This window comes from Actinomadura verrucosospora (genome assembly GCF_039540335.1).
GTDB lineage: Bacteria > Actinomycetota > Actinomycetes > Streptosporangiales > Streptosporangiaceae > Spirillospora > Spirillospora verrucosospora.
Map to the genome: position 1 here is coordinate 1 of NZ_BAABEV010000020.1, position 112,796 is coordinate 112,796.

At 72.9% G+C, this 112,796-nt stretch carries 103 protein-coding genes (1 of these 103 running past the window's edge); 56 read left to right on the plus strand and 47 right to left on the minus strand.

The window, feature by feature from the left end; genetic code table 11:
- From ABD944_RS21775 to ABD944_RS21785, 3 genes are all read right to left on the minus strand, one after another.
- The coding region (locus ABD944_RS21775) for an effector-associated domain 2-containing protein (RefSeq protein WP_345179223.1) at positions 1–641 on the minus strand (641 nt) is incomplete at its 3' end.
- A gap of 61 nt (positions 642–702) precedes the next feature.
- A complete protein-coding gene (locus ABD944_RS21780; protein WP_345179225.1) occupies positions 703–2,097 on the minus strand; it encodes an MFS transporter in 1,395 nt (464 codons plus the stop codon).
- Positions 2,098–2,614: 517 nt separating this feature from the next.
- Entirely contained in the window at positions 2,615–2,785 is a 171-nt protein-coding gene (locus tag ABD944_RS21785; protein WP_345179226.1) for an FXSXX-COOH protein, read from the minus strand.
- Positions 2,786–3,114: 329 nt separating this feature from the next.
- Between ABD944_RS21785 and fxsT the strand changes: the two genes are divergently transcribed.
- Entirely contained in the window at positions 3,115–5,625 is a 2,511-nt protein-coding gene (fxsT, locus tag ABD944_RS21790; RefSeq protein WP_345179229.1) for an FxSxx-COOH system tetratricopeptide repeat protein, read from the plus strand.
- Here the strand turns inward: fxsT and ABD944_RS21795 are convergent.
- The 3 genes from ABD944_RS21795 to ABD944_RS21805 all read right to left on the minus strand — a co-directional run bounded on the left by ABD944_RS21795 (position 5,622) and on the right by ABD944_RS21805 (position 9,497).
- Positions 5,622–6,932, minus strand: coding sequence for an HEXXH motif domain-containing protein (locus tag ABD944_RS21795; RefSeq protein ID WP_345179231.1), 1,311 nt, complete (start codon positions 6,930–6,932; stop codon positions 5,622–5,624). The genes fxsT and ABD944_RS21795 overlap by 4 nt on opposite strands.
- On the minus strand, positions 6,929–8,215 hold the full coding sequence (locus ABD944_RS21800) for an FxsB family cyclophane-forming radical SAM/SPASM peptide maturase (protein ID WP_345179233.1): 1,287 nt from the start codon (positions 8,213–8,215) through the stop codon (positions 6,929–6,931). The genes ABD944_RS21795 and ABD944_RS21800 overlap by 4 nt, the downstream gene beginning before the upstream one ends.
- A gap of 85 nt (positions 8,216–8,300) precedes the next feature.
- Positions 8,301–9,497, minus strand: coding sequence for a PucR family transcriptional regulator (locus ABD944_RS21805; protein ID WP_345179236.1), 1,197 nt, complete (start codon positions 9,495–9,497; stop codon positions 8,301–8,303).
- A 98-nt stretch (positions 9,498–9,595) separates the two neighbouring features.
- Between ABD944_RS21805 and ABD944_RS21810 the strand changes: the two genes are divergently transcribed.
- Entirely contained in the window at positions 9,596–10,507 is a 912-nt protein-coding gene (locus ABD944_RS21810; RefSeq protein ID WP_345179237.1) for an SGNH/GDSL hydrolase family protein, read from the plus strand.
- Positions 10,508–10,586: 79 nt separating this feature from the next.
- Complete coding sequence (locus ABD944_RS21815; RefSeq protein WP_345179239.1) at positions 10,587–11,387, plus strand: maleylpyruvate isomerase family mycothiol-dependent enzyme; 801 nt, start codon at positions 10,587–10,589, stop codon at positions 11,385–11,387.
- 25 nt (positions 11,388–11,412) lie between these two features.
- On the opposite strand, the gene ABD944_RS21820 is transcribed toward ABD944_RS21815, so the two are convergent.
- Positions 11,413–11,907 (minus strand): nuclear transport factor 2 family protein, encoded by a 495-nt coding sequence (locus ABD944_RS21820; RefSeq protein WP_345179241.1) that lies wholly within the window; start codon positions 11,905–11,907, stop codon positions 11,413–11,415.
- Positions 11,904–12,776 carry a TIGR03619 family F420-dependent LLM class oxidoreductase gene (locus ABD944_RS21825; protein ID WP_345179243.1) on the minus strand — a complete coding sequence of 291 codons (873 nt, stop codon included), beginning with the start codon at positions 12,774–12,776 and terminating at the stop codon, positions 11,904–11,906. The genes ABD944_RS21820 and ABD944_RS21825 overlap by 4 nt, the downstream gene beginning before the upstream one ends.
- Positions 12,777–12,955: 179 nt before the next feature.
- Between ABD944_RS21825 and ABD944_RS21830 the strand changes: the two genes are divergently transcribed.
- Complete coding sequence (locus ABD944_RS21830) at positions 12,956–13,918, plus strand: IclR family transcriptional regulator (protein ID WP_345179244.1); 963 nt, start codon at positions 12,956–12,958, stop codon at positions 13,916–13,918.
- Positions 13,919–13,937: 19 nt separating this feature from the next.
- Here the strand turns inward: ABD944_RS21830 and ABD944_RS21835 are convergent, their stop codons facing one another.
- The gene (locus ABD944_RS21835; RefSeq protein ID WP_345179246.1) at positions 13,938–14,528 is read right to left on the minus strand and encodes a flavin reductase family protein; all 591 of its coding nucleotides are present in this window, start codon (positions 14,526–14,528) and stop codon (positions 13,938–13,940) included.
- A gap of 284 nt (positions 14,529–14,812) precedes the next feature.
- On the opposite strand from ABD944_RS21835, the gene ABD944_RS21840 reads away from it, so the two are divergent.
- From ABD944_RS21840 to ABD944_RS21855, 4 genes are read left to right on the plus strand one after another with little or no spacing between them, the layout of a single operon-like run.
- Positions 14,813–15,682, plus strand: coding sequence for an alpha/beta fold hydrolase (locus ABD944_RS21840; protein ID WP_345179247.1), 870 nt, complete (start codon positions 14,813–14,815; stop codon positions 15,680–15,682).
- A complete protein-coding gene (locus ABD944_RS21845) occupies positions 15,679–17,373 on the plus strand; it encodes an FAD-binding protein (RefSeq protein WP_345179249.1) in 1,695 nt (564 codons plus the stop codon). The genes ABD944_RS21840 and ABD944_RS21845 overlap by 4 nt, the downstream gene beginning before the upstream one ends.
- Entirely contained in the window at positions 17,370–18,395 is a 1,026-nt protein-coding gene (locus ABD944_RS21850; protein ID WP_345179251.1) for a 2Fe-2S iron-sulfur cluster-binding protein, read from the plus strand. Before ABD944_RS21845 ends, ABD944_RS21850 begins: the two co-directional genes overlap by 4 nt.
- Before the next feature lie 23 nt (positions 18,396–18,418).
- Positions 18,419–19,603, plus strand: coding sequence for an acyl-CoA dehydrogenase family protein (locus ABD944_RS21855; protein WP_345179253.1), 1,185 nt, complete (start codon positions 18,419–18,421; stop codon positions 19,601–19,603).
- Between the two features lie 70 nt (positions 19,604–19,673).
- On the opposite strand, the gene ABD944_RS21860 is transcribed toward ABD944_RS21855, so the two are convergent.
- Positions 19,674–20,513: an SDR family NAD(P)-dependent oxidoreductase gene (locus tag ABD944_RS21860; RefSeq protein WP_345179254.1), complete on the minus strand. Its 840-nt coding sequence runs from the start codon at positions 20,511–20,513 to the stop codon at positions 19,674–19,676.
- A 153-nt stretch (positions 20,514–20,666) separates the two neighbouring features.
- Here ABD944_RS21860 and ABD944_RS21865 point away from each other — a divergent pair, with 153 nt between their 5' ends.
- Genes ABD944_RS21865 through ABD944_RS21890 form a run of 6 tightly spaced genes read left to right on the plus strand, consistent with a single transcriptional unit; the run spans position 20,667 to position 26,875 of the window.
- The gene (locus ABD944_RS21865) at positions 20,667–21,578 is read left to right on the plus strand and encodes a VOC family protein (RefSeq protein WP_345179257.1); all 912 of its coding nucleotides are present in this window, start codon (positions 20,667–20,669) and stop codon (positions 21,576–21,578) included.
- Between the two features lie 5 nt (positions 21,579–21,583).
- Positions 21,584–23,056: an FAD-dependent oxidoreductase gene (locus ABD944_RS21870; protein WP_345179258.1), complete on the plus strand. Its 1,473-nt coding sequence runs from the start codon at positions 21,584–21,586 to the stop codon at positions 23,054–23,056.
- Positions 23,057–23,067: 11 nt separating this feature from the next.
- Positions 23,068–23,955 (plus strand): LLM class F420-dependent oxidoreductase, encoded by an 888-nt coding sequence (locus ABD944_RS21875; protein ID WP_345179260.1) that lies wholly within the window; start codon positions 23,068–23,070, stop codon positions 23,953–23,955.
- Positions 23,952–24,416: a nuclear transport factor 2 family protein gene (locus ABD944_RS21880; RefSeq protein WP_345179261.1), complete on the plus strand. Its 465-nt coding sequence runs from the start codon at positions 23,952–23,954 to the stop codon at positions 24,414–24,416. Before ABD944_RS21875 ends, ABD944_RS21880 begins: the two co-directional genes overlap by 4 nt.
- The gene (locus tag ABD944_RS21885) at positions 24,409–25,221 is read left to right on the plus strand and encodes an SDR family NAD(P)-dependent oxidoreductase (RefSeq protein ID WP_345179263.1); all 813 of its coding nucleotides are present in this window, start codon (positions 24,409–24,411) and stop codon (positions 25,219–25,221) included. The genes ABD944_RS21880 and ABD944_RS21885 overlap by 8 nt, the downstream gene beginning before the upstream one ends.
- A 31-nt stretch (positions 25,222–25,252) precedes the next feature.
- Positions 25,253–26,875 (plus strand): AMP-binding protein, encoded by a 1,623-nt coding sequence (locus ABD944_RS21890; protein ID WP_345179265.1) that lies wholly within the window; start codon positions 25,253–25,255, stop codon positions 26,873–26,875.
- Between the two features lie 36 nt (positions 26,876–26,911).
- Here the strand turns inward: ABD944_RS21890 and ABD944_RS21895 are convergent, their stop codons facing one another.
- From ABD944_RS21895 to ABD944_RS21910, 4 genes are read right to left on the minus strand one after another with little or no spacing between them, the layout of a single operon-like run.
- Complete coding sequence (locus ABD944_RS21895) at positions 26,912–27,700, minus strand: SDR family NAD(P)-dependent oxidoreductase (protein WP_345179267.1); 789 nt, start codon at positions 27,698–27,700, stop codon at positions 26,912–26,914.
- Complete coding sequence (locus tag ABD944_RS21900) at positions 27,697–28,488, minus strand: SDR family NAD(P)-dependent oxidoreductase (RefSeq protein ID WP_345179269.1); 792 nt, start codon at positions 28,486–28,488, stop codon at positions 27,697–27,699. The genes ABD944_RS21895 and ABD944_RS21900 overlap by 4 nt, the downstream gene beginning before the upstream one ends.
- Positions 28,485–28,721 carry a ferredoxin gene (locus ABD944_RS21905; RefSeq protein WP_345179272.1) on the minus strand — a complete coding sequence of 79 codons (237 nt, stop codon included), beginning with the start codon at positions 28,719–28,721 and terminating at the stop codon, positions 28,485–28,487. The genes ABD944_RS21900 and ABD944_RS21905 overlap by 4 nt, the downstream gene beginning before the upstream one ends.
- Positions 28,718–29,875 carry a 3-ketosteroid-9-alpha-monooxygenase, oxygenase component gene (locus tag ABD944_RS21910; protein WP_345179273.1) on the minus strand — a complete coding sequence of 386 codons (1,158 nt, stop codon included), beginning with the start codon at positions 29,873–29,875 and terminating at the stop codon, positions 28,718–28,720. Before ABD944_RS21910 ends, ABD944_RS21905 begins: the two co-directional genes overlap by 4 nt.
- A gap of 143 nt (positions 29,876–30,018) precedes the next feature.
- On the opposite strand from ABD944_RS21910, the gene hsaA reads away from it, so the two are divergent.
- Positions 30,019–31,185, plus strand: coding sequence for a 3-hydroxy-9,10-secoandrosta-1,3,5(10)-triene-9,17-dione monooxygenase oxygenase subunit (hsaA, locus tag ABD944_RS21915; protein WP_345179275.1), 1,167 nt, complete (start codon positions 30,019–30,021; stop codon positions 31,183–31,185).
- Positions 31,186–31,331: 146 nt separating this feature from the next.
- On the opposite strand, the gene ABD944_RS42625 is transcribed toward hsaA, so the two are convergent.
- The 4 genes from ABD944_RS42625 to ABD944_RS21930 all read right to left on the minus strand — a co-directional run bounded on the left by ABD944_RS42625 (position 31,332) and on the right by ABD944_RS21930 (position 36,041).
- Complete coding sequence (locus tag ABD944_RS42625) at positions 31,332–31,430, minus strand: TFIIB-type zinc ribbon-containing protein (RefSeq protein ID WP_486303766.1); 99 nt, start codon at positions 31,428–31,430, stop codon at positions 31,332–31,334.
- Between the two features lie 814 nt (positions 31,431–32,244).
- Entirely contained in the window at positions 32,245–33,204 is a 960-nt protein-coding gene (locus tag ABD944_RS21920) for a ferritin family protein (RefSeq protein WP_345179278.1), read from the minus strand.
- A gap of 159 nt (positions 33,205–33,363) precedes the next feature.
- Positions 33,364–34,524: an alpha/beta hydrolase family protein gene (locus ABD944_RS21925; protein WP_345179279.1), complete on the minus strand. Its 1,161-nt coding sequence runs from the start codon at positions 34,522–34,524 to the stop codon at positions 33,364–33,366.
- Entirely contained in the window at positions 34,521–36,041 is a 1,521-nt protein-coding gene (locus ABD944_RS21930) for an FAD-dependent oxidoreductase (protein WP_345179281.1), read from the minus strand. The genes ABD944_RS21925 and ABD944_RS21930 overlap by 4 nt, the downstream gene beginning before the upstream one ends.
- 180 nt (positions 36,042–36,221) lie before the next feature.
- Between ABD944_RS21930 and ABD944_RS21935 the strand changes: the two genes are divergently transcribed.
- From ABD944_RS21935 to ABD944_RS21945, 3 genes are read left to right on the plus strand one after another with little or no spacing between them, the layout of a single operon-like run.
- The gene (locus ABD944_RS21935; RefSeq protein WP_345179282.1) at positions 36,222–36,872 is read left to right on the plus strand and encodes a TetR/AcrR family transcriptional regulator; all 651 of its coding nucleotides are present in this window, start codon (positions 36,222–36,224) and stop codon (positions 36,870–36,872) included.
- 47 nt (positions 36,873–36,919) lie between these two features.
- On the plus strand, positions 36,920–37,669 hold the full coding sequence (locus tag ABD944_RS21940) for an SDR family NAD(P)-dependent oxidoreductase (RefSeq protein ID WP_345179284.1): 750 nt from the start codon (positions 36,920–36,922) through the stop codon (positions 37,667–37,669).
- A gap of 11 nt (positions 37,670–37,680) precedes the next feature.
- A complete protein-coding gene (locus tag ABD944_RS21945) occupies positions 37,681–38,457 on the plus strand; it encodes an SDR family oxidoreductase (RefSeq protein WP_345179286.1) in 777 nt (258 codons plus the stop codon).
- Between the two features lie 51 nt (positions 38,458–38,508).
- Here ABD944_RS21945 and ABD944_RS21950 read toward each other — a convergent pair whose 3' ends face one another.
- The gene (locus ABD944_RS21950; protein ID WP_345179288.1) at positions 38,509–39,429 is read right to left on the minus strand and encodes a 3-oxoacyl-ACP reductase; all 921 of its coding nucleotides are present in this window, start codon (positions 39,427–39,429) and stop codon (positions 38,509–38,511) included.
- A 170-nt stretch (positions 39,430–39,599) separates the two neighbouring features.
- Here ABD944_RS21950 and ABD944_RS21955 point away from each other — a divergent pair, with 170 nt between their 5' ends.
- From ABD944_RS21955 to ABD944_RS21970, 4 genes are all read left to right on the plus strand, one after another.
- Complete coding sequence (locus ABD944_RS21955) at positions 39,600–40,145, plus strand: AMP-binding protein (protein WP_345179289.1); 546 nt, start codon at positions 39,600–39,602, stop codon at positions 40,143–40,145.
- 77 nt (positions 40,146–40,222) lie between these two features.
- The gene (locus ABD944_RS21960) at positions 40,223–41,383 is read left to right on the plus strand and encodes a steroid 3-ketoacyl-CoA thiolase (RefSeq protein ID WP_345179291.1); all 1,161 of its coding nucleotides are present in this window, start codon (positions 40,223–40,225) and stop codon (positions 41,381–41,383) included.
- 7 nt (positions 41,384–41,390) lie between these two features.
- On the plus strand, positions 41,391–43,568 hold the full coding sequence (locus ABD944_RS21965; RefSeq protein ID WP_345179292.1) for an acyl-CoA dehydrogenase family protein: 2,178 nt from the start codon (positions 41,391–41,393) through the stop codon (positions 43,566–43,568).
- Complete coding sequence (locus ABD944_RS21970) at positions 43,565–44,176, plus strand: PaaI family thioesterase (protein WP_345179295.1); 612 nt, start codon at positions 43,565–43,567, stop codon at positions 44,174–44,176. Before ABD944_RS21965 ends, ABD944_RS21970 begins: the two co-directional genes overlap by 4 nt.
- A gap of 3 nt (positions 44,177–44,179) precedes the next feature.
- Here the strand turns inward: ABD944_RS21970 and ABD944_RS21975 are convergent, their stop codons facing one another.
- Positions 44,180–44,428 carry a hypothetical protein gene (locus ABD944_RS21975; protein WP_345179414.1) on the minus strand — a complete coding sequence of 83 codons (249 nt, stop codon included), beginning with the start codon at positions 44,426–44,428 and terminating at the stop codon, positions 44,180–44,182.
- Between ABD944_RS21975 and ABD944_RS21980 the strand changes: the two genes are divergently transcribed.
- Both ABD944_RS21980 and ABD944_RS21985 read left to right on the plus strand, forming a co-directional pair.
- Positions 44,316–44,699, plus strand: a complete 384-nt coding sequence (locus tag ABD944_RS21980) for a Type 1 glutamine amidotransferase-like domain-containing protein (protein ID WP_345179297.1) — start codon at positions 44,316–44,318, stop codon at positions 44,697–44,699. The two genes, ABD944_RS21975 and ABD944_RS21980, sit on opposite strands and share 113 nt — an antisense overlap.
- 205 nt (positions 44,700–44,904) lie before the next feature.
- Positions 44,905–45,513 (plus strand): hypothetical protein, encoded by a 609-nt coding sequence (locus ABD944_RS21985; RefSeq protein ID WP_345179300.1) that lies wholly within the window; start codon positions 44,905–44,907, stop codon positions 45,511–45,513.
- A gap of 157 nt (positions 45,514–45,670) precedes the next feature.
- Here ABD944_RS21985 and ABD944_RS21990 read toward each other — a convergent pair whose 3' ends face one another.
- Complete coding sequence (locus ABD944_RS21990) at positions 45,671–46,414, minus strand: hypothetical protein (protein WP_345179301.1); 744 nt, start codon at positions 46,412–46,414, stop codon at positions 45,671–45,673.
- 123 nt (positions 46,415–46,537) lie between these two features.
- Between ABD944_RS21990 and ABD944_RS21995 the strand changes: the two genes are divergently transcribed.
- Positions 46,538–47,542 (plus strand): SDR family NAD(P)-dependent oxidoreductase, encoded by a 1,005-nt coding sequence (locus tag ABD944_RS21995; RefSeq protein WP_345179303.1) that lies wholly within the window; start codon positions 46,538–46,540, stop codon positions 47,540–47,542.
- 9 nt (positions 47,543–47,551) lie between these two features.
- Here ABD944_RS21995 and ABD944_RS22000 read toward each other — a convergent pair whose 3' ends face one another.
- Complete coding sequence (locus ABD944_RS22000; protein ID WP_345179304.1) at positions 47,552–48,058, minus strand: DUF4240 domain-containing protein; 507 nt, start codon at positions 48,056–48,058, stop codon at positions 47,552–47,554.
- Between the two features lie 237 nt (positions 48,059–48,295).
- Here ABD944_RS22000 and ABD944_RS22005 point away from each other — a divergent pair, with 237 nt between their 5' ends.
- The gene (locus ABD944_RS22005; RefSeq protein WP_345179307.1) at positions 48,296–48,628 is read left to right on the plus strand and encodes a hypothetical protein; all 333 of its coding nucleotides are present in this window, start codon (positions 48,296–48,298) and stop codon (positions 48,626–48,628) included.
- A gap of 77 nt (positions 48,629–48,705) precedes the next feature.
- Entirely contained in the window at positions 48,706–49,497 is a 792-nt protein-coding gene (locus ABD944_RS22010; RefSeq protein ID WP_345179308.1) for an SDR family oxidoreductase, read from the plus strand.
- A 6-nt stretch (positions 49,498–49,503) separates the two neighbouring features.
- Here ABD944_RS22010 and ABD944_RS22015 read toward each other — a convergent pair whose 3' ends face one another.
- Entirely contained in the window at positions 49,504–50,016 is a 513-nt protein-coding gene (locus tag ABD944_RS22015) for a DUF6624 domain-containing protein (RefSeq protein WP_345179310.1), read from the minus strand.
- Between the two features lie 29 nt (positions 50,017–50,045).
- Positions 50,046–51,653, minus strand: a complete 1,608-nt coding sequence (gene casG, locus ABD944_RS22020) for a steroid-24-oyl-CoA synthetase (RefSeq protein ID WP_345179312.1) — start codon at positions 51,651–51,653, stop codon at positions 50,046–50,048.
- Positions 51,654–51,903: 250 nt separating this feature from the next.
- On the opposite strand from casG, the gene ABD944_RS22025 reads away from it, so the two are divergent.
- From ABD944_RS22025 to ABD944_RS22095, 15 genes are all read left to right on the plus strand, one after another.
- On the plus strand, positions 51,904–52,665 hold the full coding sequence (locus ABD944_RS22025; RefSeq protein WP_345179313.1) for an SDR family NAD(P)-dependent oxidoreductase: 762 nt from the start codon (positions 51,904–51,906) through the stop codon (positions 52,663–52,665).
- 113 nt (positions 52,666–52,778) lie between these two features.
- Positions 52,779–54,197, plus strand: a complete 1,419-nt coding sequence (locus tag ABD944_RS22030) for an ABC transporter substrate-binding protein (RefSeq protein ID WP_345179315.1) — start codon at positions 52,779–52,781, stop codon at positions 54,195–54,197.
- 57 nt (positions 54,198–54,254) lie between these two features.
- Positions 54,255–56,465 (plus strand): ABC transporter permease, encoded by a 2,211-nt coding sequence (locus ABD944_RS22035; protein ID WP_345179317.1) that lies wholly within the window; start codon positions 54,255–54,257, stop codon positions 56,463–56,465.
- The gene (locus ABD944_RS22040) at positions 56,458–57,207 is read left to right on the plus strand and encodes an ABC transporter ATP-binding protein (RefSeq protein WP_345179318.1); all 750 of its coding nucleotides are present in this window, start codon (positions 56,458–56,460) and stop codon (positions 57,205–57,207) included. The genes ABD944_RS22035 and ABD944_RS22040 overlap by 8 nt, the downstream gene beginning before the upstream one ends.
- On the plus strand, positions 57,200–57,943 hold the full coding sequence (locus ABD944_RS22045; RefSeq protein ID WP_345179320.1) for an ABC transporter ATP-binding protein: 744 nt from the start codon (positions 57,200–57,202) through the stop codon (positions 57,941–57,943). The genes ABD944_RS22040 and ABD944_RS22045 overlap by 8 nt, the downstream gene beginning before the upstream one ends.
- A gap of 7 nt (positions 57,944–57,950) precedes the next feature.
- Positions 57,951–58,304, plus strand: a complete 354-nt coding sequence (locus ABD944_RS22050; protein ID WP_345179323.1) for a hypothetical protein — start codon at positions 57,951–57,953, stop codon at positions 58,302–58,304.
- A 99-nt stretch (positions 58,305–58,403) separates the two neighbouring features.
- A complete protein-coding gene (locus ABD944_RS22055; protein WP_345179324.1) occupies positions 58,404–59,651 on the plus strand; it encodes an NADH:flavin oxidoreductase in 1,248 nt (415 codons plus the stop codon).
- The gene (gene casI, locus ABD944_RS22060; protein ID WP_345179326.1) at positions 59,644–61,299 is read left to right on the plus strand and encodes a steroid-22-oyl-CoA synthetase; all 1,656 of its coding nucleotides are present in this window, start codon (positions 59,644–59,646) and stop codon (positions 61,297–61,299) included. Before ABD944_RS22055 ends, casI begins: the two co-directional genes overlap by 8 nt.
- Before the next feature lie 16 nt (positions 61,300–61,315).
- Positions 61,316–62,479, plus strand: coding sequence for an acyl-CoA dehydrogenase family protein (locus ABD944_RS22065; RefSeq protein ID WP_345179327.1), 1,164 nt, complete (start codon positions 61,316–61,318; stop codon positions 62,477–62,479).
- A complete protein-coding gene (locus ABD944_RS22070) occupies positions 62,476–63,459 on the plus strand; it encodes a bifunctional MaoC family dehydratase N-terminal/OB-fold nucleic acid binding domain-containing protein (protein ID WP_345179328.1) in 984 nt (327 codons plus the stop codon). Before ABD944_RS22065 ends, ABD944_RS22070 begins: the two co-directional genes overlap by 4 nt.
- A complete protein-coding gene (locus tag ABD944_RS22075) occupies positions 63,459–64,523 on the plus strand; it encodes an acyl-CoA dehydrogenase family protein (protein WP_345179331.1) in 1,065 nt (354 codons plus the stop codon). The genes ABD944_RS22070 and ABD944_RS22075 overlap by 1 nt, the downstream gene beginning before the upstream one ends.
- A gap of 11 nt (positions 64,524–64,534) precedes the next feature.
- Complete coding sequence (locus ABD944_RS22080; protein ID WP_345179333.1) at positions 64,535–65,029, plus strand: MaoC family dehydratase; 495 nt, start codon at positions 64,535–64,537, stop codon at positions 65,027–65,029.
- A complete protein-coding gene (locus ABD944_RS22085) occupies positions 65,026–66,201 on the plus strand; it encodes a lipid-transfer protein (RefSeq protein ID WP_345179335.1) in 1,176 nt (391 codons plus the stop codon). The genes ABD944_RS22080 and ABD944_RS22085 overlap by 4 nt, the downstream gene beginning before the upstream one ends.
- A 23-nt stretch (positions 66,202–66,224) precedes the next feature.
- On the plus strand, positions 66,225–67,061 hold the full coding sequence (locus tag ABD944_RS22090; RefSeq protein ID WP_345179336.1) for a MaoC/PaaZ C-terminal domain-containing protein: 837 nt from the start codon (positions 66,225–66,227) through the stop codon (positions 67,059–67,061).
- A 349-nt stretch (positions 67,062–67,410) separates the two neighbouring features.
- A complete protein-coding gene (locus ABD944_RS22095) occupies positions 67,411–68,040 on the plus strand; it encodes an HNH endonuclease family protein (protein ID WP_345179337.1) in 630 nt (209 codons plus the stop codon).
- Positions 68,041–68,144: 104 nt separating this feature from the next.
- On the opposite strand, the gene ABD944_RS22100 is transcribed toward ABD944_RS22095, so the two are convergent.
- The 3 genes from ABD944_RS22100 to ABD944_RS22110 all read right to left on the minus strand — a co-directional run bounded on the left by ABD944_RS22100 (position 68,145) and on the right by ABD944_RS22110 (position 72,025).
- Positions 68,145–69,077, minus strand: coding sequence for an aminoglycoside phosphotransferase family protein (locus ABD944_RS22100; RefSeq protein ID WP_345179338.1), 933 nt, complete (start codon positions 69,075–69,077; stop codon positions 68,145–68,147).
- A gap of 112 nt (positions 69,078–69,189) precedes the next feature.
- On the minus strand, positions 69,190–70,782 hold the full coding sequence (locus tag ABD944_RS22105; protein ID WP_345179340.1) for a Coagulation factor 5/8 type domain-containing protein: 1,593 nt from the start codon (positions 70,780–70,782) through the stop codon (positions 69,190–69,192).
- 121 nt (positions 70,783–70,903) lie between these two features.
- Positions 70,904–72,025 (minus strand): FAD-dependent oxidoreductase, encoded by a 1,122-nt coding sequence (locus tag ABD944_RS22110; RefSeq protein ID WP_345179342.1) that lies wholly within the window; start codon positions 72,023–72,025, stop codon positions 70,904–70,906.
- Positions 72,026–72,087: 62 nt separating this feature from the next.
- Between ABD944_RS22110 and ABD944_RS22115 the strand changes: the two genes are divergently transcribed.
- Positions 72,088–72,534 carry a MarR family winged helix-turn-helix transcriptional regulator gene (locus ABD944_RS22115; RefSeq protein ID WP_345179343.1) on the plus strand — a complete coding sequence of 149 codons (447 nt, stop codon included), beginning with the start codon at positions 72,088–72,090 and terminating at the stop codon, positions 72,532–72,534.
- Between the two features lie 112 nt (positions 72,535–72,646).
- A complete protein-coding gene (locus ABD944_RS22120) occupies positions 72,647–74,206 on the plus strand; it encodes a FadD3 family acyl-CoA ligase (RefSeq protein ID WP_345179344.1) in 1,560 nt (519 codons plus the stop codon).
- Here ABD944_RS22120 and ABD944_RS22125 read toward each other — a convergent pair.
- Positions 74,203–75,105: an acyl-CoA dehydrogenase family protein gene (locus ABD944_RS22125; RefSeq protein ID WP_345179346.1), complete on the minus strand. Its 903-nt coding sequence runs from the start codon at positions 75,103–75,105 to the stop codon at positions 74,203–74,205. The genes ABD944_RS22120 and ABD944_RS22125 overlap by 4 nt on opposite strands.
- Entirely contained in the window at positions 75,102–76,286 is a 1,185-nt protein-coding gene (locus tag ABD944_RS22130; RefSeq protein ID WP_345179348.1) for an acyl-CoA dehydrogenase family protein, read from the minus strand. The genes ABD944_RS22125 and ABD944_RS22130 overlap by 4 nt, the downstream gene beginning before the upstream one ends.
- Positions 76,287–76,540: 254 nt before the next feature.
- Here ABD944_RS22130 and ABD944_RS22135 point away from each other — a divergent pair, with 254 nt between their 5' ends.
- The 4 genes from ABD944_RS22135 to ABD944_RS22150 all read left to right on the plus strand — a co-directional run bounded on the left by ABD944_RS22135 (position 76,541) and on the right by ABD944_RS22150 (position 81,301).
- Positions 76,541–78,163, plus strand: a complete 1,623-nt coding sequence (locus ABD944_RS22135; RefSeq protein WP_345179350.1) for a carboxylesterase/lipase family protein — start codon at positions 76,541–76,543, stop codon at positions 78,161–78,163.
- 95 nt (positions 78,164–78,258) lie between these two features.
- Complete coding sequence (locus ABD944_RS22140; protein WP_345179352.1) at positions 78,259–78,663, plus strand: LytR/AlgR family response regulator transcription factor; 405 nt, start codon at positions 78,259–78,261, stop codon at positions 78,661–78,663.
- A gap of 10 nt (positions 78,664–78,673) precedes the next feature.
- Positions 78,674–80,257, plus strand: coding sequence for an outer membrane protein assembly factor BamB family protein (locus tag ABD944_RS22145; protein WP_345179354.1), 1,584 nt, complete (start codon positions 78,674–78,676; stop codon positions 80,255–80,257).
- 267 nt (positions 80,258–80,524) lie between these two features.
- Complete coding sequence (locus ABD944_RS22150; RefSeq protein WP_345179355.1) at positions 80,525–81,301, plus strand: NYN domain-containing protein; 777 nt, start codon at positions 80,525–80,527, stop codon at positions 81,299–81,301.
- Here the strand turns inward: ABD944_RS22150 and ABD944_RS22155 are convergent.
- Together ABD944_RS22155 and ABD944_RS22160 are read right to left on the minus strand one after the other, a co-directional pair.
- Positions 81,298–82,617, minus strand: a complete 1,320-nt coding sequence (locus tag ABD944_RS22155; RefSeq protein ID WP_345179357.1) for a phosphodiester glycosidase family protein — start codon at positions 82,615–82,617, stop codon at positions 81,298–81,300. The genes ABD944_RS22150 and ABD944_RS22155 overlap by 4 nt on opposite strands.
- A 466-nt stretch (positions 82,618–83,083) precedes the next feature.
- Positions 83,084–86,245, minus strand: a complete 3,162-nt coding sequence (locus tag ABD944_RS22160; protein ID WP_345179360.1) for an AfsR/SARP family transcriptional regulator — start codon at positions 86,243–86,245, stop codon at positions 83,084–83,086.
- 245 nt (positions 86,246–86,490) lie between these two features.
- On the opposite strand from ABD944_RS22160, the gene ABD944_RS22165 reads away from it, so the two are divergent.
- Genes ABD944_RS22165 through ABD944_RS22175 form a run of 3 tightly spaced genes read left to right on the plus strand, consistent with a single transcriptional unit; the run spans position 86,491 to position 89,448 of the window.
- A complete protein-coding gene (locus tag ABD944_RS22165) occupies positions 86,491–87,657 on the plus strand; it encodes a hypothetical protein (RefSeq protein WP_345179361.1) in 1,167 nt (388 codons plus the stop codon).
- 13 nt (positions 87,658–87,670) lie between these two features.
- Positions 87,671–88,912, plus strand: coding sequence for a hypothetical protein (locus ABD944_RS22170; RefSeq protein ID WP_345179363.1), 1,242 nt, complete (start codon positions 87,671–87,673; stop codon positions 88,910–88,912).
- Positions 88,912–89,448: a hypothetical protein gene (locus tag ABD944_RS22175; protein WP_345179365.1), complete on the plus strand. Its 537-nt coding sequence runs from the start codon at positions 88,912–88,914 to the stop codon at positions 89,446–89,448. The genes ABD944_RS22170 and ABD944_RS22175 overlap by 1 nt, the downstream gene beginning before the upstream one ends.
- On the opposite strand, the gene ABD944_RS22180 is transcribed toward ABD944_RS22175, so the two are convergent.
- Positions 89,369–91,525 carry an ATP-binding protein gene (locus ABD944_RS22180; protein ID WP_345179367.1) on the minus strand — a complete coding sequence of 719 codons (2,157 nt, stop codon included), beginning with the start codon at positions 91,523–91,525 and terminating at the stop codon, positions 89,369–89,371. The genes ABD944_RS22175 and ABD944_RS22180 overlap by 80 nt on opposite strands.
- 180 nt (positions 91,526–91,705) lie before the next feature.
- Between ABD944_RS22180 and ABD944_RS22185 the strand changes: the two genes are divergently transcribed.
- On the plus strand, positions 91,706–92,071 hold the full coding sequence (locus tag ABD944_RS22185; protein WP_345179369.1) for a hypothetical protein: 366 nt from the start codon (positions 91,706–91,708) through the stop codon (positions 92,069–92,071).
- An 18-nt stretch (positions 92,072–92,089) separates the two neighbouring features.
- Here the strand turns inward: ABD944_RS22185 and ABD944_RS22190 are convergent, their stop codons facing one another.
- On the minus strand, positions 92,090–93,046 hold the full coding sequence (locus ABD944_RS22190; RefSeq protein ID WP_345179371.1) for a DUF5954 family protein: 957 nt from the start codon (positions 93,044–93,046) through the stop codon (positions 92,090–92,092).
- Between the two features lie 232 nt (positions 93,047–93,278).
- On the minus strand, positions 93,279–94,640 hold the full coding sequence (locus ABD944_RS22195) for a glycoside hydrolase family 10 protein (RefSeq protein ID WP_345179373.1): 1,362 nt from the start codon (positions 94,638–94,640) through the stop codon (positions 93,279–93,281).
- Between the two features lie 418 nt (positions 94,641–95,058).
- Here ABD944_RS22195 and ABD944_RS22200 point away from each other — a divergent pair, with 418 nt between their 5' ends.
- The gene (locus tag ABD944_RS22200) at positions 95,059–96,069 is read left to right on the plus strand and encodes a patatin-like phospholipase family protein (protein ID WP_345179374.1); all 1,011 of its coding nucleotides are present in this window, start codon (positions 95,059–95,061) and stop codon (positions 96,067–96,069) included.
- A 22-nt stretch (positions 96,070–96,091) separates the two neighbouring features.
- On the opposite strand, the gene ABD944_RS22205 is transcribed toward ABD944_RS22200, so the two are convergent.
- The 11 genes from ABD944_RS22205 to ABD944_RS22255 all read right to left on the minus strand — a co-directional run bounded on the left by ABD944_RS22205 (position 96,092) and on the right by ABD944_RS22255 (position 105,572).
- Positions 96,092–97,123 carry a M20/M25/M40 family metallo-hydrolase gene (locus ABD944_RS22205; RefSeq protein ID WP_345179376.1) on the minus strand — a complete coding sequence of 344 codons (1,032 nt, stop codon included), beginning with the start codon at positions 97,121–97,123 and terminating at the stop codon, positions 96,092–96,094.
- The gene (locus ABD944_RS22210) at positions 97,120–97,905 is read right to left on the minus strand and encodes a [LysW]-aminoadipate kinase (RefSeq protein ID WP_345179378.1); all 786 of its coding nucleotides are present in this window, start codon (positions 97,903–97,905) and stop codon (positions 97,120–97,122) included. Before ABD944_RS22210 ends, ABD944_RS22205 begins: the two co-directional genes overlap by 4 nt.
- A gap of 29 nt (positions 97,906–97,934) precedes the next feature.
- Positions 97,935–98,948 carry an N-acetyl-gamma-glutamyl-phosphate reductase gene (argC, locus tag ABD944_RS22215; RefSeq protein WP_345179380.1) on the minus strand — a complete coding sequence of 338 codons (1,014 nt, stop codon included), beginning with the start codon at positions 98,946–98,948 and terminating at the stop codon, positions 97,935–97,937.
- Positions 98,945–99,799, minus strand: a complete 855-nt coding sequence (lysX, locus tag ABD944_RS22220) for a lysine biosynthesis protein LysX (protein WP_345179382.1) — start codon at positions 99,797–99,799, stop codon at positions 98,945–98,947. Before lysX ends, argC begins: the two co-directional genes overlap by 4 nt.
- The gene (lysW, locus tag ABD944_RS22225) at positions 99,796–99,963 is read right to left on the minus strand and encodes a lysine biosynthesis protein LysW (RefSeq protein ID WP_179846692.1); all 168 of its coding nucleotides are present in this window, start codon (positions 99,961–99,963) and stop codon (positions 99,796–99,798) included. The genes lysX and lysW overlap by 4 nt, the downstream gene beginning before the upstream one ends.
- Positions 99,938–100,948: a transketolase family protein gene (locus ABD944_RS22230; protein WP_345179384.1), complete on the minus strand. Its 1,011-nt coding sequence runs from the start codon at positions 100,946–100,948 to the stop codon at positions 99,938–99,940. Before ABD944_RS22230 ends, lysW begins: the two co-directional genes overlap by 26 nt.
- Complete coding sequence (locus ABD944_RS22235) at positions 100,945–101,784, minus strand: transketolase (RefSeq protein WP_345179385.1); 840 nt, start codon at positions 101,782–101,784, stop codon at positions 100,945–100,947. The genes ABD944_RS22230 and ABD944_RS22235 overlap by 4 nt, the downstream gene beginning before the upstream one ends.
- Positions 101,784–102,638 carry a family 3 encapsulin nanocompartment shell protein gene (locus tag ABD944_RS22240; RefSeq protein ID WP_345179388.1) on the minus strand — a complete coding sequence of 285 codons (855 nt, stop codon included), beginning with the start codon at positions 102,636–102,638 and terminating at the stop codon, positions 101,784–101,786. The genes ABD944_RS22235 and ABD944_RS22240 overlap by 1 nt, the downstream gene beginning before the upstream one ends.
- Positions 102,639–102,640: 2 nt before the next feature.
- A complete protein-coding gene (locus tag ABD944_RS22245; RefSeq protein ID WP_345179389.1) occupies positions 102,641–103,414 on the minus strand; it encodes an SDR family NAD(P)-dependent oxidoreductase in 774 nt (257 codons plus the stop codon).
- 1 nt (position 103,415) lies between these two features.
- Entirely contained in the window at positions 103,416–104,303 is an 888-nt protein-coding gene (locus ABD944_RS22250) for a sulfotransferase (RefSeq protein ID WP_345179390.1), read from the minus strand.
- Between the two features lie 231 nt (positions 104,304–104,534).
- Entirely contained in the window at positions 104,535–105,572 is a 1,038-nt protein-coding gene (locus ABD944_RS22255) for a ketoacyl-ACP synthase III family protein (RefSeq protein WP_345179391.1), read from the minus strand.
- A 155-nt stretch (positions 105,573–105,727) separates the two neighbouring features.
- Here ABD944_RS22255 and ABD944_RS22260 point away from each other — a divergent pair, with 155 nt between their 5' ends.
- Complete coding sequence (locus ABD944_RS22260) at positions 105,728–107,959, plus strand: lantibiotic dehydratase (protein WP_345179393.1); 2,232 nt, start codon at positions 105,728–105,730, stop codon at positions 107,957–107,959.
- Here ABD944_RS22260 and ABD944_RS22265 read toward each other — a convergent pair.
- A complete protein-coding gene (locus tag ABD944_RS22265; protein ID WP_345179394.1) occupies positions 107,932–109,296 on the minus strand; it encodes an MFS transporter in 1,365 nt (454 codons plus the stop codon). The genes ABD944_RS22260 and ABD944_RS22265 overlap by 28 nt on opposite strands.
- 107 nt (positions 109,297–109,403) lie before the next feature.
- The gene (locus ABD944_RS22270) at positions 109,404–109,988 is read right to left on the minus strand and encodes a dihydrofolate reductase family protein (RefSeq protein ID WP_345179396.1); all 585 of its coding nucleotides are present in this window, start codon (positions 109,986–109,988) and stop codon (positions 109,404–109,406) included.
- A 763-nt stretch (positions 109,989–110,751) separates the two neighbouring features.
- Between ABD944_RS22270 and ABD944_RS22275 the strand changes: the two genes are divergently transcribed.
- Both ABD944_RS22275 and ABD944_RS22280 read left to right on the plus strand, forming a co-directional pair.
- Complete coding sequence (locus tag ABD944_RS22275; RefSeq protein ID WP_345179397.1) at positions 110,752–112,509, plus strand: hypothetical protein; 1,758 nt, start codon at positions 110,752–110,754, stop codon at positions 112,507–112,509.
- Positions 112,493–112,796, plus strand: the start of a protein-coding gene (locus ABD944_RS22280; RefSeq protein WP_345179398.1) for a hypothetical protein. Its footprint extends 1,094 nt past the window's final position; 304 of the gene's 1,398 nt are visible here — the first part of the coding sequence; its start codon is at positions 112,493–112,495; its stop codon lies off the right edge, out of view. Before ABD944_RS22275 ends, ABD944_RS22280 begins: the two co-directional genes overlap by 17 nt.

Genomic DNA, 112,796 nt, shown 5'->3' on the forward strand with positions numbered 1-112,796 from the left:
GGGGGGAGGCCGCGCGCCGCCCCCAGCCGGTGCGCGAGCCGGTCGGCCCAGGCGCGCAGGCCGGCGGCCGCGGGTCCGGCCGCGTGCGCGGCGAGCCCCTCGACGAAGGCCAGGAGCGGCGGGACGCCCTCGGCGCTGAAGGTCAGGTCCTCCAGCCTGCCCAGAACGCTCCACAGATCGCCCGGGTCGGCGGCGAGGGCGGGGCCGGAGGGGCCGGCGACCTTCCAGTAGAGCGCCCGGATCGCGGCCGGCTCGACGGCCTCGGAGACGCGGTCGCCCAGGCTCCGCAGGAGGCCGTCGAGTTCCCGGCGCTCCTTCGGGCTGAGCAGCGGTTCGGGAAGCAGCTCCTCGACGAGGTCGCGGAGCTCCCCCATCGGCGTGCTCCCGCGGTGGAACTCCTCGACGATCTCGACCAGCGCGTGGAACGCCCCGGGATAGGGCAGGCACGCGTCCACGAGATGCCAGACATCGGTGATGTCCTTGTCGTCCCGGCTGATCGGGAGGGGATGGCCCAGCCGCCGTTCCAGAAGGGAGACGCAGAGGTCACGGGAGGTGCGCTTGCGCACGGTCTCCAGTTCCCACAGGGCCCGCACGAGGCGGGACTGGTCTTCGAAAGGCAGCGACCATGCCACGTCCGACACTCATCCCCTCCGACACCCAAACCGCACCGGGACCCCCATCGGTGGGGCATATCGTACGCGTTCAGCGAGAAATGATCCCCTGGGGCATTTCCGGCGGTGTGGAATTGTCATAAAGGTCTGTGTCGGAACCGGAGTCCGCGGACCGGGCCGTGGAGCGGACCCGTCCCGGGACCGCGCGGGCCGCCGCCGCGCACCGGCGGAGCGGAGGCCCGACCACCTCGGCGAGCGCGCCCCTGAGCGTCTGCTGGGAGCCGATGTTCCGCCGTTTCCGCAGCGACCAGAGGCAGCAGCTGCTGACCACGGCGACGCACAGGGTGATCGCGGTGACGACCCCGGTCGCGATCCTCGTGCTCGCCACCAGCGAGAGCAGGTAGCCGGAGAACAGCGACCCCAGGGGGACGGCGCTCTGCGTGACGAGGCTGTTGATGCTGGCCACCCGCGCCAGCATGTCGTCGGGGATCCACGTCGCCTGGTAGACGGTGAGCGCCACGTTCATGTGCGCGCCGATGAAGCTGATCCCGCCCCAGGCGGCGAGCCCGGCCAGCGGGCTGTCGTAGGCCGTCACGATCGCGGTCATCGCGAACCATCCCCAGACGCAGCAGAACAGCAGCCGCATCGGCCGGTTGCCCTGGGCCAGGCGGTAGCGCCGGGAAAGGTGGGACGCCGCGACGGCGCCGAGCGTGCCCCCGAGCCCGGACGCCGCGAAGAGAATGCCGATCATCGAAGTGGAGGTGAACTCCTGGTCCGCCTGCACCACGAGCCTCAGAAAGATGATCTGGAAGGCGAAGTTCGTCACCGCGCACACGGCGATCACCATGCACAGGAATGGGTGGCCCAGGATGAAACGAATGCACTTTCCGAAATCGGTGGGTTCGGGGGCCCGTTGTTCCTCCGGTGCGAAATTCTTCTCCCGCACGCAGTGCAGCGTGAGGGCGGAGAAAAGGGAGGAGAGAGCGTCGGCGGCGAAGGGCAGCGCCCTGTCCAGGCCATACAGGAATCCGCCGAGCGGGCGGCCGAGAAGCAGCGCGATATGCCCCCTTGCCTCGTTTCTCGCCATCGCCTCGGGAAGCTGGTCGGGGCGGACGACGCGCTTGACGACGGCGACCTCGGCCAGGCTGTACAGGCCCGCGAGCGCGCCGTCCGCCGCGGCCGCGCCGACCAGGAGCAGGCCGGGGTGGTAGTGCAGGGCGAGGCCGACGGCCAGCAGTACCGACACGCCGAACCGCGTGTACTGGCAGGTCAGCATGATGCGCCGGCGGTCGAAGCGGTCCGCGATCATGCCCGCGGGCACGTAGAGGAGGAGCCGGGGGAACGTCCCGGCCGCGGCGACCCAGCCCGCGAAGACCGGCGAGCGGGTCAGCGACAGCGCCAGCAGCGGGATCGCGATGGCCGCGTTCATGGTGCCGAGCTGGGAGGCGGCCGATCCGCTCCACAGGAAGGTGAAATCCCGTGGCATGGACGCTCGTGGTTTCACGTGGACCCGCTCGCGCCGTCGAAAGCGGCCACCTGTTGCATCCTTCCCGGAACCGATGGTGGCCGGTTCGGTCGAGGTGCGACCGGGCGCCGACCAGCGGGCGGCGGCAATGGGTGCGCCGGCCCGAATGGCTTTCCGTCCGACGGCATGAGCGGCGAAAGGAAAACGGTCGAAAAGCTCCGGGCGCGTTCATACCGAGAAGAAAGCCTGCGGCCCCGTAGTGCCGGGGTCGCAGGCAGACTCTAGTGGAGATCGCGGCGAGAAACGGGTCGATTGTCGAAAAACGACTTCCCGCGGGCGAGTCTCGTACGACTCTTGAACGACGGTATGCCGATCGTGGGGATCGGTGCGGGACGCGCTTCCCGCTTCCGCCGCCAGAGGGGCGGCACAGGACGGGCCGCCCGCGGCCCGCGCGGTGCTCCGCACCGGCGGATGCCGGACCAGGGGGTGCGCCGGTCGGCCCCGCGCCGGGAGACGCGGGGGGCCGGCGGCCGCGGGGTCAGCCGAGCTTGCTCTCGAAGCCGGCGGAGGCGATCTCTCCGCGGCTGGGGTCGAGGATCTCGCGCAGGGCCAGTTCGATGGCCGACTCGCCGAGCACGTCGTCGAGTTCGCGGAGCGAGAGTCCGGACACGTCGATCAGGTCGCCGTGGAGAGCGGGTTCCTGCTGCATGGATTCTCCTCGGGCGGGGTCACGCCGCCTGGCGGGTGGGCGGGCGCACAGTACAGGATTGTCCGTGCATGGGCGGCTGACTCCAATGATTACAGAAGAATCCTGCTTTGACCATTGCCGTTCCGGCCGCCGGTCGACGCTTTTATAGTGCAGTCGAAACAGGCGAATTAGCCAGACCGAAAAGAGGGCCCGCAGAAACGGGCGTGGTTCGGATCTGTGACGCGTGACCTATTCCCCCCCTGACTGAATTGGGATAATACGGTAGCTAAGTGCGCATGCCGGCGCAGCGATCTGGCCATGTGGTGATCGGCGGAATGCGAGGTGGACGCGTGTCGTTCCCGGAGACGGCCCCGGCGGTCTGGGGCAAGATCCCGCCGCGGAACAAGAACTTCACCGGACGCGAGGAGCTGCTCACCAAGCTGAAGGCAGGCATCTCCGGCCAGGTCACCGCCGTGCTGCCGCACGCCCTGCACGGGCTCGGCGGCGTGGGCAAGACCCAGATGGCGGTGGAGTTCGCGCACCGGTTCGCCGTGGACTACGACGTGGTGTGGTGGGTTCCGGCCGACCAGCCGTCCCTGGTGCGGCCGGCGCTGGCATCGCTGGCGCCCAAGCTCGGCCTGACCTCCGCCACGGCCCGGGGCGTCGAGGACGCGGCCAACGACGTCCTCGAAGCGCTGCGCCGCGGGGAGCCGTACCGCCGCTGGCTCCTCATCTTCGACAACGCCGACCAGCCCGAGGACCTCCAGGACCTGCTGCCCCAGGGCCAGGGGCAGGGGCACGTCCTCGTCACCTCGCGCAACCCGCGGTGGGAGGGCGTCGGCCACACCGTCCAGGTCAACGTGTTCAGCCGCGACGAGAGCGTCGCGTTCCTCAACAAGCGCGTCCCGCGCGCGATCGGCGAGGAGGACGCGAACCGCCTCGCCCACGAGCTCGGGGACCTGCCGCTCGCCCTGGAGCAGGCCGGGGCGTTGCAGGCCGAGACGGGCATGTCCGTCACGGAGTACCTGCGGCTGCTCGACGAGTGCACCAGCCAGCTGCTGGCCGAGGGCAAGCCGACCGAGTACCCGGTGTCGATGACGGCGGCGTGGCGGCTGTCGGTGAACAGCCTGGCCGAGAAGGTGCCCGAAGCCGTCGAGCTCCTGCGCTGCTGCGCGTTCTTCGGCCCCGAGCCGATCCCGCGCGAGGTGTTCTCCCGGACCCCGCCCGGGATCAGCCAGCCGCTGGCCGGGCTGCTGCGCAACCCGATCCGCCTCGCGCGGGCCTTCGGGGAGGTCAACCGGTACGCGCTGGCGAAGATCGACGCGCCGAGCCGGACCGTCCAGGTGCACCGGCTGATCCAGGCGCTGCTGCGCGACGAGCTGAGCCCGGCGGAGCAGGCGCGCTTCCGCGGCGAGGTGCACATGCTCCTCGTGGCCGCGACGCCCCCCGAGGACGCGGAGTCGCCGGCGAGCTGGCGGCGCTACTCGGAGCTGATCGGCCACGTGGAGCCCGCCGCCGTCGCCGAGAGCACCGACCCCGAGGTCCGCAAGTTCGCCCTCAACATCGTCCGCTACCTGCGGCTGTCCGGCGACTACGCGTTCGCGCAGCACCTGATCGAACGCCTCCTCGACCAGTGGGCGGCCGACTCCGGGGAGGACGACATCGACCTCCTGGAGGGCAAGCGCCAGTTCGGCAACATCCTGCGGGACCTCGGGGAGTACGGCGCCGCCTACGAGTCGAACCTGAAGGCCATGGAGCGGACGGAGGCGCTGGTCGGCCCCAAGCACCGGATGACCCTGCAACTGCTGAACTCGCTCGGCGCCGACCTGCGGGCGCGCGGGGACTTCTCGGACGCCCGCGACCACGACATGCGCTCCCTGGAACGGCACACGGAGGCGTTCGGCGAGTCGGCGCCCGACACGCTGCGGGTGATGCACAACCTGGCGCTCGACCACGGGCTGAACAGCGACTACGTCAAGTCGAAGGAGCTCCACGAGACCGTCTGCCTGAGGTTCGGGGACGTCGCCCTGGGCACCGCGGTCAACGTCAGCAACGCGCTCGGGGGCCTGGCGCGCGCGGTGCGCCTCTGCGGCGAGTACTCCGAGGCCTGCGATCTGGGCGAGGACGCCTACGCCAAGTGCGTCGACGAACTCGGCGCCGAGCACCCGCTGACGCTGCGCGTGGCCAAGGACCTCTCGATCGCGCTGCGCCGCGCGGGCGAGCTGGACAGGGCCCTGGAGGTGGCGCAGGAGGTCAACGCGCGCTCCGTGCGGCTGTTCGGGCTGGACCACCCCGACACCCTGGCCGCGGCGATGTGCCTGGCCAACGGGCAGCGCTGCACCGGGGACCTGAAGTCGGCCCTGGAACTCGCGGCCGACACGGTCGTCCGCTATCCGAAGGCCTACGGGCCCGAGCACCCCTACAACCACGGCTGCGGCGGGAACCTGGCGCTGCTGCACCGGGTGTGCGGCGACGCGGCGTCCGCGCGGGCGTCCAACGAGAAGGCGCTGGCGGGGCTGGAGGTCAAGCTCGGACGCGACCACCACTACTCGCTCACCGTGGCCACCAACCTGGCCAGCGACCTGCTGGCGCTCGGCGAGGTGGAGTCGGCGTGCAGGCTCGGCCGGGGGACGCTGCGGCGGCTGCGCGCGGCGATCGGGGACGAGCACCCGATGACCCTGGCCTGCGCCGCGAACCTCGCGGTCTCGCTGCGGGAGTCCGGTGACGCGGACGAGGCGGACCGGCTGCACGAGGAGACGATGAGCGCCTACGCCAGGACGCTCGGCCTGGAGCACCCGGACGCCGTCGTCGCGGGGGAGTGGCGCAACCTCGACTGCGACTTCGACCCGCCGCCGATCTAGGCGGTGCCGGAGGGCGAGGGGTGCCCGGGGTTGCGGCGGCGCCAGGCGGTCAGGTGCCGTCCCGCGGCCTCGCCGCCGCGGCGCAGGGCCTCGGAGGGGACGGGCTCGTCCAGCCAGGCCCGGACGGTCCGGCCCATCTCGCCGACGAACACCTCGCCCTCGGCGGTGAGCCCTCCGCTGGAGGCGAGGGTGCGGATGACGAGGTCCGTGGCGGCGCGCCAGCGCGCGAAGTCGCTCTCGGCCTCAAGGGCGGCCTCGCCCGTCTCGTGCCGGCGCTGGTCCCGCCAGAACCTGGCGATGCCGAGGTGGGCGTAGGCGCCCTGGAGCAGCCCCGCGACGGGCCTCGGATCCTCCCGCCAGGGCGCGTAGTAGGTGGTGCCGTCGTCGGGGCGGGTGAGGTGGACGGCGTCCAGAAGCCCGGTGAGCTTGGTGTGCTGGACCTCGTGGGCCAGCGTGACCGCGAGGAAGCGGGCGTCGGGCGGGCTGGACAGGCCGATGCTGCCGAAAGCGTGCCTGGGCGTCGCGCTGGACTGCCCCTGTGCCGGGGCGACGAGCGGGGTCAGGACGGACACGAAGGCCGCGACGTCCTCCGCGACGCCCGGATGGTGGTCGACCAGGATGCGCCAGGCGCCGTCCAGGACCGTCTGCCAGTGGTCGAGTTCGGCGCCGCTCAGGCGGTGCGGGAGCCGCTCGGCTCCGGGCATGCGGTCCGGGTCGTGGTCGTCGAGCAGGAAGCCGGCGTGCGCGCCGCGGTGTTCGGCGGTCAGCCTCCGCAGGGCCTCCCAGCCGGGCGCGTCCCGGTGGACGTCGGCCGGCAGCCCGATCCGCAGGTTCCCGGCGACGACCTCCGCCCCGCCCGGTCCGGACCGGACGAGCGCGCTCCTCCGGCCGGGGACGAGGGCGCGTCCCAGCCCGGGAAGGACGATCGCGCCCGAGCGCGCCGGCACCTCGATCTCGCAGGGAAGGCCCGCCTTGACCGCCGCCCCGGCGGCGAGGGCGGCGAGGCCGCCCGGGGCGGCGCCGCCTTCCGCGCCGGACGGGCCGGCGAGAGCGCGCCTGGCCCATTCGCCGACGGTCGGATGCCGCAGCACGGCCTCGGCCGCCTGCGGGGCCCTCTGCTGGATGCGCCCGAGCAGGTCGTAGGCCTCCGCGGCCTGGGGCCCGCCCGCGTCGCGCACGCCCCGCAGCAGCAGGAGGCGCTTGCTGTACTGGGCTCTGTGGAGGAGTTCGACCGCGGCCGGGCCGCCCTCGCCCGCGGCGAGCGCCAGGAAGACCTTCTCGGGGATCCGGTGGACGCCCGGGCTCATCCGGTTCCCTCCTGGGACGACACCTTCCTCGTGTACGCCTCGACGTCCTGCGAGACCGCGTCCCGCACGTGGGTGACCAGGCGGAAGAGGTCGCGGCAGTAGACGGACGGGTTGGCGAAGCCGGTGCCGGAGCGGTACCGGTGGGTGTAGAGGCCGCCGCCGCAGACGCGGTGGACGGGGCAGGCCGTACACGCGTCGGCGAGTGCCCGGCGGCCGATCTGGCGCGCGGCCATCGCGGGGAGCATCAGGGCTGCGTCGAAGGTGTCCCGGCCCACGTGCAGTTCGGTGTGCGCGGCGCCCTCGTAGGCGGACTTGAGCGTGTCGACCTGCTCGATGGAGCCGTCGGTCTCCACCACGGCGACCGCGACCGGCGACAGCCCGATCGTCTCGCTGCGCGAGGGGCGGCCGAGCAGCAGCCGGATGATCTCGTCGAACAGCCGGACGCGGGTCTCCCGCACCGGGGTGCGGTACCAGCGTTCGAAGATCGCGACGAGCCAGTCGCCGTACGGCGTCGCGTCGTCGTCGCCGCGGCCCGGAGGCGGGGCGTCCCAGTTGCCGTGCGGGAGCAGGAAGTCGACGGCCGGGGGGCGGTGGGCGAGGAGCGCCTCGTAGGTGGCGACGGGGTCGTTGCGCAGGTCGATCGTGCTCAGCAGGCCGCTGAACAGCCGGCGGTACGCGGGCGTCGTCAGCCGGTGCAGCCCGGTCGTGACCTCCTCGTGGCTTCCCCTGCCGTTGGCGCGGCGGCGGTGGCGGTCGTGGCCGTCCTCGTCGCCGTCCAGGCTGACGCTCGCGTATATGTCGAGTTCGTCAAAGAGTTTCAGGTAGACCGAATCGAGGAGGACGCCATTGGTCTGCAAGTGGAAACTCACCGACGTCCGGGAATCCACGGCCGAATTGACCGCCTCGACCGCGTAGCGGATGTGCTCGGGACCGGCGAGCAACGGTTCTCCGCCGTGCAGGACGACGCCGATCCGGGACAGGTCATTGGAGCGCGCGTGCTCGGCGATGCGGGCGGCCGTGCGGTCCAGGGTGGCGCGCGACATGCGGCGCGGCTGGCGCCGCCAGCTCTGGTCCGCCATCTCGTACATGTAGCAGTAGTCGCAGGCCAGGTTGCATCTGCTGTGGACTTTCAGGACGAACTCGCGGAACGGAGTCGGCCGCCACCCCTGCTCCAGCAGGCTCTGGACGCTCAGGGTGGCCGGCCATTCGTCTTCGGTGGACGTCCGGGCGGCCCCCACGGTCACACCGATCAACTCCCAGCGGGGTTCGCGCAAGTGGATCAAGTTCCCTTTATACATTTATATACGCATTATCATGATCACGGAATCGCGGTCCGGGATTGGTCCCGGCGGCGGATCGGCGCAGGGGTCAGCGCAGGGAGCGGCGGGCTATCAGGGCGGCGTTCAGGAGCTGGAGGTCGCCGGGGCGGGCCGGGTCCAGGCCGGTGAGGGCGCTGATGCGGCGAATCCGGTAGGCGACCGTGTTCGGGTGGACGTGCAGGGCCGCGCCGGTCGCGCGGCGGTCCAGGTCGAGCGCCAGGTAGCGCTCCAGCGTGCGCAGCAGGTCGGGCCTGAGGTCCAGGGGCGCCAGCAGTTCGGCGAGCGCGGCGAGCGCGCCGCTCGGACGGCTCAGCTGGTAGTCCAGCAGGACGTCGGCGAGCCGGTACAGGCCGGGCGGGCGGCCCGCCCGGCGGACCAGGTCCATGATCTCGCCGGTCTGGGCGACGGCGCCCGGGACGCCCGCCGGCCCGGTGATCTCCGCGGCGGCCGTCACCTCGATGTCGGCCGCCTTCGCCGCGCCCGCGACCAGGTCGTGCAGGGTCTCCCACCCGGCGGAGAAGGGGAGCAGGGCCGTCCCTCCCGAGGCGTCCAGGGCGGTGAGGGCGGGCTCGTCGGCGACGGCGTCCAGCGCGGTCCGGACGCGGCGGATCTTGCGGCGGGCCGCGATCCGGGCGCGCTGGCCCGACCCGGCCTCGTCCGGATGCGGGCCGAACGCCAGCGCCAGGACGGCGTAGCGGGGCGCCGGGCGGTGCCCCGCGGTGTCCCCCGCCAGCAGCGCGGTCATCAGGGCGTGCCGGCCGCCGTGCTCCTGGCTGTCGAGGATCTGCCGCACCTCCAGGTAGGCGGCGCTGACGGCGGAGGTCAGCAGCCGCTGGAAGTCGAGGAAGTAGCCGAGCGCCTCCTGGAAGGCGGGCAGGTCGTCCGGCTCGGCCCCGGCGGTCAGGTCCTCCCAGGCCATGGCCGCCCCGATCTGGTAGGCGGCGAGGATCGCGTCCAGCGGCACGCCCTCCTCGGCCCGCAGCGCCGCCGAGTCGCGCTGCCGGGCGAAGTCGGCCGCGCGGGCGGGCCGGCGCTGCTCCAGGACGTCCGCGAACTGCCGCAGGCTGTGCTGGACGATCCCGGCGACGTCCCCGGCGACCTCCTCCTGCGGCAGCTCGGCGTAGACGGGCAGCTCGGCGAGCAGCCGCGCCACGACGCGGCGGGTCAGCAGCGGCGCGCGGACCCGCAGATGGGCCGCCACCGGCCGGCCCGCCACGCGCAGCGCCGGCGTCTTGTCCCGCGTCACAACGGCTCCCGGAAGAGTCTGTTTTCGCGCCAATTGAACGGCGTGTCCAGATTCTGGACGATCACGGCGACATCGTCCATGACGCCGGGAGTCAGCTCATGAAGCGTCTGTTCAACGGCCGCCCGTCCACCCCCCGGGCCGTCAGGGGCCGGGCCGCGAGGAGCCGAGTCGCCGGGGGCGCGGTCGGCGCGCTCGTTCTGGCGGGCGCGGCGCTCGGCGGGACGGCCGTTCCCGCGGCGGCCGCCGCGGTGGAGTACGTCGCGCTCGGCGACTCGATGGCGTCCGGCCCGCTCATCCCGGACATCACCGGCCCGGTCGGCTGCGGGCGCTCCACCCGCAACTACGCGCACGTGCTGGCCTCCCGCACGGGCGCCGCCCTCCGGGACGTCACCTGCAGCGGCGCCAAGACCACCCACATGACCCAGTCGCAGAGCACCAGCGTCGGCGGCGTCGACACCGGGACCGTCCCGCCGCAGCTCGACGCGCTCACCGCGTCCACCGCGCTCGTGACCCTCACCATCGGCGGCAACGACGTCGGCCTGGTCGGCATCGCCCAGGACTGCGCCACCCTCGACCCCACCGCCACCCCGTGCAAGGGCGAGTTCGAGGACCAGGTGGCCCAGCGCACCCGCGACTTCGGCCCGAAGCTGTCCGCCGTCCTGGACGGGATCCGCGCCCGCTCCCCGAAGGCCCGGATCGTCGTCACCGGCTACGGCCTCTACGTCAGGCGGAACGGCTGCTGGCCCGTCCAGCCCGTGCTGCCCACGGACGCCAACTTCCTCCAGGGCTCCGTGAACGCCCTGAACGACGTGATCCGCCAGCAGACGACCGCGCACGGCGGGACCTACATCGACCTGGTCACGCCCAGCGCCGGCCACGACGCGTGCCAGTCGGCGTCCCAGCGCTGGGTCGAGGGCTACGTCCCCGTCCACTCCGCCGCGCCCCTGCACCCGAACGCGGCGGGCGAGGCCGCGTACGCCGCCGTCATCGGCGGCGTCCTCGGCGCCTGAGCCCGCTGATGGCCCGTCCCGGCCAGACCTCCGGGCCGGGACGGGCCGTAAGCTTCGTGGCGCCGACGGAGGGGTGATCATGAACGAGCAGATGCGCGCCAACACCGCCGCGTACGAGCAGACGATCCGCTCGACGCTCGCGCTCGCCGGGACGCTGGGCGACGACGACTGGGACCGGCCGACCGAGTGTCCCGGCTGGACGGTCAAGGACCAGTTCTCCCACCTCGCCGGCGTGGAGCGCGACCTGCTCGGCGATCCCGCCCCGCCCGTCGAGCTGCCCGAGTTCGAGCACCTCCGCAACGACTTCGCCCGCTACACCGAGCTGGCGGTGCACGCGCGGCGGCCGGTCCCCGGCCCGCAGGTCGCGGCGGAACTGGCGGACGCGCTCGAACGCCGCCTCGTGCAGCTGGCCGGCGAGGACCCCGACCGCGTCCTGATGTGCCCGGACGGCAGGGAGGGCCCCTACACGCGGTTCATGAAGTTCCGCGCCATGGACTGCTGGACCCATGAGCAGGACGTCCGCCGGGCGGTCGGCCGCCCCGGCAACCTCGACGCCCCCGCGGCGCGGTGCTTCTGGGAACTGCTGAGCCGCCCCCTGCCCCGCATCGTGGCGCGGGCGGCGAAGGGCGCGCCCGGTCGCAGCGCCGTCCTCACGATCTCCGGCCCGCCCGACTTCGAGGTCGCCGTCACGGTCGGCGACGACGGCCGCGGCGCGTGGTCCGACGTCCCGGCGTCCCCGTCGGCGAGGATCGCCATGGACTGGGAGACCTACGTCCGGCTGACCGCCGGACGCTGCGCGGCGGGCGACGTCGCCGTCCGCGCCGAGGGCGACGGGGAGCTGGCCGGCGGGATCCTCGCCACCATGGGCGTCACCCCCTGAGCCGCCGCCCCCGGTCCGCGGGCTCTCAGCGGTGCCGGACGGCGTCCGGGAAGTGGGAGGCGAGCAGGTCGGGGGACTCCTCGCGGCCGTCGAGGACGCGGTTGACGCGGGTCACGGCGCGCCAGCCGGACGGGGTGCGGCGCAGCCGCCAGTGGTTGGCGGTGGCGCGGCGCAGCACGAAGCCGTCCGGCCGCTTGACGATCATGAGGGTGTAGCCGACGGCGGTGGCCTCGTCGCCGGAGAGCGTGACGTGCGGCGGGCCGACGACGTGCGCGCAGCCGCCGGAGATCCACCGCTGGTGGTTCGCCGAGCGGACCATCGCCTCGATCTCCGGGTGCCCGGTCATCATCAGCTCGTCCACGTCGTAGACGCCGTCCGGCTCCCAGAGCCCGGCGACCTCGGCCGCGGAGCCGCTGTCGACCAGCGGCCCGTAGGACAGGATCAGCCGGGTGATCTCCCGCTCGTCCTCCAGGGCGCGCAGCCGCTCCTCGAGGGCGGCCAGCCGGGCTTCGACGCTCACCGCTCCTCCCCGAAGACCAGGCCGTAGCCGGCGGCCAGCCCGCGCAGGGCGGCGAGCTGCTCGCAGTAGTGCTCCGCCGACTCCGACTCCATCCGGACGCCGGCGATCGTGGCGCCCGCCTCGCGCAGCCGGGCGAGCGCCGTCCCGGCCGCCTCCGGGGCGCCGATCGGGTCCAGCGGGCGGGACGGCGCGAGGACCACGTCGAAGCCGGGCGGCACGTCGGCGTCCGCGAGCATCTCCGCGAGCGTGCGCAGCGGCAGGCCGAACGGCACCCAGCCGTCGGCGTCCAGCGCGCGGCGCAGCGAGCGGCCCGAGCGGCCGCCGATCCACAGCGGGACGCGGTCCTGGACGGCGTGCGGCTCCACGACGAGCCCGGAGTAGGCGTAGTGCTCGCCGCGGTACTCCGGCGTGCGCCGCGACAGGGAGGCGCGCAGCGCCGCCAGCGCGTCGTCGGCGCGGGAGCCGCGGCCGGCGAACGGCGCGCCGAGCAGGTCGAACTCCTCCTCCAGGCTGCCGACGCCGAGGCCGAGCGTGAGCCGCCCGCCGCTGACCCGGTCGAGCGTGCCGTAGCGCTTGGCGATGGCGAGCGGGTGGTGGTAGCCGAGCACGAGCACCTGCGTGGCGAGCCGGATCCGGGACGTGCGGGCGGCGAGGTGCCCGAAGGTCGCGAGCGGGTCCCAGTAGACGCCGCCGCGCTGCTCGGCGGCCTCGGCCGGGACGGCGACGTGCTCGCTGCACGTCAGGTGGTGGTAGCCGAGCCGGTCGGCGGCCCCGGCGATCAGGGCGATCTCCTCGATGCCCGCGCCGCGCTCCCAGGCGGCATGGCCGGGCGGCTGCGCCACCACCGGCGTGACGATCCCGACACGCATCGCTGCTCCCCTCGTTGGTGGAAAAACGTTCTATCACGGTGGCCGGTCCGACCTGGGGCGCGGTCCCGGTGCCGAAGCCTCCGGCTGACCTGCTCTTACTTCCCCTCTTCCGCTGCCAGCAAGCGGTTGCTACATTCCAGGTAACAAGAATTCATTTCAGTCATGTTCTGGGAGGTGCGATGACCGAGGCCACGATGCCGGAGGCAGCCACGCCGGAGGCCATGACCAGGCCGGGGGCCCTGACCGCGCCGGAGGTCATGTCGACCGCGCGCCGGGAGTCGCCGCCGTCGATGATCGAGCGGATGACGCTGATCCTCGACGCGTTCAACGGGCCGACCGCCCGGCTGACCCTGGAGGACGTCGCCCGCCGCACCCGGCTGCCGCGCTCCACCGCGCACCGCATCCTGGACCAGCTCGTCCGGCAGCGCTGGCTCGCGCACCACTCGTTCGGCTACGGGCTCGGCCAGCGCGCCCTCGGCCTCGGCGGGCAGGACGGCGGGCACGGCAAGATCCGCGAGGCCGCCGCGCCGCTGCTGCACGAGCTGCAGGTCACCACCGGGCTCGTCGCGCACCTGGCCGTCCTGGACGGCGCCGAGATCTTCTACCTGGACAAGCTCGGCGGGCGGCTCGCCACCTCCGTCCCGTCACGGGTCGGCGGCCGCGCCCCGGCGCACTGCACCGCCCTCGGCAAGGCGATGCTGGCGTGGCTGGAGCCCGAGCAGGTGGACGCGCTGCTCGGCTCGGGCATCAGCCGCTTCACCAGCCGCACGATCGGCGAGCTCGGCACGCTCCACCAGGAGCTGCACCGCATCCGGCAGCGCCGCGGCCTGGCGTTCGAGCGCGGCGAGTCCTACCCCGGCATCGCCTGCGTCGCCGCGGCGATCCGCGGCGCGGAGGGGCCGGTCGCGGGGATCTCCCTGGTCGGCGACATCCGCGCCCCGCTGGAGAACGTCGCGCCGCTGGTGGTCACCGCCGCCCGCGAGGCGTCGCAGATCCTGTTCCCCGGCTCGGCCCCCGGCGCCCGCGCGGGACGCCCCGGCGGGCGCACCCGGCGCGCCGTGCGGACCGGCGAGGAGACCAGCTGGTCGCCGGAGACGATGAACCGGCTGCTCGCCGTCGACGGGCGCGGCGACTGGATGTGACGGGCGGCCCGAGGTGACGTCAACCCCAGCCCCACCGGTCGCCGACGCCCCACGGGTCGGGCGCGATCGGCGCGTCGGGCTCCCCGACGCCGAACCGGCTGCGGAAGAACACCATCGGGCGCCGCCACGCGCCGTCCACCACCTCGTGCCGGTCCACCGCCAGGACCCGCCCGATCACCACCTCGTGGTCGCCGGCCTCGTGCACGTCGTGCACGACGCAGTGGACCGCGAGCAGGACGTCCGGCAGGGCGGGGGCGCCCCACCGCGACTCCTCCCAGTCCAGCCCCTCGAACTTGGCGCCCCGGCTCGACCCGAAGCGCTCGCACAGCTCGCGCTGCTCCTCGCCGAGGACGTTCACGCAGAACCGTCCCGCCGAGCGGATCCGGGGCCACGACCGCCCGCGCTTGTCCGCGCAGAACAGGATGAGCGGCGGGTCCAGCGACACGGACGCGAACGACTGGCAGGCGAAGCCGACGGGCTCGCCGCCGTCGAGGGCGGTGACCACGGTGACGCCCGTCGCGAACTCCGCCATGGCCTTGCGGAAGTCCGCCGGCTCCGGCGCGGCCGCGTCGGCGTCGTGCAGGGGCGTGAGCGCTGGCTCGGCTGGCATGTGTTCACCTCGGGGCTGCGAGCGGGCGGGCGTTCGAATCCACTATGCGACATTTCTACTAACGGGTACTCACCCGGCACCGGTCAAGGGGCCGCCGGTGAGCCCGAAGGTAGGCACGCCCCTGCGCGCCCACCCGCCCCGATCCCGATGAGTGGAAGCGGGCCGCGGGACGGGCCCGCCGAGCCGCCCTGGGACCCGCGTCCCGCTGATCGGGATCCACCGCCGGACCCCGCCGTCCCGCCGATTACGTTCCGGACAAGCCACCGTCGAAGGACTGGGAGATCATGCCTGCGGAGCTGACCTACGAGTCGACGTTGCGCGAGCTCGCCACCGACCAGGGCGTCCTGCGCTACCACGAGGCCGGTGAGGGCCCGCCGCTGCTGCTGCTGCACGGCTCCGGTCCCGGCGTCACCGGCTGGCGCAACTACCGCGGCAACCTCGCCCGGTTCGCCGAGCACTTCCGCTGCCTGGTCCTGGAGTTCCCCGGCTTCGGCGTCAGCGACCCGACCGACGAGCACCCGATGATGGCCGCCGGCGGCGCCGTCGTCCGCTTCCTGGACGGCCTCGGCCTCGGCCAGGTCGACGTCATCGGCAACTCCATGGGCGGCATCGTGGCGACGCAGGTGGCGCTGCGGCACCCCGAGCGCGTCCGGCGGCTGGTCACCATCGGCGGGATCGGCCGCAACGTCTTCAGCCCCGCGCCCGGCGAGGGGATCAGGCTGCTGGCCGAGTTCACCGACGACCCGACCCGCGAGGGCCTCGTCCGGTGGCTGAACTCGATGGTGTACGACCCGCGGATCGTCACCGAGGAGATGATCGAGGAGCGCTGGAAGCAGGCCACCGACCCCGACACCCTCGCCAGCGCGCGCCGCATGTACGGGTCGAAGGCGATGGCGGCCCGCGCGAAGGCGATGGCGGCCTCCGACGAGCCGCCGTACTGGGCGATGCTCCACAGGCTCAAGGCCGAGACCCTGATCACCTGGGGCCGCGACGACCGGGTCAGCCCCGTCGACATGGTGCTCGTGCCGATGCGCACGATCCCGAACGTGCAGGTGAACATCTTCCCGAACTGCGGGCACTGGGTGATGATCGAGCAGAAGTCCGCCTGGGAGAGCGCCGTGCTGGCGTTCCTGACCCGGAAGGACGAGCGGTGAGCGAGCGGGAGCGTCCGAGCGGCTGGGACCACGAGTACGACCTCGTCATCGTCGGCAGCGGCGGCGGGGGGATGGCCGCGGCGCTGACCGCGCACGACGCCGGGATCTCCGCGCTGATCGTGGAGAAGGGCAAGAAGTTCGGCGGCTCCACCGCGATCTCCGGCGGCGGCATCTGGATCCCCAACAACCCGACGCTGAAGGCGCGCGGCCACGACGACAGCCGCGAGTCGATCCGGCGCTACCTGGACCACCTCACCGAGGGCCGCGTCCCGGCGGCGCGGCTGGACGCGTTCGTCGACCACGGGCCCGCCGCCATGGAGCTGCTCTGCCGGAGCAGGTGGATGCAGTTCTTCTGGACGAAGGGCTACGCCGACTACCACCCCGAGTACGAGGGCGGGCGCCCGCTCGGCCGGTCCATCGAGGCCAAGCCGTTCGACACCCGCAAGCTCGGCGACGACGAGCGGTACCAGCGGCCGAACAGCATGAAGGGCCCCCTCGGCCTGTGGATCACCGCGAAGGACTACCACGACCTCGCGATGGCCAAGCGCACCTGGACGGGCCGGCGCGCGTCCCTGGTCGCGGCGTGGCGCGTGTCGTCCAACATGGTCCGCCGCCGCCACATGGCGACCGGCGGCCGGGCGCTCGCCGCGCGGATGCGGATGGCGCTGAAGGACGCCGGGATCCCGCTCTGGCTGAAGACCCCCATGACCGAGCTCGTCGTCGAGGACGGCCGCGTCACCGGCGTCGTCGTCGAGCGCGACGGCGCGGCGCTGCGCGTCCGCGGGCGCCGGGGCGTCCTGCTCGCGACGGGCGGCTTCGACCACAACCAGCAGATGCGCGACAAGTACCTCCCGAAGGGCGGCCAGGAGGACTTCGCGATGGGCGCCCGCGAGAACACCGGCGACGGCATCCGCGCCGGCGAGAGCGTCGGCGCCGCGCTCGACCTGATGGACGACGCGTGGTGGATGCCCGCCGTCCGGCACCCGGCGGGGGCGACGATCCCGCTGCTGTCGGAGCGGTGCATCCCCCGGTCGGTGATCGTGGGGCAGGACGGCAAGCGGTTCACCAACGAGTCGGCCCCGTACGTCAACTTCGTCCACGACCAGCTGGAGGGCGGGCACGTCCCCTGCTGGTTCGTGATGGACGCCAAGGCCCGCGCCCGGTACCCGTTCGCGCAGATCCTGCCGGGCGCGCCGATCCCCAAGGCGTTCTACGAGGCGGGCATCGCGTTCAAGGCGGACACGCTCGCCGAGCTGGCCGGCGAGATCGGCGTCCCGGCGGACGCGCTGGGCGAGACCGTCGAGGCGTTCAACCGGTACGCGCGCGAGGGCAAGGACCCCGAGTTCGGCCGCGGCGACTCCGCCTACGACCGCTACTACGGCGACCCGAACCTGAAGAACCCCAACCTGGACGTCATCGAGGGCGGCCCGTACCACGCGTTCCGGATGGAGGTCGGCGACCTCGGCACCAAGGGCGGCCTCGTCTCCGACGAGCACGCCCGCGTCCTGCGCGAGGACGGGTCGGTCATCGAGGGCCTGTACGTGACGGGCAACTCCTCGGCGTCGGTGATGGGCAACGAGTACGCGGGCCCGGGCGCCACCATCGGCCCGGCCATCGTGTTCGGCTACATCGCCGCCCGGCACGCCGCCGGGAGCGGAGGGTCCGCCGGGAAGGCCGCGGGACGCTCATGACGGCACTGAAGGCGCGGGTGGTGGAGGTCGTCCGGGAGACGGCCGACGCGCACTCGCTCGTCCTCGAACCCGTCGAGGGCGACCGGGAGCGGTTCGCCTACCGGCCCGGGCAGTTCCTCACCGTCCGGGTCCCGGCGGAGGGCGGCTGGGCCGCGCGCTGCTACTCGCTGTGCAGCTCGCCGCTCACCGGCGACCGCCCGAAGGTGACGGTGAAGCGGGTCGCGGGCGGTCTCGGGTCCAACTGGATCTGCGACAACGTCACGGCGGGCGACGTCCTGGAGGTGCTGCGCCCGGCGGGCACGTTCACACCGCCGTCGCTGGACGAGGACCTGCTGCTCGTCGCGGGCGGCAGCGGCATCACCCCGGTCATGTCGATCCTCAAGTCGTGCCTGGCGGCCGGCTCGGCGAGGGTGGCGCTGCTGTACGCCAACCGGGACGAGCGGTCGGTCATCTTCGCCGACGAGCTGAGGGAGCTGACCGAGCGGCACCCGGACCGGCTCACCGTCGTCCACCTGCTGGAGTCGGTGCAGGGCCTGCCGACGGCCGCCGCCGTCCGCTCCCTGGCGGGCCCCTACGCGGGCCGTCCCGCGTACGTGTGCGGCCCCGAGATCTTCATGGACCTGGTCTCCGAGACGCTCACCGGCCTCGGCGCGAAGGTGCACGCCGAGCGGTTCTTCTCGCTGGAGGGCGACCCGTTCGAGAGGCCCGACGATTCGCCGGAGCAGGCGGAGGCGGAGGACGGCGACGCCGGGGAGATCGAGGTCGAGATGGACGGCGAGACCCGCACGGTGCCGTGGCGCGCGTCCGAGCGGCTTCTCGACGCGCTGCTGCGCGCCGGCGTCGACGCCCCGTTCTCCTGCCGGGAGGGGTCCTGCTCGGCCTGCGCCTGCGTGGCGCTGGAGGGCGAGGTCACCCTGGACGCCAACACGGTCCTCGACGAGCAGGATCTCGCCGACGGCCTCATCCTCGCCTGCCAGGCGAGGCCGGTCACCGACCGGCTGAAGATCACCTACGACGGCTGACGAAACATACTGGGAGACAGGCGATGGCTGACCGCGTGCTTGACACGATCATGGAGAGGGCGGAGCAGATCCGCGAGCTCGGCCCGGCCAACGAGGCGCTCGGCAGGCTCGACGACAAGGCGGCGCAGATCCTCAGGGACGCGGGCGCGATCCGGCTGCTCCAGCCGAAGGAGCACGGCGGCCTGGAGGTCCACCCGCGCGAGTTCGCCGAGACGGTGATGGGGATCGCCTCCCTGGACGGCTCCACCGGCTGGGTCGCCGGCATCGTCGGCGTCCACCCGTGGGAGATGGCCTACGCCGACCCGAAGGTGCGCGAGGAGATCTGGGGCGAGGACCCCGACACCTGGATCGCGTCCCCGTACGCACCGATGGGCATCGCCCGGCCCGTGGACGGCGGCTACGTGTTCAACGGCCGCTGGCAGTTCTCCTCCGGCACCGACCACTGCGACTGGATCTTCCTCGGCGCGATGCTGGGCGACGAGGACGGCAAGATGGCGCAGCCGCCGCGGTCCCTGCACATGATCCTGCCGCGCGCGGACTACGAGATCGTCGAGGACTCGTGGGACGTCGCCGGGCTGAAGGGCACCGGCAGCAAGGACGTCATCGTCAGGGACGCGTTCGTCCCGGCGTACCGGACGCTGGAGTACTCCAAGGTCGTGGACGGTTCGGCGCCGCGCGAGGCGGGGCTGACCAACCCCTCCTACCTGATGCCGTTCTCCTGCGTGTTCCCGCTCGGCATCTCCTCCGCGGTCATCGGCATCGCCGAGGGCGCGCTGCACCACCACCTGGCCTACCAGCGCAACCGCGTCCAGATCACCGGCACGAAGATCAAGGACGACCCGTACGTGCTGTACGCGATCAGCGAGGCGGCCGAGGAGATCAGGACGTCCCGCACGGCGCTGCTGGACAACTGCTCGCGCATGTACGACATGGTCGCCGCCGGGCACGTGCCGACGTTCGCCGAGCGCGCCGCCGGGCGCCGCACCCAGGTCCGGGCGGCGTGGCGGGCGGTGCAGGCGATGAACGAGATCGTCGTCCGGTCGGGCGGCAACGCGATGCGGAACGACAACCCGATCCAGCGGTTCTGGCGGGACGCGCACGTCGGCCTCGCCCACGCCATCCACGTCCCCGGCTCGGTCTACCACGTCTCCGCCCTGACGGACCTGGACATCGAGCCGCCCCAGGGCCCGATGCGGTCGATGATCTGAGCCCGCCGACCCGCGGCGTGCCGGGAGCGTGGGCGCCTCCACCGCCCGGCACGCCGCGCCACACGGGGCCCTAGCCGAGCAGGCCGCGGTCGGCGACGAGCCTGGGGGTCCAGACGACCCGGCCGAGGTACTCGTCCGCGGCCGGGTCGGTGACCAGCCAGACCACGGCCGCCGCCGGCGCCTCCTCCGGCGTCGGCTCGAAGCCCTCGTCCTTCAGGCGGTCGAGGCCGCCGCGCGCCGCGCCCGCCTCGGTGACGACGAACCCGGGGTCGAGGTTGAACGCGCGGACGCCGGCGCCCCGGTACTCGGCGTTGATCGCGCCGGCGAGGCGCCCGAACGCCGCCTTGGACGCCGCGTACGCCACGCCCCAGCCGCCCTCGCCGGGCGGTCCCGGCGGGTCGGTGGTCGCCGACCCCGAGCACAGGTCGACGATCGTCCCGCCGCCGCGCGCCAGCATCGCGGGCAGGACGGCCTGGAGCAGGACGATCTGGTTCAGGTAGTTGCCCGTGACGGTCCGCGCCGCCACCTCCGGGTCGAGGTCGAGGAACCGCTCGTGGGTCCCGGCGACGTGCGCGACCGCGTTGTTGACCAGGACGTCCACGCGGCCCCACGCGTCGAGGACCGTCGCGGCGGCGGCCGTCACGCTCGCCCTGTCGAGCAGGTCCATCCGCACCGGCAGGGCCCGCGCGCCGAGCGCCTCGATCTCCGCCGTGGTGCGTTCCAGGCTCCCCGGGACGGGGATCGGCTCCGCGCGCCCGTGACGCGGCGGTATCCGGCCGCGGCCCTCCTCCACCGTGCGCGCGGTGAACGCGACGTCGTACCCGGCGGCGGCCAGCGCGAGCGCCGTCCGCCTGCCGATGCCCCGGCTCGCCCCGGTCACCATCGCGACCGGCCTGCCCGTCGTCGTCATGAGACCTCCCCCTCCAGATGAGAGCCGCCGCCGTCCGCCCGGCGCACGAAGACTCTCACTCAGCGGGAAGGGCCCGGCGGCCCGCCCCCGGATTTGGAAGGTTGAGGCTCGACGGCCGCCGCGCGGGCCGCTATCCAGAAGGGACCGAGGACAGTGACGCAGATCCGAGGGCTGGGATATCTGAAGGTCCAGACCCGGCACATCGACCGCTGGCGCGAGTTCGCCCTGGAAGGGCTCGGCTTCGCCGAGGGGAGCGGACCGGACCCTGACGGCCTCTACCTGCGCATGGACGAGCGCCGCTCGCGCCTCCGGGTGCTGCCCGGCGACACCGACCGGGTGCTGGCCGTCGGGTGGGAGGTCCGCGACCAGTACGCGCTGGCCGCCGTCCGCGAGGCCGTGGAGAAGTCCGGGACGGCCGTGACGACGCTGACGTCCAAGGAGGCGGCGGAGCGCGACGCGGAGGAGGCCATCGCGTTCACCGACCCGGGCGGGACCCCCGTCGAGGTGTTCTGGGGCCCGGTCCTGGACCACAGCCCCCTGCGCACCGGCTTCGCGCAGAAGTTCGTGACCGGCCCCATGGGCATGGGCCACGTCGTGCTGCCCACCCCCAGGTTCGTCGAGACCGTCGCGTTCTACGCCGAGGTCCTCGGGTTCCTGCCGCGCGGCGCGATGAGGGTCGGCGGCGGCGCCGCGAAGGTCAGGTTCATGGGCGTCAACCAGCGCCACCACAGCATCGCGATCTGCCCGGCGCCGTTCGACGGCGACCCGGGCCTCGTCCACCTCATGGTGGAGGTCGACACGCTCGACGCGGTCGGCATCGCGCTCGACGCCATCACGGAGAAGGGCTTCTCGATCTCCTCCACGCTGGGCCGCCACACCAACGACAAGATGGTGTCGTTCTACGTGCGCGCCCCCGGCGGCTGGGACGTCGAGTACGGCTGCGAGGGCATGCTCGTGGACGAGGCGTACTACACCGCCGAGGAGATCACCAGGGACAGCTACTGGGGCCACGACTGGTCCGGGTCCGAGCCGCTGGCCGCCTTCGTCCCGCCGCGGAAGGGCTGACGCCGATGCCGAAGCCCTCGGTGGAACCGGTCGGCGCCGCGGAGGTGGAGTTCGACCACGAGTGCGACGTGCTGGTGGTCGGGTTCGGCGCCGCGGGCGCCGCCGCCGCGTACGAGGCCGCGGCGGCGGGCGCGGACGTGCTCGTCCTGGAACGGTCGAGCGGCCCCGGCGGGACGTCCGCCCAGTCGGGCGGGGAGCTGTACCTCGGCGGCGGCACGCGGGTGCAGAAGGCGTGCGGCTTCGACGACACGCCCGACGCCATGTTCGCCTTCCTCACGGCGGCGCTCGGCCCGCACGCCGACGCTGAGAAGCTGCGGCTGTACTGCGACGGGAGCGTGGAGCACTTCGAGTGGTTCCGCGCGCGCGGCGTCCCGTTCAAGGAGAGCCTCTTCGACGCGCCGGGCTGGATGCCGTACACCGAGGACGGCCTGATGTGGCTCGGCGAGAACGCCTGGCCGTACAACGAGATCGCCCGGCCCGCGCCGCGCGGCCACCGCCCGGAGACGCCGATGTTCGCCGGCGGCGTCCTCATGGAGAAGCTGATCGCGGCCGCCGCCGAGGCGGGCGCCGTCGCCCACCAGGACACCTACGCGACGAACCTCGTCGTCGACGGCGCCGGCCGCGTCGCCGGCGTCGTGGCGCGCCGGTTCGCCGACCGGGTGGTCTACCGGGCGCGCAGAGGCGTCATTCTGACCTCCGGCGGGTTCGTCGACAGCGAGGAGATGCTCGCCGACCACGCCCCGGTGCTGCTCGGGCACGACAAGGTCAGCGACGGCACCAGCGACGGGTCCGGCATCCGGATGGCGACCGCGCTCGGCGCCGCGACCCGCCGCATGGCGTCGGTGGAGATCGCGCTCACCGCCAACCCCGCCGTCATCTGCCGGGGCATGCTCGTCGACGGCCTCGGCCGCCGGTTCATCAACGAGGACGTCTACCCGGGCCTGTTCAGCCACCGGGCCGTCCAGCACCAGCCCGCCCCCTACTGGGCGATCATCGACGAGGCCGGGCACGACGAGATCCCCGAGGCCGACATGTGGGGCGTCCGACCCAAGCACGCGGCGGAGACGGTCGCGGAGCTGGAGGAGTCGCTCGGCCTGCCGCCCGGTTCGCTGGAGGCGACCGTCGAGACCTACAACCGGTTCGCGGAGCGGGGCGAGGACCCCTACTTCCACAAGGACCCCAAGTGGCTGCGCCCCCTGAAGGGGCCGTTCGCGGCGATCGACCCGGCCGACGGGTTCTTCGGCGCCGGTAAGCACGGCGCCGGGACGGGCGCCGGCGGGTTCACCCTCGGCGGTCTCGACACCACCGTGGACGGCGAGGTCCGCAACAACTCCGGTGAGCCGATCCCCGGCCTGTACGCCGCCGGGCGCACCGCCTCCGGCATTCACGGCGAGGGCTACATCAGCGGGACGTCCCTGGGCGACGGCACGTTCTTCGGCCGCCGCGCCGGGCGCGCCGCCGCCGCATCCGAGAACTGAGAGGTCTGTGCATGAAGTACGCCGTCCTTCTCCCCGTGGCGGCGGGCGTGACCGCCGATCCCGCGTGGATCGGCCAGTACGCCCGGCACGCGGAGGCCTGCGGCTTCGAGTCGGTCGGCGCGGTCGAGCACGCGGTGGTGGCGAGCGGCTACTCCAGCGTCTACCCCTACGACAGCTCGGGGCGGATGGAGCTGGCCGACGACCTGGACATCCCCGATCCGCTGGACCTCCTGGCGTTCCTGGCGGGGCGGACGTCGCGGATCGGGCTCGCCACCGGCGTGCTCGTCCTGCCGAACCACCACCCGGTGGTGCTGGCCAAGCGGCTCGCCACGGTCGACGCGCTGTCGGGCGGGCGGCTGCGGCTCGTCGTCGGCATGGGCTGGATGCGCGAGGAGATCGAGGCCTGCGGCGCCGACTTCGAGACCCGGGGCCGGCGGGGCGACGAGCAGCTCCGGGTGCTGCGCGAGCTGTGGGCCGACACCGCGCCCGGGGGCGCCTCCCACGACGGGGAGTTCTTCCGCTTCGAGGGCGCGATGAGCTACCCGAAGCCGGTCCAGGAGGGCGGGATCCCCATCCACATCGGCGGCCACTCCAAGGCCGCCGCGCGCCGCGCGGGCCGCTACGGCGACGGCCTCCAGCCGCTCGGCGTCGCGGGGGACGAGCTGCGCGGGCTCGTGGCGCTGATGCGGGAGGAGGCCGAGAAGAACGGTCGCGACCCGGACGCCCTCGAACTCACCCTCGGCCACTCGCTGGCGGCCGTGACGCCGGAGAAGGCGGAGAGGCTGGCCGCCCTCGGCGCGGACCGGCTCGTCCTGCGCGGGGCCGTGACGACGGACCTCGGCGAGGCCGAGGACGAGCTGTCCGCCTGCGCCGAGCGGCTGGGCCTGTCGGGATCATGACGCTCGACACCGCCGACCGGATCGCGCTCGGCGACCTCGTCGCCCGGTACGCGCTGCACGCCGACCGCCGCGAGGTCGACGCCATGGCCGGCCTGTTCGCCGAGGACGCCGTCCTCGTCCTGCCCGACGCCCCCGGCGAGCTGGACCCGGTGCGGACCTTCACCGGGCGCGCCGAGATCGCCGCGACGCTGTCGGCGCTGCACGGCGTCCCGGTCACGTTCCACGCGCTCGCCGGAGAGGTGTTCGGCGCGGGGCCCGAGCCCGGCACCGCCACTGGCGAGGTCGCCTGCGTCGCCCACCACCTGAGCGACCGCGAGGACGGCGCCGTGCGGGACCTCGTCTGGCACTGCCGCTACACCGACGCCTACCGGCTCGACGGCGGCGCCTGGCGGTTCGCGCGGCGCGAGCAGCGGATCGACTCGATCGAGACCCGTCCCGTCCGGAGGCGGCGCCATGGCTGAGCGGGCGCGGGTCAGCGTCGTGACCGGCGGCGCGCTCGGCATCGGGGGAGCGATCACCCGGCGCCTCGCCGCGGGCGGCGACCTGGTGGTCCTCAACGACATCGACGCGGACGCCGCCGGACGGGCCCGCGCCGCCGTCGAGGCCGCCGGGGGCCGCTGCGTCACGGTCGTCGGCGACATCACCGAGGACGCGACCGTCGCGGACGTCGCGGCGGCCGCGCTCGACCACGGCGGCGCCGACGTCCTGGTCAACAACGTCGGCGACTTCCGCCCGGCCGCCGCGTCGTTCCAGGACAGCACGCCCGGCCAGTGGCAGCGCCTCTACGAGCTGAACCTCCTGCACGTCTTCGCGCTGACCCACGCGCTGCTGCCCGCGATGATCGACCGGGGCGCGGGGAGCATCGTCAACAACTCGACGGTCGAGGCGTTCCGCGGCATCCCGCAGCACCCGGTGTACTCGGCGTTCAACGCGGGCGTGTCGGCGTTCACGCGCAGCCTCGCGGTCGCGGTCGGCCGGCACGGCGTCCGCGTCAACGCGATCGCCCCCGACCTCGCCGACACCGAGCAGACCCCGGCGGCCTGGATGCGGCGCGGCTACGACGAGGGCCTGGAGCACACCTGGGTCCCGCTCGCCCGCTTCGGCGACCCCGACGACTACGCCGCCGTCGTCGCGTTCCTCGCCTCCGACGACGCCCGGTTCGTCACCGGCCACACCATCCCGGTCGACGGCGGCACGCTCGCCGCGTCCGGTTGGTTCGTCCGCGCCGACGACCAGGGCTGGACGAACCGCCCGCACCGCGCCTAGGGGCGCATCGAGACGAGAGGAGCCGTGTCGCATGCAGGACGGGAAGACCCGGAGCGCGGTGCCGAAGGAGAGCGCGGTGCTGGGGGACGACCGTCCCGCCCGCGAGACCGCGTTCGCCGACCTGGTCGCGGCCCGCGGCGGCGACGACCGGACGGGCCTGTGCTTCGAGGACCGCTCCTGGACCTGGCGGGAGGTCGTCGCGGAGTCCCTGCGGCGGGCCTCGCTCGCCCGGGACGTGCCCGGCCACGTCGGCCTGTTCCTGGAGAACGGGCCCGAGCACCTGTTCTGGCTGCTCGGCGCGGCGCTCGCCGGTGTCCCGGTCGTGGAGCTGAACCCGACGCGGCGGGGCGCCGAGCTGGCCCGCGACATCACCCACACCGACTGCGCGCTGCTGGTCACCGAGACGTCCCGCGCGCCGCTGCTCGACGGGCTCACGCGGGTCCCGGCCCTGACGGTCGACACGCCCGCGTACGCCGAACGGCTGGCCTCCGCCCGCCTCGCCGCCCCCGCCCCGGTGGACCCCGACGCGATCTTCTCGCTGGTGTTCACGTCCGGGACGACGTCCGCGCCCAAGGCGGTGATCTGCACGCAGCGCCGGCTGGGCCGGATCGCCGTGCAGCAGCGCGACCGGCGCGGCCTCACCGGCGACGACGTGTTCTACGTGGTCATGCCGATGTTCCACTCCAACGCGCTGATGGCCGGGATCGCGCCCGCCGTCGCCGCGGGAGGCCGCATCGTCCTGCGCCGCAGATTCTCGGCCTCGGGCTTCCTCCCGGACGTGCGCCGCCACGGCGTCACGTTCTTCAACTACGTCGGCAAGCCCCTCAGCTACATCCTGGCCGTCCCGGAGAAGCCGGACGACGCCGACAACACGCTCCGCATCGCGTTCGGCAACGAGGCGGCGCAGCGCGACATCGACGCGTTCGCCCGCCGGTTCGGCTGCGCCGTCATCGACTCCTACGGGTCGAGCGAGGGCGAGATCCGCCTCACCCGCGTCCCCGGCACGCCGCCCGGCTCGCTGGGCGTCGCCGAGGCGGGCACCGTCGTGATGGACCCCGCGACCCTGCGGGAATGCCCGCGCGCCGAGTTCGACGCGAACGGGGTGCTCCTCAACGCCGAGGAGGCCATCGGCGAGATCGTCGACACGATGGGCGCCGCCAAGTTCGAGGGCTACTACAACAACCCCGAGGCGACGGCGCGGCGCGTCCGCAACGGCTGGACCTGGTCGGGCGACCTCGCCTACCGCGACGCCGACGGCTACTGGTACTTCGCCGGCCGCGACGACGACTGGCTGCGCGTGGACGGCGAGAACTTCGCCGCCGCCCCCGTCGAACGCCTCCTGGCCCGCTTCGAGCCCTTCACCGACGTCGCCGTCTACGCCGTCCCGGACGACCGGGTGGGCGACCAGGTGATGGCCGCCGTCACCCTGGCCCCGGGGCACGCCTTCGACCCGTCCGCCTTCACGGCCTTCCTGGCCGCCCAGCCGGACCTCGGCACCAAGTGGACCCCGCGCTACGTCCGCCTGGTCGAGGCCCTGCCCCGCACCCCGACCAACAAGGTCGTCAAGCGCGTCCTCCGCACCGAAGGCCGCGACACCGCCGACCCCGTCTACGAGCACCGCGACGGCGCCTACGTCCTGCGCGGCTCAGCCTGAGGTCCCCTCGGCGAAACACCTGACGCCCGGAGCGGGTCAGGACGGCTCCGGAAGCATGCGCTTCATCGCGGCGTGCGCCCCGGCGACGAGCTTCTCGCGGGGGAAGCCGGCGCGTTTGCGGGCCATGTCGTAGTTGCCGCCCGCGACCCAGACCGGGCCGTCCGCCAGGTGTTCGAGGCCCTCGCGGGCGACGTCGTCGGGCTCGGCGACGTTCAGGCCCGGCATGTCCATGTTGAGGCCGGCGCGTTCCATCGCCGGGGTGCGGGTCACGCCGAGCACGAGTTCCAGGACGTCCACCCCGTGCTCGCGCATCTCCAGCCACAGCCCCTCGGCGAAGACGCGGCCGAACGCCTTCACCGCCGAGTAGATGCTGATCTGCGGCTGGCCCATGTAGCCGGCGAGGGAGCCGACCAGCAGGATGCCGCCGCGTCCCCGCTCCTTCATCAGCGCGCCGAAGTGGTGCGTGAGCGCGAGCTGGGCGGTGATGTTCAGGTCGATGACGCCCTGAAAGCGGTCCAGGTCGCCGGTGACGAACTCGTGGCCGTAGCTGTTGGCGCCCGCGTTGAAGACGAGCAGCCCGACGTCCAGGCCGTCGGTCACCTCGCGGACCGCCTTGAGCGGGTCCGGGGCGACCAGGTCCAGTTCGAGGGTGCGCACCTCGACGCCCTTCGCGCGAACGGCCTCGGCCGTCTCCGCCAGCGGCCCCGGCTTGCGGGCGATCAGCACGAGGTTCAGGCCCGCGTCGGCGAGGCGGTGCGCGAAGGCCGAGCCGACGCCCTCCGAGCCGCCCGCGATCACGGCCCACGGGCCGTATCGGTCGATCATTGCTCTCCGTCCAGGTCCGGCGTCCACGCGACGCCGTTGATGTGCGAGCCGCCGTCCGCGAACAGGGTGTTCCCGGTCAGGTAGCGGGCGTCCTCGGACGCCAGGAACACCGCCACGGGGGCGATGTCGGTCTCCGGGTCGCCGAGGCGGCCCATCGGGTTGGCGCGGTCGGCGGCCGCCTCGATCTCCGGGTGCGCGGCCGCCATCCGGCGGAACGCCGCGCTCTTGGCGCCCGGGCAGACCGCGTTGACGACGACGCCGGTGGGCGCCCACTCGCGGGCGGCCGTGCGGGTCAGCGTCCGCAGGGCCTCCTTGGCCGAGTTGTACTCCAGGGTCCCCATGTGGGCGTTGACGCCGTTCAGCGAGCACATGTTGACGACGCGCCCCCACCCGCGGGCCTTCATGTGCGGGAAGGCGGCCTGCATCGCCCACAGCGGGCCGTAGTAGCCCATCGCGAACCCGCGGGCGATCTGCTCGTCGGTCTTGGCCTCCACCCGGCTCACCGTCCCGGCGCCCCAGGCGTTGTTGACCAGCACGTCCACCGAGCCCCACGTCTCGACCGCCGCGTCCACCATCGCGCGGACCTGCGCCTTGTCGGTGACGTCCGTCCGGACGAACCGGGCGGCCGCCCCGATCTCCGCGGCGACCCGCTCGCCGGACTCCGGGTCGAGCTCCGCGACCAGCACGCGGGCCCCTTCCGCGGCGAAGCGGAGGGCGATGCCGCGCCCGATCCCGTCGCCCGCGCCGGTCACGACCGCGACCCGCCCGGCGAGCCGTCCGCCCGTCACTCGACCACCGTGATCGCGCCGTTCAGCGCGGCCTCCTGGATGGCCGAGCGGAGCGCCGGGCAGGTCGCGTGCGGGTCGTCCAGGCCCACGCACGCCTCCCTGGCCTCGGCGTTCCACTGGATGCTCGTCTGCTCCCAGCTCGACTTGCGCACCATCACCTCGGCGGCGCAGCGGCGGCAGCGGACCGGCAGCAGCGGCCCGTCCAGGAGGCGCTCGTCCTGGCGGGTCGTCACGCCGACGCCCCTTCGGACTCCCGGCGGGCCATGTTCGCGTCGACCTCCTTCTGCCAGGACTCCACCGGCCGGGTCGTGTCGATCTCGTACTCGAACCGGTCGGTCATCTCCGGCGTGACGTCGGCGACGTCCACGTAGAACTGCTCGTACCAGCGGCGCAGCTGGTAGACGGGCCCGTCCTCCTCGCACAGCAGCGGGTTGTCGATGCGGGTCTTGTTCCGCCAGATCTCGATGTCCTGCTCGAAGCCCGTCAGGATGAAGTCCGACAGCTTCTGCGCGGTCGCCTCCGCGGCATCGGCCGGCAGCGCGTCGCTGTGCTGGACGATGATGCCCGAGTGCAGCGAGAACGAGTTCTCGTCGATCGGGTAGTGGCAGTTGATCAGGACGGAGTGCAGGTCGTACCCCTCGTAGTGGTACGTCAGCTCGTCGATCATGAAGGAGGGGCCGTGGTAGGACGCCACGGAGGTGTTGCCGAGCATCTTCGGCCCGCCGCTCCCGCCCTCCCGGCGCGCGTCCTCCCGCGTCCGGCCCTTCATGATCTGCGTGGCCACCTGGCCCTCGAAGATGTTCTTGAAGTACGTCGGGAACGACTTGTGGATGTAGAAGAAGTGCGCCATGTCCACGACGTTGTCGATGACCTCGCGCGCGTTGGTGTGGACGACCGTCTCCGTCCAGCGCCAGTCGGTCCAGTCGTCGCGGGTGGCGCCCTCGATCACCGGGATCGTCACGTCCTCCGGCGGCTTCTTGCCCTCCGGGTCGTTCCAGACGAACAGCAGCCCGTCCTGCTCCATCGTCGGCCACGCGGCCGTCCGGGCCCGCAGCGGGACGCGGCGCGCGTAGGGGATCTGCTTGCAGCGGCCGTCGCCGCCCCAGCGCCAGTCGTGGAACGGGCACGCGATCGCGTTGCCCTTGACGGTGCCCTGGGACAGGTCGCCGCCCATGTGGCGGCAGTAGGCGTCCAGGACGTTCGTCGTGCCGTCCTCACCGGTGAAGACGACGAGCTTCTGCCCGAACGCGGTCACGGTGTGGGGCTTGCCGTCCCGGAACTTCTCGGCCAGCCCGAGGCAGTGCCATCCCCGGGCGAAACGGCGGGTGATCGCCTCCGCCTCGATGGCGCGGACGGCGTCCGACTCGGTTGCGGTCACGTGGATCATCCCTTCGGCGATGGACGGGTGATTCGAACGTTAGGTCGCAGGTCACCGTCCCGACCGCCGAGTCCCATTGGCCGGGACGCCCGGTCCCGCGCCGGCACGGGACCATGGTCTCCTGCAATGGCCGTACTAGGGAAGGAGCGGGGATGAGCAACGAGGTCCTGGACGCGGTGCGCGGACTGCTGCCCGGCATCGCCGAGCGGGCCCGGTCCGTGGACGAGAAGGGACGCATCCCCGCGGAGACGATCCGGGAGCTGACCGCCGCCGGGGTGTTCCGGATGCTCCAGCCCACCCGGTACGGCGGCGCCGAGGACGACCCCGTCGCCTTCTACGAGGTGATCCGCGCGGTCTCCGGCGCCTGCGGCTCGACCGGCTGGGTCGCCGCGGTCCTCGGCGTCCACTCCTGGCACCTCGGCCTGTTCGCCGACGAGGCGCAGCGCGAGGTGTGGGGCGCGGGCCCGGACACCCTCATCGCCTCCTCCTACGCCCCGATCGGCCGCCTCACCCCCGTCGACGGCGGCTACGAGGTGACGGGGCGCTGGTCGTTCTCGTCCGGCTGCGAGTTCGCCTCCTGGGCGCTGCTCGGCGCGCTCGTCGTCGGCGCCGAGGGCCGCCCGGTCGACTTCATGACCGTCCTCGTGCCCCGGCGCGACTACGAGATCGCCGAGGTCTGGGACTCGATGGGCCTGCGCGGCACCGCCAGCGACGACATCGTCGTGGAGAAGGCGTTCGTCCCGGCCCACCGCGCGATGCGCAACTTCGAGCAGGCCCAGCTCCGCAATCCCGGCCGCAAGGTCAACACGGGCCCGCTCTACCGCATGCCCTTCGGAACGATCTTCACCAGCACCGTCGCCGCCAGCGTGATCGGCATGGCGGCCGGCTGCCACGACCTCTACGTGACCCGCATGCGCGACCGGATCCGCCTCAGCCTCGGCGGCGGCCGCTTCGTCGAGGACCAGTTCGCCCAGGTCGCCGTCGCCCGTGCCGCCTCCGAGATCGACGCCGCGGTCCTGCAGACCGACCGCAACGTCCGCGAGATCCACGAGTACGCCGTCCGCAACGAGAAGATCCCGATGGAGCTGCGCCTGCGCGCCCGCCGCGACCAGGTGCGCGGCACCGAACGCGCCATCGAGGCCATCGACATCCTCTTCAAGACGGCCGGCGGCAACTCCCTGCACCGCGGCAACGTCATCGAACGCGCCTGGCGCGACGCCCACGCCGGCAGCGTCCACGTCGCCAACGACGTCGAGCACGCCCTGTCCATGTACGGCCGGGGCGAGTTCGGTCTCAAGGTGGAGGACAACCTCGTCTGACCACCGGACCGGCTCGTCCGGCTCGATGGGTGACACGTCGACGAAGGACACCGGACGGAGAGGTGGCGGCCGCCCCCCGAACTGGTCGGGGAGCGGCCGCTTTATGCGGGTGCCAGCCCACTACTCAGTGGGCTGACCTTGTTGGTTCAGCTCTGCACGACGGTTCCGCAGCTGTAGCAGACCCACATGGATCCGCCCTGGTCGCCCGGCTTCTGCATCTGGGCACCGCACTTGGGGCAGTTCATGGAAACCAACTCCCTTTGCTTTCCGCCGAGGTCCGAGACCTCGACGTGTTGTTTGGTGGCCGTCGGGAAGGCTTCCCTCCCAACGTTCGGCAGCAATTACTCCTGCCGACGGACAGGAACTGTACGCCATTTCGAGCGCTTGACAACTCAATGTGTTCTACGGCACATAAGTAGTTGATCATTAAATAATGATGGCGATCAGTGATCACTCGATCACATATTTGTCGTGGGCCGTAAATGCGCAGTCAGGGCCGGGGGGCGCCGCCGTCCGGTGCTACAGCCCCTGCACGCAGGGCGATGAGGGCGACACCGCGGGTGTCATGATCTGCGCCACAAGATCATCGTCCTGCCGCGAATCCGGCCCGTCGGTCGTCCGCGGGCCGGTACTCTGCCGCCAGGCGGCCAGTGGCGAATGGGGATTCGCCGTGTCGAAGGCCGCCGCACGGGGATGGCAGGGATGGTGGCGAAGTGGTTCGAATGTGAGTGCCGACTGAAGTAGTGCTTCCTGCGGCGCACGGAGCCCGGCCTTTACCGCGTACCTTCGCGTACGTCGGTTTCTTCGGAGTGCCCGACAAACGATCGGGCCCGGGGGCGGTCTCGGGGTGCGCGGTAAACAAAGGCGTGGCCTTCACGCCATTTCGGCATGCCTTTGTACGAGTGCTGGGGGCGGTCGCATAATGAATGGCGCATGCCCTGGCCGCGCCTGAACGCGGTCGGCGTCGGAGGCGGGGCCCCGTAAACGTCCGGCCCGGCTCTCGGTGAGAGCCGGGCCGTTCGCGGCGGCTCCGGGCAAGGAGCGCGTGATGGCGTGGGGTCAGGAATCGGCGCGCGCCATGTGGTGGTGGCAAAGGCGCTTGAGTGCGTGCTCGAAGGCGCGGGCGTGGGCGGCCTCGTCGCCGGCGATCTCGGTGAAGAGGCGCGCGGCCTTGTAGGCGTGCTCGGCCCGGGCGGTGCGGGCGAAGCTCGGGTACATCTGCGTGGCCTCGTAGGTCTCACCGGCGATGCTCTTGCGCAGGTTCTCCTTGGTGCGGTGGACGAAGCCGGCGAGGTCGGCCTCTCCGGCGAAGTGCTCGGTCAGCTCGACCGCGGCGGTGCGCTCGAACAGCCGGGCCAGCTTCGGGCTGCGGGCCTTGGCGTGCTCGCCGTAGAGCGTGTACTTGGCGTTCGCGAACGCCTCGCCGTGCATCGCGGTCTCCAGGTTGCGGAGCGTCCTCGCCGAGTGCACCTTGGGCTTGCCCGCGACGACCTTGACGGGGTCGGGGGTGGGCCCCTCGGGGATCTCTCCGCGGTGGTGCTCGATGGCGTACAGCGCCTTCGCGAAGTAGCGGGCGTGCGTCAGCTCGTCCGCCGCGATCTCGGTGAAGAGGCGGGCGGCGTTGTCGTCCTTGTCCTCCCGCGCCTCCCTGGCGAACCGCGGGTACATCCGCGTGCCCTCCTCGATCTCGCCCTTGATGCTCTCGCGCAGGTTGGACGCGTCGTCGCGGACGAAGTGGATGAGCTGCGCCTCCTTGGTGAAGTGGTCGTGGAGCTCGGTGTCCGCGGTCTTCATGAACAGGGCGCGCACCTTGGGCAGATGCTCGTACCCGGCCTGCTCGCCGTAGAAGTGGTAGCTCGCGTGCGCCAAGGCCTCACCGTGCATCGCGGTGAGGGTGTTCTCGTAGGTCTTGTGGTGCACTACCGCCGGGGTGGCGGCCTGGGCGGGGAGCGCGGTCCCGACCACCATCGCCGCTCCGGCGAGGGCGGCGCAGGTCCGGGTGAGCCCTGACGTGGTCATTTCTTCCCTTTCGGATGCTCGGTCGCTTTATGTAGCTGATCAGTTACTACATGTAGCGATCGTGGGTCGTCGGCACCACCCGAAAGGGGCACGGAAAGGGTCAAATCGATACCACGGGTGTGGTCCCGTCCACCCGCGGACGGGACCACACGGGCCGGGTCAGCAGCTCGCGGCCGGGGTCTCGCCTCGGCGGACGGCCTGGGCGAACGCCAGCGCCGTCTCGAAGGACGCGCCGATGCCGCCCCGGTGGTCGGCGCCCTCGAACGTCCGGTACGCGATGGTTCCGTAGCGCTTGCACAGGTCGTTGACGATGTTCTGCGTCGCGGCGGGGGAGACCTCGCGGTCGGCGGTGCCCTGGGCGACCAGCGTCGGGACCTGCAGGGTCAGCCCGAGCGCCTCCTGCGAGTCGTAGTAGGCCTCGAACCGCGTCAGGTCGGCGTCCGGGCGGAACACCTTGTCCAGTGGCAGGTCCTTGCTGAGCTGCTTGAGCTGGAGAAGGCACGCGTTCGTCCGGCCCGCCCTGGCGACGGCGGCGGCGTCGTCGGTCAGCAGGTCCTCCGGGACGAACGCCGGGTCGGCCGCCTGCGCGCCGTTGAGCAGCACGAACAGGAATGGCAGCGCCACCTCGGCGCCCGGGTACCGTGCCTTCACGTACTGCGCGGTCTGGCTCATGTTCGAGCCGGGCGCGATCGCCACGGCGCCCCTGAGGCGGATGTCGCGGGGCTTCTGCTTCGCCGCCGCCGTGTAGAGCGTCGCCTGGCCGCCCTGGCTGTGGCCGGCGACGAACCAGTCGCGCCCGATGCGGGGGTCCGTCCTGCGGGCGGCCCGGACGATGTCGGTGACGGTGTTGGCCTCGCTGGCCCCGTTCATGTACGGGTGCCCGCCGGGCGTGCCGAGTCCCTCGTAGTCGGTCTGGACGACCGCGAAGCCGTTCGCGACCCACTTGTCCAGGTACGCCTCGGTGAGCGACAGGTAGTCGCGCACCGGGCCGCCCGGGGCGTCCGCGGACGGAGCGCAGGCGTCGGCGGTCCCGGTGGTGCCGTGCGCCCAGCTCAGCACCGGCCAGCCGCCGGGCGGCGGGGTGCCCTTCGGGACGGCGACGGTGCCCGTGACCGTGATCCGCTTCCCGCCCACGCCCTCGGAGGCGTAGGTGACGAACCGGTTCTTCGCCGCGCTCGGCAGCGCCGCCAGGTTCGTCAGCGGCCGGCTTTCGAGCAGCTTCCCGCGCTGCGCCGGGGCGGCCTGCGCGGGGGCCGCGCCGATCCCGGCCAGCACGGCGCATGCGGCCGCCGCGACGGCGACCCTTCCCGTCGATCTCACGTGTGGTTCCTCCTGATGTCCTGGACGGCGCGGTAGGCGAAGGCCATGGCCGACCCGATCGGCACGCCGGGCCCCGGGTAGACGGGGCCCGTGAACGAGGCGCTGGTGTTGCCGGCGGCGTAGAGCCCGGGGACGGGACGGCCCGAGCCGTCCAGGACGCGGGCGTCGGCGTCGGTGCGCAGCCCGCCCTTCGTCCCGAGGTCGCTCAGGACGACCCGCGCGGCGAGGTAGGGCGGCCGGTCGACGGGCACGACGCACGGCCCGCCGCCGGAGAAGTACAGGTCGTAGGGGTCCTCGCCGCGGTGGAAGTCCTCGTCCGCGCCCTTGGCGGCGAAGCCGTTGAACCGCTCGACCGTGGCGGCCAGCGCATCCGCGGGGAGCCCGATCATCCCGGCCAGCTCCGGCAGGGTGCCCGCCTGGACCCAGGCGCCCGAGGCGAGCTGCTCGTCCGCCCGCAGCGGCGGGACGGAGATCGCGGGCAGGCCGCCCGCCCGCGCGTCCCAGATCAGATGGAACGGTCCCTCCGCGGCGGCCATCCGGCGTCCCATCCGGTCGTAGGGGAGGGACTCGTTGGCGAACCGGCGGCCCGAGCCGTCCACGATCAGCCCGCCGCGGAACCCGAGGGTGAACGCGGGCCGTCCGTCGGGGGCGAGCAGGCCGGGGCAGAACCACGCCTGGTCCAGCAGTCCGGTGGACGTGCCGATCCGGACGGCGGCCTCGATCGCGTCGCCGGTGTTCGCGCCGCCGGGGGCCATCGTCAGGCCGGCGCCGCCCGGCACGCCGCGCTCGGCCCGCAGCGCGGCGGACGACTCGAAACCGCCCGCCGCCAGCAGGACGCCGCGCCGGGCCCGCAGCCGCACCGGGCCGTCCGCGGTCATCGCCGCGACCCCGGTCACCCGGCCGTCCTCGACGACCAGGTCGGTCAGCGCGGTCCGCGTGCGGATCTCCCCGGACCCGGTCGCGGTGACCGCCAGCAGCAGCCGGCCGATCAGCGCCCGCCCCTGCGCCAGCGGCTTGGACGCCGAGTGCCCCCGGCCCGCCCGGTCCCGGTCGACCGGCGGGCGGACGAGCGCGGCGAGCTCCCCGAGCCGCTCGGCCGGAAGTTCGACCGGGACGAACGACCGCCCCATGTCCAGGCGCCCGGGCGCGTCGAAGTAGTCGGGGAACGCCTGGAAACGGAATTCGATCGCCGGGTCCCTCTCCAGGAACTCCACCAGCTCAGGGGCTGTCTCCAGGAACGCCTCGCGGCGCTCGGCCTCGGTGTCGCCGAGCAGCGCCCGCAGGTAGGTCCGCGCTCCCTCGGTCGAGTCGCCGAGCCCGGCGCGCTCCTGGACCCGCGTCCCCGGCAGCCAGATCGCCGCACCGGAGTACGCGGACGTCCCGCCGAGCAGGCCCGTCTTCTCCAGGACGGCGGTCCGCAGGCCGCCCGAGGCGGCGGCGAGCGCGCCCGCCATCGCCCCGGCCCCGGAGCCGGCGACCACCACGTCGTACTCGTCGTCCCAGCCGGCTCGTCCCATGTGGCATGCCCTCCGACCTCGGGTTCTCAGCGCGGGCACACCGTAGGGCGCGGTCCGGGCGGGGAGGGGCGGCCCGTCCCACTGACCGGTACGGACGTTCGCGGGGACGGTCCGGAGCCCGGATATTGTTCCCTGGCAGGACGGGAAGGATCGCAGGACGGAAAGGACCGGGGGAGGACCGTGGCGAGGATCGCAGCGGGCAGGCTGTCCGCCGAGCCGAGCTCGCCGGAGCAGCACGACCGGCGCGAGCGCATCCTGCGCGCCGCGTCGCGCATCGGCGCCGAGAAGTCCCTCGAACGCGTCCAGATGCACGAGGTCGCGAAGGCCGCCGGGGTCGCGATCGGCACCCTGTACCGGTACTTCCCGTCCAAGGTCCACCTGTTCACCGCGGTCATGGCCAAGCAGGTCGACCGGCTCCGCGACCAGGTCACCGAGCCCGCGCCCGGCACGAGCCCCGAGGACGCGGTCGCCGACCTGCTGGTGCAGGCCAGCCGGCACCTCATGGCGCAGCCGGTCCTGTCGACGTCGATGCTGCACGCGTCCAACACCGCCCACGTCGCGACCGTCGCCGACACCGTCCACATCGACAGCACGTTCCGGGAGATCCTGCTGCGGGCGGTGGGGATCGAGGTGCCGACCGCGCAGGACGTCACCCTCGTCCGGCTGCTGATGCAGTGCTGGTACGGCGTCCTCCAGTCGAGCCTGAACGGCCGCGCGTCGATGGCCGACGTCGAGAGCGACATCCGCCTCGCCTGCCGGCTGCTGCTCGCGCCCCGCTCGAACGCTCCGGGAAGCGGCGCCGCGCGCCCCGCGCCGAACGCCTCCCAGTGATCGGGACGGCCCCGGCGGACGTCCCGCGGCCGGGCTAGCGTGCCGCCATGAATCGCTTTGACGGCGTGAAAGTGCTGCTCACCGGGGCGGCGTCGGGCATCGGACGGGCCACCGCGATCCGCCTGGCCGCCGAGGGCGCCGCGGTGTACGCCGTGGACCTCTCGGAGGAGGGCCTCGCCGGGACGGCGGCCGCGGCGGGCGGTCCCGGCACCGTCGCCACCCGGGTGGCGGACGTCACCGACGAGGCCGCCGTGATCGCGACCGTGGCGGACGCGGCGGCGGCGCTCGGCGGCATCGACGTGCTCGTCAACGTCGCGGGCGTCCACAAGACCACCCCGATCGAGACCCTCACGGTGGACGACCTCCACCGGATGTTCTCCGTCAACCTCGTCGGCACCGCCCTGTTCTGCCGCGAGGCGCTCAGGCACCTCCCCGACCGCACCGGCGTGATCGTCAACACCGCCTCGCTGTCGGCGACGCAGGGCAACCCGTTCATGACGGCGTACTCGGCGTCCAAGGGCGCCGTGCTGGCGTTCTCGCTGAGCCTCGCCGCCGAGCTGGCCGCCCGCCGCATCCGCGTCGTGCCGATCTCCCCGGGGGCCGTCGACACCCCGCTGACCCGGGCGCCGGGCATGTTCCCGGACGGCCTGGACCTCACCTACTTCTCCAAGATCCGCTCCTACTACGGCGCGGCCGAGCCCGAGCACATCGCGGCCGCGATCGCGTTCGCCGCCTCGTCCGACGCCGCCTACTTCACCGGCGCCGACCTCCGCGTGGACGGCGGCGCCCACACCTGAGAGGGACCACCATGGCACGCACCATCGCCGTCAGCGGGACGGCGTCCGGCATCGGGAAGACGCTCGCCGGGCTGCTGCGCGAGCAGGGGGACACGGTCGTCGGGGTCGACCTGCGCGACGCCGACGTGTGCGCCGACCTCGGCGGCGCCGAGGGACGGTCGCGGGCGGTCGCCGAGGTGCTGGACCTGTGCGGCGGCACCCTGGACGCCGTCGTCGCCTGCGCCGGCGTCTCCGACTTCACCGAGCTGCCCGTCAAGGTCAACTACTTCGGCGTCGTCGCGCTGATGGAGGGCCTGCGCCCCGCGCTGGCCAGGGCGGAGGCCCCGCGCGCGGCCGTCGTCGGGTCGATCGCCGGCACGCACCCGGTGGACGAGGAGACCGTGCGGGCCTGCCTGGCCGGGGACGAGCCCGCCGCGCTGGAGGCGGCGGCGAAGGTCGTCGCGGCCGGCGCGGGCAACCGGACGTACCCGTCGTCGAAGGCGGCGCTGGCGCGGTGGATGCGCCGCGCGAGCGTCACCCCCGAGTGGGCCGGCGAGGGAATCCCCCTCAACGCGATCGCGCCGGGCGTGGTCAGGACGCCGATGAGCGCGCCGCTGTTCGAGGACGAGGCGATGCTCAAGGTGATGAACGAGGCCGTCCCCATGCCGCTGAACGGCTACGCCGGTCCCGAGGTGATCGCCGAGGCCCTGCGCTGGCTGGTGTCGCCCGCCAACACCCACATGACCGGCCAGGTCATCTACGTGGACGGCGGCGCCGAGGCGACCCTGCGCGGCCCGGACGTCTTCTGAACGGCCGCCGGCCCGCCCCGCGCGTCGCGCGGGGCGGGCCGGCGTCGCGCCTCAGTGCCTGCTGGTGCCGGTGTCGTCGAGCGCGGCGACGCTGTAGGCGGCGTAGGTCCGGTGCGGCTCGCGCCCCTCGAAGTACGGGGTGATCTGCTCGCCGAGCTCCTCGACGGAGAAGACGCCGTCCGCGGCGGTGAACTTGTGCTCCACGGTCGGCGCGGCCATCAGCGCGACCATGTCGCCGTACACCACGAACACCTGCCCGCTGATCTTCTCCGCCGCCGGGGACGCGAGGTAGCCGACGAACGTCCCGACCCGCTCGGGCGCCATGGAGTCCAGCCCGCCGGGGGAGGTGCCCTCGGCGAACGTCGCCTCGGTCATCGCCGTCCGGGCGCGAGGGCAGATCGCGTTGGCGCGCACCCCGTACCGGCCGAGGCCCGCCGCCGTCGACAGCGTCAGCGCGACGATGCCGGCCTTCGCCGCCGAGTAGTTCGGCTGGCCCGCCGACCCGAACAGGAACGCCTCCGACGCGGTGTTGACCACCCGCCCGTAGACCGGGCCGCCCGCGGCCTTGCTGGCGGCCCGCCAGTGCACGGCGGCGGCCCGCGACACCGCCGCGTGCCCCTTCAGGTGGACGCGGACGACGTCGTCCCAGTCCGACTCCGACAGGTTGAACAGCATCTTGTCGCGCAGCACGCCCGCGTTGTTGACCAGGACGTCCAGCGAGCCGAACGTGTCGACGGCGGCCGACACCAGCGTGTCGCCCATCGACCAGTCGCCGACGTCCCCCGTCACCGCGACGGCCTGGCCGCCCGCCTGCTCGATCTCGGCGACGACCTCCTCGGCGGCCGGTCCCATGTCGTTGACGACGACGTTGGCGCCCCGCGCGGCCAGGGCGAGGGCCTCGCAGCGGCCCAGCCCCGCGCCCGCGCCGGTGACGACGGCGGTGCGGCCCGCCAGGGAGAGGTCGGCGTTCATCTGAGCCTCCGGGTCGGTGTGGGGAACGTCCGCCGGGAGGCTAGTACGTATTCCAGTTCCGCCACCGGAGACGTCCCGCTGAGCGGGCCCGCGGCGGCCGTTCGACCGGCGCGGACCGCTGAGTGGGACAGCCGTTGCCCGCGAATGAGAATGAATTCTAGTCTCGCGCCATGACGCTGAACCTGGCGACCCTCTTCGAGGCGGTGGCCGCGGCCGTGCCCGGCCGTCCCGCCCTCGTCTGCGGCGACCGCAGGGCGACCTTCGCCGAACTGGACCGGCGGGCGGACGCGGTGGCGCACCGGCTGCGCGCGGCGGGCGTCGCCCCCGGAGAGCACGTCGGCGTCCACATGCCGAACAGCGCCGAGTACGTCGAGACGCTGCTCGGCTGCCTGAAGGCCCGCGCCGTCCCGGTCAACGTCAACTACCGGTACACCGACCGCGAACTGCGGCACATCTACACCGACGCCGAGCTGGCGGGCCTGGTCGTGGACGCGGAGTTCGCCCCCGCCGCCGCCCGGGTGGCCGGCGACTGCCCCGCGCTCCGCCACGTGGCGGTGTCCGCCACGGCCGAGGACCTGCGCACCCACTGCCGCGCGCACCTGGCGGGCTACAAGATCCCGGCCGTCGTCGCCTTCACCCCCGTCGTCCGCTCCCCGAGCGGCAAGGCCGACTACCGCTGGGCCAGACGCGTCCTCACCGGCGAGCCCACGGCCTGACCTGCCGCCCGATGAACGCCGCCGCGTGTTCGGGGCGGCGTACCGATCCGCTTGTTCGTAGTGAAGGAGTGTCCGTCATGCCCGAGGCCGTCATCGTCGATGCCGTCCGAACCCCGGTCGGCAAGCGGTACGGGGCCCTGTCGGGGCTCCACCCGGCGCAGTTGCTCGGGGCGGTGCAGCGCGGGCTGCTCGAACGCGCCGGCGTCGACGCCGCGACCGTGGGGCAGGTCGTCGGCGGCTGCGTGACGCAGGCGGGCGAGCAGTCCAACAACGTCACCCGCAACGCCTGGCTGTACGCGGGCCTGCCGTACCAGACGGCATGCACGACGATCGACTGCGCGTGCGGGTCGTCCCAGCAGGCCGTGCACCTCGTGGCGGGGCTGATCGCGTCCGGGGCGGTGCACACCGGGATCGGCTGCGGCGTCGAGGCGATGAGCCGGGTCTTCCTCGGCCAGGCGCTCACGCCGGAGACCGGCAGCCCGGCGCCGGACGGCTGGGAGCTGGACATGCCCGACCAGTTCACCGCGGCCGAGCGCATCGCGAAGAAGCGCGGCATCACCCGGGAGGACGCGGACGCGTTCGGGCTGGCGTCGCAGGTCAAGGCGAACGCGGCGTGGGCGCGGGACCGCTTCGCGGGCCAGATCCTGGAGATCGAGGCGCCGGTCATGACCAGGGAGGGCCCCACGGGGGAGACCGCCGTCGTGACCCGCGACCAGGGTCTGCGCGACACGACCGCCGAGGCGCTCGCCGGGCTGAAGCCGGTCCTCCCGGACGGCGTCCACACCGCGGGCAACTCGTCGCAGATCAGCGACGGCGCCGCCGCGGTGCTGCTGATGGCGGCGGACCGGGCCGCCGAGCTGGGGCTGCGCCCCCGCGCCCGGATCGTCGCGTCCGGGATGGTGGGCTCCGACCCGTACTACCACCTGGACGGGCCGATCGAGGCGACGCGGCACGTGCTGGACCGGGCCCGGATGACGCTGTCCGACATCGACCTCGTGGAGATCAACGAGGCGTTCGCGTCGGTCGTGCTGTCGTGGGCCTCTGTGCACGGCGCGGACATGGACCGCGTCAACGTCAACGGCGGCGCCATCGCCCTCGGCCACGCGGTCGGCTCCACCGGCGCCCGCCTCATCACCCAGGCCGTGAACGAGCTGGAGCGGTCCGACAGGTCGACCGCCCTCGTCACGATGTGCGCGGGCGGCGCGCACTCCACGGCCACCATCATCGAACGGATCTGAGGAGCACATGACCATCGGGCTGACCGAGGAGCACCGCGACCTCCGCGACGCCGTGCGCGCGTTCACCTCCCGGCAGGTGACCCCCGCGGCCGTCCGCGCCGCCGTGGACGCCGAGCGGGAGAAGGCTCCCGCGTTCTGGGACGACCTCTCCGCGCAGGGCCTGCTCGGCCTGCACCTCCCCGAGGACGCGGGCGGCGCGGGCTACGGGATGGTCGAACTGGCCGTCGTCCTGGAGGAGCTCGGACGGGCCGTCACCCCCGGCCCCTTCCTACCGACGGTGCTCGCGAGCGCCGTGCTGCACCGCGCGGGACATGCCGAGCACCTGCCGTCCCTCGCCGACGGGAGCGCGGTCGGCGCCGTGGGGCTCGACGCGGGAAGCCTGGCGATCTCCCGCTCGGGCGGCGAGACCACGGTGACCGGCACGTCAGGGCCCGTCCTGGGCGCCCCCCTGGCTGATCTTCTCGTCCTCCCGGCGAAGGACGGCGACGTGACGGCCTGGATCCTGCTGCCCCGGGACGCCGTGAGGGTGGACGAGCTGCCCAGCCACGACCTGACCCGGCGGCTGGGCAGGGTCGGACCGGAGAACCGGACCGTCCCCGAGGGGTCGGTCCTGGAGATCGGCTCGCAGGCCGTGCGGGATCTCGCGGCGGCGCTGTTCGCCGCCGAGGCGTCCGGCCTGGCGGACCGCGCGACGACCACCGCCGCCGAGTACGCCAAGGTCCGCGAGCAGTTCGGCCGTCCCATCGGGCAGTTCCAGGGGGTCAAGCACCGCTGCGCGCGGATGCTCGCGCACGCCGAACAGGCCCGCGCCTGCGCCTGGGACGCCGCCCGCGCCCACGACGAGGGGCGCGGGCGGGAGGCGTCGCTGGCGGCGGCGGTCGCCGGGGCCACCAGCGTCCAGGCCGCGTTCCAGACGGCGAAGGACTGCGTGCAGACCCTCGGCGGCATCGGCTTCACCTGGGAGCACGACGCGAGCCTCTACCTGCGCCGCGCCCAGACCCTCCGCGTCCTGCTCGGCTCCGCCGCGTCTTGGCGCCGCCGCGTCGCCCGCCTCACCCTCGACGGCGTCCGCCGCGAACTCCGCGTCGAGCTTCCCCCGGAGGCCGAGCGGATCCGCGCCGAGGTCCGCGCCGAGCTGGAGCCCGCGAAGGCCCTGGACGGCAAGGAGCGCCTCGCCTACCTCGCCGCCCGCGGCTACACCTCGCCCCACCTGCCCCGGCCCTGGGGCAAGGGCGCCGACGCCGTGTCCCAGCTCGTCATCGCCGAGGAGATGCGCGCCGCCGGCCTGCGCGCCCACGACATGATCATCGGCAACTGGGTGGTGCCGACGCTGATCGCGCACGGTTCGGCCGCCCAGCACGAGCGCTTCCTGCCGGCCTCGCTGCACGGCGACATCCGCTGGTGCCAGCTGTTCTCCGAGCCCGGGGCCGGCTCCGACCTCGCCGCCCTCGGCACCCGCGCGGAGAAGGTCGAGGGCGGCTGGAAGATCACCGGGCAGAAGGTGTGGACGTCCATGGCCCGCGAGGCCGACTGGGGCATCCTGCTCGCGCGCACCGACCCGTCCGTCCCGAAGCACAAGGGCCTGTCGTACTTCCTGCTCGACATGAGGTCGCCCGGCATCGACATCCGGCCGCTGCGCGAGCTGACCGGCGACACCCTGTTCAACGAGGTGTTCCTGGACGGCGTCTTCATCCCCGACGACCTCCTCGTCGCCGCGCCGGGCGACGGCTGGAAGCTCGCCCGCACGACCCTCGCCAACGAACGCGTCTCGCTCTCGAACGACTCGTCCCTCGGCAGCGGAGGCGAGGCCCTCCTCAAACTGGCGACGGACGCGGACGACGAGCGCCTGACCACGCTCGGCGGCATCCTCTGCGACGCGCAGTCGAGCAGCCTGTTCGGCCTGCGTACGACGCTGCGCTCGCTCGCGGGCGGCCAGCCCGGCGCCGAGTCGAGCATCGGCAAGCTGATCGGCGTCGAGCACATCCAGCAGGTGTGGGAGACGGCCGTGGAGTGGATCGGCCCCGAAGCCCTCTCCGGTGAGGGAGAGGGCGGGATGGGTGACCCGACCTGGATGTTCCTGAACTCCCGCAACATGTCGATCGCCGGTGGCACCACCGACGTCCAGCTGAACATCATCGGCGAGCGCCTGCTCGGCCTTCCGCGCGACCCGCAGGCGGCGTCGTGACCCTCGACCTCCAGGCCGAGCACCAGGCGACCGGCGTGGACGCGGCGGCCGCTGCGGCCCGCCGCGTCGTCGACGCGCTGGTCCGCTCCGGCGACCTCTCGGGCGCCGACATGTCCGACGTGGCCGACCGCCTGAACGCCGTGGCCGACGACCTGGAGGCGGCGGCCCCGCCGCTGCGCGACCGCCTGGTCGACATGTGGCGCGGCGACGGCAACACCCGCCACGACCCGGTCACCGGCCCCGAGAACCCGATCGCCCCGCCGCTCGCATACACCGCCGCGGACTCCCGCACCATCGAGGCCGCCACGACCTTGGGCCTGCCCTACCAGGGCCCGCCGGCCAGCGTCCACGGCGGGATCTCCGCCCTCCTCCTCGACCACACCCTCGGCGTGGCGAACGGATGGGCGGGCAAGTCGGGCATGACGGCGGAACTCACCCTCCGCTACCACCGCCTGACCCCCCTCTTCGAGCCCCTGACGATCAGCGCCCGCCAGGTCTCCGTGGACGGCCGCAAGATCCGCACGGTGGGAGCGATCCAGGCCGGGGGCGAGGACTGCGTGACCGCCGAGGGCCTCTTCATCGCCAAGTACCCGCCCCGCCCCCGCTGACCGTCACCCCGTCTGAGCGAGCCGCATGGAGACGTAGTCGGTGAACCCCGCACGCCGGGCGAACCTGACGGGGCGCCGCCGGTACTCGGTGAACCCGAGCTTGGCGTAGAGGCCGAGCGCCGGGGCGTTGGTGTCCTTGATGTCGCGGAGCACGAACTCGTCGTACTCGGGAAGGGCGAGGGCCTCGGGTGACGACGTCCGGCGCGTTCTGGACGGAGCCCAGGTCGTGTTCGTCGCCGGCGGGTACCCCATTTTCCTGCTTGAGCATGTTCGTCGTAGCGGGTTCGATCGCCTTGCTGCGCCCGCCGTCGCCGACGGGGCCTTGGCCTACGTGGGGATCTCGGCCGGGGCGGCTCTCGCCGGGCCGGATCTGCGGCCGCTGCAAAGTTCCGACGATCCCGGGACCGTGGTTTCCACCGCCGGGCTCGGCCTGGTCCCGTTCGTCGTGCTGCCGCACCGGAACCGGGGGCGGGCCGCGCGGCACGACCGGCTGGCCGGCGACCCCGCCCGGACGTGGCCGTGATCTCGATCAACGACGACCAGGCCGTCAGCGTCGTCGGCGACATCTTCGAGGTTCTGGATTCTCGGTAGGGAGCGCAGGGAGGCGCGTTCGGCTGACGGCTTCCTGCTGCGGCGGTGCTGTTGCCATGGACGGTGGTGGGTGACACCCGCGCACGAGGCGCGTGTGTCACGCAACCGAAACGTCTACACCACTCAAGGAGCACGACATGCGTCGTCTTCTCAGCCAGCGCCTTCTGACCATGCCGTCCGACCGCCGTCCCATGATCGTGGGCGGTTCGGCTCCGGTGACCGTCGTCGCCGAGGACCGTCAGGACATCCAGGTCGTCCTGGAGGGCGTCAACCTCAAGAGGATCGCCGAGCGGGCCATCCTGGAGCCCGTCGACGACAGGCACGTGATCATCAGGTGTGAGCGCCTGTGGAAGAGGGGCGGGTACCTCACGGCGGTCATCGTGCGTGTCCCGCGCGGCTCCGACTACGTCCGCGTAGACACGTGGGGCCGTATCACCGTGACCGGCCCGCTCCGGGTCGCACACCTGCACTCCGCCAAGCGCATCGAGGTCGAGGAGATTCCCTTGGACTCCTCGTTCCAGGTGAGGACCACGCGCCGCTTCGGCCAGCCCATCACGGTCGGGAGGACCAGCGGTGACCTCACGGCGTGGACCAAGGGAGGATCCGTGCAGATCATGGCGGACCACCCCCAGAGCCTCCGCATCAGCACCATCGGAGGCGACATCGATCTCCGCGGCCTCTGGGACGACGAAGCCCTGAAGATCTTCGGCGACAGGGGGCGCGTGACCTATCGGAGGGGCATCTGACCCTTCACGGGTAACGGCCACTGGCCGTCACCTGCCACAAAGGCTTCGGCGCCAGCCGAAGCCCCCCAGAAGGGCCCGGCGCTAGCCGGGCCCTTCTGTTCGCCCATCGTTGGTTCGCGACCGGACGCCCGACAGGTACCTCGGACGGGTCACTGCACTAGCGGCCGGTGCCCAGGGCGGTGTGGGGGTTGCAGCCCCGCGTGGCCTCGGTTCGGGACGGGGCCCATGCCTTCGTCTTGCCTGGGCTGACCCTGGCGAGGACGCAGCGCCCCTTACCCGTCGTCGTGGCGCCGGAGACCAGAGCCACGCCCACGGCGAAGTCGGACTGGGGCTCGGTTTCGATTCTGATCGCGGGGTGCAGGCCGAGTTTCGCCAGCGCGGCGCGGACGTCCCTCTCCTCCACGCCGCGTCCCGAGGGAAGCGCGTTCACCTTGGGCAGGGCTCGCTCGATCCGCGTGACGGAGATCGGCGGTGTCTCGGGCCATGGGGCGAACGTCGGGGGAGCGCCGTCCGGGCAGGGGGCGGGCGGCGGGGCGGTGTTCCACTCGCCGGGCCCGCCGTCGAAGGTCAGCTCGAAGCAGCGGTCCACGGTGATCTGTCCGGGGCCCCGGAACAGGCCCTCGCTTCGTTGTGCCCTGCCGGAGACCCGCATGATCACACGGACGCCGCCGGGGTCACCGGTTCGGGCACCCGTCACCTTCAGGACCCTGACGCCCTTGAGGTCCGCGATGTGATGGCCGATGTCGTCCGCCTCGACCAGCCGGGTGCCGTACATGGCGTTGCCGACCGTCCGGGCGCTGGCCCGCGCGTCACCCGCGGCGTTCCGCTCGGCTGCGGCGTCCGCGCAGCCGGCGGCGGTGAGGGCGGTGACGGCGAGGGCCGCGATCATGGTGGGTCGCACGGGTCGACCCAACCACACGAGCACTGATCCGTGTCCTTCCCCCCTTTCGGCCTTGACCCTCACATGGATGTGACGCTTTAGCGTGCGAGGTGTTGCCGACCGATGGTTTCGAGGAGGCGGAGAGTGTCCGGAGCGGTGGTCATCGGAGCAGGTCCGGGGATCGGGCAGGCGGTCGCGCGCAGATTCGCCAGGGAGGGATATCTGATCGCCCTCGTGGCTCGCGGAGACGAGACGCTGCGGGCCGCGGCTCGCGCCGTCGAGCCCAGCGGGGTGCCGGTCGTCACCCTCGCGGCCGACTGCGCCGACGAGGACGCCCTGCGGGCCGCCCTCGACCGGGCCGTCGCAGCACACGGCCTGCCCGACGTCGTGGTCTACAACGCCGCGATCGTCCAGGCCGATGCGCCGGGGGAGCTGTCGGCGCGCGCACACCTGGAGGCCTGGGCGGTCAACGTCGTCGGCGCGCACACCGCCGCCGCCCATCTGGCTCCGGAGATGGCGCGCCGCGGAAGCGGATCGATCCTCATCACCGGAGGCATGCCCGAGCCGAAATGGCAGTACACCAGCCTCTCCCTCGGCAAGGCAGGGGTCCGGACCCTGGTCCGGGTCCTCGACCAGCGGTACGGGGACGCCGGAGTGCACGCCGCCAGCGTCACCGTCGACGGAGCCGTCGCGCCGGGCACCGACTTCGATCCCGACGACATCGCCGAGCACTACTGGCGCCTGCACGGCCAGCCGCGGCACCAGTGGGAGCACGAGGTCCTGCACACCGTGCGGTCGGCGCCGGGCGTCCTCCCGGGGCTGCTGGACGCCTGGCGGCGCGCCTTCGACCGGCGCCGGCCCGCCGACCTGGCCTCGCTCTTCAGCCCGGACGCGCTCTTCCAGGGCATCACCCCCTCCCTGCGCCGGGGCAGGGAGGAGATCCTCGGCTACTACGCCGACGTCCCCGAAGGCACGACGGCCCGGGTCGACGTGCTCGGCGAGACCCGCCTCGGCGAACGCCTGGTGAGCGGGTTCGCCGAAGTGACCTTCACCGCCCCCACCGGTGAGGACCGCTCCGTGCGGCTGTCCGTCGTCGCCGAGCAGCACGACGACGCATGGCTCATCCGCCAGTATCACGCCGCCGGCTGACGACCGGCCTCAGTCAGGCCAGCCGTCGGGGTTGCGGCAGGACTCGCGGGAGATGCCCGAGCCGGTGTCCGGGAAGTCCCCGAAGCGTTCGTTGTGCCGGTGGGCGAAGAAGTAGCACATCGACTCGCATTCGGCGTCCGGGACGGCGACGCGGGGGTCCGCGGCGACGGCCGTGTAGAAGTCGCGGCCCATGGCCACGACGAAGCCGCGCGCGTAGAGGAAGCCGTCGTCGGAGCCGTCCGTCACCTCGTGGACGTCGGCCCGGTCGATGTCGTAGAGGAGTCGCTCGCACGCCCGGTCGAGGTCGGTCAGCTCGCTCGCGGACAGGTCGCGGGCGGCTTCGGCGAGGTTGCCGAGGAACGCGTCCAGGGCCTTGTCGACCACGGAGATCTCGGTCATCTCCCAGACGTCCGCGGACAGGTCGCGGGTGGTGAGGGCCCGTCGTGCGGCGGCGACCTCGGCGCCCAGGGGCGCCCACGCGGCCTCGATCACGTCCCAGAAACGCTCGTCGGTCATGGCCGAAGCCAACCAGGAGCCGCCGACAGTTCACCGCCGCCGGCAGTTCAGGTAGTCCGCATCTATGTAGACCGAATCTATGTAGATGTGGGCTACCCGATTGGCGGAGTTCCCCAATCCCGACACGGCGCGGCGCGTGCTGAGCCATCGGCTCCGGCGACCGGACGCACGCCAACATCGCCGCGGCGACCGGTGGGCGCGGCGAGGCGCTGCCGTTCGGGACTCTGTCGCCCCTCCTTGCGGGCCCTGGAGCTGTCGGATCTGCCCTGGCCGGACCTCGGCGCCGTCGGCGGCTGGTGGAACCGCCGCTTCGACCCGGAGGTCGACCTCGTCGGCGCCGACCGCGGCCCCGTGGCGAACCGGATCCACTTCGCCGGCTCGATCAAATGGCTGAACGGCCCGTTCGACGACCGCGACCTGGCGGACCTCCGGCGAGCCGCGAACGAGGTCCCCGGCCTGGACCCGGCGGTCGCGGGGCTCGTCGTGGTGTCGCTCTCCGGCGCGGACATCACCGGAGACGTCGCCCTGAGCTGGGGTCCCGACGATGTGGTCGGCGCCTGGCGCCAGTAGACGAGCGCCGATGTCACGTTTTCGACGCCGGGCCAGTCGTGACGGGTGAAGACATAAGGGATTCACTTGGAGGAGTCATGGCAGCGGCCATCCTGGTCACCGGTGGGACGGGCACGCTTGGGCGGCAGGTCGTCCCGCGGCTGCGGGAAGCCGGGCGGGACGTGCGGGTGCTCAGCCGCAGCGAGCGGAAGCCCGCCGGCGGCGTCGAGTACGTGACCGGCGACCTGTTCAGGGACGAGGGCATCGGCGCCGCGCTGGACGGCATCGAGACCGTCCTGCACCTCGCGGGCGGCAACAAGGGCGATGACGTGGTCGCGCGGAACCTGGTGCGCGCCGCCTCGCGCGCGGGGGTGAGGCACCTCGTGCTCATCTCGGTCATCGGGGCCGACAGCGTGCCGCTGGCCTGGCTCAGGTCCCAGCTGGAAGTGGAGCGGGCCGTGGAGGGGTCGGGCGTGCCGTACACGATCCTGCGGGCCGCGCAGTTCCACGACCTGGTGTTCAAGGTGGTGCAGGGGATGGCGAAGTCCCCGGTGGTGCCGGTCCCGGGCGGGCTCCGCTTCCAGCCGGTGGACGCGCGCGACGTCGCGGAGCGGCTCGTGGAGCTGGCGCTGGGCGAACCGGCCGGCCGCGTTCCCGACCTGGCCGGGCCTCAGGTGTTCCCGATCGGCACGCTCATCCGCGGCTACCTGAAGGCGAGCGGCAAGCGCCGCGCGACGATGCCCGTCCGCATCCCGGGAAAGGCCGGGCGCGCCTACCGCGCCGGCGACAACCTCTCCGTTGAGGGAGCCGACCAGGGCAAGCGCACTTGGGAGGACTTCCAGGCCGAGCAGCTCGGCCACCCCGCCCCCGCCCCAGCGGCGGCAGGCTGAGCGAGCTCACGGTTGCTCGCCGCGGGCCAGGCGACGCATGCGGGCGTCCTGTTCGGCCATCGGAGGCAGCCCGGCCTCGGCGCGGCGCTCGTCGAGGCCGCCGGGGTCCTCGATCGGCCGCGGCCCGAAGACGCCTTCGGCCGTGCCGTACTGCGTCCCGTACAGCTGGGGGCGCCCGGCGTTGACCCGGACGCGGTCCTCCAGGTAGGCGAGGTCCGCACGGTCGGCGTCCCCAGCCTCGACCGCCCCGCGCAAGGCCCTGAGGAACATGCGCTGGAGGTGCGGCCGCCGGTCGGCGTGCTGGGCGAGCAGCCAGGCAGCGTGCGCGGCCTCCGCGCCGACGGCCGCGACGCCCGGCCATCCGTGCCGGCGGACGGCGCGGGCCAGCCACGTCGTGTTGCGCCGGTCGGTCCAGAGGAAGCGCAGCCCCTGCACGAGCGTCAGCCGTCCATCGGGCTCGGCCGCCTCCCGGACCCGCTGGTCGTGTTCGGCCCGGCGTAACAACTCGTCCCGCAGCATGCCTCCACTATCGCGAGAAGCCGGGCGGGTTACAGGACTTCGGTTTCGACCTGTTTGCGGAGGACCTTTCCGGTCGCGTTGCGGGGGAGGGGGTCGGTGGTGACGTGCCAGCGGGACGGGACCTTGAAGTAGGCGAGCCGCTCCCGGGCGAAGTCGGCCAGCTCCTCGGCGGCGGGCGGGGCGTCGGCGAAGACGGCGACCGCGGCGACCTCCTGGCCGAGGTCGGGGTGGGGCACGCCGATGACGATGCACTCGCGCAGCCCCGGGTACTCGGCGAGGACGTTCTCGATCTCCGCCGGGTAGACGTTCTCGCCGCCGCGGATGATCAGGTCGGAGCGGCGGGTGGTGAGCCGCAGCCGGCCCTGCTCGACCATGCCGATGTCGCCGGTGTGCAGCCAGCGGTCGGCGTCGAACGCGCGGGCGGTGGCCTCGGGGTCGCGCCAGTAGCCGACCATGTTGTAGGCGCTGCGGACGCAGACCTCGCCCTCGACTCCGTCGGGGAGCGGCCTGTTGTCCGGGTCGCGGATCTCCAGCTGCACCCCGACCGACGGGCGGCCGAGGGTCCCCGGCGCCTCCTCCAGGTCGGCGGGGGTGGCGGTGGACACGCCGGTGCACGACTCGGTGAGGCCGTAGCTGTCGACCAGGCCGCCCTTCGCGGGCGGGAACACCGCGCGCAGCCGCTCCTTGAACGCCGGTGAGGACGGCGCGGTGGCCAGCGAGAACGCCGTGAGCGAGGAGACGTCGTACTTCGACAGGTCGCCGTGCTCGATCATCCGGTGCGCCATGGTGGGGACGGCGCCCCAGTTGGTCACGCGCTCCCGCTCGATGAGGCCGAGCACCTTGTCCACGTCGAAGCCGCCCTCGTGCATGATCACGGCGGTGCCGGTGGCGAGCCGGGGCACGGCGAGGTTGTGCAGGCACGCGATGTGGAACAGCGGCAGCGCCAGCAGGTAACGGCGGGACGCGGGGTCCACCGGGTCGCCGAAGGCGCGCATCAGGGCGTCGTTGAAGCGGTGGTACTCGATCACCGAGGTCAGGTTCCGGTGCGAGTGGACGGCCCCCTTGGGACGGCCCGACGTGCCGCTGGTGTAGAGGATGACCGCCGGGTCGTCCTCGGCGACCCGCGGGGGCTCCAGGACGGCGCCGGGGTAGCGGCGCGTCAGCGACGGGACGTCCCGCTCCATCGTCAGCACGTCCTCGGAGATCAGCGCGGCGCGCTTCTCGTCGGCGATGACGACCTTCGGGTCGGTGTGCCCGAGGGCGTACTCGATCTCGCGGGGCGCCCACCAGGCGTTGTAGCCGACCGCGACGGCCCCGGCGGCGATCGCCGCCCAGAACGAGACGATCCACTCGGGGCTGTTGGCGGCGTCGATCGCGATGCGGTCCCCGGGGCGCACGCCGAGGTCGTCGCGCAGCGCCTTCGCCATGGAGGCGACGGCGGCGGCGTGCTCGGCGAAGCTCAGCCGCCGGTCCGCGGTGACGATGTAGTCGCGGTCGCCGTGGGACGCCGAGTGGACGAGCACCTCGCCGAGGCTGCGGGCGCGGTTCGCGAACACCGGGATCCGGGCGCCGAGCACCTCCTCCTCCCGCAGCTCGAACTCGCCGCCGGGACCGGTCAGCTGCCGGACGATCTCCATCGGGACCCCTCCTCCTCGCCGGACGCGCTCATTGTCGGCCGCCCCACCACGGGCTTCACCAGGGCATTCCGCTCAGCGGGACCGTCGCCCGCACCTCCGGTCGAGGTAATTCCCGGTGAGCGGGACTGGTCCCTTCACGTGGTCCCCATCACATCACCATGGGCCCTCACCAGGACTGATTCAGCCCGGTCCCGCCGCGTGCGGCGACACGACCGGGCTGGGCGCGAGCAGGACTGAGCGGAGTCGTTTCATGGGAAGCCTCAGCGGCAAGGTCGCGATCGTGACCGGAGCGGGACAGGGCGTCGGGCAGGGCATCGCCCTCGCGCTGGCGTCGGAGGGCGCGGCGGTCGCCGTGCTCGGCAGGACGCGGGCCAAGCTCGACGCGACGTGCGAGCTGGTCCGGGCGCGCGGCGCCGAGGCCGAGGCGTTCGAGTGCGACGTCGCCGACACCGAGGCGATCCCCGCGGTGGTCGAGCGCGTCGCCGCGACGTTCGGCGGCGTCGACATCCTCGTCAACAACGCCTACTCCGGCGCCTACGGGCCGCTCCTGGAGATGAGCGACCGCGCGTTCCGGAAGGGGTTCACGACCGGCCCGTTCGCCGCGTTCGCGTTCATGAAGGCGTGCCACCCGCACATGAAGGCGCGCGGCGGCGGCAGCATCGTCAACCTCGTCACCTCCGCCATGGTCCGCTGGGACCCCACCACCTTCGGAGCCTACGCGGCCGCCAAGCAGGCGCTCCGGTCGCTGACCCGCACGGCCGCCGCCGAGTGGGGGCCGGACGGGATCCGCGCCAACAGCATCGCCCCGCACGCCCTCTCGCCCGGGCTGAAGTGGTGGGCGGAGACGAACCCCGAGGAGGCCGAGGAGTTCCGCAGGACGATCCCCCTCGGCTACATCGGCGACTGCGAGGACGACATCGGCAAGGCCGTGGCGGCGCTCGTCCAGCCGGCCATGCGCTACCTCACCGGCGCCACCATCCCGCTTGACGGCGGCCAGGCCCACTTCGGCTGAACCGGCGGCGACAGAGACCACGCCCCCCGCCTGGCAACACCCCACCACCCCATCTCAACCCACCCCATGCCACCGGCCGCGTCCGCGCGCGCCGGTGAAAGGAGCACGTCCGTATGAAGGTCGACAAGATCGGGCGCCTCGCGGCGGGAGCCCTCGCGGTCGCACTCGTGACGACGTCCTGTGCCAGCGACCGCTCGGGCACCGACGGAACGGCCGCCGGGAACGGTCCAGGCGGCGGCGCGAGCGCGGGCGCGGGCGCCAAGGCGTTCGGGACGCTGCCGTCGCCGTGCGGGCCCGGCGACGCCAAGGGCAAGACCGACCAGGGCGTCACCGACGACCAGATCGCGATCGGGTTCGGCGACGACCGCGGCTTCACCTCCGCGCCCGGCCTGTCCAAGGAGATGGGCGACGCCGTCAGCGCCATGATCGACTGGTGCAACCAGCAGGGCGGCATCAACGGGCGCAAGATCAAGGGCAACCAGTACGACGCCGCCTACATGCAGTCCGCGAAGGTGGTGCAGGAGTCCTGCAAGCAGGACTTCATGCTCGTCGGGCAGGGCTTCGCGATGGACGAGGCCGCCGAGCAGTACCGGGTGGGCTGCAAGCTGCCGACCGTCGCCGGCTTCACCGTCGGCCCGAACGCGGCGATGGGCCCGATGAAGTACGAGGCCGTCCCGTACCCGGTGGACATGATGAACATCGGCGCGCTGCGCATCGCGCAGAAGATGTTCCCCGACTACAAGGACAAGACGGACCTGCTGCTGTCGACGTCCCCGGCCGTCAGCACCGGCACCAACAAGGTCGCGAGCGCGATGAAGGGGATCGGCGTCAAGCCGCTGGAGTGCGGCGTCCGGCTGAACGACGCGGGCGAGAGCAGCTACATGCCGTTCGCCAAGAAGATCAAGGACTGCGGGGCGAAGTACCTGTGGACGTCCGACTCGCCCGACCCGGGGCAGTTCAACCTGCTGGAGTCGATCGAGCGGGCGGGCGCCGACCCCACCTACGTGTTCGAGGCGACCTGGTACAGCTCGCTGGTCTCCAAGTGGAACACCTCCGGCGCGGGTGACCGCCTGCACGTCGGCATGATCTTCCAGCCGCTGGAGAACGCGGACAAGGTCCCGGCGGTCAAGCAGTACACCGACCTCGTCAACGCGAAGAAGGGCAAGGTCGCGCTGCTCGGCATGCAGGCCACCTCGGCGTTCCTGCTGTGGGCGCAGTCGGCGAGCAAGTGCGGCTCGGACCTGACCCGGCAGTGCGTGATCAACGAGCTGTCGAAGGTGCACGAGTGGACGGGCGGCGGCCTGCACGCGCCGACCGACCCGGGCAACAACAAGCCGGCGTCGTGCTCGCTCATGGTCAAGCTGAGCAAGACCAGGTACGAGCAGGTGTACCCGAAGAACGTCGGCGAGTTCGAGTGCGGCGGCGACTTCGTCGTCAAGACGGACCCGAAGACGTGGGGGACGCAGCTCAACGACGACCGGATCTCCACGAAGTTCCTGACCGGCGACGTCATCAAGCCCCAGACGTCCTGACCGCGACGGCGGCCGGAGGCGTCCTCCCCATGGCGGTGAACAAGTGGCGGTGACCACGTGACCACGTTCCTGACCTACACCATTCTCGGCCTGGTCCTCGGCTCGGTGTACTCCATCGCGGCCTCGGGGCTCGTGCTGACGTACAACACCTCGGGAATCTTCAACTTCGCGCATGGCGCGCAGGCCATGTTCGGAACGTTCCTGTACTGGCACTGCACCGAGCGGTGGGGCTGGCCGGTGTGGCTCGCGCTGATCGTCGTGGTCGGCGTCGCCGGCCCGGCGATGGGCGCCGCCCTGCACGCCGCCATCATGCGGGGCCTGCGCGGCACCGCCGACGTCACGAAGATCATCGTGACGGTGGCGGTGCTGCTCGGGACCGTCTACCTGGCGCAGTGGATCTGGAACCCCGACGAGGCCCACACCGTCGCCATGTTCTTCGGCGCGGGCTCGAAGATCACGATCGCGGGGGTGGTGGTCCGGTACCACGAGATCGTGTGCCTGGCCGCCGCCGTCGCGATCGCGGCCGGGCTGCGGGTGCTGTTCACCCGCAGCCGGGTCGGCGTGGTGATGCGCGGGTCCGTCGACGACCCCGACCTGCTGCGGCTGAACGGCCACGACCCGGAGCGCGCCGCGATGCTGTCGTGGGCGCTCGGATCGACGCTGGCCGTCCTCGCCGGGGTGCTGATCGTGCCCATCAGCGGCGGCGGGCTGGACGCCAACGCGCTGACGCTGCTGGTGATCGACGCGTTCGCGGCGGCGATGTTCGGGCGGCTGCGCAGCATCCCCCGGACGTTCGCCGGCGCGATGGTGCTCGGCCTGGCCGCGAACTACGTGCTGGCCTACCTGCCGTCGGCGGGCACGTTCACCGGCAACCTGCGCGTCTCGCTGCCGATGATCATCTTGTTCGTGGTGCTGGTGGTGCTGCCCCAGGACCGGCTGCGCGGGGCCGCGATCCGGACCCGCGAGCGGTACCGGCCGCCGACCGTCCGGTCCGCGGCGGTGTGGGGGCTCGTGCTGGTCGCGGTCGTCTACCTCTACAGCCTGCTGCTGTCGGACGGCGCCGTCACCACGTTCTCGCTCGGCATGACGTTCGCGATCATCGCGCTGTCGCTGACCGTCCTCACCGGCTACGCGGGCGAGCTGAACCTCGCGCCGCTGGCGTTCGGGGCGGTCGCGACGGTGGTGGCGTTCCACTTCGGCGTGCAGGGCAGCGGGCTCGGAGCCCGGACGAACCTCCAGGGCGTGCTGCTCGGCGTCGCGGCGGCGGCGCTGGTCGGCGGGCTCGTCGCGCTGCCGGCGCTGCGGCTGCGCGGCCTGTACCTGGCGCTCGCGACCATGGCGTTCGGCGAGTTCCTGTCGAACATGGTGCTGCGCGACACCACCGAGCACGAGCTGTTCGGGATGAGGTTCACCCTCTTCCCGGACGGGGCGCTCGTCGTCCCGCCCCTCAAGGCCGGCCCGCTGGACCTGCGGAACGGGACGACCTCGCTGATGACCGCGACCGTGCTGTTCGCGCTCATCGCCGTCGGGCTCGCGGCGCTGCGCGGCAGCGGCTACGGCCGGCGCCTCGCGGCGATGAAGGACAGCCCGGCGGCGACGGCGATGCTCGGGCAGAACCTCGTCCGGCTGAAGCTCAGCGTCTTCATGATCTCCGCGGCGATCGCGGGGCTCGGCGGCGTGCTGATGTCGGCGGCGACCGGGACCGTCGCGCAGGAGAACTTCTCGTTCACCGGCAGCCTCGCCCTGCTCATGCTCGTCGTGGTGGCGGGCATCGGCTACCTCAGCGGCGCCCTGTTCGGCGGGCTGATGGCGGGCGTCGGCTCGGCCGTCCTCGTCTCCACGCTCGGCGACCTGGCCCTGGAGAACGAGGGCATGGCCACCGTCTACCGGGCACTCGGCCACCTCGTCCTCGTCGGGACGGCGCTGGTCGGGATGGGCGTCGGCCGGAACCCGAGCGGGTTCGTCCACGACCTCGTCGACGGCTACCGGGCGATCCGGACCGCGCGCCCGCCGCTGTTCGGGGCGGGGGCGCTCGGCGCCGTCCTGTACGTCCTCGCGCTGACCGGCGTGATCGGCACGTGGACGTTCGCGCTGGCCGCGCTGTGCGTCGTCCTGCTGCTGCCCGCCGTGGGCCGCGCCTACCTGGAGGAGGGGCGCAAGGCCCGCCCGGTGCCGTTGGAGCTCGCCGGCGTGGACGAGCCCTACACCGACGAGCTGCGCGTCCGCCTCGACCGCGAACTCGGCCTGAAGGGAACGGTCAATGCCTGAGAGCCCGCCCCTGCTCGCGACCCGCGGCGTCACCGTCCGGTTCGGCGGCAACACCGCCGTGGACGACGTGAGCCTCACCATGGACGAAGGCCGCATCACCGGGCTCATCGGCCCGAACGGCGCGGGCAAGACCACGATGTTCAACACCATCACCGGCCTGCAGAGGCCCGCGTCCGGCCAGGTGCTCCTGGACGGGGACGACATCACCCGGCTGTCCCCGGCCAGGCGCGCCCGGCGCGGCATGGCGCGGACGTTCCAGCGGCTGGAGCTGTTCCTGTCGCTGTCCGTGCGCGACAACGTCCGCGTCGCGGGCGACGTCCTGCGCGCCACGACCCGCAAACGGTTCGACCTGGACGAGGAGACCGACCGCGTCCTGGAGCGCACGGGCCTCACGGACGTCGCCGACCGCGACGTGTCCGACATCCCGATCGGGCGGGCCCGGGTCGTGGAGGTGGCGCGCGCGCTGATGACCTCGCCGCGCGTGCTGCTGCTGGACGAGCCCGCCTCCGGCCAGACCGAGCGCGAGACGGAGGCGTTCGCCGGGATGCTCACCGGCCTCGCCGCCGAAGGGCTCGCGATCTGCCTGGTCGAGCACGACCTGCCGCTGGTCATGCGGCTGTGCTCGACCATCCACGTCCTCGACTACGGCGCGCTGATCGCCTCCGGCTCCCCGCGGGAGATCAAGGAGTCGCCGGAGGTCATCGCCGCCTACATCGGCACCGAGGAGGCGAGTCATGCCTGAACCGGACACGACCACCGGACCGGCCGCCGCCGCGTCCCCGGAACCGCTGCTCGAACTGAGGGGGATCCGGGCGGGCTACGGCGCCATCGAGGTCCTGCACGGCGTCGACCTGGCGCTGCGGCCCGGCTCGCTGCTGGCGCTGCTCGGCCCGAACGGCGGCGGCAAGTCGACCACGATGCGGGTGTGCGCGGGCCTGCACCCGCCGACCGGCGGGGACCTGCTGTTCGCCGGGCGCAGGGTGAACGGCGTCTCGGCGCAGGACGCGGCGCGCCTCGGCGTCTGCGCCATCCCCGAGGGCCGCGGGATCTTCCCCAACCTGACGGTGCGGGAGAACCTGTGGGCCGCCACCGGGACCGGCGCCCGGCTGGAGGACCTGGAGGAGCGGGCCTACGCCCGCTTCCCGATCCTCGGCGAGCGCCGCCACCAGCTCGCCGGATCCATGTCCGGCGGCGAGCAGCAGATGCTCGCGCTGTCGCGCGCGCTCGGCAGCGACCCCGCGGTGCTGCTGCTCGACGAGCTGTCCATGGGCCTCGCGCCCATGATCGTCACCCGGATGTACGAGACGGTCGCCGAACTGGTCGAGGGCGGCCTGTCGGTGCTGGTCGCGGAGCAGTTCGCCCGCGCCGCCCTGCCGATCGCCGACACCGCCGCGCTGATGCTGCACGGGCGCGTGGTGGCGGCCGGCCCGCCCGCCGAGATCGAAGACCGGCTGTCCAGCGACTACCTGGGAGGTTGACCCCATCATGCTCACTGAGGAACGGCGCCAGCAGTTCAAGGACGACGTCGCGAAGCAGCGGCTGAAGACCGACGGGTCCCGGTTCGACGGGGCGGCGCGGATCGCCGGGATCCTGGCCATGGTCGCCGGCGTCGCCGGGACCCTCGTCGCCTACAACGTCTCCCTCACCAAGGACGACCTGCGGGACGTGGGCTCGCTGCAGACGCTCGCCATCGGCTTCCTGGCGGTGACCGTCCTCGGCGCGGCCCTCTACCTGGCCGCCGCCGTGACCCGCGTCCTGCGCCTGTGGCTGCTGCGCCAGCTCGTGGAGCAGCAGTCCCAGGCCGACCAGATCGCCGCCGCGCTGCGCCGGGACGCCTAGCGGCGCCACCGGAGGCGGCCCGTCGCTCCCAGTCAGCGGGATGTCCGGAGTGCCCGGACATCCCGCTGATTAACGTCTAGTCCGGATGGAGGACTTTCGATGAATCACCCGACCCGCCTGCGGGGGGGCGACCCCCCGCACCCCCCGGCAACCGCCCCGAAGCCCGACGTGTTCGAGCCCGCGAAGCTGGGGCCGGTCACGCTGCGGAACCGCACGATCAAGGCGGCGACGTACGAGGGGCTGACCAAGGACGGCCAGGTCACCGACGCGCTGATCGACTTCCATGTCCGGCACGCGCGCGGCGGCGTGGGGATGACCACCGTCGCGTACTGCGCGGTCGCGCCCGAGGGCCGCACCGACCGCCGGCAGATCCACTGGCGGGACGAGGCGATGCCCGGCCTGCGCAGGCTCACCGACGCCGTGCACGCGGAGGGGGCGGCCGTCCAGGCGCAGATCGGGCACGCCGGCCCGGTCGCCAACCCCAAGAGCAACGGGCTCCCCGCGCTCGCGCCCAGCCGCCACTTCCACCTGACCACGCAGACCGTCGCGAGGGCCGCCACCCACGCGGACCTCCAGCGCGTCGTCGAGGCGCACGGCCGCGCGGGCCGGATGGCGGTCGAGGCGGGGTTCGACTCCATCGAGATCCACATGGGGCACAACTACCTGACGAGCTCGTTCCTCAGCCCCAAGGTCAACCACCGCAAGGACGAGTACGGCGGGTCGCTGGAGAACCGCGCCCGGCTGGCGCGCGACATCGGCCGCGCCGTCCGCGACGCCGTCGGCGACCGCATCGCGATCACCGCGAAGCTCAACATGGACGACGGCGTGCCCGGCGGCTTCTGGATCGACGAGGCCATCCAGGTCGCCCGGTGGCTGGAGGCCGACGGCACGGTCGACGCGCTCCAGATGACCGCGGGCAGCTCCCTGCTCAACCCCATGTACCTGTTCAAGGGCGACGCGCCGCTGCACGAGTTCGCCTCCGTCATGAAGCAGCCGACCAAGCTCGGGATCAAGCTGATCGGCAAGCACTTCCTGAAGTCCTACCCCTACGAGGACCTCTACCTGCTGAGGGACGCCCGGCAGATCCGCGCGGCGGTGAAGCTGCCGATGATCCTGCTGGGCGGCGTCACCGACCGGGCGGGCATGGACACCGCGATGGCGGAGGGCTTCCAGTTCGTCGCGATGGCCCGCGCCCTCCTGCGCGAGCCCGACCTGATCAATCGAATCAAGGACGAGCCCGCGACCGAGTCGCTGTGCATCCACTGCAACAAGTGCATGACCGCGATCTACGGCGGCACCCACTGCGTCCTGTCCACCGAGCCGGCCTGGGGTGCCGCGGGTGCGTGACGAGACCATCGCGGCGATGCTGCTGGCCCGGCTGGGCGACGCCCGGCCCGGCCTGCGCAGCCGCGAGCGGACGTGGACCTGGGACGAGGTCGTCCGGGAGAGCGCGGCCCGCGCGTCGCTCGCCCGCGACCTGCGCCGGGACGGGCCGTTCCACATCGGCGTCCTGCTGGAGAACGTCCCGGAGTACGTCCTGTGGCTCGGGGCGGCGGCGCTCGGCGGCGCGACGATCGTCGGCATCAACTCCACCCGGACCGGCGCCTACCTGGAGCAGGAGGTCCGGCACACCGACCTCCAGCTCGTCGTCACCGACCGGGCCGGGCTGGAGCTGCTGGACGGCCTCGACATCGGCGTCCCGCGTGACCGCTTCCTGCTGGTCGACGACGACGGCTACCCGGCCCTGGTCGCCGCCCACGCCTGCGAGCCCGAGCCCGATGCGTCGATCACGCCGGAGACGCAGATGCTCCTGCTGTTCACCTCGGGCACGACCGGCGCGTCGAAGGCGGCGCGCTGCTCGCAGGGCCGGCTCGCCGAGCTCGGCCGGAACAACAGCGCCAAGTACGACGTCAGGCGCGAGGACGTCAGCTACTGCCCGATGCCGCTGTTCCACGGCAACGCGCTGATGGCGCTGTGGGCGCCGTCGCTCGCGGTCGGCGCGACCGTCGTCCTGGCGAGGAGGTTCTCCGCGTCCGGGTTCCTGCCGGACGTCCGCTACTACGGCGCGACGTTCTTCACCTACGTCGGCAAGGCCATCGGCTACGTCCTCGCCACCCCCGAGAAGCCGGACGACGGCGACAACACGCTGACGCACGGGTTCGGGACGGAGGCGTCCCCCGAGGACAAGGCCGAGTTCCTGCGCCGCTTCGGCGCGCGGCTGGTCGAGGGCTACGGGTCCAGCGAGAGCGCCGGCATGATCGAACGGGATCCGCAGGCGCCGCCGAGCGCGCTCGGCCGCCCCGCCCACGACGGCGTCCGCGTCGTCAACCCCGAGACGCGCGAGACCTGCGCGCCCGCCGTGCTGGACCGGCACGGCCGCGTCACCAACGCCGAGGCCGCCGTCGGGGAGATCGTCGATGTGCACGGCGCGGCCAGGTTCGAGGGCTACTACAACAACCCCGAGGCCGACGCCGAGCGGGTCAGGCACGGGTGGTACTGGACCGGCGACCTCGGCTACGTCGACGGCGACGGGTTCCTGTACTTCGGCGGCAGGTCCGGCGACTGGATCCGGGTGGACTCGGAGAACATCTCCGCGCTGCTCACCCAGAACGTCGTCCGCCGCCACCCGAAGATCGTGGACGCGGTCGCGTTCGGGGTGCCGGACCCGCGCTCCGGCGACCAGGTGATGGCGGCGATCGAGATCCCCGAGGGCGTCGCGTTCGAGGACCTGGACCTGCCCGCCTTCCTGGCCCGCCAGGACGACCTCGGCACCAAGGGGGCGCCGCGCTTCGTGCGCGTCTCGCACGCGCTGCCGACGACCGGGTCGGGAAAGCTCAAGAAGAAGGAGCTGCAGCTCGACGGCTGGCGCACGTCCGACCCCGTGTTCCGGTGGGCGGGCCGGGGCTCGCCGGAGTACGTCCCGATGACCGAGGCGGACAAGGCCGCGCTCCGCGAGGAGTTCACCGCCGCGGGCCGCGGGCGCTTCCTCCCCTGACCGAGAAAGGGCATGTATGGATCTGCGTGAGTCCGAGGCGCATCGCGAGCTGCGCGCGGAACTGAGGGCGTACTTCGCGGGCCTGCTGCCCGAGGACGTGCGGCGCCGCGCCGGCGAGCAGGGCGTGGGCGGCGAGCGGTTCCGCGAGATCGTCAAGATGCTCGGCAACGACGGCTGGCTCGGCTACGGCTGGCCGGAGGAGTACGGCGGGCAGGGCAGGTCGATCGCCGAGCAGTACGTGTTCTTCGACGAGGTGCAGCGCGCCGGGCTGCCGTTCCCGTTCGTCACCGTCAACACGGTCGGCCCCACGCTGATGCGGTTCGGCACCGACGAGCAGAAGCGCAGGTACCTTCCCGGCATCCTGTCGGGCGACATCGTCTTCGCGATCGGCTACACCGAGCCCGACGCCGGGACCGACCTCGCCTCGCTGCGCACCAGGGCCGTCCGCGACGGCGACCGGTACGTCATCGACGGCAGCAAGGTCTTCACCAGCGGCGCCAACACCGCCGACCACATCTGGCTCGCGGCGCGCACCGACCCGGACGCGCCGAAGCACAAGGGCATCTCGATCCTGATCGTCCCGACCGACGCCGACGGGTTCTCCTGGAGCCCGATCCCGACGGTCGGCGGGATGGTCGTCACGGCGACGTACTACAACGGCGTCCAGGTCCCCGCGTCGTCGGTGGTCGGGGAGGTCGACGGCGGCTGGAGCCTGATCACCACGCAGCTCAACCACGAGCGCATCGGGCTCGCCGCGCTCGGCGGCCGGATGATCCGGCTGTGGGAGGACGTCCGCGACTGGGCGCGCGGGAACGGGGTGATCGACCTGCCGTGGGTGCGGGCCGACCTCGCCCGCACGCACGCCCGGCTGGAGGCGATGCGGCTGATGAACTGGAAGATGACGATGGCGGTGGAGGCCGGGACGCTGACCGGCGCGCAGGCCGGCGCCGCCAAGTCCTACGGGACCGAGACGCACATCGACGTCCAGCGGACGCTGACCGGGATCCTCGGCGCCGCCGGACGGATCCGCCCCGAGTCGCCGGGGGCCGTGCTGCACGGGCAGATCGAGCAGCTGTCGCGGCAGGGCATCGTCAACACCTTCGGCGGCGGCGTCAACGAGGTGCTGCGCGACATGGTCGCCGTCCAGGGACTGGGTCTGCCGAGGTCGAGGCGGTCATGAGCGGGAACGGCGAGGAGTACGAGGCGCGGCTCCGGGCGTGGGTCGGGCGGCCCTACGGCGCGCGGCGGGACGGGCAGGACCCGGTGAACGTCCCCATGATCCGGCACTGGGTCGAGGCCATGGAGGACGGCAACCCCGTCTACCTGGACGAGGAGGCCGCCCGGGCGACCGGCCGCGACGGCGTCGTGGCGCCCGCGTCGATGATGCAGGCGTGGACGATGCGCGGGTACGCCGCGTCCGTCCGCGCCGACCCCGCGGGTCCCGACGAGCTGACCGAGCTGCTGGCCGAGGGCGGCTACACCTCCGTCGTCGCCACCGACTCGGAGTTCGAGTTCCACCGGGAGCTGGTGCCGGGCGACCGCGTCAGCGTCGAGGAGACCGTCGAGTCGATCTCCCCGGAGAAGAAGACCGCGCTCGGCGCGGGACGCTTCGTCAGCACCGTCAAGACCTACCGGGACGGGGCGGGGGAGGTCGTCGCCACGCAGCGGTGGCGCCTCCTGCGGTTCCGCCCCGCCGACAAGCCCGCCCCGGGGCCGGCGGAGAAGCCCGCTGAGAAGAAGGCCCTGCGCCCGCGCCCGGCGATCAACCTGGACAACGCGTTCTGGTTCGAGGCGGCGCGCGAGCACCGGCTCGTCATCCAGCGCTGCGCCGACTGCAAGTCCCTGCGGCACCCGCCGGGGCCGTGCTGCCCGCAGTGCGGCTCGTTCGACTGGGACACCGTCCAGGCGTCGGGCGACGGCCACGTCTACAGCTACGTCGTCAACCACCACCCGCGCCACCCCGCGTTCGACTACCCGCTCGTCGTCGCCGTGATCGAGCTGGCCGAGGGGACGCGCCTCATCGCGAACATGACCGGGGTCGCGCCGGAGGACGTCGAGATCGGCATGCCCGTCGTCCTCGACTGGATCGACCCGGACCCCGACCTGTCCCTGCCGGCGTTCCGCCCCGCCGGACCGTCCCACACTGTCAAGGAGCGCTGATGGACTTCACGCTTGGCGAAGAGCTGGAGGCGGTCAGGGACCTCGCCCGGCAGATCTTCACCGACCGCGCCACGCAGGCGCGGATCAAGGACGCCGAGGCGTCCGAGCGCGGGTACGACGAGGGCCTGTGGGCCGAGCTCGGCGAGACGGGCCTGCTCGGCGTCGCGCTGCCCGAGGCCGCGGGCGGCGCGGGCCTCGGCGCCGCCGGCCTGGCCGTCCTGCTGGAGGAGCAGGGCCGCACCGTCGCCCCCGTCCCGGTCTGGCCCGCCGTCGTCGCCGCGCTCACGCTCGCCTCGCACGGCGAGGACGTCCCCGCGTCCTTCGCGGACGGGACGTCGCGGCCGACCGTCGCGCTGGAGGAGTTCGCCCCCGCCGATCCTGCGGCGCCGCGCTGCGCCGCCGTCCGCGACGGCGCGAACTGGCTGCTGACCGGCACGAAGGCCGCCGTCCCGACGCCGTTCGGAGCGAGCCACGTCCTCGTCTCGGCCGTCTCGCCGGAGGGGCCCGGCCTGTTCCTGCTGGAGACCTCGGCCGCCGGTGTGGCGTGGGAGCGCGCGGAGACCACCAGCCGCGACGCCGCCGGGCACCTGACCCTCGACGGCGCTCCGGCGCACGCCCTTCCGGACGGCGCCCTCGCCACGGCGCTGCGGCTGACCCGCGTGTCCCTGGCCGCCGTCCAGGTCGGCGTCGCGGAGGGGGCGCTGCGCATGGCCGCCGACTACCTGTCGGGCCGCGAGCAGTTCGGCCGCCCGCTCGCCACCTTCCAGGCCGCCCAGCACCAGCTCGCCGACTGCTACATCGAGATCGACGCGCTGCGCGTCTGCCTCGGGCACGCCCTGTCGCTGATCGACGCCGGGGAGGACGCCGAGAGCGCCGTCCTGGTCGCCAAGTGGTGGTCGGACGAGGGCGGGCTGAACGTCGTGCACCGCGTCCAGCACCTGCACGGCGGCATCGGCGTGGACGTCGACTACCCGGTGCACCGCCACTTCCTGTGGGGCAAGCAGATCTCCGGGACGCTCGGCGGCGCGTCCTTCGACCTGGAGCTCCTGGGGGCGGCCCTGTGACCGGGGATGCGGTGAGCCGGGGATACGAGGAGGTGGCGGTGGGGGAGGAGCTCCCCGAGCTGAGCATCCCGCTGACCCGCACGATGATCGTCGCGACCGCGCTGGCGAGCCGCGACTACCAGGACGTCCACCACGACCCGTCGCTCGCCGTCGAGCGCGGCTCCCGGGACGTCTTCATGAACATCCTGACGACGAACGGGCTCGTCGACCGGTACGTGACGAGCTGGGCCGGGCCCGCCGCCGTCGTGAAGGCCATCAGGATCAGGCTGGGCGCGCCCAACTACCCGGGCGACACGATGGTGCTGACCGGGACGGTCGCGGCCAAGGACGACTCCGGCCGCCGGGTCGAGATCGCCGTGCGCGGCGTCAACGCGATCGGCCCGCACGTCACCGGCACCGTCGTGGTCGAACTGCCCGCCGCGGGAACACAGGCCGTCGAAGCGCGGGCCGTCGAAGCACAGGCCGTCGAAGCACAGGCCGTCGAAGCACAGGGGAGCGGCGCATGAGCGTGCTGCCAGGGGCGGCCGCGGTCGCCGGGATCGGCGCCACCGAGTTCTCCAAGGAGTCGGGCCGCAGCGAGCTGCGGCTGGCCTGCGAGGCGGTCCTCGCCGCCATCGTGGACGCGGGGCTCCAGCCGTCCGACGTGGACGGCATGGTGACCTTCACCGCCGACACCAGCTCCGAGATCCACATCGCGCGCAACCTCGGCATCGGCGAGCTGAAGTTCTTCTCCCGGATCGGGCACGGCGGCGGCGCGGCGTGCGGCACCGTCCAGCAGGCGGCGATGGCCGTCGCGACCGGCGTCGCCGACGTCGTCGTGTGCTACCGCGCGTTCAACGAGCGGTCCGGCACCCGCTACGGCCTCGGGCAGGCCGACCGCCCGATGGACGTCAGCGCCGACAGCGCCGCCTACGCGTGGATGAACCCGTTCGGGCTCTCGACCCCCGCCCAGTGGGTCGCGATGTTCGCCCGCCGCTACATGCACGAGTACGGCGCGACCAGCGAGGACTTCGGCCGCATCGCCGTCGTCGACCGCGGGCACGCCGCCGCGAACCCGGCCGCGTGGTTCTACGGGCGGCCGATCACGCTGGAGGACCACCAGGCGTCCCGGTGGATCGCCGAGCCGCTCCGGCTGCTGGACTGCTGCCAGGAGAGCGACGGCGGTCAGGCCCTCGTCGTCGTCTCCGCCGAGCGCGCCCGCGACCTCCCGCACCGGCCCGCCGTGATCTGGGGCGCGGCGCAGGGGTCCGGCAACGACCAGCACATGATGACCAGCTACTACCGCTCGGAGATCACCGGTATCCCGGAGATGGGCCTGGTGGGACGGCAGCTCTACGGGCAGTCGCGGCTCACCCCGGCCGACGTCCAGGCCGCGATCCTCTACGACCACTTCACGCCGCTCGTCCTCCCGCAGCTGGAGGAGCTGGGCTTCTGCGCGAAGGGCGAGGGCAAGGACTTCGTCGCCGACGGCAACCTGGAGCTCGACGGCCGGCTCCCGGTCAACACCCACGGCGGCCAGCTCGGCGAGGCCTACATCCACGGGATGAACGGCATCGCCGAGGCCGTCCGGCTCGTGCGCGGCACCTCGGTGAACCAGCCGGGGGACGTCCACAACGTCCTTGTCACCGCCGGCACGGGCGTCCCGACCAGCGGCCTGATCCTCGGAGCGGACGAATGAATGAGCGGAGCGAACCGGGGGGTGTGGGGGGTCGTCCCCCCACCGGCTGCATCCGGACCCATGAGTGGCAGGGGCGGTCGCTCGGCGCCCGGACGGTGGCCTACGACGAGACGCGGCCCATCCTCTACGCGCTCGCGGTGGGGGCGGGGGCCGCGGACCTCGACCTGGTGTTCGAGGAGAGGCTGCGCGTCCTGCCGACGTTCGTGCTGACCCTCGCCCAGTGGGCGCCGGACGTCCTGGGCTCGGCGGGCGCGTTCGACGTGCGGACGGCCGTTCACGGGACGCAGCGCCTCCGCGTCCTGAAGCCGCTGCCGCGCTCCGGCTCGGTGGAGATGAGCGCACGCGTCACCGACGTGTGGGACAAGGGCTCCGCGGCCGTCTTCGACGTGGCGGTCGAGAGCGAGTACTTCGAGGCGACGTGGTCGCTGTTCGCGCCGGGGAGCGGCGGTTTCGGGGGCGAGCGGGGCCCGTCGTCGCGCCGCCGTCCCGAGGCCGTCCCGGACGGCGTGCTGACCGTCGCCACCGCGTCGCGGCAGGCGGCGCTCTACCGGCTGCTCGGCGACCGCCACCACCTGCACATCGATCCGGAGGCGGCGAAGGCGGCCGGGATGCCGCGCCCGATCATGCACGGCCTGTGCACGCTCGCGGCCGTCACCCTCCCGCTCGCCGAGTCCCTCGGCGCCCACCCCGCCGACCTGGCCGAGCTCGAAGGCCGCTTCGCGGCACCCGTCTTCCCCGGCGACGCGCTCCAGGTGAGCACCTGGCAGGACGGCGACGGCGGAGCGGTCCTGTTCGAGGCGGCCGTGGACGGGACGACGGTCATCTCGGGCGGACGCGCCCGCTTCGGCGCGGCCCGCTAGTCGGCGGCGCGCTCGCCCGCCGCCTCTGGGACGACGCCGAAGGCGTTCTCGCGTTTGTGGAGCTCCGGGCGCCTTGCCTCGCGCCCGAACCGGGCTTTGCCCGGGGATGGGCCCGGAGTTCAACAACTCTTCATCCGCCGTCACGGAAGCGGCAGCGCCTGTTTCGTCGCAGCTCAGAGGCCTTCGGTCGGCGATAGACGTCAGCTTCCGACCAACGGCGGCAGTGCGCATGAGCAAAGCGTGACATTTATTCGTATTTGTCGAAAATGTCACCGTCGCAGTGCCGTCGTTCCCGCTCCCCCTCGGGGTTCCAGCCCCGGCCCGGGGACGACCGCGGAAAGGCATCCCGATGCGACGACTTCTCACGTTCGCGCTCCCCGCCGCCCTGAGCACGGCCCTGCTCGGCGCGGCGGCCGCGCCCGCGTCCGCGACCCCGCCCGGCATCCCGTCCGCCGCCACGGCCGCGAGCCGCCTGGCGACCCTGACCGTGGCCGCCGAGTCGCACGGGAGCACCTATGACCGCTCCCTGTTCCCGCACTGGATCACCATCTCCGGGACGTGCAACACCCGCGAGACCGTCCTGAAGCGGGACGGCACGAACGTCACCACGGACTCCGCGTGCGCCGCGACGTCCGGCAGGTGGTACTCGCCCTACGACGGCGCCACCTGGACGCAGGCGTCCGACCTGGACATCGACCACATGGTGCCGCTCTCCGAGGCGTGGGCGTCCGGCGCCTGGTCGTGGACGACCTCCCGCCGCCAGTCGTTCGCCAACGACCTCGCCGGCCCCCAGCTGTGGGCGGTGACCGACAACGTCAACCAGGCGAAGAGCGACAAGGACCCGGCCGAGTGGCAGCCCTCGGTCACCTCCTTCCGCTGCACCTACGCCCGCGCCTGGATCCAGGTGAAGTGGTCCTGGGGCCTGACGGTGGACAGCTCGGAGAGGAGCGCCCTCACCACGATGCTCGGCACCTGCTGACCGATCGCCCCACCGCTCCGGCGCCCGCGGGAAGCCTCCCCGCGGGCGCCGGCGCGGCGCGGGCCTTCAGCCCGCGCGGGTGAGAACGGCCCGCCTCTGCGACGTCATCCGGCGCGGTGGCGGAGCAGGGCGGTGGCGATGGCGACCTGGGCGGGGTCCAGGGCGGTCTCGCCGTCCTCGACGTCCCACAGCGCGTTCTGCAGAACGCGGCCGAGCGTCCAGCCGGTGGCCCGCTTCCGGTCCAGGCCGAGGGCCTCGGTGAGCAGGTCGAAGCGGCGCAGGACCGTCCGGGTGACCGCACCGCTCGCCACCACCTCCTCCCAGCGGTTGTCCAGCGCCGGCAGCAGGTCGAATCCGGGGTCGCCGGCGAGGGGCTTGGGATCGATGGCCAGCCAGGGCTCCCGCTCGGCGGCGAGGACGTTGTCGTAGTGCAGGTCCCAGTGCAGCAGGCGGTCGCCGGGTTCGCCGACCAGTTCGGCCACGGCCGAGGCGCACGTCCGCACCAGCCGCCGGTCGGCCGGGTCGCGCAGCGCGGGCACGGCCCCGGGAACCTCGTCGAGCATGGCGGCGGCGATGTCGGCCAGGCGGCGCAGCCCCTCGGGCGCGGGCGCCGCGACCAGGCGCACCAGCAGCTCGGCCAGCACGCCGACGGCGGTGTCGTCGTCGGCCACCGACGACAGCGGCCGGGCCGCGTCCAGGCGTTCGAGCAGCATCGTGCCGGTGTCCGCGTCGTGGTCGAGCAGGCGCACCGCTCCGTCGCCGTCCCATACGCGCAGGCCGACCGGTTCGGTGGCGTGCTCGTCGGTGACCGGCTGGAGCTTGAGCGCGGCGGGCGTGCCGTCGGCGCGGGTCACCGGCAGCACGAGCGAGGCCATGCCGTGCCGTCCCGGACCGTCCAGGCGCAGGGCCCAGCGCTCCAGGAACGCGTCGGCCAGGTCGGGCAGCGCCGCGATCCAGGCGCGGCCGGACGCGCCGAAGTGCTTGCTGTGCGAGGCGGCGAGCGCCTCGGGAACGTCGATGCGGATCGACGTGCTCATGGTTGACGTCTCCTTCGTGTGCTCCGGTTCAGGTCGCGTGTCACGAAGGAGACGTCGGCGGTGCCCGGCTTCCGGGCAGGGGTCAACGCATGCCGTGAAGCCTACCGGTCTTTCAGGACGGCGCCTCCTCGGCGCCGCGCCACATCCGCAGGTAGACCTCCGCGCCGCGCGCCATGTCCTCGGTGATCTCCGGCCCGCCGACCGCGCGGAGGTTGGCGATCCAGTCCGGGACGAGGCCGTAGTTGGCGACGCCGTCGGTGTTGAGGTCCCAGGTGCGCAGCCCGGCGCGGAGGCGGTCGAGCTTCACCGCCGGGTCGATCGGCGACGTGAAGGGGTAGCGCAGCGGACCCGCGTCCCCGCCCGTGCGGGGCTCCGGAAGCGCGCCCATGCCGTTGGCGTCGAGCCCGTAGCCGTAGCCGAACAGGCGGGCGGGATCGCGCTGGGCCTTGTCCCGCCGCCACTCGGCGGTGAACCGGTCGGCCGCGCTGCCGTACCCGGCCACCATGCCGCCGAGCCGGTAGACGCGGGGCAGGTACGTCGCGTCCATCCAGCTGTGGGACGAGACGACGCCGGGGTACCGCGCGGCCTCGAGGATGCCGAGGGTCCGGCCGGCGGCCTTCGCGCTCATGTGGTCGACCTCGACGATCATGTGCCGCTTCATCATCCCCTGCACCATGTACGCGCCGAGGTCGCTGAGCCCCCGGACGTTGCAGTGCGGGCCGCTCGGATAGATCGGGAGCGTGATCCCCGCCATCCCGAGCAGCTTCAGGATCGGCTGGAGGGCGTCGCCGACCTCGCCCGCCGGGGCGATCGTGTTGTCGTGGGCGGGGCCGGTGCACGTCTCGGCCTGCCAGAACCGCCCGGTGCCGACGAAGTTGGCGAGGTTGACGAACGCGCCCGCCACCCCGCCGTCGAACCGCACGCCGCACAGCGCGTTGTCGTACTTGTGGCACACGAACATCGAGGCCACGCCGAGGCTCCGCGCCTCGTCCAGCCCCCGGTCGATGTCGGCGCGCGTGCAGGCCGGGGCGCCGCCGACGAGCCGGCAGCCGAACGGCTCGGAGGTCTCGATGCCGAGGACGACGGCGAGCTTGCCGTCCTCGATGACCCGGCGGGCGTCCGCCGAGTCGCGCACGATCCGGAACCAGCCCTTGCCGGGGCCGCCGCTGCGCTCGTCGATGAAGGACTGCATCTCCCGCATCCGCTGCGCCTGGAGCCGGATGCCCGCCATCTCGTCGCAGGGGTTGCGCTTGAGCGGATAGATCTCGCAGAGCTGCCGGTTGTCCACCAGGTGGTTGACGAGGACGCGCTGCCCGGCCCTCCAGGACCGCTCCAGCCACTCGTAGTACACCTGCTGGTGGGTGCGGGAGTCGTAGGCGGGCCAGTCCTTGAACGTCGGCCAGCCGGTCGGGTCGTGCGTCCCGAACGGGGTGCCGTACCGGTTGAAGTTCTCCCACCAGGCGAGCACGCCGTTGCCGGCGTGGTCGGGGCAGTCGCGCAGCGCCTCCTGGATGCCGCGCGGGTCGAACGGCTTGCCGCACATGAGCGCGCCGCCGAACGCCTCGTACGCCATCAGGTGGCTGTGGGCGTCGACGTAGCCGCGCACCTCGCGCGGCTCGCCCTCCGCGTGCGCGCGGGGGACGGGCAGGAGGGCGAGCAGGAGAACGAGGAGGATCGGAACGCGGGTGGCACGGCGGACGGGCATGGGGGCACCTCGGCCGGGGGAGACGTCCAGTGGCTCTCCGCCGAGTGAAACACCGATCCGGCAAAATGTGAATAGTCCTCACATAGTGGCCGGTCAGCCCGGGTCCCTCAGGAGAGCGCGGTCAGGGGGACTCCGCCGCGAGCCGGTTGCTGAACCGGGCGAGCAGGGCGCTCTGGGACGTCTCCGGGACCAGCCGGCCGACCAGCGGCGGGATGCGCCAGTTCGCGGGATTGCGCCGCGCCATGCGGGAGACCAGGGAGATCTTCGGGTGGCGGGCCCTCTCGTAGGCGCGCAGCCCGGACGCCGGGTCACCCGCCCCGGCGAGTTCGCGGCCGAGGACCCAGGCGTCCTCAAGCGTCTGGTTGGCGCCCTGCCCGAGGGTGGGCGGCATGGTGTGCGCGGCGTCGCCGACCAGGGTGACCCGGCCCTCGCCCCAGACCTCGCGCACCTTGTTCCAGTGGTGCCCGAAGAACTCGACGTCGCCGTCGGCCGCGGCGGCGAGCACCTCCGGCACGGGGGACGCCCAGTGCCCGAAGCGCCGCCGCAACTCGGCGAGCGGGGACGCGGGCCGCGGGTCGCCGGGCGTCCAGCGCAGGTCGAACCACCACTGGAGCAGGCCGCCGCCCGCGGGCATGAGCCCGCACGCCCCCTCCCGTCCGGTGATCATGAGGTGGCGGTGGGTGCCGGTCAGCTCGATCCCGATCGGGCCGAGCCCCTGCCAGGTGCCGAACGCTGCGGGCCGCACGGCGCCGTCGCCCCACAGCTGACGCCGCACCACCGAGTGGTGGCCGTCCGCTCCGATCAGCAGGTCCCCGGTGTCGGTCGATCCGTCGTCGAAGGACGCCGTGACGCGGTCGCCGTCCTGGGTCAGGCCCGTGCAGGCCGCGCCGTGGCGGACGAGGTCCTCCGGCAGGCCGGCGGCGAGCCGTCCGAGCAGGTCGCGGCGGGCGATGGCCTTCGTCTCGAAGCCGTAGCGGGACGCGGCGTGCGCGATGTCCTGCCCGGTGCGCAGCCGCCCGGTGGACGTGAGGGCGTCGATCCGGTCGATGCGGTTGCCGGCGCCGTCCAGCGTCACGCCGAGGTCGTGCAGGACGGCGTTGCCGTTGCTCCAGATGAGCACCGCCTTGCCGCCCGTCCGGGGCCCGGGCGCCTGCTCGTGGACCCGCACCTCGTGGCCCGCGGCGAGCAGCGCGCGCGCGACGGCGAGGCCGCCCACCCCCGCGCCGATGACGAGGATCTCCATATCCCCTCCAAAGTGAAGTATCTCCGATACGAAGATACATCGCCCCGGAGTATCCTGCGCGGGTGGGTGCCGAACGGGCGGGAGAGGACGTCTTCCGCGAATTCCTGATCGCGGTCCTCCTCCACAACGAGGCGGTCGCCGACCGGCTCGGCCTGCGGCCCCTCGACGTCGCCGCCGTGATCCTGCTGGAGATGCGCGGCCCGCTGCCGGTGGGCGCGATCTCCGAGGAGCTCCGGCTGCCGTCCGCCTCGGCGACCCGGCTGGTCGACCGGCTGGAGAAGGCCGGCTACGCGCGGCGCGTCCGCGGCGAGCACGACCGCCGGACGGTCACCGTGGAGCTGGTCGAGGACGGCCTCGACGACTACCGCGCCCTCGCCGCCGGGGCCCGCCGCCACCTGGACGAGGTCGGCGCCCGCTACTCCCCGGAGCAGGCGCCGCTGCTGGTGGGCATGCTCGACGGCATCGCCGCGGCCTACCGGACGGCCACGGCCGAAGTGCGCGACGCCTAGCGGACGGCGAGACGGGCCGCACCTACACCCTCGTTTGCCGGGGCGAGACGGATGTACCGGTCACCGGGACGCCGAAGGCCGGGCGGGGGCGCGACCGGGATGATGGTGGCTCATGAGCGAGCTGACGGTTCCGGGGTTGGTGGCGCGGGCGGCGAGGGAGTTTCCGGACGCGGAGGCGGTCGTGGACGGGGACGTCCGGGTCACCTTCGCCGAGCTGCGCGAGCAGGTCCGCCAGGCGACGGGCGCGTTCGTCGGCGCCGGGATCGAGCCGGGGGACCGCATCTCCGTCTGGGCGCCGAACGGCCTGCGCTGGATCGTCACCGTGCTCGGCGCCCTCGGCGCCGGCGCGACGCTCGTCCCGCTGAACACCCGCTACAAGGGTGACGAGGCCCGGTGGCCGCTCTCCAAGGCCGGCGCGAAGATCCTGTTCGTGGAGGACGGGTTCCTCGGCATCGACTACCCCGGCATGCTCGGCGTGGACGGATCCGGCGCCCCCGGGCTGCCCGCGCTGCGGACGGTCGTCACGTTCAACGGTGCCGCGCGCCCGGGAGTGATCTCCTGGGACGACTTCACCGCCAAGGCCGCGCCCCCGGACGAGGCGGACGCGCGGGCCGCGGCCGTCGCGCCGGACGACGTCGCCGACATCCTGTTCACCTCCGGAACCACCGGCAGGCCCAAGGGCGTCGTGGTCACGCACGAGCAGAACGTCCGCACCTACCGGGCGTGGGCGGGCCGCACCGGCGTCCGGGCGGGCGACCGCTACCTCATCGTGAATCCGATGTTCCACACGTTCGGCTACAAGGCCGGCGTACTGGCGTGCGTGATCCAGGGCGCCACGATGGTGCTGCAGCGCACCTTCGACGTCCCCGAGACGCTGCGGCTCATCGAGCGGGAGCGGATCACCGTCCTGCCGGGGCCGCCCACCATCTACACCGCCCTCCTGGACGCCCCCGGCCGGGACGAGCGCGACCTGTCGTCCCTGCGGCTGGCGGTCACGGGGGCGGGGGACGTGCCCGTCGCGCTGGTGCGGCGCATCAAGGAGGAGCTGTTCCCCGAGGTCGTGACCGCGTACGGGCTGACCGAGTCGTCCGGCACGGTCACGGCCTGCTCGGTGGACGACGACGACGAGACCATCGCCACCACGTCCGGCAGGCCCATCGCCGACGTCGAGGTCGCGATCGTCGACGGCGACGGCGAGCGGGTCCCGCCCGGGACCGACGGCGCGATCCTCGTGCGCGGCTACAACGTCATGAAGGGCTACCTGGACGACCCGGAGGCGACCGCCGAGACGGTCCGCGACGGCTGGCTCGACACCGGCGACCGCGGGCGCGTCGACGAGCGCGGCAACATCACCATCACCGGGCGCACCAAGGAGATGTTCGTCGTCGGCGGGTTCAACGTTTACCCGGCCGAGGTCGAGAACGTCCTCGCCCGCCACGACGCCGTCGCCGAGTCGGGCGTCGTCGGCGTCCCGGACGCGCGCATGGGCGAGGTGGGGCGTGCCTACGTCCGGCTCCGCCCCGGCAGGACGGCCACGCGGGACGAGCTGGTCGCGCACTGCCGGGAGCGGCTCGCGAACTTCAAGGTCCCCCGGGAGGTCGTCTTCGTGGACGACCTCCCGAAGACCGCGTCCGGCAAGATCTGGCGCGTGAAGCTGAAGGAGCGCCTCTAGAGGGCGGCGACGACCCGCGCCCGGTGCTCGGCCACGGTGCCCCACGCCGAGTACAGGGCCCGCGCCTTGCGGATCCACAGCGACGGGTCGTACTCGTCGGTGTAGCCGATCGCGCCGTGCACCTGGAGCGCGGTCTTGGCCATCCCGTAGGACGCCTCGGACGCGGCGACCTTCGCGGCGGACACGTCCCGCGCGAAGTCCGGCGTCCCGTACGCCAGCGCCGCCCCGAACACCAGCGGGCGGGCGAACTCCAGCTCGACCATCGCGCTCGCCAGATGGTGCTTGATCGCCTGGTACTCGCCGATCGGGCGGCCGAACTGCCGCCGCGTCCTGGCGTACTCGACCGACACCTCCAGCAGCGCCCGCCCGATCCCGACCTGCTGCGCCGCGCACAGCAGCACGCCGAGGTCGGTGAACCCCGCGCCCCCGGGGACGCGGAACAGCCGCCGCGCCGGGTCCAGCGACCGGGCGGCCTCCCCGGCCGCCTTCCGCTCGACGCCGTCGGCGGTGAGCACCAGGTCGGCGACGTCGGCGTCCAGGGCGTGCGGGACGGCGAGCGTCACGACCGCCTCGCCCTCGGCGATGCGCGGCAGCCACGGCGACCCGCCCAGCAGCTCGGCGGCGGCGAGCGTCTCCACGTAGGGGCCGGGCGCGGCGGCCCGCCCCAGCTCCTCCGCGGCGACGGCCAGCTCGACGGGCAGCGGCCCGGCGCCGCCCGCCTCCTCCGGGACGGCCACCGCGAACGCCCCGGTCTCGGCGACCGCCGACCACAGCGCGCGCCCCGGCCCGGTGTCCCCCGCGGCCCAGGCGCGGGCCGCGTCGGCGGTTCCGGCCGCGCCCAGCAGCTTGCGCAGCGTCTCGCCGAACATCCGCTGTTCGGCGGAGAGAACGAACTTCACCGGGACCCCCTCGGCAGGCCGAGCAGCCGCTCGGCGATCACGTTGCGCTGGATCTCGTTCGTGCCCGCGTAGATGGGGCCGGCCAGCGAGAACACGTAGTTCTCCAGCCACTCCGACTCCAGCTCGCCGTCCGGGCCGAGCAGGTCGAGCGCGGTCTCGTGCAGCGCCACGTCCAGCTCCGACCAGAACACCTTGTTCAGGCTCGACTCCGCGCCGGCGTCGTCGTCCCGCGAGACCGTCTCGAAGCCCTTGAGCCGGTAGGCCCGCGCCCTGATCCACACGTCCGCGACCCGGTCCCGCAGCGCGTCGCCGGAGGCGTCCGCGCGCTCCTTCCACAGCTCGACGAGCCGCTCGGCCGCCGCGGTGAACCGGCCGGGGCTGCGCAGCGTGAGGCCGCGCTCGTTGCCGGCGGTGGCCATCGCGACCCGCCAGCCGTCCCCGGGCTCGCCGATGACGTCCTCGTCGGGGACGAAGACCCTGTCGAGGAACAGCTCGGCGAACGCGGGCTTGCCGTCCAGGCGCCCGATCGGGCGGACCGTCACGCCCTCCGCGTCCAGCGGGAACATCAGGTAGGTGAGCCCCTTGTGTCTACTCACTGCGGGGGGACGACCCCCCGCACCCCCCGGTTCGCTCCGCTCATCTCCGGACGCCTCGGGATCCGACCGGAACAGGCCGAATCCCCGGTCGGCGAACGCCGCCCGGGAGCTCCACGTCTTCTGCCCGTCCAGCAGCCAGCCGCCGTCGGTCCGGGTCGCCGTCGCCCGCAGGGCCGCCAGGTCGCTGCCCGCGCCCGGCTCCGACCACGCCTGCGCCCAGATCACCTCGCCCGCCGCCATCGGCGGCAGGATCCGCGCGAGCTGCTCGGGCGTCCCGTGCTTGAGCAGCGTCGGCGCCAGCAGGTTGATGCCGTTCTGGCTGACCCGCCCCGGCGCGCCCGCCGCGTAGTACTCCTCCTCGAAGACCAGCCACTGGAGCACCGACGCGCCGCGCCCGCCGTACTCCTCCGGCCACGACACCACGCCCAGCCGCGCCGCGCCGAGCGTCCGCTCCCACTCGCGGTGCGCGGCGAAGCCCTCCCCGGTCTCCAGCGACGGGAGGGGCCGCGCCGGGACGTGCTCGCGCAGCCACGCCCGCACCTCGCCGCGGAACTCCTCGTCCGCCGCCCCGAACTCAAGATCCATGCGACCCTCTTTCTAACAACTGTTTGGTAGAGTATCCGCCCCTCGCCGCCCCCGCCGCCCCCTCCCGCCCAGTGAGATCCCCGGCGGCCGGGAAACCCCCTCGGAAGCCGCCGCTCGGCGGTGAGGGGAGGCCGTTCGGCGCGTCGGCGCCGCCGCTCTCCCGCATCTGCCGGGGATGTCCTGTCGTGGGGCTCCTGGGCCGCCTTACGTTCGGGCCGTCCGGCAGGAGACCCACGCGGTGAGGACGGTCAGACATGCAGTCCAGAAGATGGCTTCTCGCGGTCGCCTCGGCGGCGTCGGCGGGAGCGGCGGCCGTGGCGTTCGCGGCCTCGGTGCCCGCCCGGGCGCAGGACGGGCCGCGCGCCGGAGAGGCCCCGGCCTGCGCGGAGGGGACGACCGTGCGGACCGACAAGGGCCCGGTGTGCGGGACGGCGGGGGACGGCGTCCGCTCCTGGCTCGGCGTCCCCTACGCGGCGCCCCCCGTGGGGAACCTGCGGTGGGCGCCGACCGCGCCGCCCGCGGGTTGGACGTCCACCCTGGAGGCGACCCGGCGCGGGAGCGCGTGCCCGCAGCCGCCCGGTCTCGGACCCGGCTCGACCAGCGAGGACTGCCTCACGCTGGACATCACCGCCCCTGAGAGGACCGGCGGCCGGCCGCTGCCGGTGATGGTGGAGCTGCACGGCGGCGGGTTCCGGCTCGGGGCGCCGTCCGACGGGACGCACCTCGTCAGGGAGGGCGGCGTCATCAACGTCGGGGTGCACTACCGGCTCGGGATCTTCGGGTTCATGGCGCACGAGGGGCTCGGCGCCCACGCGGGCAACTACGCGCTGCGGGACCAGCAGGCCGCGCTGGGATGGGTCCGGCGCAACATCGCGCGCTTCGGCGGCGACCCCCGCAACGTGACGATCTACGGCGCGTCCGCCGGAGGGTCGAGCGTCTGCGCCAACACCGCGTCCCCGGCCGCGAAGGGCCTGTTCCAGAAGGGCATCGCGCAGAGCGGCGAGTACAACTCGCTGCTCGGCGTGGACGTCCAGTGGCAGCCGCAGGACTGCAAGGCCGAGCTGCCGGGCGAGGACGAGGCCCGGAAGGCCGGTGAGCGGTTCGCCGCCGCGCTCGGCTGCGAGGACGCCGCCTGCCTGCGCGCCCTGCCCGTCGACAAGCTGCTCAAGCAGGCCGGCAACGGCATCGGACCGGACACCGGGACGCAGGGCCCGGTCGTGGACGGCGAGATCCTCCCGATGTCGCCCGCCCAGGCGTTCGCCGAGGGGAAGGTCAACAAGGTCACGCTGATGCACGGCGTCGACCGGGACGAGGTCCAGCTCCCGTCCGCCGACACCCCCGAGAAGTACCGGGAGTACGTCCGGCAGCAGTACGGGCCGCTCGCGAGCCGCGTCCTGAAGCTGTACCCGCTGGAGCGCTTCCCGGCGCCGTCCGCGTTCATCGCGTACCGGACGATCGTCGCCGACTCCAACTCCGTGTGCCCCGCGCTCCTCAACGACGAGCGGCTGGCCAGGCACATCCCGGTCTTCGCCTACCAGACCGACAACGCCGACGCCCCGCCCATGTTCTTCCTCGACCCGACGAAGCCGAACGGCTCCTACCACGTGAGCGAGAGCCCGTTCCTGTCGCCGTTCCCCGGCGGCGCCGAGCCGACCGCGAACCAGAAGGCGTTCGGCGCGCAGCTCACCGCCCAGTGGACGGGGTTCGCCCGCACCGGGAACCCCACCGTGGACGGGACGCCCTTCTGGCCGCGCTTCACGCCCCGGGACCCGGCCGTCCTCTCGCTCGTCCCGGCCGGGGACAGCCAGGTCACCCACGAGATCGCGGAGCAGCACCACTGCGGCTTCTGGAACCGGCACGCCCCCTTCGGAGGCTGAGCGCCTTGACGCCCGGTGCCACGACCTGTGCCGGACGTGACAGATGTCCCACCCCGCCCTTGATCATCGATCGGCCCCGCGGTTTCCATGTGCGCATGCACGCCACAGTGGTCGTCCTCGTGGTCGACGCCGGCGGGCGGCGGGAGGCCGCCGACGAGGTGATCCCGGTCGGGGTGGGGCGCGCGGTCCGGTTCGTCCGGCGGTCGGACGTCCGGTACGCCGAGGCCCACGGCGACTACGCCCGCCTCTACACGGGCACGGGCAGCCACCTCGTCCGGGTCTCGCTGGCCGCGCTGGAGGAGGCGTGGCGGGACGCCGGATTCGTCCGCATCCACCGGTCGCATCTGGTCGCCCTCGCCCACGTCGAGGAGATGGTCGTCGAGTCGGGGCGGTGCACGCTCCGGCTCGGCGACGCGCGGCTGACCGTCAGCCGCCGCAATGCCGGCGCCCTCCGCGACCGGCTCGTCCGGGGCGCCCTCCCCGGAACCAGAACCCCGTGAAGGAGATCCCATGCGTCACAGCAGACGGGCAGCGGCGCTCACCGCCGCCGCGTGCCTGGCCGTCAGCGCGTCCGTCGCCCCCGGACCGGCCGCGTCCGGACGCCCCCTGCGCGGCGACTGGCCGACCTGGCAGCAGAACCTGAACGGCACCCGGTACAACCCGGCGGAACGCGGTATCACGCCCGCGAACGTCGGCGGACTCAGGCTCAGATGGGCCTTCGGTTTCCCGAAGCAGGCGGGCGCCCCCCACAGCCAGCCCGCCGTCGTGGGCCGCACCGTCTATTTCGGCGGCCCGGACGGACGCTTCCGCGCCCGCGACGCCCGCACGGGCGCGGCCAAGTGGGAGTTCGACCTCGGCACCGTCGGGACGGGTTTCGCTCAGGTCCGCGACGGCGCGGCCGTCTCCCACGGCCGGGTGTTCTTCGGAGACACGCGCGGCTACATGTACGCCCTGGACCAGGACACCGGCAAGCTCGACTGGGCGAAACGGATCGACGACCACGTCAGCGCCACCGTCACCAGTTCCCCCATCGTCTACCGGGGCCGTGTCTATGTAGGCGTGTCCAGCGGCGAGAACCTCATGGGCAAGGAGCACCCCTGCTGCACGTTCCGCGGCCACGTCGACGCCCTGGACACCGACACCGGTGAGCTCGACTGGCGCTTCTACACCGTCCCGGAGCCGCGCCAGGACGGCACCTGGCCGAACGGGGTGCCGCGCTACACGCCGTCCGGCGCGGGCGTGTGGAGCAGCCCGTCCATCGACTCCGCCACGGGCACCCTCTACGTCGGCACCGGCCAGAACTACAGCGGCAGCGGAGGGCACTTCGACTCCGTCCTCGCCCTGGACGCCAGGACGGGGAGACCGCGCTGGACCCGCAAGATGACCGACGTCGACACCTGGCGCCGCGAGTGCAGCAGCCCGTCCCCCGAAGACCAGCAGTACTGCCCCAACCTCCCCGACGGCACCGCCCTGGACTTCGACCTCGGCGCCGCGCCCAGCCTGTTCACCGTGCACGGGCGCCGCCTCATCGGCATCGGCCAGAAGGTCGGCGTCTACCACGTCCTGGACGCCCGCACGGGGGAGATCGTCTGGCAGCGCCAGCTGTCCACGCCGATGCCGGGCGGCGGCCTGAGCGGGATCCAGTGGGGCGCGAGCTACGACGGCCACCGCCTCTACGTCGCCACCTACATGGCGAACCCGGGCACGCTGTTCGCGCTCGACCCGTCCAACGGCCACGTCGCCTGGAAGACGCCGAACCCGGCGGACGGCTGCACCACCGGCGGCGCGGCCCAGTACCCGAAGGTGTGCCGCCTCGGCCACCCGCCCGCCGTGACGACCACCCCCGGCCTCGTCTGGGAGGGCGGCATGGACGGCAAGATGCGCGCCTACTCGTCCCGCACCGGCGAGGTCCTCTGGAGCTTCGACACCATCGCCGACTTCCCGACCGTCGACGGCGGCACCGCCCGCGGCGGCTCCCTGGCCGGCGGAGGCGGCGCCGTGGTCTCGCACGGCATGGTCTACGTCCTGACCGGCGACATGTTCACGCCCTACCCCAACGACAAGGGCTACGCCCTCCTCGCCTTCAGCCGCTGACGCGGGCGACGCCGCAGAAGGCGTCCACCTCCGGCGGCTCATCGAACGGGGACGGCTCCGGCCGCCACCGCGACACCGGCACTACGCCCGGCGCCGCCCAGCCAGTGGTTCCAGATCCGCGCCGAATGCGGAGCCCGCGATCCTGTTGCGGTCGGCGCTTCCGGCGACCCGCTGGCCCATGCCGGGCATCCGGCAGGGCATGCACGACCTCTGATGTACTGGCCACGCCGCTCGGTCGAGCGGCTCGGTGGCGTTCGGGAGGTGCGTATGGTCAGCGAGAACACTGCCAGGCTGGCGGTACTGATCGATGCCGACAACGCGCAGGCCGCGATCGTCGAGGCCCTGCTGGCCGAGGTCGCGAAGTACGGGACCGCGCATGTCAAGCGGGCTTACGGCGACTGGACGGGCACCAGCCTGCGGGGCTGGAAGGAGCGGCTGCTCGACCAGTCGATCCAGCCGGTCCAGCAGTTCGCCTACACCAAGGGCAAGAACGCGACCGACGCGGCGATGGTCATCGACGCGATGGACCTGCTGTACTCCGACCGCTTCGACGGGTTCTGCCTCGTCTCCAGCGACAGCGACTTCACCCGCCTGGCCGCGCGCATCCGCGAGTCCGGCCTGACCGTGTACGGCTTCGGTGAGCGCAAGACGCCCAAGCCCTTCGTGGCGGCGTGCGACAAGTTCATCTACATCGAGAACCTGCTGTACGACCAGGACGCCACCACCCCGGCCGCCGCGACGCTCAAGCCGGCGCCCCCGACACCGGCCGCCAAGCTGAAGAAGGACGCCGCCCTCGTCAACCTTCTCCGCAACGCCGTCGAGGCGGCCTCCGACGAGGACGGGTGGGCCGCCCTGGCGTCCGTCGGCCACATCATCACCAAGCAGCGCCCCGAGTTCGACTCCCGCAACTACGGCTACGCCAAGCTCAACGAGCTGATCGCCGCGACGACGCTGTTCGTCCTGGACCGCCGCAGCCCCGGCGACGGCAAGGCGAACATCATCTACGTCCGCGACAAGCGCCACCAGGACAAGAAGTCCTCCTAGCTCCCTTCACGCGCGCCAGCCGGGCGAGGGCGGTGCGGGCGGTCTGGTGTGAAGACGCCGATGCCGTTGGCGACCGCGCGTTCTGAGCCGTCCGACGGGGTGTTGCGGACGGTCACCGCGGGCTCGCCGGGGGACCGGGCGACGAGCGCCGAGGAGCCGCCGCCGTCGAGGTTCACGGCGTCGTCGGCGCCGGCCTTGTCGAGCAGGGACGCCAGTTCGGCGACGGTCAGGCCGCCGCTGCGCTCGGACCTGCCGTCCACCACCACGAGGTAGAAGTGCCGGCCGTCGCGGCTCACCCCGGCCGCCGTGCGCGGCGCCGGGCCGGTGGCGCTCAGGCCGTCCAGCGGCCTGCCGTCGCGCAGGATCGGGAACCCGCCGACGGCGAACCGGAAGCGGACCGGCCCGGTGAAGCGGTAGGAGACCCGCACCCGGTCGCCGGGCTTGAGGCGGCGCAGCGCGCCGGCGCCCTTCTCCCGGCCGACGAGCACGGTCGTGCCGGACGGGATCGCGCCGCCGCCCACCGTGCCGGAGACCCCCGTCACGACGCCCCGCCGCACGGTCACCTCGGCGGTGTCCGTGCTGCACGGGTCGTTGCGCACCTTGTCCGTCCCGCACACCGCGCGCTGCCGCGACACCTCCCCCCATTCGGGACCGAAGGCCCCGACGCCGCCGACCGGGAGCGCGTACTGGTTGAGGCCGCGCAGGGCGATGGACGTCCTGCCGGAGCGGACACTCCCGGCCAGGCGAAGGCGCCCCACGTGCCCGCGCCGGTCGACGCCGACGCCGATGACGTCCTCGGCGGACGTGCCGGGCGGCAGCGAGGGCCCGAAGCGCTGCCCGTCGGGCACGGCGCCCTTGAGCGGACGGCCGCCGTCCACCTCGGGCCCGGACGACGACCCCGTGGGCGCCACCCCGGCATGGGTCTCGCTGATGTTGAAGAAGTCGCCGTTCACCCCGGCCACGGCGTTCTGCGCGTCCGCCATCGCCGACACCGTGCGCCTTGCGGCGACCACGGGGGGCCGCAGGAGCCCGACCCCGGCCTGCCGCAGGTCGACGTCCACCAGATTCCCGGCGACCGCCCCGCCGGCCCCGGACGTCTCGAACCCCCGCAACGTCGCCCCGGACGCGAGCCTCTCGGAGGAGGTGAACCGCACGTCCCCGACCTCGGCCGAGACGCGGGCCCGCGCCCCTGCCGCGTCGGCGCGCTCCCCCGACCCGGCCCCGTCACCGGCCGGCGCGTCCGCCCGCGCCGGACCCCACCCGACCCCGACCACCACGACCGCCGCCGCCCCCACGACCACCCACCTACCAGCCATCCGCCCGCCTCTCCACCCGGTGAAAGTCTGGTGATCATGGCGTGCTCGGAGTGAAATGCGGGCCGCTGCTCAGCTAACATTCGTGCAAGATCTTCTGACGCGTCTGGCTCGGTGGATGTCACTCAGAGCCGTCCAGACAAAGCGATCGGGTGGAGCCTCTCTCAAGGCCCCACCCGATGCGCCAGGTGACGAACTCAGGTCATGTGGACCAGCGGCGCCGCGCTGGCCGAGACCTCAGTGATCATCAGAAGGACGGCGGCCGTTATGGTCACCGTGAAGGCGCGTATCATCGGCGAAAGTTCCTGTTCTGGCAAAGAATTACACAACATTCCGGCGTGCGTTGCCACTGTACTGGCTGGGTCGGCGCGCTGTCGATCAGAACGGACCTTCGGCCTGACCAATCCACATATGATGCTTATGTCGGGTTTAGTAAGGGTTGATCTGTGTCTCCTGAGGCAGCCCGGTTTCAGGTGCCGGTGGCCTCGTCGAGGCGGCGGAGGCGGGTTCGGAGATTCTCAGCCTCGGCCAGGTCGAGGAACTCGAAAATTCGGGCGGCCTTCTCCCAGTACTCCCGGGTCTTGTCCTGCCCCTGGACGTGCAGGAAGGCGGTGCCGAGGCTCTCCAGTGTCTTGCCGATCTCGTCCGGCACGCCTATGCGGGCGGCGAGGTCGCCGGCTCGTTGGAGGTGCTCGATGGCGGCCGGGTACCGGCCGGACGCCGTCAGCGTCTCGCCCAGGTGCCGGAGGGCGAGCGCTTCCTCGTACCGCTCGCTAATGCTCTGAGAGATCGCCAGTGCACGCTCGTGATGGATGAGAGCCTCGCCGTAGCGGCCGGTGTCCTGGAATGTGGCGCCGATGCCAATCAAAGTCTCGACCTGGTTTCGCCGGTCGCCCAGTTCCATCGCTAGTGCGAGTGCTTTTCGATAGTGCTCCAAGGCCCTCTCGTGGTCACCGGTATGCCTGCTGACATTGCCCAGGTTGATGAGCATGATGGCCTGGTGCTGGCGTCCGAGCTCCGCCGCCGCGGCGGCCGTCCGCCCGTAGTACTCCACGGCCTTGTCGACGGCACCCATGCGCAGCATAAGATCGCCCATATTGTTGAGAGCCATTGTCCTGCCGCGCGGATCCTCGACCTCGGTGAAGAGTGCCAAGGCGCGGAGACGTAGTTGCTCGGCCTCCCGGTACCGACCCATGTACTCCAGATATATGGCGGTGTGATCGAGATTCTTTGCCTCGCCTCGCCGGTCGCCTAATGACCGGTGGATGGCAAGCGCTTCCTCCCCGTGGGCGAGTGCATCGGGGAACCGGGAGAGATGCCACTGGATGAGGCCGATGTGATCGAGGATGTCGGCCTCGCCGTGTCGTTCACCTACCGACCTGAAGACCGCCAGGGCTCTCTCGGCGTCCTCCAGCGCGCTGTCATACTCGCCGCCGCGGAACCGGACGAGACTGCGGTCCGACAATGCGCGGGCGAGACTCGGCCCGGCATCTCCGTCACCGAGGGCGATGATCGCGCGGGAGTGGAGTCGTTCAGCCGCATCCCAGTGGCCTTGCGACTCCAGGTATCCGGCGAGCACCCGGGCGAACCCGACAACATGGTCGGGCAGTCCCGCGCGTTCGGCTTCGGCAGCCGCGTTCAGCAGGCAGTGATGCTCAGTGGCGAACCACTTGGCGGCCTCCGCCTCATCCAGCGGCGAGGGGAGCTCCGGGGGTTGGTGGACCAGTTGCATGCCGTGCGCAGGGCGGTGCGGGGAGATCAGCCGGTCCGCCCGCTCGGCCGCGGCAAGGTAGAAGTCCAGGATCCTATGAACGATCCGGCGGCGCTCCTCGTCCGAGTCGGTCTCGCGGGAGAGGCGGCGGGCGTAGTCGTTCACGAGGTCGTGGAAGTGGTAGCGGCCGCCGACCGGTTCGGTGATCAGATGGCGGTCGAAGAGGTCCTCCAGGATCCGCTCGGCCTCCCGCACTGGGCGTCCGAGTGCCGCCGCGGCCGCGTGTGCCGTCAAGTCGGGCCCGGGATGCAGCCCGAACGCGCGGAAGGCGTCGCCGAGCGACGGGGGAAGCCCGCGATAGGAGATCTCGAACACGGTGGTGATCTCGCGCCCCTCGTCCCGCACCTCGTCCAGTCGCCGGTCGTCGGGGGACAACCGGACGAGGAGGTCGCGGGTGGTCCAGGCACGGCGGTGCCTCAGCCGGCTCGCAACCATGCCCACCGCCAGCGGCAGTCGCCCGCAACGTTCGACCACCTCCCTGACGTCGTCGCCTGCCTCGGCGCGCCCGGCCCCCGCGATGCCCGTGAACAGGGCCGTCGCGTCTCGCACCGGCAGGACGTCCAGCGAGAGCGGCCAGGAGTCGTGCAACCCGGTCAGCCGCCGGCGGCTGGTCACGATCACCAGGCATCCGGCGGACGCCGGCAGCAGCGGTCTCACCTGTTCGTGGCCCGCAGCGTCGTCCAGCACGAGGATCGCGCGGCTCGCCGCCAGTTCGGACCGCCACAACGCGGCGCGCTCGTCCAGCGCCCGCGGCACGCGGGTTGCCGGAAGCCCGATCATGCGGAGCAGCGTGTCGAGCGCGTCGGCGGGGTCGACTGGCTGCTGCCGAGGGTCGTGCGCGTGTAGGGAGAGGAACATCTGGCCGTCGGGGAAGTGCTCGGCCAGGCGGTGTGCCAGGCGGACGGCCAGCGCCGTCTTGCCGACGCCCGCCATTCCGTCGAGGGTGATGACGGTGACCGTGGACGTGCTCGGCGGGCCCGCGGGCCCCCGCTCCCGGACGGTCGGCACCATGTCCATGAGCTGCTGGAGTTCTTCGTCGCGCCCGACGAACACCCGCGGGTCGTGGGGCAGCGTGTGCGGAGACCGGTCGACGCTCAGCTGGGTGCCGGGAACACGCAGCAGCGCGGGGTCGGACCGCAGGATCTGCTGTTGGAGCTGCCGCAGCCCTGGACCCGGCTCCGTGCCGGTCTCCTCCACGAGGAGGCCGTGAGTACGCCGATACACCTCCAGCGCCTCGGTCTGCCGGCCGCACCGGTAAAGGGCCATCATGAGCCGCTCGACCGGCCGCTGGTCCTGAGGGTGGCGTTCGGTGAGATCGGACAGCTCGCGGAGGACATCGGCGTGGTTGCCGCGCTGGAGCTCCAGATCGATACGGTCGAGTGCGGCGGCGAGCAGTTCCTCCTCCAGATTGCGGCGGGTGCGCTCGGCCCAGTCGCCGGTGAGGTCGGCGAGCGGCTCGGCGCGGCAGAGCGCGGCCGCCCTTCGGTGATGGTCCAGGGCGTACTCGTCGTCGCCGCTCTCGGCTATCGCCCGTGCCTGACCGCGCAACCGCCGGAACAGATGCAGGTCGACCGCCTCGTCGGCGATGTCGATTTGGTAGGAGCCCTGTCGCGACACGAGGGCGACGTCTTCCACGCCTTCCAGCCGGTTCCGTAAACGCGCCATATAGGTGTGGAGTCCCTGGCGAGCTTTGGCGGGAGGGGTGTCGCCCCATACGCGAAATATGAGAATCTCAGCGGGTACAGGTTGCCGTGGAGTGAGCAGGAGGGCGGCCAGCACGCATCGCTCCTTGGTCGTTCCGAGGTCGCGCCGCTGGCCGTCGATCCACAGCTCAACGGGGCCTAAGACACGGAACTCCACCCGGCGCCCCTTTGTGGAAAATTTCCTCCTGAGCCGATTTTGGCATCGGGAGCCCGGCATGACCAGAGTTCCGGTCATAGTTCACATGGCCGCCAGGGGTCGCACCTACTTGCCGAGTCAGGCCGACTGCAAGTTTTCGTCAAGTTCTCCGATCGACACTCGATTCCAGAAGCGGGTCATTTCGATCCGCGACGGAGGAACGGATGACAACATCCGAGGTCGAAGGGGGTTCGTTGACGGGGCCAATGGGTTTCGAATGGCGCCGGGCGCTCAGCCGGTTCGATCCTGGCTGGTGGGGCGGACTGGGGGACCGGCGGACGGTGCTGGTGGTGGTGGACTCGCCCGATCTCGGGCAGCCCGTTCTGGACACGGCCCGGCTGGCGGGCGTCGATCCGCGGCTGCGGGTGCTCTTCACGGCACCGCCAGGGCCGTCCGAGGCGGCGGTCGGGGCGCTGCTCCGGGACGCGGGCGCCGTGCCGCTGCCCTGGCGCGAGGCGCGGTTGGGTGACTTCGCCCTCGTCGTCGCCGCTTCCTCGCTGCCCGGACAGGGGCCGTCGGCGCCGACGATCATGCTTCCGGGGACGGGTACGGAACGTGCATCGCACCCGGGGAGCAGGAAAGGACGCGGGGGGCCGGTGGTTCTCGCCTGCGCCCATGAGATGGACCGTCCCATGCCGACCGAGGCCGGGACGGCCACGGAGGTGGTGACCGTCGGCGACTCCATCCACGACCGGATCGTCGCGAGCCTGCCCTTCCGCGACTTCTACCGGCGTGCTCTCGGGGTGGGCAGGCATCGCAAACTCGTCGTCGTGGCGCTTCCTGCGGCCGGTGCCTCGGGTCGTTGCCAGGTTGCCCGCTGCGGTTCGGGAACTCTCGTGCACCGCCTGCTCACCGAACTGGCCGCCGAGGACTTCCAGGTCCTCGGTCTCCACGGACCTGGGCCGTACCCGTGTGCCGGCGGACCCAGCGCGACCGACCTGCGGAATGGCCTCGGGCTCCTGCCGCCGGACGCGGACTGGCGTGCCGCCCTTGTCGCCGCCGACTGGATCATCGGGCCGCCCGGCCCGGTGACCCGGTACGGCACGATCACCGGCGTCCCGGTAATGATCACCGGCGGCCTGCCTCGCGCGGGGGCGCCTCCCTCGGCCGTGCCGATCCCAGGCGGTGTCCGGCTGGTGGCGCACCGCCCGGTCCTGGAGCAGTTGACCGAGGCGGCGGCGCGATGGCGGCCGGAGCGCGTCCGGGCGGTGGTCAGGCGGATCACCTCGGAGCCGGGGCGGTTCGACCGCGCCGTCCGCCGCACGATGTACAGGCTCCTGCGCCTGCCGCAGCCTGCCACGATCCCCGTCGCGGAACCGGTCTCGCCGCCGTTCCGCATCGAGTGCCCGGCCGATCGTCCGATCGACGCGTGACAGAAAGGTTGTTATGGAGTGCACTATCCACCCCTGGGTGCCGGGCCCGTTCGGACTGGACGCCCGGCGGGGTGCGACGATGCCCGGGCAGCGCACCGTCCTCGCGGTGGCACACCATCTGACGGCGGCGACGCGGCTGGCGGACGTCATCCCGATGCTGGAGACCGACCGGAGAGTGGCCGTCGCCTACACCGCCGCACCGGCGTCGGTCTTCACCGGCGGACTGGACGCGCATCTGCGGGACCTCGGAGGGCTGGTGCTGCCGTGGTCCCAAGCGGTCACCACCCGGTTCGACCTCGTCGTGGCGGCGAGCCACGGGATGCTGGAGAACCTGCACGGCCCTGTCATGACGGTCCTGCACGGGGCCGGCCCCGGCAAGCTGCTCGGCCGCCTGCGGGGCGCCGGACCTCCCGCCGCGCGGCCGGTCACCGGACTGATCAGAGAGCGGATCGTCGTCGCGGGACGGGTCGTGCCCTCGTCGATGGCCCTGGCGCACGAGCGGCATCTGAGCATGCTCGACCGCGAGTGTCCGGAGGCGCGGCCGGTCGCGTTCGTCTGCGGAGACCCGTGCCTGGACAGGCTGACGGCGAGTATGCCCTACCGCGAGGCGTACCGGCGGGCGCTGGGCGCCGTCGGCGGCAGGCGACTGGTCTTCGTCAGCTCCACGTGGGGCCGGGACTCGCTGTTCGGGGCGCACCCCGACGTCCTCTTGCGGGTGGCGACCGAGTTGCCGCGCGACGAATACCAGATCGTCGCGGCACTGCACCCGCACATCTGGTCGTGGTACGGCAGAAGGCAGGTGCTCTCATGGCACGCGGACTGCCTGCGACTCGGCGTCCGGCTACTGCCACCGGAGGAGGGCTGGCGCGCTGCGCTGGTCGCCGCCGACCGGGTGGTCGGCGACCATGGTTCGGTGACGTACTACGGCGCGGCGTTGGGCGTGCCGGTGCTGCTCGGTGCGTTCCCCGAGGACAGCGTGGCGCCTGGGACGCACACCGCCGGGCTCGGGGCGGTCGCTCCGCGGGTCGAGTGGGACAGGCCGCTCATCCCCCAGCTCGCCGAGGCCGCCCACGCGTTCACCGAGCGGGTGCACGACGAGCTTCGCCATGGCCTGAGCTCCCGGCCGGGGGAGGCGGCCCGCCTGATCCGGGCTGAGATGTACCGGTTGATGCGACTGCAGGATCAGGCGCGCCCGCCGGACGTCTTACCCGTCCCGGCGCCGTGTCCACCCGCCGTCCGCGTGCAGGCGGCGTGATGGTCATGCTGGTGCGGGTCTGGGAGGAGCCGGCCGAGCGCCGCGGTGCGGAACCGGATCGGGTCCTGGTCGGAGGCCGGGTGCTCCGGCTGGAGCGCTCGCCGGCCGGCGGCGCCCCTTTCGAGCCGCCGCTCGACGAGCATCTGGTGGCCGGGCCCGGTGAGACGTCGCGGGCCTTGCTCTCCTGTGCGGACGTGATCGTGCGGGACGGCGGTGAACCGGCACTGCACAGGGCGGCCTTCCCGGGATGCTTGATCGTTGCGGTGAACATGCAGGGCGGGTGCCTTCTGGTCGCGCGTGGCTGGTCGGCACGACTCGTGCCGGTCCTCGGGGAACGGTGCGGCGAGGAGGACGCGTCGGCGTACGCCTCTGCCATCCATGCCTGGATGGTGGCGGGACTTCCGCTCGACGCGATCACGCGCCTCACGGCCGTACGAGGCAACGCCGTCGCTCAGGTCAGGGTGCGGGATCCGGCTGTGCAGGCGGCTCCTGGGGCGCGGGCGGTTCGGACCGAACTTCGTCGAGCCGTTCCTTGACCGGTGCTGCCTGCGGGGCACCGAGCTCGGTGTAAATGGCGAGCGCCTGCTCCAGAAAGCGGCGCTCGTCTGCCGCGGCGCCCTGGTGCGCCGCCACTCTGGCGAGTTCCCGCAGGGCGCCGGCCTCCACGTGGCGCGCGCCCGCCTCCCGGGCGACGCCGAGGGAGGCGTGGAGCGCCTCCGCTGCCTCGTCCGGGCGCCCCGCCAGCAGACGGGCCTGGCCCAGGCAGGTCAGGGTCCGGGCCTGGTGGTAGGGCTCGTCGAGCCGCACGAACGTGTCCAGCGCGCCGGTCAGCGCGGCGTCGGCCTCACCGTGTCGCCCCCACGCGCTGAGCGCTTCGCCGATGTGTCGTTCCATGAGCGCGATGCCGCGTGGACGGTCGAGCGCCGCGTGCACGTCCCGCGCCTCCCTGAACAGGCCGACGGCGGGGGCCAGGTCACCAGTGGCGAACGCGACGAGACCGAGCCCTTCCAGGGCCGCCGCCTCGCCGAGCCGATGGCCGGTCTGACGCTCCAACGCGAGCGCGGCCTCGTACTTATCGCGGGCGGCGTCTATCTCCTGAAGGTTGAGGTGGGCCACGCCGAGGCCCTCCAGCATCCGTGCCTGAGCGCGCGGGTCGTCGCAGCTTCGGGCGGCGACGAGGCCTACCTCATACATCCGGATCCATGCCCGGTAGTGCTTGCGGTGGAGGAACAGCGGCCACCCCGCCTCGCAGAGCTGCCACGTCACAGGGTGCAGCCCGGCCTCATGTGCCTCCCGCGCCACCGCGGCGAGGTTGTCCCGCTCCTGTTCGAGCCAGGACAGCGCCGTGGGACGGTCCGTGAGCGCGCCGTTGCGCCGCTCGGACGCGTACTTGTCGCCCAGATGCCACCGTCCGGGCATCAGGAGGAGGTCGGCGGTGACCGCGGACGTGAGGTACCAGTCCGCTAACCGAGCCAGCGCCTCCATTCGGTCGAGTGCGGCTGTCGGTTCATGGGCCTTGTCACGGGCGTGCAGCCGTACCAGGTCGTGGAAGAAGTAGCGCTCGTCTCCGCCTTCGATCAGGAGGCTGGCGTCCACCAGATCGTGCAGCAGGTCTGCGGCGTGGTCTTCGTCTGTTCCGAGCAGGGCCGCGGCCGCGGCCACATCGAAGTCGTTCCCGGGATGGACGCCGAGCAGCCGGTAGGCACGTGCGTGGGCGTCGTCGAGAGCCTGGTAGGAGGTGTTGAACACGGCGTCCACCGAGATGTCTCCCTCTCCGGTGCGCAAGGCCGACAGGCGGCGCGCCTCGTCGTCGAGCTCGGCGACGGCGCGGGCGATCGGCCAGCGTCGCCGGGCGGCGAGGCGGGCGCCCGACGCGCAGACCGCGAGCGGCAGCGTCCCGCAGAGTGCCACGAGCGATCGGGCGTGCTCGCGTTCGGCCCTGATCCTCTCCGCACCGATCAGACGCTCCAGCAGTTCCAGCGCACCCGTCACACCGAGCGGATCGACGTCCACGAAGCGTGCGCCGTCCACGACGAGTCCCGACAGGCGACGCCGGGAGGTGACCACGACCAGTGACCCGCCCGCGCCGGGCAGCAGCGGCCTGACCTGGGCCGCCGAGACCGCGTTGTCGAGGAGAACGATGAGGCGGCTTCCCGTGGTCATGGATCGGAACAGTGCCGCCTGCTCGTCGATGCTGGGCGGGATGCTCTCCGGAAGCGCACCGAGCGCCCGCAGGAAGCGTTCCAACGGCTCGTCCGGGGGAAGCGGATCGGCTCCGGAGAATCCGCGCAGGTCGACGAATAACTGGCCCTCGTATTCGTCTTTCAGCTCGTGTAACCAGTGCAGGGCCAGTGTGGTCTTCCCTACACCGCCTGCCCCAGTGATAACGACGAGCCCCTGCCGCCCCGCGTGCGCACGCAGTTCCGCCATTTCGTCGTGGCGGCCGGCGAACAGCCCGGGCGCCGGAAGTTGTGCCGGAGCGGGAAGAGACGCGCTTCGCGGCATGGTGATGTGGACACCGCCGGCGATGGAACCTGCCTGGACGCTGGAACCCGCTATCGTTCCGGTCAGTTCGTTGGCCCACCGGTCCCGTTCGTCGGGAGACTGCACCATCGATCCATCCCATGACATGGCGGACGAGAGGATTCGCGCCCGATCCACTCTTCAAGTTACCTTGCCTTTCTGGATCGCTATTAATTGACGTTGCGGTCGAGAAAAATTCGGCAAGTCATGCTGGTTTCGGTTATTGGCTTGGCGGGGTCGTCGTGATGAACTGTGAGGGTGACAGATCCGATGACCGTCGCAGTCGCGACCGCGATGGCTGGCAAAGCAGTCGAGGTCGCCGGAGAACCGGTCCGGGCCGCCGTCGCCGAACTCTCTCGGCGAGTCCGCGAACGGTTCCGGGGACGTCCGGCTGACGAGGAGGCCCTGGAGAGAGCGGCCGGCGATCCGGCTCCCGACCAGATCGCCAGGCTCGCGGGCGCCGTCGAGCGCCTCATGGCCGAGGATCCCGGATTCGGCGTGGAGCTGCGGAATCTCTGGAACCAGGCCCAGACCAACGCCGCCGCCACGAACGACGGCGTGGTCAACGTCCTCAACGGCCGGGCCGGAAAGGTGATCCAGCTCAGGGACGTCCACGGCGACCTGAACATCGGCTGATCTCTCTTCGCGGCGGGGTCAGCCGAAGGTGGGGAGGCCGTAGCGGTCCTGGTCGGAGGGGCGGGGGGCCTCGGGGCCGTCGCGGCCCAGGCGGAGCATGCGGCAGACGCGGACCGTGCGGAACTCGCGGCCCCGGACGTTGAACCTGTGGCCCGGCGTCGCGCGGATGCCGTCGGCGATCGCGGTCCACTCGGCGAGTTCGGCGTCCGACGGGGAGTCGCCCTGGAACTCGCGGAGCCTCGGCATCAGGTCGGTGAAGTGGCGCGCCAGCCGGTCGCGGGCCTCCTCGGGGTCGTCGCCGCCGGTGAGCGGGGCCCAGGCCTCGCCGTCGACCTCCACCGCGATGAAGGTGGGCGGGAGCAGGACGACCCCGGGGTGCGTGCGGACCGCGTGCCGCGCCTCCGTGCGGACCATCTCCGGGACGGTGCCGGGCACCGGGAGCCGCCCGACGAGGTTCAGCCGGAGTTGCGCCTCCCACTGGCCGCACGGCGCGGGCGGGTCGAGCAGGTGGTCGCGCAGCAGGGCGTCGGCGGAGAGGTCGGCGTCGGTGGACCGGGGCGGCTCCATCACGCGGTCGCCGAGCAGGATGAACTTCTCCACCCGGATGACCCGGTAGCGGCGGTCGCCGATCTCCCACTCGTCCTTGGCGAGCTGCTCGCCCTCCTCGGGGTCGAGGCGCGCGGCCGCCGCGAGCATCGCGCGGGCGGTCGGGGGGTCGGTCTCCTGCGCGGCGGCGGTGCGGAGGTCGATCGCGAGGTTGTAGCGGGCGGTGGCCGGGCCGTCCGCGCCCAGCGACCCGATCCGCCATTCTTTCCCAAATTGCACCGCATGGCCGAATTCGGGGGATCCTGCGGGAAAGAGCTTGGGGTACCGCCGGATCCGCTCACCGAGTTCCCGGTCTCGGACGTCCGCGACCGGATCCAGCCGGGCCACCACGTTGATGTGGTCGTACCCGGGCATCAGCGGGAAGGTCATGCCCGCATCCTGGCCGGATGCGGCAACGCCCGCACGGCTTTTCCCGCATTCGAACGCCCGGAAGATTGGGAGTTGAGGTATTTGCAGCGGTTATTCGAGCGCCCTATCAGTGAGGATGATAACGGCTTTCGCATCGTCCGGTTTGGGGGGCGGAGGTGCCCGCCCGGGGGCCGTCCGGCACGGCGGCATGGGAGCCGACGCCGTGCCGGACGGCGGTCTCGCGGAGCGGGCGTCAGGGACTGCCGCAGGTGACGGACGGGGCCGCCTGATTCCCGCCCGGGGCGTTGACGGTGAACCCGAAGGAGGCGGACGCGCCCGGAGCGAGGTTCGCGTTCCAGCTCACCGGCTTCACCGTGACGACGTTGCCGCTCGTGCTCGGGGTCCCGTTCCACAGGCCGCTGATCTGCTGCCCCGAGCCCATCGTCAGGACGGCCGTCCACGAGCTGACCGCGCCGGCGCCCGCCGTGATGGTCACCTGGCCGTTGAAGCCCGTGTCCCACTGCGCGGTGCGGGTGTAGGCGCAGGTGACGGTGCCCGGATCGCCCGGGCCGCCCGGGTCCGTGCCGCCGAGGGCTTCGAGGGACGCGTTGTAAGCGGGCTTCTTGCCGTAGTTCCCGTCGAACAGCAGTGCTGCCCCCTCACCGGGGAAGACGTCGGGAATCCACGAGTACTTGTCGGTGATGCCCCAGACGGTGATGACGGTGCAGCGCGGCACGGCGAGGCACGCGGAGACGACCTTCTTGTAGTCGTTCGCCTGGGTGGCGAGCTTGGAGGCGTCGGCGGGCGTGGACATGCGGATGTCCAGTTCGGTGATGTGGACGTCCACGCCCAGGTCGGCGAAGCGCTGCATATTGGCCTGCATGTCGGACGGGACGCCCCCCAGCGTCAGGTGCGCCTGCAAGCCCACGCAGTCGATCGGGACGCCGCGGGCCCTGAAGTCCTTGACCATGGCGTAGACGGCATTGCTCTTCGCGTTCTGGCCGTCGATGTTGTAGTCGTTGTAGCAGAGCTTGGCGCCGGGGTCGGCCGCGCGCGCCGCCCGGAACGCCTCCTCGATGTAGCCGTCGCCGATGACGCGCTGGAACACCGAGTCGCGCCGCGCGCCGGAACCGTCCTGGAACGCCTCGTTGACCACGTCCCAGTAGGCGATCTCGCCCGCGAAGTGGCCGGCCTCCTTGGCGATGTGGTTCCGCATGGCGCTCAGCAGGTCGTCGCGGGAGGAGATGGCACCGACCCAGCCCGGCAGCTGGTTGTGCCACACCAGGGTGTGCCCGCGGATCTTCATGCCCTGCGCCTGGGCGTGGCCGACGAGCTGGTCGGCGGCGCCGAAGCCGAACGAGTTCCTCGACGGCTCTGTGGTGTCCCACTTCATCTCGTTCTCGGGCGTGAGCTGGTTGAACTCGCGGTCGAGCGTGGAGACGTACGCCGACTCGCCCATGTGGGACTGGGCCGCGGCGGCGCCGAAGACCCGGCCTTTCGCCGCGGCGGCCTCCTTGAGGGTGCCCGGGGCGGCCGACGCGGGGAGCGCGACGGCGACCAGCGCCGCCAGGAGCAGTGCGCTCGCGCCGAGCAGCGCGAGAAGTGCTCTCCTCATGGTCTCCTCCTTGGGGTGGGGGACGAGAACCACCGAAAAGTTTCGATATCTTTTCGGTAGCCGAAGGGAAAGTAACCCCAGGAAACTCGGGCGTCAACGGTCTTTCCTTGTTTTCACAGGTCAGTGAAGCTTGCTGGTGATCCGGTCCGAGATCGTCCGTCGAAAGTTTTCGGACTGTGCTGGCGGGAGAGCCGGTCTCGATGCCATCTGCTGATCGATTCCGTTCGATCGAAGGTCGTTTTTCTCGATCGAGAAAAATGTGCGGCGAAAAACGTCGGACGGACCATTGAAATAATGATCGATAGGGCATCTTCCCAGAGAGGGGCGGAACGGAATCCATTCACATGCCAGTCGTTTTCCGCTGCCCCGGAACAGTGGACCGCGGCGTCCGGCGGGCTCCGCGGCGGAAGGGAGATCGATGGGAGATGCGGCAGTGCCGCGCGCCGACCTCGTGCTGGAGGGCGGCGGCGTGAAGGGCATCGCGCTGGTCGGCGCGATCGCCGAGACGCAGGCGCGGGGATATCGGCTCGGCGCGCCGGCCCGCGTCGCGGGGACGTCCGCCGGCGCCATCGTCGGAGCCCTGCTGGCGGCCGGGATGCCGGTCCCGGAGATGGTCGAGCTCATGCGGAAACTCGACTACCGGTCGTTCCAGGACGGCTCGCGCTTCGCCGTCGTACGGGGCCTGTCTCTGCTCACCACCCTCGGGCTGCACAAGGGCGACGCCCTGCACCGGTGGATCTCGGCGCGCCTGAAGGAATGCGGGGTCGAGACGTTCGGTCAGTTGAGACTGCGCGATCCCGATTCGGCGCTCCCGCCGGAGCGCGCCTACAAACTCGTCGTCGTGGTCTCCGACGTCAGCAGCGGGCGAATGGTCCGCCTGCCATGGGACTACGAACGGTACGGACTGGATCCCGACGAGCAGCCCGTCGCGGACGCGGTGCGCGCCTCGGCGTCCATTCCGGTGTTCTTCCGGCCGTGCCGCGTCTGCCGCAAGGACGGCCGCGCCTGCGTCCAGGTGGACGGCGGGATGCTCTCCAACTATCCGATCACCATCTTCGACCGGGAGGACCGCGAGCCCCGCTGGCCGACGTTCGGAGTGAAGCTGTCGGCCCGCCCCCTTCCCGGGGGCGTCTTCCCGCAGTGGCGCGCCGTCCGCGGCCCGGTCGGCTACGGGCGCGCGCTCGTCTCGACGATGGCGGAGGCGCACGACCGGGTGCAGATGGACGAGCCGGCCATCGTGGCCCGCACCATGTTCGCCCGCACCGACGGCGTCCTCGCGACCGACTTCGACCTCGACGCGGCGACCCGCGACCGTCTCTACACGGCGGGCCGCGAGGCCGCGGCCCGCTTCCTGGACGACTGGGACCACCGCGCCTACCTGGCGCGCCACCGGGCTCCCCGCCCCCTCGCGAGCCCGGCCCCCGACTGACCGCGCCGATCCCGGCCCCGGGTCAGAGGGTGGCGGCCAGCTCGTCGAGGGCGGTGGTGAGCACGTCCACGCCCTTCAGGAACTCGGCGATCTCGATGTGCTCCTCGTCGGAGTGGTCCAGCGAGCTGTCGCCCGGCCCGTACGTCGCCATGGGCACGTCCCAGTGGGGGGCGACGGTGTTCATGTCGGACGTGCCCGTCTTGAGCGTGGGCCTGGGCGTCCCGCCGTGCCGCCGGATGGCCGCCGACACCGCCCGCACCACCGGGTCGGCCCGCCCGCGCCGGACCGCCGGGACGTGCCGGACGATCGTGACCTCGCCGCCGTTCGCGCGGGCGCGCAGCCGCTCGGCCAGGGCCTCCGCGTCGTACCCGGGCGGGACGCGGCAGTCGACGTCGAGCCGCGCCTCGGTGAGGTCGCCGTGGACGCCGCGCAGGGTGGCGGCGGGCAGCCCGAACGCGCCGTGGTCGCGCTCGGGGCCGAGCGCCTCCAGCAGGTCGTGCCAGAACGCCACCGCGACCTCGGTGGCCTTGGCGGCGGGGTTCGTGGAGTGCGTCGCGGCGCGGGCCACCCGGTACCCGATGTCGATCTTGCCCTTGTAGCCGAGCACGACCCGCGACCAGCCGCTCGGCTCCCCGACCAGCAGCGCGTCCGGCGCGGGGACGGTGCGCGCCAGGTGCTCGCCGCCCCGCGACAGCCGTTCCTCCTCCACCGCCCCCACGACCCGCAGGGTGCCGGGGAACGAGGGCCGGGCCGCCGCCGCGCTGATCATCGCGGCGAGCGGCCCCTTGGCGTCCGCGGCGCCCCGGCCCACGAGCCGGCCGCCCTCGCGCCGCGCGGGCAGCGGCCGGTCGACGGTGTCGAGGTGGCTGAGCAGCATCACCACGGGCCCCCGGCCGGTGCCGATGTCGCCGATCACGTTGCCGGCCTCGTCGCGTCCCGCGGCCATGCCGAGGTCGTTCATGACCTTCTCCAGGTACCGCGCCAGCTCGTCCTCCCGGCCGGACGGGGAGGGGATCGACAGCATCGCGTGCAGCAGGTCGACGGGGCCGCTCATGTGATCTCCAGTGTCGTGCCGGCGCCGTCCAGGGCCGCGGTGACCGGGCGGGGGATCCGCCCGTCGCCGATCGACACCCGGGGGACGCCCGCGAGCAGGGCCTCGCGGGAGGCGATGAGCTTGCGGTGCATGCCGCCGCTCGCCGCGTGGGGGACGGGGCCCTCGCGCGGGAGCGGGCAGCGGTCGAGCAGGGAGCCCTCGTCGGACGGGTCGCGCAGCACGCCCGGCGCCGCCGTCAGCAGGACCAGCCGCTCGGCGCGCAGCGCGCCCGCGACCGCCGCCGCGACCCGGTCGGCGTCCACGTTCACCGGCGCGCCGTCCTCGCCCAGCGCGGGCGGCGACACCACGGGCACGAAGCCCGCGCCGACCAGCACGTTCAGCAACCGCGGCCGGACACCGGTGAGCCGCCCGCTGTGGTCGTCCCGGACGATGACGGTGCGGCCGTCGCGCACGGTGCGCTGCGCGGGCTTGCGCCGCGCCCGCAGCAGCCCGCCGTCCAGCCCCGTCACTCCGACGGCCGGGACGCCGCTCGCGGCCAGGGCGCGCAGCAGCCGCGGCTTGACCCGCCCGGCGAGCGCCAGCGTGAGCACCTCCAGCATGGCCGGATCGGTGTGGCGGCTGGTCACGCCGCTCGGCGAGACGAGGGTGCGGGCGGGCACGCCGAGGTCCGCGGCGAGCCGGTCGACGTCGGCGGCGCCGCCGTGCACGAGGACGGCCCGGCCCGCGAGCCCGGCGAGGTCCGCGCACACCGTCTCGGCGGGCACCGCACCGCCGCACTTCACGACGACGATCCCTCCCGCACCGGCCCCCATCAGACCGGGTGCAGGCCGGGGAACCCCAGGCCCAGGGTCTCGGGCTGGCCGGTGCGAATGTTCAGGCACTGCACCGCGGCGCCCGCTCCGCCCTTCACCAGGTTGTCCAGCGCGGCGATGGCGGTGATCCGGTCGCCGTCCACCGCGAAGCCGACGTCGCAGTAGTTGGACCCGGACAGCAGCTTCGGATCGGGGAGCCGGTGCGTTCCCGTGCGGTGCGCGACGATCCGCACGAACGGCTCGCCGGCGTAGCGCTCGCGGTAGGCGCGGCGGACGGCCCTCTCGTCGGCGGAGGCGGAGCCGGTGGCGTGGCAGACGACCTGCACTCCGCGCACGGCCTCGACCCCGGTGGCGGTCATCCTCGCGTTCAGCCCGGTCAGCCGCGCCACCTCCGCCTCGTGGCGGTGCCGCACGGGGGCGAACACCCGCAGCGCGCCGCTGCGTTCGGCGTGCAGGTTGGCGTCCCCGGCGAGGGCGCCCGACCCGCTCGACCCGGTGCGGGCGTCGATCTGCACGTCCGGGCCGATCAGCCCGGTCAGGGGGTGCAGCGCCAGGATCGCCGCCGTGGCCATGCACCCGGGCACGCTGATGAGGTCGGCCTCGGCCAGCTCCGCGCGGAACAGCTCGGGGACGCCGGGGACGAACGCGCCGAGCAGCCCGGGCGCGGCGTGCGGGACGCCGTAGTACCGCTCGTAGACGGCGGGGTCGGGGTCGCGGAAGTCGCCGGAGAGGTCGATGACCGTCCTGGCCCGTCCCCTCATCTCGGGCAGCAGGCTCATGGTGGCCTTGTGCGGGGTCGCCGTCAGCAGCACGTCGCAGGCGCCGAGGTCGTCCGGGGCGCTGAACAGCAGGTCGGTCTGGGCCCGCAGGTTGGGGTGGACGGAGTCCACGCGGCGGCCGGGGAACCGGGTCGAGATCGCGTGCGCGACCTCCGTCCCCGGATGGCCGATGAGCAGCCGCAGCAGCTCGCCGCCGAGGTATCCGGCGGCGCCCAGGACGCCGACCCGGATCACGCCGCCTCCAGCAGGTGGGAGACGATCGCGTCCGCGACGTCCACGTCCTCGCCGTGCGCGTCCTGGAACCCGCGGAACTCGACGTTGTGGTTGACCTCCAGGACGAGCGGCCCTTCGGGGCCCTCGATCAGGTCGACGCCCAGGATCCCGCCGCCCACGGCCCGCGCGGCCCGCAGGGCCGGCTCGACCAGGTCGGGCGTGAGCGGGCAGGGCTCGGAGCGCGCGCCCCGGGCGGCGTTGGTGCGCCAGCCGTCCGAGTAGCGGTACGTCGCGCCCACCACCGTGTCCCCGGCGACGATCACCCGGATGTCGCGTCCCGGTTTGTCGACGAGTTCCTGCAGGTAGACGATGTGCTGGAGCGGGGAGGGCAGCGCGGCCCGGTGCTCCAGGACGGCCTGCGCCGACTCCCGGTCGCGCACGGCCGCCGCGAGCCGTCCCCACGACCCCGTCAGCGGTTTGATCACCACGGGGAAGCCCAGCCGCTCGGCGGCCTCGGCGCCCTCGTCCGGGGTGAGCGCGACCGCCGTGCGCGGGGAGGGGACGCCGGCGCGCTCCAGCTCCAGCGAGGTGCGCAGCTTGTCACCGCACACGGTGATCACCTCCGACCGGTTGACCGTCGGCACCCCGCGCGCCTCCAGGATCATCGACGCGTAGAGGGCGCGGCTGTGGGAGATCTCCCGGTTCAGCGCCGCCGCGTACCGCGGCCCGGCGCTCGCCGCCCCACCGCCCAGTTCGGCGCTGAACCGCCGGGTGTCCACGTGCGCGTACGGCACGCCGCGGCGCTCCAGCGCGGCGAAGACGCGCTTCTCCTCGTACCGCACCCGGGAGGCCAGCACGGCCACCGGCCTCACTCGCCCCAGTCCTCCTCGATCTCGGGGGCGAGCGCGAGGGTGACCGGGTCGAGGCCGACGACCTCCAGCTCGCTGGAGCAGTCGGCGCACTGCGCGATCTCGCTGAGCCGGACGGGCTCGGCGAGCTGGACCGGGCCCTCACACTCGGGACAGGTCTGGGTCATGCGTGCCACCTCCGTGGGTTCCGCTGGTCAGGTGCAGCGCGGCGGCGACGACCGCGCCCGCCGTGATGCCGTACCGGTCGAGCAGGTCCTCCTGGCCGCCCGCGCGCTCGGCGAACGTGTCGGGCATGCCGACCCGCGCCACCCGGGCCGGCGCGTGCTCGGCGAGGGTCTCGGCGACGGCGCCGCCGAGGCCGCCCGAGCGCCAGTGCTCCTCGACGGTGACGACGCCCGCGGTGCCCTCGGCCGCCGCGACGACGGCCGCGACGTCGAGCGGGCGCAGCGTGTGCAGGTTGAGGACGGCGGCGCGCACGCCCTGCCCGGCGAGCCGGTCGGCGGCGCGCGCCGCGGCCAGCACCGGGTGCGGTCCGCAGGCGACGATCGCCACGTCCCCGCCGCGCCGCAGCCACTGCGCCCGACCGATCTCGAACGGGCCGCCTCCGGGCGCCGCGCCGTCCAGGTCGGGGGTGGCGGAGCGGCCGAGCCGGATGTAGGCGGGGCCGGGCAGCGCCGCGCTCTGCCGGACGGCCTCGCCCGCCTGCCCGGCGTCGCCCGGGACGACCACGGTGAAGCCGGGCAGCGCCCGCATGATCGCCAGGTCCTCCAGCGCGTGGTGGGTCGGGCCGAGGTGCCCGGCGGCCAGCCCGCCGTGGGTGGCGACGATGCGGACCGGCAGCGCGTTGTACGCGATGTCGATCTTGATGGCCTCCAGCGCCCGGGTCGCGGCGAAGGTCGCCATCGTGGTGACGAACGGGACGTTCCCGCTGGCGGCCAGGCCCGCGGCCGTGCCCATCAGGCTGTGCTCGGCGATGCCGAGGTTGAGGTAGCGGCCGGGGACGCCGGCGAAGGCGGCCGCCTCGAACAGCCCGGTGTCGCTGTCCAGGCAGTACAGCCGGTCGTCGGCGCGCATCAACTCCGGCAGCAGGTCGCGGTACACCTCCCGCGCGGAGCGCGGCCGGGGCGTCTCCTGGGCGCGGCCGGCCGTCATGAGACGGCCCGCCTGCGCCGGGCCTGGAGCACGGCCAGGGACCGCTCGGCCTGGCGGCCGCTCAGCCTGGCGTAGTGGCTGCGCGTCTTCGCCTCCAGCGACGGCAGGCCGCGCCCCTTGACGGTGCGGGCGAGGACCACCGTCGGAGGCCCCTCTCCGGTTCCGCCCGGGGCGAGCGCCTCGCGCAGCGCGCCGAAGTCGTGGCCGTCGGCCTCGCGCACCGTCCAGCCGAAGCTGCGCCAGCGGTCCGCCAGCGGCTCCAGCCCGATCGCGTCCTCGGTGGGGCCGGTGATCTGGAGGCGGTTGCGGTCGACGACGGCCGTCAGGTTGCCGAGGCCGAGCGAGGCCGAGGCCATGGCCGCCTCCCAGACGGCGCCCTCCTGCAGTTCGCCGTCGCCGAGGACGGCGAAGCAGCGGCGGCCCCGGTCGGCGACGGCGAACCCGTTGGCGAGCGCGAGCCCGTGCCCGAGCGATCCGGTGGGCATCTCCACCCCCGGCACCGCGCGGACGGGGTGGCCCATCAGCCGGCTGCCCGGCCGTGAGTACTCCGCCAGCTCCGCGACGGGGAAGTAGCCCCGCTCGGCCAGCACCGCGTACAGGCACATCGCGCCGTGCCCCTTGCTGAGGATGAAGATGTCACGCTCCAGCGCGGCGGGGCGGCGCGGATCGACCCGCATCACCTCGAAGTACAGCAGGGTGAGGATCTCCACCAGCGACATCGAGCCGCCGAGGTGGCCGCCCTCCGGCCCGGCGCACATCCGCACGATGTGCTCGCGGACCCGGTGGGCGACCGCCGGAAGGTCCGCCGCCGGACCGGCCGGCGCCGGCGCGCCCATCAGCGCCCGCCGGGAAGCGAGGCGAGCACGAAGTGGCCGGGCAGGTGGACGGCGAGGCCCTCGCGGATCTCGGCCACCAGCGCGTCCCCGTCCAGCCGGATCGTCGAGGACCGGCGGTCCAGCAGCGTCGCGGCGGCGGTGAAGTCGCCGACGAGGGCCGTGCCCGCGGGCACCATGCGGGTCCTGCTGACCTTGACGCCCTGCACGGCGAGCCGTTCGAGGAACGCGCCGTCCGCCACGAGCGGCCACCAGTCGTCGGGGTGCATGACGATCCCGTCCGCCGACCCGCCGTACCACTCGCACAGCGCCGCCGTCGCGAGCAGGGTCCGGGCGGCCGAACCGCCGTCCGCCGGGTCGGAGGGCCGTTCGCGAAGGCCGGGGACGCGCAGCAGGCCCTGGATCGGCCCCGTCCCGTTGAGCAGGACGTCGTTCTCCGCCGTGCCGAGCCGCACCAGCAGGCGGTAGTCGACGAACGCGGCGAGCGCGGCCGGGTCGGCGAGGATCTCCTTGGGCACCGGCACCGAGGCCCGCACGACCTGCGTCCGGACGGTCGCGGAGCCGACCTCGAACTCCCACTCGGGGGCGGCGTCGTCCGGCGAGGTGTTCTCGGCCCGCTCGGTGAAGACGGTGACCTCGTCGGCGTCGACGACGGCCTTGCGGAGCAGGTGCCGGACGGTCAGGCGGGGACGGCGCTTGGCGGGCGGGAACAGGTCGCTGATGGAGGCGCGTAGCTCGACCGCCGCGTCCGGCCCGTGACGGGCGTGGGCGAGCGCGAACTCCTCGCCCGGGCTGCGCCGGGTCAGCTCGGGGTCGTCCAGCATCATGCGCACGTCGGGCACCGGCATCTCGGACATGGTCAGACCCCCAGGGAGCGGCCGCCGTCGACGACCTGGACGGTGCCGGTGACGAAGCTCGCGCGGGCGCTCAGCAGGAACACCCCGGCCGCCGCGACCTCCTCCGGCCGGGCGACCCGGCCGAGCGGGATGCCCGCCTCCCGCGCGACGCGGGCCGTCTCCGCCTCGGGTTCGCCGGTGAGGCCGGACAGCAGCGCGTCCGTCGCGGTGTATCCGGGCGCGAGGACGTTGACGGTGACGTCCCCGGGGCCGAGTTCGTGCACCAGGGTCTTGGCGTAGCCGACGAGCCCGGTCCGCACGATCCCCGAGAGCGCGAACGCGGGGATGAGGTCGCGGATCGTCTCGCTGGTGATCATCAGGATCCGGCCCCAGCCGGCCTCCCGCAGGTGCGGCAGCGCCGCCTGCGCGAGCCCGATGTGGGAGACCATCGCGAGGTCGAGGGCGGCGCGGTAGTCGTCCGGGCCGAACGCCCCGGTCGGCCCGGCGGGCGGCCCGCCCGCGTTGGTGACCATGATGTGGACGGCGCCGTGCTCGGCCGCGGCGTCGTCCACCCAGGCCCGCGCCGCCTCGGTGTCGCGCACGTCCAGCGCCCGGGTGCCGACCTCCGCGCCGAGGTCCGCGCGGATCGCGTCGCGGGCCTTGGCCAGCCGGCCGGGGTCGCGGCCCGCGATCGACACCGCGGCGCCCTCGCGGACCAGGTCGCGGGCGATCGCGAGGCCGATGCCCGCCGACCCGCCCGCGACCAGGGCCACCTTTCCGTCCAGTCCGAGGTCCACGTCACACCCTCTTCTCGTAGCCGTACCGGTGCAGCAGCGGGAGCGCCATGAGCGTGGTGGCGGAACGCTGGGAGCGCGGGAGCGCGGCGTGCCACCTGCGGTCCTCCTCGATCCGGGTCCGGCCGCGGCCGAACCGGTTGGGGTTGCCGGTGACGGTGTGGTTGCCGCCGAGCTCGACCGTCCCGTCGGCGGCCACGGGGTTCGGGCCCTCGTGGCCGAGCAGGTCCAGGATGGTTCCGACCGCGGCGCGGGGGCTGCGGACTAGCGCCTCGTAGCGCATGTGCAGCGAGCGGTCCGGGTGCGCGCGGCCGACCGCCTCGGCCGCCAGGTTGAAGCCGGTCCAGTGCCAGGTGCTGTTCAGCGCGGAGCGGCGGCCCGTGTACGCCTTGGGCCGCAGCCACGAGCAGGCGACCGCGCGGGGGTCGCGGATCAGGTGGACGTAGCGGCCCTCCACGCCCGGCAGGGACGCCAGCAGCGCGGCGTCGGAGGCGAACTTGGAGCTGTCGACGATGACGCGGGCGCCCGAGACCCGGGCGATGGCGCGGTAGGCGGCGGCGAGCGCGTCCGGCCACCCGTTGCGCGGCGGGTCGCGCAGCACCCGCCAGGTGTGCCGGGTCCGGTACGCGTCCTGCCAGGCGACGACCTCGGCGGCGTGCCGTTCGAGGGACGTCCCGGGCGGGCGGACCTCCTCCAGCACCGCGGACCAGAACGGGCATTCGCGATGGCCGAGCCCGCACCCGCACCTGCCGTTGCTGCCCGTTCCGAGAACCCCGTTCAGCCAGAGGAAACGCAGTTCGCCGACGTGCACGATCCCCGGGGCCTCGGCGAGGACGTTGCCCAGCATGGTGCTGCCGCTGCGACACCAACCGGTGATGTAAAGCACCTTCATTGGCAAAACCGCGACCTTCCGGGGTGTACCGGCACAAGCTGGTCGGGAACATAAAAACATGATCTTCCGTAAAGTGGAACCATCAAGAGAGGAACAGGATTGATTCGTCTTTTTGTGACGTCATGACATAACAGAGCGGGGTCGTGATGGCCGGGACGGCCAGCGCTCCGCAATATCGGCGGGCACGCTGGTGGGGGCGCCGGTGAGCGCCTGACGTGGGAGCGGCTCGCGTCAGCGGCCCCAGGCGGGACGCTCGACGATCTCGACGGCGGCGCACGTCCAGGCGAACCCGGCGCCGATCCCGACCAGCAGCACCCGGTCGCCCGCCCCCACCCGCCCGGACTCCACCAGATCGGTCAGGCCGGTGAGCTGGTCGGCCGCGCCGACGTGGCCGGTGCGGCGGCCCCAGTCCCAGGTGGTGCGTTCCACGTCCAGGCCCAGCGGCTCGGCGTACCGGGTGCGCAGCACGTGCAGGCCGACGTTGGGGAAGGCGAACCGGGAGATGTCGGCGATCTTCAGCCCGGCCTCGTCCAGCGTCCGGCCGACGGCCTCGGTCAGGCCGGAGGCGGTCCGCTCCGCGAGGCTCCCCACCAGCGCCCTGGCGTGCGCGGCGAAAGCGGAGCGGCGCGCACGCACGTCCACCGGGCGGCCGGGCGCGGACGCGAACGGCTCGTCGCCGCGGTACATGCCCTCCAGCGCGGTGTCGACGACCGTCGAGACGGCCAGCAGCCGGGCGAAGCCCTCCCGGGCGAGCACCGCCGCGGCGGCGCCGTCCCCGTAGACGATGCCGCGCACGTCCCCGCGCCACCGGTCGAACCCGGGGTCGGTGAACCGGTCCGCGGTCGTGACCAGGGCGGACGCGCGGGACGCGTCGGCAGCCAGGTAGGAGGCGGCCAGTTCCAGCGCGCCGAGGGCCCCCGCGCACATCTGCTGGACGTCCAGCGCGGGCGCGTGCCGGCCGTCGTCCCCGAGGACCTCGCGGTGCACGTACGAGGCGGCCGGCCAGTAGTCGACGCCCTGGAACCAGGCCGACGCGTGCAGCAGCAGCGCGACGGCGGACGGCGGGATCCCGGACCGCTCCAGCGCGCGGCGCGCCGCCGCGGCCGCCATCTCGGGCGGGGCCTCGCCGGCGGCCACGGCGACGGAGGCGTACCCGTCGGCCCTCCGGTCGTCGGCGTCGTAGCGGCCGCCGTCCACCGCCCCGTCCACGTCCACCGCCTCGGGAATCCGGTGGGCGAGCCCGGCGAGGAACAGACCGTCGCAGCGCATGTGCGGACCTCCGGAGAGTGACGGCAAACAAATCACACATTATGTTGATCTTCTTCGCGGGGCGAGAGCCGTTTCGGTGGCGGAGGGAGATCGCAGTGGGCGACGGACGGCACTCGGTGCCGCTACCCGGAACGCGATGGTCGGTTTGGCGAGATGTGCTGATCCGCTCCACCGGATTCCCCGCGGACGGGCTCGCGCTTTTCGCCGCGCCGGAATGCGCCGCGACCGCCGATGCCTTTCTCGACGGCATCGCCGGAGAAACCGAATTCGCGCAGGCCATGGACGCCGCATTGGCGGACGCGGGCCGCGCCGCGGCGAAGATCGCCGCCGACCCGCTCTTCCGCGAGGCGGTGACATGGCAGAACCCCACCGCCGCGGTGCATTTGGCACGTCTCGCCGACGGCCCGGCCGCCCGGCCCGGGAAGAACCCGAGGCTGGAGCGCAAGAAGCGGCGGGGGCGCGAGAACACCCTCGTCCGCTACTGGCAGCGCTACTGCGGCAAGAACGACACCGCCGGGTTCTTCGGCCCCGTCGCCTGGGGCACGATCGACCCCGAGGCGGCGGACGCGGTCGAGGCGAGGCCCGGCGGGGGACTGCTGCGGTCCCGCAAGGTCGACTACGAGTTCTGGGCGCTGGAGGCCTACGTCGCCGCGCTCCTGGACGACCCGGACGTGGCGCCGTGGCTGCCCGTCGGCATCCACCCGCACCTGCTCGTCCGGGGAGAGGACGTCCTGCGGCCGGGAGAGGACCCGCGGCACCTGACCACCGCCGAAGCCGAGGTGCTGTCCCGCTGCGACGGCACCCGGCCCGCTGCCGAGGTCGCACCCGGTCCGCACCTGGCCGCCGCCCTGGACCGGCTGGTCGAGGACGGGATCGTCTGGCGGGGCGTGAACATGCCGTACAACCCGCGGGCGGAGCGGGTGCTCCGCGACACCCTCGCCGCGATCGCCGAGCCGCGGGCCCGGGAACGGGCACTGGCCGGACTCGCCCGGCTCGACCGCGCCCGCGCGTCCGTGGCCGCCGCGGCGGGCGACCCCGACGCCCTGGCCGCCGCGCTGGAACGCCTGGACGCCGAGTTCACCGCCGTCACCGGGGCGGAGCCGGAGCGGCGCAGCGGGCAGATGTACGCGGGACGGCGGCTCTGCTACGAGGACACCGTCCGCGACCTGGACGTCACGTTCGGCGGCCCGCTCCTGGACGCGCTCTCCGGCCCGTTCGGGTCCGTCCTCCTGCCCGCCGCGCGCTGGCTGTCGGCGACCCTCGCGGACGCCTACGACGCCGCGTTCCGCGACCTGTACCGCGACCTGCTCGAACCGGGCGCCCGCGGCGTGCCGATGCCGGCGTTCTGGGACGCCGCCCAGGCCCTGCTGACCGGGCGCGACCGCCCCGCCGACGCGGTCGCCGCCGAGTTCGCCCGCCGCTGGAACGCGCTGTTCGGCCTGGACGGCGCGCCGGACGAGCGCCGCCTCACCTTCACCGCCGCCGACCTGGCGGCTCCCGCCGCCCGGCTGTTCGCCGCCGAGCGCCCCGGCTGGGCGGGAGCCCGCATCCACAGCCCCGACCTGTGCCTCGGCGCGGCCGGCCCCGAGGCGATGGCGGCGGGGGAGTTCACCCTCGTCCTCGGCGAGATGCACACCGCGTGGCCGACCCTCGACTGCGCCGTCTTCGCCGACCGGCACCCCGACCCCGGCCGGCTGCGCGCCGCGGCGGCCGAGGACATCGGCCCCCAGTTCCGGCCGCTGTACCCGACCTGGTGGCCCCAGTACACCGCGCGCATCGCCCCCGTCCTCGGAGTCACCGACCACCAGCTCGCCTTCGCCCCGGCGCCGGGAGCGGACCCCGCCCGCGTCCTGCCGCTGGTCGCGCTCACCGTGCACGAGCACGCCGGCGCTCTGGAGGTCACCGGGCCGGACGGGCTCCGGTGCCCGCTCCGCGAGGTGTTCGCGCTGCTGTTCGGCTGGCTCGGCGCCGAGGCGTTCAAGCTCGCCGGCGCCGGCCCCCACCACCCGCGCCTGACGCTGGACGGGCTCGTCGTCGCCCGCGAGACCTGGCGCACGACCGTCGGCGGGACGGCCGTCGCGCCCGCGCACGGGCCCCGCGAGTACCTTGCCGCCCGCCGCCTGCGCCGCTCCCTCGGCATGCCCGAACGCGTCTTCGCCAAGGTCGGCACGGAGGTCAAACCGGTCTACGTCGACTTCACCGGCCCCCGGTACGTCTCCTCGTTCGCCACGCTGCTGCGCGCCGCCCGCGCGACCGCCGGCGACGACGTCCCCGTCGTCTTCACCGAACTCCTCCCGGACCTGGACGAACCGTGGCTGCCCGACGCGGCGGGCCGGCGCTACGGCTGCGAGCTGCGCCTTCAGTTCTGCGATCCGGAACGTCCCTGAGAGCGGAAGGCGGCCAGCGCCAGAAGCATGCAGGCGGTGAACGCCACCCCGGCCGTGAAGGCGTCCCGCATGCCGTCCACCTTCGACGAACCGGCGTGGTCCACGGTGACCAGGACGGCGACGCCCAGCGACCCGCCGATCTGCTGCATGCTCTGGAGCAGCGCCGAGGCCGCCCCGGACTCCCCGGGCGGCACCGACCGCATCGCCGTGAACGTCGCCGCCACCGCCACCAGTCCCGTCCCCGCCCCGAACAGCAGCACCGGCCCGAGGATCATCGCGACGTAGGTGCCGTCCCGCGACACCTGCGTCAGCCACACCATCCCGGCCACGCACAGCACGGTCCCGGCCGCCATGATCGGCCGCGGCCCGTACCGGGGCAGCAGCCCGGGCACGGCCCGGCTGGCGGCGATCAGCGCGATCGTCGTCGGCAGGAACCCGAACCCCGTCGCCAGCGGCCCGTACCCCAGCACCCCCTGCACGTAGAGGGTCAGGAAGAACAGCATCCCGCTCATGGCAGCCGTGAGCAGGAACCGCATGAGGAAGGCGCCCACCCGGTCCCGGTCGGCGAACAGCCCCAGCGGGACGATCGGCTGCCGCGCGCGCGCCTCGACCACCGGGAACAGCACGAGCAGCGCCGCCGCCCCGCAGAAGGCGCCCACCGTGAGCGCCCCGGACCACCCCTGCTCGGCGGCGCGGATGAACCCGTACACCAGCAGCGTCGCCCCGGCGGTGCACGCGACCGCCCCGCCCGCGTCGAACCGTCCCTCCTGCCTGGCCGACTCCCGCACGACCCGCGGCACGAGCAGCACGATCGCGAGGCCCACCGGCACGTTGACGAACAGCACGGCCCGCCAGGACGCCCACGCGGTCAGGACGCCCCCGAGCACCAGCCCGGCGACCATCCCCACACTCGCGACCATGGAGAACACGGCCAGCGCCCGGCTCCTGCCCTCCGCGTCCTGGAAGGTGGTAGCGATGAGCGCCAGCGCGCCCGGGCCCGCGAACGCGGCCCCCGCCCCCTGCATCGCCCGAGCCGCCAGCAGCCACCCCGGCGAAACCGCGAACCCTCCGGCCAGCGACGCGACGGTGAACACCCCGACCCCCGCGACGAACACCCGCCGGTGCCCGAGCAGATCACCGGCCCGCCCCCCGAGCAGCAGCAGCCCCCCGAACGCGAGCGTGTACGCGTTCACCACCCACGACAGCCCGGCGTCGCCGAACCCGAGCCCCCGCTGGATGCTGGGCAACGCGATGTTCACGATCGAGGCGTCGACCACCAGGGTGAGCTGGCACCCGCACAGCAGCGCCAGCGCCGGCCCCCCACCCCCCGCACCCACCCGACGCCGACCAGACGCTTCCGCAGGGAGCATGGGTCTCCTAACCACGAGCGGCCAGCCCAAAAGCTAACCAACCCCCCACACCCCCACCACCCCCCAGATCTGTCTCAGCGGCGGGTGTAGTGGGCGATGATGACGCCCTTGGGGGTGGTGACGCTGCCGGTGAGGTCGAACTCGGTCAGCGGGGCGGGGCCCTCGAAGAGGCGCTTGCCGGAGCCCAGGGTCAGCGGGTGGATCAGCAGCGTGTAGTGGTCGATCAGGCCGGCGGCGTGCAGGCTCCGGACCAGCGAGGCGCTGCCGTTGATCGCGAGGTTCCCGCCCGGCCGGGCCTTCAGTTCCGCCACCGTCTCGACGGCCTCGCCGCGCAGGAGGAACGAGTTCTCCCACGCGTCCGCGTCGTCCAGCGTCTTCGACACCACGTACTTCGTGGCCGCGTTCATGTGCGTGCTGAACGGGTTGCCGTCGGTGGCGCGGCCCCACGCGTTGAGGAAGTCCTCCCACGTCCGGCGCCCGAACAGCATGTCTCCGGCGTTGGCCATCCCCTTGGCCATCTCGCGGCCCATCACCTCGTCGTTGTACTGCGGGCCCCAGCCGCCGTGGGCGAACCCGTCGCGGGTGTCCTCGTCCGGGCGTCCCAGGCCCTGGACCACCCCATCGAGGGAGACGAACATCGTGACGCTGATCGAACGCATCGGCCCGGTCCTTCCTTGTAGTGCGGGCCGCCCGGTCGGGGCCCGTCACCCTCTACACGAACGCTCGCCCCCGGAATCGACAGCGCCCCTGGAATCGACGGCGCCCCGGGTCGCGCCGCCGAGCGGGGACGCCCGACCCGCGCATCCGTCGAAGCGCTTAACCCAAACCTCGGACGGCGGCCGGATTCGGTCAGCTAGCAGATTTTGTAGCAAAGTCGCGTGCCGAGAGCAGTTCTTATGGGGAATGGCGGGGAGGTGCGGCGCGATCGGTGGCCGGGTTTCCGGATGTTGGGCGGTGGTGGGCGCCGAGAACGCGGCGGGACATTGACTTCTGAGTTCACTCCGCGTCGGTGGGATGGTGGAATCGCCGGGCGGGCCGCCGGACGGCGGTCGGCGCGACCATGTATGCGCTGACCAGCGGGTCTGCAGGGAGCCATCTGCCTGCGGAGTTCGAGGTGAGCTCCATGGCCGTGCGCGGCGGAACGCGTGAAGCCGGGGCTTGGCGGAGGGTCGGCCGAACCGCCGGCAACACCGTTGCGGAACGATGGGCCCGGACGCGGAAATCCTTCATGTCCAGGGGCCCGCGCGCGGCCGGGACGTAATCCGCGCGCCCTTCCGTCCCGGGGTCGGCGTGCCGCGCGTCCGACTCTGGATAGCTAGTAATTAGTATAGTAAATTGACGCCGATCGGCGATCCCGCCTGCGGAAACACGGGGGACAAGCCCATGGTCGGCATTGAACCGTTCTCGAAACTGCGCCGAAGGTTGATCGTTCTCATCGCGCTGGCGGCGGCGGCCGCCTGCCTGGTCGCGTTCCAGCCCGTGGCAGGGGCGGACGCCGGAGCCGGCGACGTGGTCGTCAGCACCTCCAGCGTCAAGGGGCGCGACGGCACCACCTACACCGTCACGAACCACATCGTCCGGACGAACGGCCAGGGCCACCGGAAGGAATGGCTGCTGGTCTGGACGGGCGACGCGAGCGTCCCGGGCGGCCCGGTGGGCGCCGCGGGCCACGCCGCCCACCGGAAGTCCGACGTCGAGGGCTCGGCCGACCCCGACTTCCTCGCCGTGATCGACGCGACGAAGGGCTCCCGCGACTACGGCAAGGTCGTCAACACCGCGACCATCGGCCCGCTGCTGCAGAACGAGCCGCACCACATGCAGTACGTGTGGCACAAGGGCGACAAGGTCTACGCCGGCGGGCTGCTCAGCGACACGACCTACGTGTTCGACGTCGCGAGGCTTCCCCAGATCAAGCTCAGCGGCGTCGTCACCGCGACGGACACCCCCTGCGGCACGGCCCCGGACGCCTTCACGACCCTGAAGGACGGCACCGTCTACGGCGCCTACATGGGCGGTCCCAACGTCCCCGGGCCGTGCACGTACACGCACGGTGAGGTCAGGACGGGCAACGGCGCGGCCGGCACCCCGGGCGAGGTGCTCCGGATCGACCAGAGCGGCCGGGTGCGGGTCGAGTACCCGGCGGCGACGGAGGCCGCCGAGCCCGACACCTGCCACAGCATCCCGCAGGTGGACCCGCCGACCTGCGCGAACCCGCACGGCATCCGGGTGCGCGAGGACCTGAACCGGCTGGTCACCAGCGACTTCGCCGAGGTGCGGAGCCTGATGCTGATCCCGTCCGCCGACTTCTACATCGCCCGCGACACCGTGCGGATCTACGACATCGCGCAACGCGACCGGCCCAGGCTGCTGTCGGTCTCCCACCTGCCGGACGGCCCGCGCAAGGAACCGTTCCTCATCGAGGAGGAGCCGCGCGTGGTGATGGAGACGGCGCTCACCAACGAGCGCCACCACCGGGGCGGGTTCGTCTCGACGATGGGCGGGGCGTCCATCTACTACACCCCCGACATCACCGACCCGAAGCCGACGTGGCGCGAGGTCTTCGACGACACGACCGCCTTCACCAGGCTCGCCCCCGAGCTGGACAACCGCGTCGGCATGGACGGCGGCTCCTGGCTGCAGACCAGCGCGGACGACCGCTACCTGTACCACGTCGTCATGCGCCGGGGCGACGAGTCGTCCGGCGGCAAGGACACCGGCATGGTGTACGTGCTGGACATCCGCAAGCTCGTCGGCGCGGGCAAGCAGGCGCGGTGCAACATCGACACCATGGAGGAGGTCACGCGCGGCGGCGCCGAGCCCGACTGCCCGTCCCTGGTGAGCGTCCTGCCCGTCGAGGACCCGACGACCGGCGGCCCGCACTGGGCGGCGCTGGACAACTTCCGGCAGGGGCCCGGCGGCTACTACCAGGAGACGCGGCAGCCGACGCGGCTCGTCATGGCGAACTACTTCGTCGCCGCGTCGCCGTTCGACGGAGACCACCGCGTCTGCATGGTGAACATCTCCCCGCGGCAGCAGCTCTCCATCGACCGCGGCTTCAAGGACGAGAACACCGGCCGCCCGTGCGTGGAGTTCAACCGGGCCGCGTGGCCGCACGGCGAGACCGGCGACGCCCGGCCGCACGGCGTCCTGTTCGCGGTCTCCGATGACGACGTCCGCTGACGTCCGGCGGGTGGCGGCGGGGACGGCGGCGCTGCTGCCGCTCCTCGCCTCCCCGGCGTGGGCGGACGGCGGCCACGGCGGGCACGGCGCGGTGCCGGACGGCGGCTGGGCGACCACGGCGATCCGTGTCGTCGCGCTGCTCGCGACCGCCGTCGTGGCGGGCGCCGCGCTGCTCCGGCCGCGCGTCGGCCCGCCGTCCCGCCGCGTCACGGTGCTGGTCTCGGTCGTCGCGGCCGTGGCCGCGGTCGGATGCCTGGTGGCCGTGGACCGGGTGCTCGTGGCCCTGG

What these genes read in the sequence shown, in the direction of transcription:
- ABD944_RS22190 (WP_345179371.1), bottom strand. Translation starts at nt 93,046, where the DNA reads ATGACCTTCCCGCTGATGCCCGGGTACGACCACATCAACGTGGTGGCC.
- ABD944_RS21985 (WP_345179300.1), top strand. Translation starts at nt 44,905, where the DNA reads ATGCGTCGTCTTCTCAGCCAGCGCCTTCTGACCATGCCGTCCGACCGC.
- casG (WP_345179312.1), bottom strand. Translation starts at nt 51,653, where the DNA reads ATGGAGATCGTCCGGCAGCTGACCGGTCCCGGCGGCGAGTTCGAGCTG.
- ABD944_RS22195 (WP_345179373.1), bottom strand. Translation starts at nt 94,640, where the DNA reads ATGAGGAGAGCACTTCTCGCGCTGCTCGGCGCGAGCGCACTGCTCCTG.
- ABD944_RS21835 (WP_345179246.1), bottom strand. Translation starts at nt 14,528, where the DNA reads ATGCCAGCCGAGCCAGCGCTCACGCCCCTGCACGACGCCGACGCGGCC.
- ABD944_RS22075 (WP_345179331.1), top strand. Translation starts at nt 63,459, where the DNA reads ATGGACTTCACGCTTGGCGAAGAGCTGGAGGCGGTCAGGGACCTCGCC.
- ABD944_RS22135 (WP_345179350.1), top strand. Translation starts at nt 76,541, where the DNA reads ATGCAGTCCAGAAGATGGCTTCTCGCGGTCGCCTCGGCGGCGTCGGCG.
- ABD944_RS21890 (WP_345179265.1), top strand. Translation starts at nt 25,253, where the DNA reads ATGCAGGACGGGAAGACCCGGAGCGCGGTGCCGAAGGAGAGCGCGGTG.
- ABD944_RS22100 (WP_345179338.1), bottom strand. Translation starts at nt 69,077, where the DNA reads ATGAGCACGTCGATCCGCATCGACGTTCCCGAGGCGCTCGCCGCCTCG.
- ABD944_RS22205 (WP_345179376.1), bottom strand. Translation starts at nt 97,123, where the DNA reads ATGAGCGGCCCCGTCGACCTGCTGCACGCGATGCTGTCGATCCCCTCC.
- ABD944_RS22065 (WP_345179327.1), top strand. Translation starts at nt 61,316, where the DNA reads ATGGATCTGCGTGAGTCCGAGGCGCATCGCGAGCTGCGCGCGGAACTG.
- ABD944_RS22055 (WP_345179324.1), top strand. Translation starts at nt 58,404, where the DNA reads ATGAATCACCCGACCCGCCTGCGGGGGGGCGACCCCCCGCACCCCCCG.
- ABD944_RS21855 (WP_345179253.1), top strand. Translation starts at nt 18,419, where the DNA reads ATGGCTGACCGCGTGCTTGACACGATCATGGAGAGGGCGGAGCAGATC.
- ABD944_RS22170 (WP_345179363.1), top strand. Translation starts at nt 87,671, where the DNA reads ATGGAGTGCACTATCCACCCCTGGGTGCCGGGCCCGTTCGGACTGGAC.
- ABD944_RS22070 (WP_345179328.1), top strand. Translation starts at nt 62,476, where the DNA reads ATGAGCGGGAACGGCGAGGAGTACGAGGCGCGGCTCCGGGCGTGGGTC.
- ABD944_RS21870 (WP_345179258.1), top strand. Translation starts at nt 21,584, where the DNA reads ATGCCGAAGCCCTCGGTGGAACCGGTCGGCGCCGCGGAGGTGGAGTTC.
- ABD944_RS21795 (WP_345179231.1), bottom strand. Translation starts at nt 6,932, where the DNA reads ATGAGCCCGGGCGTCCACCGGATCCCCGAGAAGGTCTTCCTGGCGCTC.
- ABD944_RS21860 (WP_345179254.1), bottom strand. Translation starts at nt 20,513, where the DNA reads ATGACGACGACGGGCAGGCCGGTCGCGATGGTGACCGGGGCGAGCCGG.
- ABD944_RS21840 (WP_345179247.1), top strand. Translation starts at nt 14,813, where the DNA reads ATGCCTGCGGAGCTGACCTACGAGTCGACGTTGCGCGAGCTCGCCACC.
- ABD944_RS22025 (WP_345179313.1), top strand. Translation starts at nt 51,904, where the DNA reads ATGGGAAGCCTCAGCGGCAAGGTCGCGATCGTGACCGGAGCGGGACAG.
- ABD944_RS42625 (WP_486303766.1), bottom strand. Translation starts at nt 31,430, where the DNA reads ATGAACTGCCCCAAGTGCGGTGCCCAGATGCAGAAGCCGGGCGACCAG.
- ABD944_RS22240 (WP_345179388.1), bottom strand. Translation starts at nt 102,638, where the DNA reads ATGTCCGAGATGCCGGTGCCCGACGTGCGCATGATGCTGGACGACCCC.
- ABD944_RS21780 (WP_345179225.1), bottom strand. Translation starts at nt 2,097, where the DNA reads ATGCCACGGGATTTCACCTTCCTGTGGAGCGGATCGGCCGCCTCCCAG.
- ABD944_RS21950 (WP_345179288.1), bottom strand. Translation starts at nt 39,429, where the DNA reads ATGAACGCCGACCTCTCCCTGGCGGGCCGCACCGCCGTCGTCACCGGC.
- ABD944_RS22015 (WP_345179310.1), bottom strand. Translation starts at nt 50,016, where the DNA reads ATGCTGCGGGACGAGTTGTTACGCCGGGCCGAACACGACCAGCGGGTC.
- ABD944_RS21810 (WP_345179237.1), top strand. Translation starts at nt 9,596, where the DNA reads ATGAAGCGTCTGTTCAACGGCCGCCCGTCCACCCCCCGGGCCGTCAGG.
- ABD944_RS22050 (WP_345179323.1), top strand. Translation starts at nt 57,951, where the DNA reads ATGCTCACTGAGGAACGGCGCCAGCAGTTCAAGGACGACGTCGCGAAG.
- ABD944_RS22045 (WP_345179320.1), top strand. Translation starts at nt 57,200, where the DNA reads ATGCCTGAACCGGACACGACCACCGGACCGGCCGCCGCCGCGTCCCCG.
- ABD944_RS22110 (WP_345179342.1), bottom strand. Translation starts at nt 72,025, where the DNA reads ATGGAGATCCTCGTCATCGGCGCGGGGGTGGGCGGCCTCGCCGTCGCG.
- ABD944_RS22200 (WP_345179374.1), top strand. Translation starts at nt 95,059, where the DNA reads ATGGGAGATGCGGCAGTGCCGCGCGCCGACCTCGTGCTGGAGGGCGGC.
- hsaA (WP_345179275.1), top strand. Translation starts at nt 30,019, where the DNA reads ATGAGCAACGAGGTCCTGGACGCGGTGCGCGGACTGCTGCCCGGCATC.
- ABD944_RS21945 (WP_345179286.1), top strand. Translation starts at nt 37,681, where the DNA reads ATGGCACGCACCATCGCCGTCAGCGGGACGGCGTCCGGCATCGGGAAG.
- ABD944_RS21825 (WP_345179243.1), bottom strand. Translation starts at nt 12,776, where the DNA reads ATGCGTGTCGGGATCGTCACGCCGGTGGTGGCGCAGCCGCCCGGCCAT.
- ABD944_RS22085 (WP_345179335.1), top strand. Translation starts at nt 65,026, where the DNA reads ATGAGCGTGCTGCCAGGGGCGGCCGCGGTCGCCGGGATCGGCGCCACC.
- ABD944_RS21960 (WP_345179291.1), top strand. Translation starts at nt 40,223, where the DNA reads ATGCCCGAGGCCGTCATCGTCGATGCCGTCCGAACCCCGGTCGGCAAG.
- ABD944_RS22010 (WP_345179308.1), top strand. Translation starts at nt 48,706, where the DNA reads ATGGCAGCGGCCATCCTGGTCACCGGTGGGACGGGCACGCTTGGGCGG.
- ABD944_RS22140 (WP_345179352.1), top strand. Translation starts at nt 78,259, where the DNA reads ATGCACGCCACAGTGGTCGTCCTCGTGGTCGACGCCGGCGGGCGGCGG.
- ABD944_RS21830 (WP_345179244.1), top strand. Translation starts at nt 12,956, where the DNA reads ATGACCGAGGCCACGATGCCGGAGGCAGCCACGCCGGAGGCCATGACC.
- ABD944_RS22030 (WP_345179315.1), top strand. Translation starts at nt 52,779, where the DNA reads ATGAAGGTCGACAAGATCGGGCGCCTCGCGGCGGGAGCCCTCGCGGTC.
- ABD944_RS22250 (WP_345179390.1), bottom strand. Translation starts at nt 104,303, where the DNA reads ATGAAGGTGCTTTACATCACCGGTTGGTGTCGCAGCGGCAGCACCATG.
- ABD944_RS21965 (WP_345179292.1), top strand. Translation starts at nt 41,391, where the DNA reads ATGACCATCGGGCTGACCGAGGAGCACCGCGACCTCCGCGACGCCGTG.
- ABD944_RS22000 (WP_345179304.1), bottom strand. Translation starts at nt 48,058, where the DNA reads ATGACCGACGAGCGTTTCTGGGACGTGATCGAGGCCGCGTGGGCGCCC.
- ABD944_RS21880 (WP_345179261.1), top strand. Translation starts at nt 23,952, where the DNA reads ATGACGCTCGACACCGCCGACCGGATCGCGCTCGGCGACCTCGTCGCC.
- ABD944_RS21875 (WP_345179260.1), top strand. Translation starts at nt 23,068, where the DNA reads ATGAAGTACGCCGTCCTTCTCCCCGTGGCGGCGGGCGTGACCGCCGAT.
- ABD944_RS22095 (WP_345179337.1), top strand. Translation starts at nt 67,411, where the DNA reads ATGCGACGACTTCTCACGTTCGCGCTCCCCGCCGCCCTGAGCACGGCC.
- ABD944_RS21885 (WP_345179263.1), top strand. Translation starts at nt 24,409, where the DNA reads ATGGCTGAGCGGGCGCGGGTCAGCGTCGTGACCGGCGGCGCGCTCGGC.
- ABD944_RS22040 (WP_345179318.1), top strand. Translation starts at nt 56,458, where the DNA reads ATGCCTGAGAGCCCGCCCCTGCTCGCGACCCGCGGCGTCACCGTCCGG.
- ABD944_RS22150 (WP_345179355.1), top strand. Translation starts at nt 80,525, where the DNA reads ATGGTCAGCGAGAACACTGCCAGGCTGGCGGTACTGATCGATGCCGAC.
- ABD944_RS22105 (WP_345179340.1), bottom strand. Translation starts at nt 70,782, where the DNA reads ATGCCCGTCCGCCGTGCCACCCGCGTTCCGATCCTCCTCGTTCTCCTG.
- ABD944_RS21930 (WP_345179281.1), bottom strand. Translation starts at nt 36,041, where the DNA reads ATGGGACGAGCCGGCTGGGACGACGAGTACGACGTGGTGGTCGCCGGC.
- ABD944_RS21850 (WP_345179251.1), top strand. Translation starts at nt 17,370, where the DNA reads ATGACGGCACTGAAGGCGCGGGTGGTGGAGGTCGTCCGGGAGACGGCC.
- ABD944_RS22175 (WP_345179365.1), top strand. Translation starts at nt 88,912, where the DNA reads ATGGTCATGCTGGTGCGGGTCTGGGAGGAGCCGGCCGAGCGCCGCGGT.
- ABD944_RS21920 (WP_345179278.1), bottom strand. Translation starts at nt 33,204, where the DNA reads ATGACCACGTCAGGGCTCACCCGGACCTGCGCCGCCCTCGCCGGAGCG.
- ABD944_RS21940 (WP_345179284.1), top strand. Translation starts at nt 36,920, where the DNA reads ATGAATCGCTTTGACGGCGTGAAAGTGCTGCTCACCGGGGCGGCGTCG.
- ABD944_RS21975 (WP_345179414.1), bottom strand. Translation starts at nt 44,428, where the DNA reads ATGGGGTACCCGCCGGCGACGAACACGACCTGGGCTCCGTCCAGAACG.
- ABD944_RS22120 (WP_345179344.1), top strand. Translation starts at nt 72,647, where the DNA reads ATGAGCGAGCTGACGGTTCCGGGGTTGGTGGCGCGGGCGGCGAGGGAG.
- ABD944_RS21895 (WP_345179267.1), bottom strand. Translation starts at nt 27,700, where the DNA reads ATGATCGACCGATACGGCCCGTGGGCCGTGATCGCGGGCGGCTCGGAG.
- ABD944_RS22230 (WP_345179384.1), bottom strand. Translation starts at nt 100,948, where the DNA reads ATGACGGCCGGCCGCGCCCAGGAGACGCCCCGGCCGCGCTCCGCGCGG.
- ABD944_RS22235 (WP_345179385.1), bottom strand. Translation starts at nt 101,784, where the DNA reads ATGGGCGCGCCGGCGCCGGCCGGTCCGGCGGCGGACCTTCCGGCGGTC.
- ABD944_RS22255 (WP_345179391.1), bottom strand. Translation starts at nt 105,572, where the DNA reads ATGCGCTGCGACGGTCTGTTCCTCGCCGGGCTCGCCCACCGGATTCCC.
- ABD944_RS22155 (WP_345179357.1), bottom strand. Translation starts at nt 82,617, where the DNA reads ATGGCTGGTAGGTGGGTGGTCGTGGGGGCGGCGGCGGTCGTGGTGGTC.
- ABD944_RS22270 (WP_345179396.1), bottom strand. Translation starts at nt 109,988, where the DNA reads ATGCGTTCGATCAGCGTCACGATGTTCGTCTCCCTCGATGGGGTGGTC.
- ABD944_RS21815 (WP_345179239.1), top strand. Translation starts at nt 10,587, where the DNA reads ATGAACGAGCAGATGCGCGCCAACACCGCCGCGTACGAGCAGACGATC.
- ABD944_RS22145 (WP_345179354.1), top strand. Translation starts at nt 78,674, where the DNA reads ATGCGTCACAGCAGACGGGCAGCGGCGCTCACCGCCGCCGCGTGCCTG.
- ABD944_RS22130 (WP_345179348.1), bottom strand. Translation starts at nt 76,286, where the DNA reads ATGGATCTTGAGTTCGGGGCGGCGGACGAGGAGTTCCGCGGCGAGGTG.
- lysW (WP_179846692.1), bottom strand. Translation starts at nt 99,963, where the DNA reads ATGACCCAGACCTGTCCCGAGTGTGAGGGCCCGGTCCAGCTCGCCGAG.
- ABD944_RS21955 (WP_345179289.1), top strand. Translation starts at nt 39,600, where the DNA reads ATGACGCTGAACCTGGCGACCCTCTTCGAGGCGGTGGCCGCGGCCGTG.
- ABD944_RS21910 (WP_345179273.1), bottom strand. Translation starts at nt 29,875, where the DNA reads ATGATCCACGTGACCGCAACCGAGTCGGACGCCGTCCGCGCCATCGAG.
- ABD944_RS22165 (WP_345179361.1), top strand. Translation starts at nt 86,491, where the DNA reads ATGGGTTTCGAATGGCGCCGGGCGCTCAGCCGGTTCGATCCTGGCTGG.
- ABD944_RS21785 (WP_345179226.1), bottom strand. Translation starts at nt 2,785, where the DNA reads ATGCAGCAGGAACCCGCTCTCCACGGCGACCTGATCGACGTGTCCGGA.
- ABD944_RS22185 (WP_345179369.1), top strand. Translation starts at nt 91,706, where the DNA reads ATGACCGTCGCAGTCGCGACCGCGATGGCTGGCAAAGCAGTCGAGGTC.
- ABD944_RS22180 (WP_345179367.1), bottom strand. Translation starts at nt 91,525, where the DNA reads ATGGTGCAGTCTCCCGACGAACGGGACCGGTGGGCCAACGAACTGACC.
- ABD944_RS21980 (WP_345179297.1), top strand. Translation starts at nt 44,316, where the DNA reads ATGTCGCGGAGCACGAACTCGTCGTACTCGGGAAGGGCGAGGGCCTCG.